Annotated in this window: 111 protein-coding genes, 2 tRNA genes and 2 pseudogenes (2 of these 115 running past the window's edge); 45 read left to right on the top strand and 70 right to left on the bottom strand. The window is 64.4% G+C overall.

Going from position 1 to position 112,505, the window contains the following annotated elements:
* Positions 1-89: the end of a molecular chaperone DnaJ gene (gene dnaJ, locus BDW16_RS17620; protein WP_066574857.1), read on the top strand. It extends 1,030 nt beyond the left edge of the window; only the last 89 of its 1,119 coding nucleotides appear in the window; its start codon lies beyond the left edge, outside the window; its stop codon occupies positions 87-89.
* 19 nt (positions 90-108) lie between these two features.
* On the opposite strand, the gene BDW16_RS17615 is transcribed toward dnaJ, so the two are convergent.
* The 3 genes from BDW16_RS17615 to BDW16_RS17605 form a co-directional block, all read right to left on the bottom strand.
* Positions 109-1,098, bottom strand: coding sequence for a hypothetical protein (locus tag BDW16_RS17615; protein WP_125958811.1), 990 nt, complete (start codon positions 1,096-1,098; stop codon positions 109-111).
* Between the two features lie 140 nt (positions 1,099-1,238).
* Positions 1,239-2,024 (bottom strand): phytanoyl-CoA dioxygenase family protein, encoded by a 786-nt coding sequence (locus BDW16_RS17610; RefSeq protein WP_066574862.1) that lies wholly within the window; start codon positions 2,022-2,024, stop codon positions 1,239-1,241.
* Positions 2,025-3,133: 1,109 nt separating this feature from the next.
* Complete coding sequence (locus BDW16_RS17605; protein WP_066574869.1) at positions 3,134-3,589, bottom strand: cupin domain-containing protein; 456 nt, start codon at positions 3,587-3,589, stop codon at positions 3,134-3,136.
* 95 nt (positions 3,590-3,684) lie between these two features.
* Between BDW16_RS17605 and BDW16_RS17600 the strand changes: the two genes are divergently transcribed.
* The 3 genes from BDW16_RS17600 to BDW16_RS17590 all read left to right on the top strand — a co-directional run bounded on the left by BDW16_RS17600 (position 3,685) and on the right by BDW16_RS17590 (position 5,727).
* A complete protein-coding gene (locus BDW16_RS17600; protein WP_174532033.1) occupies positions 3,685-4,005 on the top strand; it encodes a glycine zipper 2TM domain-containing protein in 321 nt (106 codons plus the stop codon).
* A 100-nt stretch (positions 4,006-4,105) separates the two neighbouring features.
* The gene (locus BDW16_RS17595; RefSeq protein WP_075152635.1) at positions 4,106-4,486 is read left to right on the top strand and encodes a hypothetical protein; all 381 of its coding nucleotides are present in this window, start codon (positions 4,106-4,108) and stop codon (positions 4,484-4,486) included.
* Between the two features lie 56 nt (positions 4,487-4,542).
* Entirely contained in the window at positions 4,543-5,727 is a 1,185-nt protein-coding gene (locus BDW16_RS17590) for a glycosyltransferase (protein ID WP_066574871.1), read from the top strand.
* Here the strand turns inward: BDW16_RS17590 and BDW16_RS17585 are convergent.
* Genes BDW16_RS17585 through yajC form a run of 4 tightly spaced genes read right to left on the bottom strand, consistent with a single transcriptional unit; the run spans position 5,712 to position 9,037 of the window.
* On the bottom strand, positions 5,712-6,074 hold the full coding sequence (locus BDW16_RS17585; RefSeq protein ID WP_066574875.1) for an Mth938-like domain-containing protein: 363 nt from the start codon (positions 6,072-6,074) through the stop codon (positions 5,712-5,714). The genes BDW16_RS17590 and BDW16_RS17585 overlap by 16 nt on opposite strands.
* Positions 6,074-7,051, bottom strand: coding sequence for a protein translocase subunit SecF (secF, locus tag BDW16_RS17580; RefSeq protein ID WP_066574879.1), 978 nt, complete (start codon positions 7,049-7,051; stop codon positions 6,074-6,076). Before secF ends, BDW16_RS17585 begins: the two co-directional genes overlap by 1 nt.
* 2 nt (positions 7,052-7,053) lie before the next feature.
* The gene (gene secD, locus BDW16_RS17575) at positions 7,054-8,691 is read right to left on the bottom strand and encodes a protein translocase subunit SecD (protein ID WP_066574882.1); all 1,638 of its coding nucleotides are present in this window, start codon (positions 8,689-8,691) and stop codon (positions 7,054-7,056) included.
* Positions 8,692-8,695: 4 nt separating this feature from the next.
* Entirely contained in the window at positions 8,696-9,037 is a 342-nt protein-coding gene (gene yajC, locus BDW16_RS17570; protein ID WP_066574885.1) for a preprotein translocase subunit YajC, read from the bottom strand.
* 195 nt (positions 9,038-9,232) lie between these two features.
* Here yajC and BDW16_RS17565 point away from each other — a divergent pair.
* Positions 9,233-9,309 (top strand) — tRNA-Pro (locus BDW16_RS17565).
* A gap of 191 nt (positions 9,310-9,500) precedes the next feature.
* On the opposite strand, the gene BDW16_RS17560 is transcribed toward BDW16_RS17565, so the two are convergent.
* On the bottom strand, positions 9,501-10,118 hold the full coding sequence (locus tag BDW16_RS17560; protein WP_066574887.1) for a TetR family transcriptional regulator: 618 nt from the start codon (positions 10,116-10,118) through the stop codon (positions 9,501-9,503).
* Positions 10,119-10,275: 157 nt separating this feature from the next.
* Between BDW16_RS17560 and BDW16_RS17555 the strand changes: the two genes are divergently transcribed.
* Together BDW16_RS17555 and BDW16_RS17550 are read left to right on the top strand one after the other, a co-directional pair.
* A complete protein-coding gene (locus BDW16_RS17555; RefSeq protein WP_066574890.1) occupies positions 10,276-11,127 on the top strand; it encodes a metal-dependent hydrolase in 852 nt (283 codons plus the stop codon).
* A complete protein-coding gene (locus tag BDW16_RS17550; RefSeq protein ID WP_066574891.1) occupies positions 11,124-11,540 on the top strand; it encodes a DUF2147 domain-containing protein in 417 nt (138 codons plus the stop codon). Before BDW16_RS17555 ends, BDW16_RS17550 begins: the two co-directional genes overlap by 4 nt.
* A 48-nt stretch (positions 11,541-11,588) precedes the next feature.
* Here BDW16_RS17550 and BDW16_RS17545 read toward each other — a convergent pair whose 3' ends face one another.
* From BDW16_RS17545 to BDW16_RS17530, 5 genes are all read right to left on the bottom strand, one after another.
* On the bottom strand, positions 11,589-14,012 hold the full coding sequence (locus BDW16_RS17545; RefSeq protein ID WP_066574896.1) for a porin family protein: 2,424 nt from the start codon (positions 14,010-14,012) through the stop codon (positions 11,589-11,591).
* A gap of 344 nt (positions 14,013-14,356) precedes the next feature.
* Positions 14,357-14,848 carry a hypothetical protein gene (locus BDW16_RS21175; RefSeq protein ID WP_125958674.1) on the bottom strand — a complete coding sequence of 164 codons (492 nt, stop codon included), beginning with the start codon at positions 14,846-14,848 and terminating at the stop codon, positions 14,357-14,359.
* A gap of 170 nt (positions 14,849-15,018) precedes the next feature.
* Positions 15,019-18,273, bottom strand: a complete 3,255-nt coding sequence (locus BDW16_RS17540) for a TonB-dependent receptor (protein ID WP_241230492.1) — start codon at positions 18,271-18,273, stop codon at positions 15,019-15,021.
* Positions 18,274-18,412: 139 nt separating this feature from the next.
* Positions 18,413-19,501, bottom strand: a complete 1,089-nt coding sequence (locus BDW16_RS17535) for a FecR family protein (protein ID WP_066574904.1) — start codon at positions 19,499-19,501, stop codon at positions 18,413-18,415.
* Complete coding sequence (locus BDW16_RS17530; protein ID WP_075152643.1) at positions 19,498-20,007, bottom strand: RNA polymerase sigma factor; 510 nt, start codon at positions 20,005-20,007, stop codon at positions 19,498-19,500. The genes BDW16_RS17535 and BDW16_RS17530 overlap by 4 nt, the downstream gene beginning before the upstream one ends.
* 345 nt (positions 20,008-20,352) lie before the next feature.
* On the opposite strand from BDW16_RS17530, the gene BDW16_RS17525 reads away from it, so the two are divergent.
* From BDW16_RS17525 to BDW16_RS21400, 3 genes are all read left to right on the top strand, one after another.
* A complete protein-coding gene (locus tag BDW16_RS17525) occupies positions 20,353-20,721 on the top strand; it encodes a hypothetical protein (protein WP_066575044.1) in 369 nt (122 codons plus the stop codon).
* Positions 20,718-22,001 carry a relaxase/mobilization nuclease domain-containing protein gene (locus BDW16_RS17520; RefSeq protein ID WP_066574909.1) on the top strand — a complete coding sequence of 428 codons (1,284 nt, stop codon included), beginning with the start codon at positions 20,718-20,720 and terminating at the stop codon, positions 21,999-22,001. Before BDW16_RS17525 ends, BDW16_RS17520 begins: the two co-directional genes overlap by 4 nt.
* A 257-nt stretch (positions 22,002-22,258) precedes the next feature.
* Complete coding sequence (locus BDW16_RS21400) at positions 22,259-22,429, top strand: hypothetical protein (protein WP_157081373.1); 171 nt, start codon at positions 22,259-22,261, stop codon at positions 22,427-22,429.
* Positions 22,430-22,445: 16 nt separating this feature from the next.
* Here the strand turns inward: BDW16_RS21400 and BDW16_RS17515 are convergent, their stop codons facing one another.
* Complete coding sequence (locus BDW16_RS17515) at positions 22,446-22,667, bottom strand: hypothetical protein (protein WP_241230493.1); 222 nt, start codon at positions 22,665-22,667, stop codon at positions 22,446-22,448.
* A 307-nt stretch (positions 22,668-22,974) separates the two neighbouring features.
* Between BDW16_RS17515 and BDW16_RS21395 the strand changes: the two genes are divergently transcribed.
* Positions 22,975-23,112, top strand: coding sequence for a hypothetical protein (locus BDW16_RS21395; protein ID WP_157081375.1), 138 nt, complete (start codon positions 22,975-22,977; stop codon positions 23,110-23,112).
* 61 nt (positions 23,113-23,173) lie between these two features.
* Here the strand turns inward: BDW16_RS21395 and BDW16_RS21170 are convergent, their stop codons facing one another.
* Positions 23,174-23,944 carry a DUF7662 domain-containing protein gene (locus tag BDW16_RS21170; protein WP_125958812.1) on the bottom strand — a complete coding sequence of 257 codons (771 nt, stop codon included), beginning with the start codon at positions 23,942-23,944 and terminating at the stop codon, positions 23,174-23,176.
* A gap of 75 nt (positions 23,945-24,019) precedes the next feature.
* Complete coding sequence (locus tag BDW16_RS17505; RefSeq protein WP_066574917.1) at positions 24,020-24,931, bottom strand: ArdC family protein; 912 nt, start codon at positions 24,929-24,931, stop codon at positions 24,020-24,022.
* Between the two features lie 267 nt (positions 24,932-25,198).
* Between BDW16_RS17505 and BDW16_RS17500 the strand changes: the two genes are divergently transcribed.
* The gene (locus BDW16_RS17500; RefSeq protein WP_083954193.1) at positions 25,199-25,567 is read left to right on the top strand and encodes a LexA family protein; all 369 of its coding nucleotides are present in this window, start codon (positions 25,199-25,201) and stop codon (positions 25,565-25,567) included.
* A 2-nt stretch (positions 25,568-25,569) separates the two neighbouring features.
* On the top strand, positions 25,570-26,826 hold the full coding sequence (locus BDW16_RS17495; protein ID WP_066574922.1) for a Y-family DNA polymerase: 1,257 nt from the start codon (positions 25,570-25,572) through the stop codon (positions 26,824-26,826).
* A gap of 154 nt (positions 26,827-26,980) precedes the next feature.
* Here the strand turns inward: BDW16_RS17495 and drt3b are convergent, their stop codons facing one another.
* The 6 genes from drt3b to BDW16_RS17470 form a co-directional block, all read right to left on the bottom strand.
* Positions 26,981-29,053 (bottom strand): antiviral reverse transcriptase Drt3b, encoded by a 2,073-nt coding sequence (drt3b, locus tag BDW16_RS17490; protein WP_066574923.1) that lies wholly within the window; start codon positions 29,051-29,053, stop codon positions 26,981-26,983.
* The gene (drt3a, locus tag BDW16_RS17485) at positions 29,046-30,392 is read right to left on the bottom strand and encodes an antiviral reverse transcriptase Drt3a (RefSeq protein WP_066574924.1); all 1,347 of its coding nucleotides are present in this window, start codon (positions 30,390-30,392) and stop codon (positions 29,046-29,048) included. Before drt3a ends, drt3b begins: the two co-directional genes overlap by 8 nt.
* Before the next feature lie 23 nt (positions 30,393-30,415).
* The gene (locus BDW16_RS17480) at positions 30,416-31,612 is read right to left on the bottom strand and encodes a GIY-YIG nuclease family protein (RefSeq protein ID WP_066574925.1); all 1,197 of its coding nucleotides are present in this window, start codon (positions 31,610-31,612) and stop codon (positions 30,416-30,418) included.
* The gene (locus tag BDW16_RS17475; RefSeq protein ID WP_428842857.1) at positions 31,605-33,572 is read right to left on the bottom strand and encodes a DEAD/DEAH box helicase; all 1,968 of its coding nucleotides are present in this window, start codon (positions 33,570-33,572) and stop codon (positions 31,605-31,607) included. The genes BDW16_RS17480 and BDW16_RS17475 overlap by 8 nt, the downstream gene beginning before the upstream one ends.
* Before the next feature lie 110 nt (positions 33,573-33,682).
* Positions 33,683-34,072 carry a hypothetical protein gene (locus BDW16_RS21165; protein WP_125958813.1) on the bottom strand — a complete coding sequence of 130 codons (390 nt, stop codon included), beginning with the start codon at positions 34,070-34,072 and terminating at the stop codon, positions 33,683-33,685.
* Positions 34,065-36,809: a class I SAM-dependent DNA methyltransferase gene (locus BDW16_RS17470; protein WP_066574929.1), complete on the bottom strand. Its 2,745-nt coding sequence runs from the start codon at positions 36,807-36,809 to the stop codon at positions 34,065-34,067. Before BDW16_RS17470 ends, BDW16_RS21165 begins: the two co-directional genes overlap by 8 nt.
* Before the next feature lie 578 nt (positions 36,810-37,387).
* Between BDW16_RS17470 and BDW16_RS21160 the strand changes: the two genes are divergently transcribed.
* The 8 genes and pseudogenes from BDW16_RS21160 to BDW16_RS21985 all read left to right on the top strand — a co-directional run.
* Complete coding sequence (locus BDW16_RS21160; RefSeq protein WP_125958814.1) at positions 37,388-38,053, top strand: hypothetical protein; 666 nt, start codon at positions 37,388-37,390, stop codon at positions 38,051-38,053.
* Between the two features lie 73 nt (positions 38,054-38,126).
* Positions 38,127-38,357, top strand: coding sequence for a hypothetical protein (locus BDW16_RS17460; protein ID WP_157926358.1), 231 nt, complete (start codon positions 38,127-38,129; stop codon positions 38,355-38,357).
* Between the two features lie 44 nt (positions 38,358-38,401).
* The gene (gene istA / locus BDW16_RS17455) at positions 38,402-39,901 is read left to right on the top strand and encodes an IS21 family transposase (protein ID WP_066582067.1); all 1,500 of its coding nucleotides are present in this window, start codon (positions 38,402-38,404) and stop codon (positions 39,899-39,901) included.
* Positions 39,898-40,728 carry an IS21-like element helper ATPase IstB gene (gene istB, locus BDW16_RS17450; protein WP_174532086.1) on the top strand — a complete coding sequence of 277 codons (831 nt, stop codon included), beginning with the start codon at positions 39,898-39,900 and terminating at the stop codon, positions 40,726-40,728. The genes istA and istB overlap by 4 nt, the downstream gene beginning before the upstream one ends.
* Before the next feature lie 127 nt (positions 40,729-40,855).
* Positions 40,856-42,052, top strand: coding sequence for a type IV secretory system conjugative DNA transfer family protein (locus BDW16_RS17445; RefSeq protein WP_164519397.1), 1,197 nt, complete (start codon positions 40,856-40,858; stop codon positions 42,050-42,052).
* Positions 42,049-42,441, top strand: a complete 393-nt coding sequence (locus tag BDW16_RS21155) for a hypothetical protein (protein ID WP_125958785.1) — start codon at positions 42,049-42,051, stop codon at positions 42,439-42,441. The genes BDW16_RS17445 and BDW16_RS21155 overlap by 4 nt, the downstream gene beginning before the upstream one ends.
* Positions 42,442-42,702: 261 nt before the next feature.
* Positions 42,703-43,002, top strand: a complete 300-nt coding sequence (locus BDW16_RS17440) for a hypothetical protein (RefSeq protein WP_066576435.1) — start codon at positions 42,703-42,705, stop codon at positions 43,000-43,002.
* Positions 42,999-43,433, top strand: a pseudogene (locus tag BDW16_RS21985) (recombinase family protein); the annotation flags it as partial. The gene BDW16_RS17440 and the pseudogene BDW16_RS21985, both read left to right, overlap by 4 nt.
* A gap of 108 nt (positions 43,434-43,541) precedes the next feature.
* Here the strand turns inward: BDW16_RS21985 and BDW16_RS21720 are convergent.
* Positions 43,542-43,889: a hypothetical protein gene (locus tag BDW16_RS21720; protein ID WP_066576439.1), complete on the bottom strand. Its 348-nt coding sequence runs from the start codon at positions 43,887-43,889 to the stop codon at positions 43,542-43,544.
* A gap of 3 nt (positions 43,890-43,892) precedes the next feature.
* On the opposite strand from BDW16_RS21720, the pseudogene BDW16_RS21980 reads away from it, so the two are divergent.
* Positions 43,893-43,961: pseudogene (locus tag BDW16_RS21980) on the top strand (hypothetical protein); the annotation flags it as partial.
* Positions 43,962-44,502: 541 nt separating this feature from the next.
* Here BDW16_RS21980 and BDW16_RS17425 read toward each other — a convergent pair.
* Positions 44,503-44,592, bottom strand: a tRNA-Ser gene (locus tag BDW16_RS17425).
* Between the two features lie 131 nt (positions 44,593-44,723).
* Here BDW16_RS17425 and hspQ point away from each other — a divergent pair.
* From hspQ to BDW16_RS17405, 4 genes are all read left to right on the top strand, one after another.
* Positions 44,724-45,104, top strand: coding sequence for a heat shock protein HspQ (gene hspQ / locus BDW16_RS17420; protein WP_066576441.1), 381 nt, complete (start codon positions 44,724-44,726; stop codon positions 45,102-45,104).
* Between the two features lie 236 nt (positions 45,105-45,340).
* Positions 45,341-45,712, top strand: coding sequence for a 50S ribosomal protein L21 (rplU, locus tag BDW16_RS17415; protein ID WP_066576444.1), 372 nt, complete (start codon positions 45,341-45,343; stop codon positions 45,710-45,712).
* A 13-nt stretch (positions 45,713-45,725) separates the two neighbouring features.
* A complete protein-coding gene (gene rpmA, locus BDW16_RS17410) occupies positions 45,726-45,995 on the top strand; it encodes a 50S ribosomal protein L27 (protein ID WP_066576447.1) in 270 nt (89 codons plus the stop codon).
* Positions 45,996-46,166: 171 nt separating this feature from the next.
* The gene (locus BDW16_RS17405) at positions 46,167-46,721 is read left to right on the top strand and encodes a GNAT family N-acetyltransferase (RefSeq protein WP_083954256.1); all 555 of its coding nucleotides are present in this window, start codon (positions 46,167-46,169) and stop codon (positions 46,719-46,721) included.
* A 270-nt stretch (positions 46,722-46,991) separates the two neighbouring features.
* Here the strand turns inward: BDW16_RS17405 and BDW16_RS17400 are convergent, their stop codons facing one another.
* From BDW16_RS17400 to BDW16_RS17375, 6 genes are all read right to left on the bottom strand, one after another.
* Positions 46,992-47,540, bottom strand: coding sequence for a thermonuclease family protein (locus tag BDW16_RS17400; RefSeq protein WP_083954238.1), 549 nt, complete (start codon positions 47,538-47,540; stop codon positions 46,992-46,994).
* Positions 47,537-48,841, bottom strand: a complete 1,305-nt coding sequence (locus BDW16_RS17395; protein WP_066576453.1) for an MFS transporter — start codon at positions 48,839-48,841, stop codon at positions 47,537-47,539. The genes BDW16_RS17400 and BDW16_RS17395 overlap by 4 nt, the downstream gene beginning before the upstream one ends.
* Before the next feature lie 127 nt (positions 48,842-48,968).
* A complete protein-coding gene (locus tag BDW16_RS17390) occupies positions 48,969-50,432 on the bottom strand; it encodes an efflux transporter outer membrane subunit (RefSeq protein ID WP_066576455.1) in 1,464 nt (487 codons plus the stop codon).
* A complete protein-coding gene (locus BDW16_RS17385; protein WP_066576458.1) occupies positions 50,429-53,626 on the bottom strand; it encodes an efflux RND transporter permease subunit in 3,198 nt (1,065 codons plus the stop codon). The genes BDW16_RS17390 and BDW16_RS17385 overlap by 4 nt, the downstream gene beginning before the upstream one ends.
* Positions 53,627-53,638: 12 nt before the next feature.
* Positions 53,639-54,823 (bottom strand): efflux RND transporter periplasmic adaptor subunit, encoded by a 1,185-nt coding sequence (locus BDW16_RS17380; RefSeq protein ID WP_083954239.1) that lies wholly within the window; start codon positions 54,821-54,823, stop codon positions 53,639-53,641.
* A gap of 108 nt (positions 54,824-54,931) precedes the next feature.
* Positions 54,932-55,792, bottom strand: coding sequence for a metal-dependent hydrolase (locus BDW16_RS17375; protein WP_066576460.1), 861 nt, complete (start codon positions 55,790-55,792; stop codon positions 54,932-54,934).
* A 49-nt stretch (positions 55,793-55,841) separates the two neighbouring features.
* Between BDW16_RS17375 and BDW16_RS17370 the strand changes: the two genes are divergently transcribed.
* The 13 genes from BDW16_RS17370 (at position 55,842) to BDW16_RS17310 (ending at position 68,731) form a co-directional block, all read left to right on the top strand.
* Positions 55,842-56,465 (top strand): TetR/AcrR family transcriptional regulator, encoded by a 624-nt coding sequence (locus BDW16_RS17370; RefSeq protein WP_066576462.1) that lies wholly within the window; start codon positions 55,842-55,844, stop codon positions 56,463-56,465.
* A 4-nt stretch (positions 56,466-56,469) separates the two neighbouring features.
* Entirely contained in the window at positions 56,470-57,711 is a 1,242-nt protein-coding gene (locus BDW16_RS17365; RefSeq protein WP_066576465.1) for an alpha/beta hydrolase family protein, read from the top strand.
* A gap of 102 nt (positions 57,712-57,813) precedes the next feature.
* Positions 57,814-58,863 carry a GTPase ObgE gene (gene obgE / locus BDW16_RS17360; RefSeq protein ID WP_066576467.1) on the top strand — a complete coding sequence of 350 codons (1,050 nt, stop codon included), beginning with the start codon at positions 57,814-57,816 and terminating at the stop codon, positions 58,861-58,863.
* Between the two features lie 52 nt (positions 58,864-58,915).
* Positions 58,916-59,701, top strand: a complete 786-nt coding sequence (locus BDW16_RS17355; protein WP_066576469.1) for a MipA/OmpV family protein — start codon at positions 58,916-58,918, stop codon at positions 59,699-59,701.
* A 41-nt stretch (positions 59,702-59,742) separates the two neighbouring features.
* The gene (proB, locus tag BDW16_RS17350; protein ID WP_066576471.1) at positions 59,743-60,846 is read left to right on the top strand and encodes a glutamate 5-kinase; all 1,104 of its coding nucleotides are present in this window, start codon (positions 59,743-59,745) and stop codon (positions 60,844-60,846) included.
* Positions 60,843-61,748 (top strand): NAD-dependent epimerase/dehydratase family protein, encoded by a 906-nt coding sequence (locus tag BDW16_RS17345; RefSeq protein WP_066576474.1) that lies wholly within the window; start codon positions 60,843-60,845, stop codon positions 61,746-61,748. The genes proB and BDW16_RS17345 overlap by 4 nt, the downstream gene beginning before the upstream one ends.
* Positions 61,745-62,242, top strand: coding sequence for a GNAT family N-acetyltransferase (locus BDW16_RS17340; RefSeq protein ID WP_066576477.1), 498 nt, complete (start codon positions 61,745-61,747; stop codon positions 62,240-62,242). The genes BDW16_RS17345 and BDW16_RS17340 overlap by 4 nt, the downstream gene beginning before the upstream one ends.
* Positions 62,243-62,470: 228 nt before the next feature.
* Positions 62,471-62,716: an acyl carrier protein gene (locus tag BDW16_RS17335; RefSeq protein ID WP_066576479.1), complete on the top strand. Its 246-nt coding sequence runs from the start codon at positions 62,471-62,473 to the stop codon at positions 62,714-62,716.
* A gap of 1 nt (position 62,717) precedes the next feature.
* Positions 62,718-63,971: a serine palmitoyltransferase gene (gene spt / locus BDW16_RS17330; protein ID WP_066576483.1), complete on the top strand. Its 1,254-nt coding sequence runs from the start codon at positions 62,718-62,720 to the stop codon at positions 63,969-63,971.
* 39 nt (positions 63,972-64,010) lie between these two features.
* Positions 64,011-65,975 (top strand): ATP-binding protein, encoded by a 1,965-nt coding sequence (locus BDW16_RS17325; protein ID WP_066576487.1) that lies wholly within the window; start codon positions 64,011-64,013, stop codon positions 65,973-65,975.
* A gap of 85 nt (positions 65,976-66,060) precedes the next feature.
* Positions 66,061-67,260, top strand: coding sequence for an LPS export ABC transporter permease LptF (gene lptF, locus BDW16_RS17320; protein ID WP_174532047.1), 1,200 nt, complete (start codon positions 66,061-66,063; stop codon positions 67,258-67,260).
* The gene (lptG, locus tag BDW16_RS17315; RefSeq protein WP_066576984.1) at positions 67,257-68,357 is read left to right on the top strand and encodes an LPS export ABC transporter permease LptG; all 1,101 of its coding nucleotides are present in this window, start codon (positions 67,257-67,259) and stop codon (positions 68,355-68,357) included. The genes lptF and lptG overlap by 4 nt, the downstream gene beginning before the upstream one ends.
* A gap of 50 nt (positions 68,358-68,407) precedes the next feature.
* Complete coding sequence (locus BDW16_RS17310) at positions 68,408-68,731, top strand: hypothetical protein (RefSeq protein ID WP_125958786.1); 324 nt, start codon at positions 68,408-68,410, stop codon at positions 68,729-68,731.
* 108 nt (positions 68,732-68,839) lie between these two features.
* Here BDW16_RS17310 and BDW16_RS17305 read toward each other — a convergent pair whose 3' ends face one another.
* Together BDW16_RS17305 and BDW16_RS17300 are read right to left on the bottom strand one after the other, a co-directional pair.
* Entirely contained in the window at positions 68,840-69,379 is a 540-nt protein-coding gene (locus tag BDW16_RS17305) for a hypothetical protein (RefSeq protein ID WP_125958787.1), read from the bottom strand.
* A gap of 175 nt (positions 69,380-69,554) precedes the next feature.
* Complete coding sequence (locus BDW16_RS17300) at positions 69,555-70,664, bottom strand: fatty acid desaturase family protein (RefSeq protein ID WP_066576986.1); 1,110 nt, start codon at positions 70,662-70,664, stop codon at positions 69,555-69,557.
* Between the two features lie 122 nt (positions 70,665-70,786).
* Between BDW16_RS17300 and BDW16_RS17295 the strand changes: the two genes are divergently transcribed.
* A complete protein-coding gene (locus BDW16_RS17295) occupies positions 70,787-71,944 on the top strand; it encodes a hypothetical protein (protein WP_066576493.1) in 1,158 nt (385 codons plus the stop codon).
* Positions 71,945-72,022: 78 nt separating this feature from the next.
* Here BDW16_RS17295 and BDW16_RS17290 read toward each other — a convergent pair whose 3' ends face one another.
* From BDW16_RS17290 to BDW16_RS17260, 7 genes are all read right to left on the bottom strand, one after another.
* Positions 72,023-72,268, bottom strand: a complete 246-nt coding sequence (locus tag BDW16_RS17290) for a hypothetical protein (RefSeq protein ID WP_066576495.1) — start codon at positions 72,266-72,268, stop codon at positions 72,023-72,025.
* Between the two features lie 184 nt (positions 72,269-72,452).
* Positions 72,453-73,226: an exodeoxyribonuclease III gene (gene xth / locus BDW16_RS17285; protein ID WP_066576498.1), complete on the bottom strand. Its 774-nt coding sequence runs from the start codon at positions 73,224-73,226 to the stop codon at positions 72,453-72,455.
* Between the two features lie 4 nt (positions 73,227-73,230).
* The gene (gene erpA, locus BDW16_RS17280; RefSeq protein WP_066576989.1) at positions 73,231-73,572 is read right to left on the bottom strand and encodes an iron-sulfur cluster insertion protein ErpA; all 342 of its coding nucleotides are present in this window, start codon (positions 73,570-73,572) and stop codon (positions 73,231-73,233) included.
* A gap of 98 nt (positions 73,573-73,670) precedes the next feature.
* A complete protein-coding gene (locus BDW16_RS17275; RefSeq protein ID WP_066576501.1) occupies positions 73,671-74,864 on the bottom strand; it encodes a M23 family metallopeptidase in 1,194 nt (397 codons plus the stop codon).
* A 114-nt stretch (positions 74,865-74,978) separates the two neighbouring features.
* Positions 74,979-75,773, bottom strand: a complete 795-nt coding sequence (locus BDW16_RS17270) for a ferritin-like domain-containing protein (protein ID WP_066576503.1) — start codon at positions 75,771-75,773, stop codon at positions 74,979-74,981.
* The gene (locus BDW16_RS17265) at positions 75,773-76,246 is read right to left on the bottom strand and encodes a peroxiredoxin (RefSeq protein WP_066576513.1); all 474 of its coding nucleotides are present in this window, start codon (positions 76,244-76,246) and stop codon (positions 75,773-75,775) included. Before BDW16_RS17265 ends, BDW16_RS17270 begins: the two co-directional genes overlap by 1 nt.
* Positions 76,243-78,939: a bifunctional [glutamine synthetase] adenylyltransferase/[glutamine synthetase]-adenylyl-L-tyrosine phosphorylase gene (locus tag BDW16_RS17260; protein ID WP_371836687.1), complete on the bottom strand. Its 2,697-nt coding sequence runs from the start codon at positions 78,937-78,939 to the stop codon at positions 76,243-76,245. Before BDW16_RS17260 ends, BDW16_RS17265 begins: the two co-directional genes overlap by 4 nt.
* A 17-nt stretch (positions 78,940-78,956) precedes the next feature.
* Here BDW16_RS17260 and BDW16_RS17255 point away from each other — a divergent pair, with 17 nt between their 5' ends.
* Positions 78,957-79,205, top strand: coding sequence for a hypothetical protein (locus BDW16_RS17255; protein ID WP_125958788.1), 249 nt, complete (start codon positions 78,957-78,959; stop codon positions 79,203-79,205).
* Between the two features lie 80 nt (positions 79,206-79,285).
* Here BDW16_RS17255 and BDW16_RS17250 read toward each other — a convergent pair whose 3' ends face one another.
* The 3 genes from BDW16_RS17250 to BDW16_RS17245 form a co-directional block, all read right to left on the bottom strand.
* On the bottom strand, positions 79,286-79,918 hold the full coding sequence (locus BDW16_RS17250; RefSeq protein ID WP_066576518.1) for a sigma-70 family RNA polymerase sigma factor: 633 nt from the start codon (positions 79,916-79,918) through the stop codon (positions 79,286-79,288).
* A gap of 70 nt (positions 79,919-79,988) precedes the next feature.
* A complete protein-coding gene (locus BDW16_RS21515) occupies positions 79,989-80,135 on the bottom strand; it encodes a hypothetical protein (RefSeq protein ID WP_164513746.1) in 147 nt (48 codons plus the stop codon).
* Between the two features lie 62 nt (positions 80,136-80,197).
* Complete coding sequence (locus tag BDW16_RS17245; RefSeq protein ID WP_066576993.1) at positions 80,198-80,998, bottom strand: response regulator; 801 nt, start codon at positions 80,996-80,998, stop codon at positions 80,198-80,200.
* A gap of 239 nt (positions 80,999-81,237) precedes the next feature.
* On the opposite strand from BDW16_RS17245, the gene BDW16_RS21390 reads away from it, so the two are divergent.
* From BDW16_RS21390 to BDW16_RS17235, 3 genes are all read left to right on the top strand, one after another.
* Positions 81,238-81,405 carry a NepR family anti-sigma factor gene (locus BDW16_RS21390; RefSeq protein ID WP_157081385.1) on the top strand — a complete coding sequence of 56 codons (168 nt, stop codon included), beginning with the start codon at positions 81,238-81,240 and terminating at the stop codon, positions 81,403-81,405.
* Positions 81,406-81,417: 12 nt separating this feature from the next.
* Positions 81,418-82,989: a sensor histidine kinase gene (locus BDW16_RS17240; RefSeq protein WP_066576520.1), complete on the top strand. Its 1,572-nt coding sequence runs from the start codon at positions 81,418-81,420 to the stop codon at positions 82,987-82,989.
* Positions 82,990-83,236: 247 nt separating this feature from the next.
* Positions 83,237-83,365, top strand: coding sequence for an entericidin A/B family lipoprotein (locus BDW16_RS17235; protein WP_066576522.1), 129 nt, complete (start codon positions 83,237-83,239; stop codon positions 83,363-83,365).
* Positions 83,366-83,380: 15 nt separating this feature from the next.
* Here the strand turns inward: BDW16_RS17235 and tatC are convergent, their stop codons facing one another.
* From tatC to BDW16_RS17175, 12 genes are all read right to left on the bottom strand, one after another.
* Entirely contained in the window at positions 83,381-84,175 is a 795-nt protein-coding gene (gene tatC / locus BDW16_RS17230; RefSeq protein WP_371836690.1) for a twin-arginine translocase subunit TatC, read from the bottom strand.
* Entirely contained in the window at positions 84,169-84,603 is a 435-nt protein-coding gene (gene tatB / locus BDW16_RS17225) for a Sec-independent protein translocase protein TatB (RefSeq protein WP_066576526.1), read from the bottom strand. Before tatB ends, tatC begins: the two co-directional genes overlap by 7 nt.
* A gap of 47 nt (positions 84,604-84,650) precedes the next feature.
* On the bottom strand, positions 84,651-84,899 hold the full coding sequence (locus tag BDW16_RS17220; protein WP_066576535.1) for a twin-arginine translocase TatA/TatE family subunit: 249 nt from the start codon (positions 84,897-84,899) through the stop codon (positions 84,651-84,653).
* Between the two features lie 28 nt (positions 84,900-84,927).
* The gene (gene scpB / locus BDW16_RS17215; RefSeq protein WP_066576537.1) at positions 84,928-85,521 is read right to left on the bottom strand and encodes an SMC-Scp complex subunit ScpB; all 594 of its coding nucleotides are present in this window, start codon (positions 85,519-85,521) and stop codon (positions 84,928-84,930) included.
* Complete coding sequence (locus BDW16_RS17210) at positions 85,518-86,252, bottom strand: segregation and condensation protein A (protein WP_066576539.1); 735 nt, start codon at positions 86,250-86,252, stop codon at positions 85,518-85,520. The genes scpB and BDW16_RS17210 overlap by 4 nt, the downstream gene beginning before the upstream one ends.
* A gap of 81 nt (positions 86,253-86,333) precedes the next feature.
* Positions 86,334-87,335: a beta-N-acetylhexosaminidase gene (gene nagZ / locus BDW16_RS17205; protein ID WP_066576541.1), complete on the bottom strand. Its 1,002-nt coding sequence runs from the start codon at positions 87,333-87,335 to the stop codon at positions 86,334-86,336.
* Between the two features lie 169 nt (positions 87,336-87,504).
* Complete coding sequence (locus BDW16_RS17200; RefSeq protein ID WP_083954242.1) at positions 87,505-88,272, bottom strand: SPOR domain-containing protein; 768 nt, start codon at positions 88,270-88,272, stop codon at positions 87,505-87,507.
* The gene (argS, locus tag BDW16_RS17195) at positions 88,272-89,996 is read right to left on the bottom strand and encodes an arginine--tRNA ligase (RefSeq protein ID WP_066576545.1); all 1,725 of its coding nucleotides are present in this window, start codon (positions 89,994-89,996) and stop codon (positions 88,272-88,274) included. The genes BDW16_RS17200 and argS overlap by 1 nt, the downstream gene beginning before the upstream one ends.
* Positions 89,997-90,051: 55 nt before the next feature.
* Positions 90,052-90,981 carry an EamA family transporter RarD gene (gene rarD, locus BDW16_RS17190; RefSeq protein ID WP_066576554.1) on the bottom strand — a complete coding sequence of 310 codons (930 nt, stop codon included), beginning with the start codon at positions 90,979-90,981 and terminating at the stop codon, positions 90,052-90,054.
* An 83-nt stretch (positions 90,982-91,064) separates the two neighbouring features.
* Positions 91,065-91,658 carry a hypothetical protein gene (locus BDW16_RS17185; protein WP_066576562.1) on the bottom strand — a complete coding sequence of 198 codons (594 nt, stop codon included), beginning with the start codon at positions 91,656-91,658 and terminating at the stop codon, positions 91,065-91,067.
* Between the two features lie 44 nt (positions 91,659-91,702).
* A complete protein-coding gene (locus BDW16_RS17180) occupies positions 91,703-92,854 on the bottom strand; it encodes a DUF1501 domain-containing protein (protein ID WP_066576564.1) in 1,152 nt (383 codons plus the stop codon).
* Between the two features lie 3 nt (positions 92,855-92,857).
* The gene (locus BDW16_RS17175) at positions 92,858-94,291 is read right to left on the bottom strand and encodes a DUF1800 domain-containing protein (RefSeq protein ID WP_174532048.1); all 1,434 of its coding nucleotides are present in this window, start codon (positions 94,289-94,291) and stop codon (positions 92,858-92,860) included.
* Between the two features lie 216 nt (positions 94,292-94,507).
* Here BDW16_RS17175 and BDW16_RS17170 point away from each other — a divergent pair, with 216 nt between their 5' ends.
* Positions 94,508-94,783, top strand: a complete 276-nt coding sequence (locus BDW16_RS17170; RefSeq protein WP_066576565.1) for a hypothetical protein — start codon at positions 94,508-94,510, stop codon at positions 94,781-94,783.
* Between the two features lie 85 nt (positions 94,784-94,868).
* On the opposite strand, the gene BDW16_RS17165 is transcribed toward BDW16_RS17170, so the two are convergent.
* The 16 genes from BDW16_RS17165 to BDW16_RS17090 form a co-directional block, all read right to left on the bottom strand.
* Positions 94,869-96,035, bottom strand: a complete 1,167-nt coding sequence (locus tag BDW16_RS17165) for a deoxyguanosinetriphosphate triphosphohydrolase (RefSeq protein WP_066576567.1) — start codon at positions 96,033-96,035, stop codon at positions 94,869-94,871.
* Positions 96,036-96,084: 49 nt separating this feature from the next.
* On the bottom strand, positions 96,085-98,085 hold the full coding sequence (locus BDW16_RS17160; RefSeq protein ID WP_125958789.1) for an SPOR domain-containing protein: 2,001 nt from the start codon (positions 98,083-98,085) through the stop codon (positions 96,085-96,087).
* Positions 98,086-98,186: 101 nt separating this feature from the next.
* Positions 98,187-99,656: a cell division protein FtsZ gene (gene ftsZ / locus BDW16_RS17155; RefSeq protein WP_066576573.1), complete on the bottom strand. Its 1,470-nt coding sequence runs from the start codon at positions 99,654-99,656 to the stop codon at positions 98,187-98,189.
* Between the two features lie 115 nt (positions 99,657-99,771).
* Entirely contained in the window at positions 99,772-101,034 is a 1,263-nt protein-coding gene (gene ftsA / locus BDW16_RS17150) for a cell division protein FtsA (protein WP_066576581.1), read from the bottom strand.
* 13 nt (positions 101,035-101,047) lie between these two features.
* Positions 101,048-101,944 (bottom strand): cell division protein FtsQ/DivIB, encoded by an 897-nt coding sequence (locus BDW16_RS17145; RefSeq protein WP_066576585.1) that lies wholly within the window; start codon positions 101,942-101,944, stop codon positions 101,048-101,050.
* The gene (locus BDW16_RS17140) at positions 101,941-102,897 is read right to left on the bottom strand and encodes a D-alanine--D-alanine ligase (protein ID WP_066576586.1); all 957 of its coding nucleotides are present in this window, start codon (positions 102,895-102,897) and stop codon (positions 101,941-101,943) included. Before BDW16_RS17140 ends, BDW16_RS17145 begins: the two co-directional genes overlap by 4 nt.
* The gene (locus BDW16_RS17135; protein ID WP_066576589.1) at positions 102,894-103,394 is read right to left on the bottom strand and encodes a DUF4262 domain-containing protein; all 501 of its coding nucleotides are present in this window, start codon (positions 103,392-103,394) and stop codon (positions 102,894-102,896) included. The genes BDW16_RS17140 and BDW16_RS17135 overlap by 4 nt, the downstream gene beginning before the upstream one ends.
* A complete protein-coding gene (gene murB, locus BDW16_RS17130) occupies positions 103,394-104,305 on the bottom strand; it encodes a UDP-N-acetylmuramate dehydrogenase (protein WP_241230460.1) in 912 nt (303 codons plus the stop codon). The genes BDW16_RS17135 and murB overlap by 1 nt, the downstream gene beginning before the upstream one ends.
* Complete coding sequence (locus BDW16_RS17125; RefSeq protein ID WP_066576599.1) at positions 104,302-104,496, bottom strand: hypothetical protein; 195 nt, start codon at positions 104,494-104,496, stop codon at positions 104,302-104,304. The genes murB and BDW16_RS17125 overlap by 4 nt, the downstream gene beginning before the upstream one ends.
* A complete protein-coding gene (murC, locus tag BDW16_RS17120; RefSeq protein WP_066576602.1) occupies positions 104,493-105,923 on the bottom strand; it encodes a UDP-N-acetylmuramate--L-alanine ligase in 1,431 nt (476 codons plus the stop codon). Before murC ends, BDW16_RS17125 begins: the two co-directional genes overlap by 4 nt.
* 27 nt (positions 105,924-105,950) lie before the next feature.
* Positions 105,951-107,108, bottom strand: coding sequence for an undecaprenyldiphospho-muramoylpentapeptide beta-N-acetylglucosaminyltransferase (gene murG, locus BDW16_RS17115; protein ID WP_066576605.1), 1,158 nt, complete (start codon positions 107,106-107,108; stop codon positions 105,951-105,953).
* Positions 107,108-108,340, bottom strand: coding sequence for an FtsW/RodA/SpoVE family cell cycle protein (locus tag BDW16_RS17110; RefSeq protein ID WP_066576608.1), 1,233 nt, complete (start codon positions 108,338-108,340; stop codon positions 107,108-107,110). Before BDW16_RS17110 ends, murG begins: the two co-directional genes overlap by 1 nt.
* A complete protein-coding gene (murD, locus tag BDW16_RS17105; RefSeq protein WP_066576611.1) occupies positions 108,337-109,677 on the bottom strand; it encodes a UDP-N-acetylmuramoyl-L-alanine--D-glutamate ligase in 1,341 nt (446 codons plus the stop codon). The genes BDW16_RS17110 and murD overlap by 4 nt, the downstream gene beginning before the upstream one ends.
* Positions 109,674-110,744: a phospho-N-acetylmuramoyl-pentapeptide-transferase gene (gene mraY, locus BDW16_RS17100; RefSeq protein WP_066576613.1), complete on the bottom strand. Its 1,071-nt coding sequence runs from the start codon at positions 110,742-110,744 to the stop codon at positions 109,674-109,676. Before mraY ends, murD begins: the two co-directional genes overlap by 4 nt.
* 3 nt (positions 110,745-110,747) lie before the next feature.
* Positions 110,748-112,127, bottom strand: a complete 1,380-nt coding sequence (locus tag BDW16_RS17095) for a UDP-N-acetylmuramoyl-tripeptide--D-alanyl-D-alanine ligase (protein ID WP_066576615.1) — start codon at positions 112,125-112,127, stop codon at positions 110,748-110,750.
* 37 nt (positions 112,128-112,164) lie between these two features.
* Positions 112,165-112,505, bottom strand: partial view of a UDP-N-acetylmuramoyl-L-alanyl-D-glutamate--2,6-diaminopimelate ligase gene (locus tag BDW16_RS17090; RefSeq protein WP_066576618.1) — the 3' end only. It continues 1,075 nt past the right edge of the window; the window shows 341 of its 1,416 coding nt (coding positions 1,076-1,416); its start codon lies off the right edge, out of view — the gene reads right to left on this strand; the stop codon is at positions 112,165-112,167.

The following is a 112,505-nucleotide window of genomic DNA, read 5'->3' as shown; positions in this document are numbered from 1 at the left end:
AGCAGTTCCGCACGCTGGAAACCGGCGAGGAATGCCCGGCATCGACCGGGTTCTTCGACAAGCTCAAAAAGGCGGTGGGCGGCTGCTGAGGCCGCCCACTGACCTCGCCTAGCGCGATCCCGAAACCGTCCCGAAGAACGAGTAGGACACGTCCTGTTCCGGCGTGTTCTCCTGTTCCTGACGGCTGAAGATATAGGCGAACTCGGCGCCCTTCGGCCCGAAGAAACCGCCCTCCACGCTAATCGATCTCACGATGACACCACCCATGCCCGGGACGGGGTTGGGTGTCGGCGTGCCTGCCGGCCCACCCCTCATTCCAGAAGTCGCTTCGATCAGGGTGCCGACGATATCATGAGTGCCAAGCACCGTATTGCTGCCGCCATTCGATCCGACCAGGCTGAGCCGCGAGGTGAATTGCCCGGTCGTCATATCGACGGCGAGCGTCGCGGTGCTGGGCGAAAGATCATATTCGATCATCCCGCCGGGCCGCTTGACGAAGGCGCGCCCGCGCACGGCGAAGGTCGTGAAGGTGACGGTGGGGCCGGCCGGAATATCCGTGTTCAGCGTTGGAACACCAGCCACGCAATAATTGCCGCGCCCCTGCCCCTGCACCAGCACCGATGCCGTGCGCGAATAGACGCCCGGGGTGGGTTGCACCAGGTCGAAGCGTTGCGTCGCGCCAACGATGGTCGGGTCTGGCTTGGTATAGACCGATGTGCCACCCAAGCTGCCAGAAATCCGGTTCGCGCTGCCGAAGCCGTTGCCGAGAACGGTGAACGTCTCGCCCACGGGATTGAAGGACAGATTCCCGGAATTGAGCTGATAAAAAGCCGGGTTCTGGATAGCCGGTACGGAACCAGTGCCCGGACGGCCCAACGGATAGAAGGTGACGCATCCCGAGGAATAGCTTTGCGCACCAGTGAGCGAAGCGAAGCTGGGATAGCTTGGCGAGGGAGTCGGGCTCGACGGAGATGGCGTAGGCCCGGACGGGCTTGGCGTGACGGTAACAGGCCCGCCGCTGCCGCCGGTCCCGCCGCCCGAGCCACAGGATGCGAGCAACACCACGGCAACTGAGCACGCCCAGCGATACACCTTCATCAGATCCCCCCTGCCGCGAGTAATCGGCTGACCTCTCTTAGCCCGGGGGTATGGCTGCGCAATCCCTCAATGTGCGGGAATCGGGAGGATATCCGGTAGGTTGCAGGCAAAGGGGCCGGCGATTCCGCAGCCCCCTACCCTCAACCGATCCCCCCGCGAATCGCGGCTTCGACCGGCGCCGCGTCGGCTCGCCACGGATCGAGCGGCACCGCCGGGAGCAATGGCGGTTGGGCGAGGATGCGCGGGCGCGTGCCGCGATGCGGCTGGCCGGCTTGGACGAGGAACGGGTGGCACAGATAGACGGTGCCCGCCGCGCCGGTCGCCAGTACCTCACGCCGGTGTGCCGATCCCGCAAAGCCGTCGGCGGCGAGATCGCGCAGCGTCAGCCCCGCCTCCCCCGCCGGCGCGAGCTGGCGGGCGATATCGATGTGCGATCCGGCACGAATGCGGGTGGGCGCATCGCGCTCACCCGCATCGCTGAACAGGAACAGCATCAGCAGCGCCCGGCCGCGGCTCACCACATTGGCGCGCCAGTCGAGAAAGTCGGGCGATTCAGTGCCGAAGCTCACATCGATGTGCCAGCCATCGTCACCCGGCGGCTGCGCGGGAAAACGCAACACGAAGGTGCCGAGCGCGCGCGGCGGCAGCCAGCGGTCGGGTCCGACAAGCTGGTTATAGGCGACGCGCAGCCGCGCTGTATTAGCCGCCTCACGGAACACCGGCTGGGCATAGTGGCCGAGCCGGATGACCGGCGCGCGCCAGCCGCCCGGATCATCGGGATCGACCCCTGCGTCCCGCCACAGGATGGCGGCTGCTTCTTCGGCGAGCGTGCGCGGAAAGGCGTTGTCGATACGGACGAAGCCGTCCTCGATGAAGGCGTCGATCTGCGCCGGGCTCAGGCCCGGCGTGTTGGAATCGGAAGTCATGACGAAATATCCTCAGGCTGAAGGGCCCGCCGGACCGATCGTCCGGCGGCGTCTTGCAGGCGAAAGACCGGCAATCGCCGGCCACTCAGCCGAGGAGCGGGAAGCCTTGAACGTTGCGTGCGAACATCGTCATGGCGTCGAAGATAGGCTCGCGTCCGGCGATGACAATGGCAGAGCGCTACAGGATCCCCTGGCGGGGGAGGATTGCCACCCGATTCCAACGGAAAAGGGGGCCGGCGTTTCCGCCAGCCCCCCGTGTCGCCGGACTTTCGGCCTCGCGCCCACCACAGGGGGCAGCGCGCGCCTTCATGTCGGCGGCATGCTCGGCCCGCGCCGGCAAGGGTTGCGGGCTTTGCGTCCTGGTCAACGCTCGGCGAATGCCTCCTGTTGGCCATCTCCGAACGGCAGGCCGCCCGGAGGATACCTGCCAGCGGCAAGCCGCAGACAGGCTGCCCGTCCGGCGGCAAGCCGCCCTGGGGCCGGTCACCGGGGCGGGTGTGATCCCGAAGGATCAGCTTCCCACCTCGATGTCCTTTGCTCCGCCTTTGCCTTGCGGCGCCGGCTTTGCGATTTCGGTCATCCAGCGTTGACGGCCCCGAAGGATCATCGTGTCTCGATGGCCTCGCCCGGTTCATCCTGCCCGAAGGCATTCCGTTCCGCACGTTCGGTCATCCGGCCTGACCCGTGCCGAAGCACCTGCCTGCCCTGACAACCCGCTCCGCTCTTGCCCGAAGGCATCGGCTTCGCGTTGTGGCCGCCCGGCTTGTCCATGCTCCGGGGGAGCATTTCCTGCCCTGGCAACCCGTCTTTCGCGTGCCGAAGCATGCGAGAGACGTTTTGGACGCCTGATCCGTTTCGTTTCCATCCCACCCGCTCTCGCGAGCGGGACAGGCCGTTTCCCGGGGTGGTGTCCCCGTACCGATCCGAGCCTTTCCCGAAGGAAGATGCGCGTTTCGATCCGTTGTAAACTTCTGATTTCGCTTCGATTTCTCGCCGCTTCACCGTCTGCTTACAAGGATGATGCTGTCATCGTTTCCGAGTCGCGCAAACCCGCAATCGACGCGATACGGCCTGTTGATAACGTGGATAACGGGGACCGATCCGGCGATTCAGAGGGAGGGCGGCCTCCAATCGGGCGGGGCCATCTCGAATCCGGCGAAATCGAAGCCGGGGACGACGATGCAACTGACCAGCGCCCAGCCGTCCCGCGCTTCGGCCGCCTGCCAGCGAGTCGCGGGGACCAATACCTGGGGCGTGTAGCCGCGGGTCACGTCGCCGCCAAGCGCTGTTCTGGCCGGGTTCGCATCATGTGCATCGGCAATCAGCAGATCGAGCGGCGCACCCGCATGCCAGAGCCACAATTCGTCCGCATCCACCCGATGCCAATGCGAGCGGCACCCCGCCTCAAGCAGATAGAGGATTGCGGTTCCGGGCGATCGCGCGCCCTCCCCGCTTCCGCCCGCCGGCGGCGCACGCCAGGTCTCGCGATACCAGCCTCCCTCCGGGTGCGGGGCGAGTTGAAGCGTTTCGACGACGGACCGGGCTGTGGTTTCGGCTGGCTGCATCGCGGCTGAATGACACGAAATGTTACGTTCATGAAACCGGCCCGATAACCAGCGCGTTGGGGGGACAGGGTTTCAGGTAGAGATGGAGTTTTACGATGCGTAACATGATGATGGCGCTTGGCGCCGCTTCGCTGGCCATTCCGGCCACCTTCACGCTTCCGACCACCAAGGCCGAGGCCAGTGCGCCGCAGCGTGACCGTTCGTACCGCGAGTGGCGCGGCCGTGACGGCCGCCGCTATTGCCGCAAGCCCGACGGCACCACCGGTCTGGTGGTTGGCGGCGTCGCCGGCGCACTGGTCGGCCGTACCATCGACTCGCGCGGCGATCGCACGGTCGGCACGCTGCTGGGCGCTGCCGCAGGTGCGGTAGCAGGTCGCGAGATCGAGCGAGCCGGCAGCAAGAAGCGCTGCCGCTAAGGGTGCATTCACGCGAGAAAGACGGGGCGCCGAGGGAAACTTCGGCGCCCCGTTTCGTTGGAGGAACGAGTCGGGGGGCATCCGATAGGGGAGATGCCCGATGAAGAGATGGATGATCGCAGCGAGCGCCGCGGCAATGGCCGCGACTGGCGCATGCGCCGACTATGACGACGGCTATGGCCGCCCCGGCTATGCAAGTAGCGACGATTACTGGGACGCGCCCCGCTATTATCGCGATGGACGCTATGAGGAGCGCGATCTGGGCCGCGACGAGCGCGTCTATCGCGGGCGCGACGGCCGATATTATTGCCGCCGCAGCGACGGATCGGCAGGGCTGATCGTGGGCGGGCTCGCCGGCGGCGTGCTGGGGAGCATCCTCGCACCGGGCGGATCCAAGACGCTGGGCGTGATCCTGGGCGCGGCCGGCGGCGCGGCGATCGGCAGCACCGCGGACCCCGCGGGCAAGGTGCGTTGCCGGTGAATCCTGCCGGCTGACCTAATCGCCCTTTAACCCTGGCGGGTGTAGCATGCGGGGCAATGCTTCGCGTGCTCACCCTCTCCTCGCTGTTTCCCGATTCCTCGCGCCCAAATTTCGGGGTGTTCGTCGAGCGCCAGACACTCGGCCTCGCCGCGCATCCCGATGTCGAGCTGAAGCTCGTCGCGCCACTCGGCCTGCCGCCCTGGCCGCTCAGCCGCCGCGGCCATTACGCGCCGCTCGCCGCCCTGCCCCGGCATGAGGTGTGGAAGGGCGTCGAGACCTGGCGTCCGCGCTTCCTCAACCTGCCTGGCACTGCCGGGCGTTTCCACGCCGCGATGCTGACCCGGGCGCTGACGCCGCTGCTGACAAGAATCCGTGGCGAGTTTCCGTTCGACGTGATCGACGCGAGCTTCTTCTTCCCCGATGGCCCCGCCGCCATCGCGCTGGGGCGGCGCTTCGGCGTCCCGGCATCGATCAAGGCACGCGGCGCCGATATCCACCATTGGGGCCGCGCACCGACCACCGCCGCGCAGGTGATCACAGCCGGGCAAGCGGCGGACGGCATCCTTGCCGTGTCACAGGCGATGAAGGCCGACATCGCCGCGCTGGGGATCCCGGCGGAGCGGATCCGCGTGCACCATACCGGAGTCGACCTTACCCGCTTCGCACTGCGCGATCAGGGCGCGGCGAAGGCAGCGCTGGGCATCTCCGAGCCGCTGGTGGTCAGCGTCGGCGCACTGATCCCGCGCAAGGGGCATGACATCGTCATCGACGCCGTGGCCGCGCTGCCTGGCGTCCAGCTGCGGATCGCAGGCGAAGGACCGGAGCGTCCTCGCCTCGCCGCACAGATCGCGCGGCTGGGGCTGGACGAGCGGGTCAAGCTGCTCGGCAGCGTCGCTCATGCCGAGCTGCCCCCCCTGCTCGCCGCCGCGGACGCGATGGCGCTGGCGTCCTCGTCCGAGGGGCTTGCCAATGCCTGGGTCGAGGCGCTGGCGAGCGGCACGCCGATCGTCATTCCCGATGCGGGGGGCGCGGCGGAGGTCGTCCGCTCCCCCGCGGCAGGACGGATCGTGCCACGCACCGCGCGGGCCATCGCAACGGCGCTCGGCGAACTGCTCGCCGCCCCGCCGCCGCGCGATGCGGTACGCGCCACCGCAGCGGGGTTCACCTGGGAGGCGAACACCGCGGCGCTCTACGATCATCTTTCGGGGCTGGTGGCCGCGCGGACTCAGTCGAGCGGATAGAGCGCGGCCGCGATCCAGCGCAGTTCGGCGCGCAGCACGCCCCAGGCACGCGCGGCGGCGCGGCTGTCCATCACCTCGATCCCGAAGGGCAAGGCAGCTTCGAGCGCGGGCGGAGGACGGCGCAGCCGGCTGCCGGTGCCGAGCAGCAGGAATTCCGGCTGCGGATCGAGCGCCAGCAGCGGCGCGAAGGCGTCAGCAGTCAGCGCCTCCAGCGGAGGCGGAGTCCAGCCATCGGCGCGGCTGGGCGAGAGCAGCAGCCCCAGATAGACATTGTCGTCGACCCGGAAGCCGCCGCCCGAGAAGCCAGATACCACCGGACCCTCGATCCGGGTCCGGTCGATCTTCATCAGGGCATGTCCTTGAAGCTGACCGCGCCGGGCTTCGCCTTGATCTCCTGCGCCTTTTCCTCGTCGCTCTTGAAGCTGCCGGGCCCGACCTTGAACTGGATCAGGATGCCGTTGCCGACGAAGAAGGACGACCAGGTGCCGATGGCGATGCCGAGCAGCATTGCCAGCGAGAAACCGAAGATCACATCCGGTCCCAGCGCCACCAGCGCCGCCAGCGACAGGATCAGCGTAAGCGAGGTCATCACCGTGCGCGCCAGCGTCTCGTTGATCGAGAGGTTGAGCAGCGGCACGATCTCCATCTTGCGGTACTTGCGCAGATTCTCGCGAACGCGGTCGAAGATCACAATCTTGTCGTTCAGCGAATAGCCGAGGATGGTGAGCAATGCGGCGATCGTGTTGAGGTTGAACTCAAGCTGGGTGAGCGCGAAGAACCCCAATGTCACGATGATGTCCTGCGCGAGCGCGAGCAACGCGCCCAAGCCGAACTGCCATTCGAACCGGAACCAGATATAGACGGCGATCGCGATCATCGCGAGACCGAGCGCCAGCGCGCCCTTCTGGAACAGCTCGCCCGAAACCTTGCCCGAGACCGCCTCGACCGAGCCGATCCGCGAGCCCGGATAGTTCTTCTCGACGATCTCGCGCACCTGCGCGACGGCGCGCGCGGTCGCCCCGGCATCGTCGCCGGGGACCGGCATGCGGATCGCGATCTCACGCGGGCTTCCGAACTGCTGGATCGTGGATTCGCCATAGCCGAGCTGGTCGATGCGGTTCCGAACGTCCTCGATCTGCACCGGTTGGGCAAAGGTGACGCGGATATTCTGGCCGCCGACGAAGTCGATGCCGAAGTTGAGGCCGCGGATGACGAGCAGCGCGATCGCCGCCGTCACCATCAGCACGGACACCAGGGTCGCCCAGTGGCGCCAGCGCAACCAGTCGATGTTGGTGTTCTGAGGAACGAGATGGAGGGGACGCATGCTCAGATCACCAGTTCTTTGGGCCGGGTCTTCAGCCAGTTCGAGACCATCAGGCGGGTAAAGGTAACGGCGGTGAAGACCGAGGTGATGATGCCGATGGTGAGCACCACCGCAAAGCCACGCACAGGACCCGCGCCAAAGACGAACATGATCGCCGCCGCGATGACGTTGGTGATGTTCGCGTCGAAGATCGCACGGCTCGCTTCCTTGTAGCCGAACTCGATCGCGGCATTGTTACTTCGCCCGCGTCTCACTTCCTCGCGGATGCGCTCGTTGATCAGCACGTTGGCGTCCACCGCCGCACCGATGGTGAGGACGAAGCCCGCAATGCCCGGCAAGGTCAGCGTCGCGTTGAACAACGCCATCACGCCGATGATCATCACCACGTTCACGAACAGCGCGATGTTCGCGTATACCCCGAAGCGGAAATAGGCGAGCAGCATCAGCACCACGATCGCGGCGGTGCCGACGGAACCGGCAATGATGCCTGCCTCGATCGAATCGGCGCCGAGTTCTGGGCTGATCGTCGATTCCTCGATGACGTCGAGCTTGACCGGCATCTTGCCCGATCGCAGCGCAATCGCGAGCTGGTTCGCGCTCTCGACGGTGAAACCGCCGGAGATCTGACCGCGGCCGCCCAGAATCGGCTCGTTGATGTTCGGCGCGGAAATCACCGACCCGTCGACGATGATCGCGAACGGCTTGTTGGTATTCTCACGCGTGGTCTGCGCAAAACGCCGGCCGCCGTTGCTGTCGAAGGTGAAGCCGACCACGACCTGCTGGTTCTGGTCGAACTCCTGCCGGGCGTCGATCAGCTGATCGCCACCAACGATGGTCTGCCGCTTGAGCGCGATTCGCGGCTGCTCGCCTTCCTTGGTCGGATAGGCGACATAAGGCAGTCCCGGCGGCGCGCTGGGATAGGGCATGATTTCCGAGCCGATCGGGGCGGTGCCCGTGGCGATCTGCGCCGAGCTGGCAGTGATATCGACCAGCTTGAATTCAAGCCGCGCGGTCTTGCCCAGCAACGCCTTGAGCGCTTCGGGGTCCTGCAGACCCGGCACCTGCACGACGATGCGATCCGTGCCCTGACGCACGATCGTGGGCTCGAGCGTGCCGAGCGCGTTGATGCGGCGATCGACGACCTCGCGCGCGTCGCCCATCGCCTGATCGATCGCCTGCGCGTTCCCCGCCTGGGTCTGACTCACCACGAACCGGGTCGCGTCGCGGACTTCGATCGTCCATTCGCGCTGGCCGGTCATGCCGGCGCCACTGCCGGTCAGCTGCAGCAGCCGCTCCCGCGCGGCATCAACCTGGGCGGGATCACGCACCATGAAGCTGATCGCGCCGTCACGCAGCGAGATCTCGCCGATGTCGATGCGCGGATCCTGGCGACGGAATTCGGTCTCGATCTCGTCGCGCTTCGCGGCGAGCCGCGACTTGGCAAGATCGGCGGTGTCCGCTTCAAGCAGGATGTAGCTGCCGCCCGCGAGGTCGAGCCCGAGATTGACCGTCGGCTGGGGGATCCAGGACGGCCATTGAGCCCGAACGTTCGCCGGAACGAAGCTGGGAATGGCGCAAACGAAGCTGACGATGATCGTCAGCCAGACCGCCCACACCTTCCACTTCGGGAAATCGAGCATGGGTTTAGTCGTTCGCCGGCTTGCCGCCGAGCGGCTGGACTTCGACGATGGTGGCCTTGACCACCTTGACCTTCACGGTCGGTGCGATCTCGACATTGGCATAGACGTCGTCGACCGACACCACCTTGCCGACCAGGCCGCCCGCGGTGACCACGGTATCGCCCTTCTTCATGCCGCCGATCGAGGCCTGAAGCGTCTTCATCCGCTTTTGCTGCGGGCGAATCATCAGGAAGTAGAAAGCGACGAAGATCAGGATCAGCGGCGCGATCGACAGAAACGATCCGGCGGCGCTGCCTTGTGCTGCCGCGCTTCCTGCGGCCTGTGCATATGCTGGTGAGATGATCATGGTTCCCCGGGGCCTTGCTGCTGGCCGAAATGGTGGGGGCTGGAGGCCAGCCGTTCAAGCCGGGCGCGCTACCATGCGTGTTGCGGACGTGCAACCATTGGCGGGAGTGTGGCCCGGCTGCAACGGCCGGCCGCACCGGCAGACATTGGCCCCTTGCATCGTCTGCCCGGTGCGCCTAGAGGGCCGTGCCTCGGTCGGGGCGTAGCGCAGCCTGGTAGCGCATCACACTGGGGGTGTGGGGGTCGCAGGTTCGAATCCTGTCGCCCCGACCAATCTTCTCGAAAATCCGCAATCTCCGGCATGCGCCGGCCAGGAGCCTGCACGAACGGGCGGATTGACCTCTGCCATCCCGGAAAGCACCGCGATCCATCGACGCGACTCGCACGGGTGTTTTCGCGCGGCGTGGCCCGTCGCATTGCATGGGGGTTCTGAATATCCCACGTTCCTTGGGATCTGGATATACTCAGGCCGGCGGGACGAGGAACATCGGCAGCATCCGTGCGACCAGCGCGCGCATCGAGTCGTCGGGCTCGCCCAGCATATCGCGGACATGCGGGCCGATCACCGCGTCGCCGAACGCGCAGACCGCCATCATCAGCACCGCGCCGCGCACCCGTTCCTCGGTTCCGGGATCGTCGGACTGCGCGGCGATCGCCGCGACCAGTTCACGCACCGCCTCACGCACCGGCTCGAGATGCTCCACCTCGCCCGACAGCACGATCCAGGCGGCAAGCGCCCCGGCCCCGCCCTTGTCGAACGCGTCGAACACCCGGTCGGCGATCGATCGGGGTGCTGCGGCGTCGGTCTTGAGGTGGGTGACGACGTCGTCGAGAGCGCCGGTCAGGTCGTTGATCATCGACCCCATCAGCGCGGACTGAAGCCCGGCTGCCGAGCCGAAATGGTGGAGGACATTGGCATGCGACATGCCGATCTCCGCCCCGACGCTGGCAAGCGTTACCGCCGCCGGGCCGCCCGCCAGCAGCAGTTTGCGCGCCGCCGCCAACCCTTCTTCGCGAACCTCCGACCCAAGCCGTTTGCGTCGCTTCTGCGCGGGCCGCGCCTGTTTGTAATTCCTGTTCATTCCTGGCCCTCGCGCCCGCTTCCCTTTCCCTTAGCGCAACCGGTGAATTTGTCACAACCGCCGCGCCACCCGCCGTCGTATTCACCGGGTTGAAGGTGGAACCCTTCGGATATATAAACATTGATGTAAATGTACGAATCATGATGTGGAGAGCCCTATGACCGCCCTCACCCCCGGCGACCTCGCGATCGTGAAACGCGACTGGAAGTTCGGACGCGACAATCCCAACCCCCGTTGGTGGCACAGCGGCGATCCCGGCCGCACGGCTTTTTTCAACGCGCTGTCGTCGACCTTCCCGCTCGGCGAGAAGTTCTTCATGACCGCCGTCCGTCACTATCGCGACGGGACGCCGGAGCCGCTGCGCAGCCAGATCGACGACTTCATCTACCAGGAATCGATGCACTCGCGGGAGCATGTCGTGTTCAACCGCCAGGCGCAGGACGCAGGCTTCGACATCGCGCCGCTGGAAGAACGCACGCGCCGCACGATCGCCTTCGCGAAACGGCGCTCGCCGCTCCAGCAGCTCGCCGCGACCTGCGCGCTCGAGCATTTCACCGCGACGCTGGCACATGACGCGCTCGCCAATCCCACGCACCTCTCCGGCGTCACCAGCGAGGCCCAGCGCATGTGGCGCTGGCACGCGATCGAGGAGATCGAGCACAAGGCCGTGGCCTATGACACCTGGCTCCACGCGACGCGTGACCTGATGCCGCTGCGCCGCTGGCTCAAGCGCTGTTCGGTGATGACCTTCACCACCGTCCGCTTCCACTATGTCATCTTCCGCAACACCGCCGATCTGCTCAAGCAGGACGGGCGCAACGACTGGGCGACCTGGCGGCCGTTGCTCGGCTTCCTCTATGGGCGGTCGGGATTGCTTCGCGCCCTGCTCCGCGGCATCGTCGGCTATATGAAGCCGGGCTTTCATCCGTGGCAGGAGGACGACCGGCATCTGGTCGCCACCGCGCTCGCCACCTTCGCGCGCCCGGCAACCCCGGAGATCGCCGCATGATCCGTGCCGTCACGACCCTTGCCTTCTTCACGGCGATCGCCCTGCCCGCGTCAGCGCGCGACCTGACCGGGCTCTGGGCGACGGGGACCGAGGGGGGCCGGGTCCAGATCTATCGCTGCGGCACCGCGCTATGCGGCAAGGTCGTCGATGCCGCCCGGCTGCGCACCAATCCCGGCCTCACCGACCAGCGCAATTCGGACCCGAAGCTGCGCAACCGCCGCCTGAGGGGACTCGTCGTGCTGGAGGGGTTCACCGGCGGTCCCGCAGAGTGGCAGGGCGGTCCGGTCTATGATCCGGAAACGGGCAGCGGCGCGCGCAAGGGCTATCTGAAGCTGCTTCCAGACGGCAAGCTCGAGCTCAAGGGCTGCGTCGCATTCTTCTGCCGGACCAAGATCTGGACGCGCGCGCGCTGAGCGGCGCGGCAGGCTCTGACTTGCGACGCTCGCCGGAGCGCTTCCGTGCTAGAATCTCTTGCGGAGCATCAACCGGATGACACGGCCGAGCGGGTCCACTTCGTCGCGGCTGAAGCCGGGTGGCCTGCTCCCGTCGTCCAGCGTCACGCGGCGATAGCTGTTGAACAGATTCTGCACCGCGAGCGAGATCTTGAGGTCATCCAGCAACCCGCCTTTCCTCGCCTGACCCGACAGGCGCTCGGGTTCGATGAACATCGACAGGCTGAACGTCATGGGTGGCCTTGTGTTGAGGATCCGGTCGCCATTGGTCACGCGCGACGCGCTGTTCCAATTCCCTCCCAACGTCGCACCCCATCCTCGCCTGCCGGCCGTAGCCTGCAGCGACAGGCTGTGCCGCGATTGACCGCTTTCGGCGAGCTGATCGATCACGGGAACGCCCGGATGGGTCAGCAACTCGCTCCTCAGCCGCCATCGATGCCTCAGCGACAAGGACAGCTGCATCGCATTCGCGGCTGGCGGGGACGGCTTCCCCGGATACCGCAAGGCGATGCTCGAGCTCAGTTCGGCGTCGGTCGCGCGGGCGATATTGATCGGCCGCGCATCGACCGAGACCAGCCTGCCCTCCGCATCGCGTGTCACGCGTTCGGGAAAGGCCGCTTCGATGACAGGGGTCAGCTCGGGAAACGCGGCGACACCGCCCTTGGCCTCATCCTGGCGATAAGCGAGGTTCAGTGTCACCGTCTGATCGCCCAAGGGCCGCACCATGGCTTCCAGTGCCAGGTTCTGCCGCCTGCCACGCCGCAACGCCGAATTTCCGCCGGTGATCCAGACCGGTTCGGCGATCTCTTCACGAGCATAGTCGAAAATCCGGTTGATGGTCGTGACGAGCGGGTCGTCGAGCTGGGCCAGGGATGGCGCGGTTTCGGCACGGCCGAGCGATCCCCGAAACTGGACGGTCCGGATCGGCCCCCAGGTCAAGTCGGCGCCATAGCGTTTCTGCAGCCGGCTGTTCGTCATCGTCTGCACGCTCGAGGTCAGGTCGAGATTGAGGCTCCCCAAGGAGAGAAGCTCCCCTTCGCCCGGACGGGAAATCGGCACGCTCAGCCCGAACGCCCCGTCCAGCTGTTCGAGCGCCGATTTGGCCCGCGTGGCGGGGCCGCCGAGATTGTCGCCTTGCCAGTTCGTCGATCGGTTGCGGCGCGCATTTACCGAAAGATTGGCGATCGCCGCCCCGGCAGGCAGATTGAGCACACTCTTCTTGACATTGAATCGTGTGGCGATGTTTTCCCCCTGCGAACGGTTGCGGCGCGCGAGCAGTAGCCGCTCGTCCCACGGGCCATAGGGGTTGAAGGCCGGATCCGCGCCATCAACCAGTTGCTGAACGCGTGTGGAATCGATCCCGCTTTCGAGCAGGCTGCGGGTCCAGCTTCGGGAATAGCTGGCGGAGAAGCTGGTCTGCCAATCGCCGATCGCCCCCGTCAGCGTGAGCGACGTGCCCAGCGTCTCGGAATCGGTGTCGCTGCGCAGCGCCCGCGCGCCATCAAAGGGACGCGTCAGGAGCACGTCTCCCGAAAAGGGGGACCAGGGACTATCGGCGGGCAGCAGGATCGATGCCATGGGCAGGCCGCGCATTGCGCGGCTGGCGCTACGGCTGGCATCGATGCTGAGGGACGCAGAGAAGGATCCCAACGGACGGGTCACGCCCACACCCAGCGCCATGCTGCGCCGCGACGGCAACAGCGTTTCGTACGCATTCGGATCGACCGCATCCCTGTCGCCCGCTGTGGCGACGAAGTCCGCAAGCACTGGCGCCTGCGATAGAGCGCCGGCTGGAATCGCTGCAATGGTGGCCGGCCTTCCGGCAAGGAAGCTGAGCGCCGGGTCGATCTCGCCGCCGCCAGGCGCCGAAACATAGCCGGTTCCGTCGAAGGTGCCCGGGCGCGGTGGAATGTTCCTCGAACGCTTGCGCAGGGCGCTGTCATAGCTGGCACGCGCCTGGACGTTCCAGCGGGTCGGCCCGTCAATCGCCGCCCGCCCGACAGACAGGCTCCCGCCATACTGCCCGCCCCTGGTCGCCCAGTTACCGCCGGCATCGGCATTCAGGCTCGAAAAATGCTTCTTGAGAACCAGATTGACGACCCGCCGCCCCGACGGTTGACCGTAGCGAGCGGCTGCCTCCGGCTTGAGCACCGCGAGGCGATTCAGCGCCTCGGCTGGGAAGGCCAGGATCGAGCGGTCGAAACCCGCAGGCTTGCCGTTGATGAGCAGGACCGGCTCTTCCTCGCCATCGCCGATGAACGGTTGAAGCCGCGTCAACAGATCCTGGATATTGTCGGCACCCTGGGTGGCGATTTCCTCCTCGCCGAACTCGGTCTCCGCCGCCACTGCGGCCTCGCCATAGCGCTGGCCGATTATGAGGACCTCATCCGGCGCAAGATCGCCCGGCGGGGCGGGTTCTGTCGAACCCGCCACCGCACGGACGCCCCCTTTATCATCTGTCTGCGCTCGGGCGCCGGGGCATAGTCCGAGGGGAAGCACAGCGACCCCGAGAAGACCCAGCCGAGCGACACGCATCACCGAATGGAGCCGTTTTGACTAAATGGCATCGTGCCCGGTTCGCACGGCTCCCTACAAACAATACGCATTGCAACTCTCTCACCTCTACACGCGATTTTGGCAATAGCTATACGATGCGTCTAGAAAATACGAGCTGCTACGGCAAATACGAGCGAGCGCACGATGATCGCGCGCTCGCCGCATTGCTTATTCAGGCAATGTATCCATGAAATTCATGATGTCCAATGCCTGATATGACTTCAAGGCCAGGTGATCGTGCCGTCAATTTTACAGTCACCCGTTCCGGCGGTAACCTCCGGAAGAGTCGAAGTAGTTGTGAACCCGGTGTCAACGCTCAGCTGCTCCGTGGTTCCGCTAAGCGAGAACGTGGCATCAAGATAGCCGGAGCAATCTCCGTTCGTGATCGTCGTATCGACATAGATGCCGTTCACTCTCCACACGCCAGGGCTGGGATTCGTCACAGTCCAAGGCGAGCTCTGGAATACAACCGTATTACAAAAGCCGAAAGAGCCGGTCAGGGACGCGTTATCGGCGGTGATGTTTCCAGCACCATCATTGGTAATGTCGATGCTCAGCGTGCAAGAAAGCAGAGGCCCGCTACCCTTTTGCACGGAAACACCAGATCCGCTGAAGGTATAAGTGCCCGCCGTGGTAGCAAAGGTCTGCGCGGACACCGAAGGTGCAGAGATAAGAGCGATCGAAGCAACAGCAGCGCTAAGAATCTTTTTCATTTCTCTCTCCTACATACATAATATGATTATGATGTACGACATCATTCGATTTCATCAAGAAATCGACTCGTGCCGTTTCAATATAGTACACGGTATCAACTTATATTCAACATGAATCGAACGTGAACAATCTATATTCTCGAGATTTTTTTCTGTTTCTATACTATTATTCAGAATTTCTTCGACATACTGAACCCGATGATACGTGGATCGAGCGTGAAGACATTTGCGCTCAACCCTGTGTCGTCGGCGTTGGTGAAGAAGTCGGTGATCGGCGCATCGTCGAACACGTTCTTCACATAGAGCTGGAAAGTGAGGCCAGAGGATGGGCGCGCCAGCGTCACCGCCAGGTTGAGATTGTCCCACGCCTTCAGCCGGTCATATTCAGTGTTGTAGATCCGCGCGAAGCTTTCCGACTGACGATAATAGTCGCCGCGAAAGGTCAGCTCCCAATTTCCCGCATCGACAAAGAAGGTGTATTGCGCGCCGACGTTGAAGGTCAGCCGCGGCGAGTTGGGCAGTTCATTGCCACCCAGGTCCGCGGCGAATCCACGACCGCCATTGGGAGCGCCGCTGCCGCCCTGATTGATGTTCAGCCCCACGGTGGCGGGGTTGTACGGCGCGGTGTAATCATAGGTGAACCCGTAGAGCGCGTGATAGGGAATTCCTCCCGGGAAACCTGGATTGTACGATCCGATGCGGTTCGATCCGGGGCATAGCGCCGAAAGCGCGAGGTTCCGGAGCGCCGCCGCGCCGCGCATGATGCGTTCGACGAACGCCCGCGGCGCGACGCAATTCGACGGCGCCTGAAGCCAGGGACGCAGCACCATCCAGTCCGGATCGCCCTGCGTGCGGTTCATCACGTCGATCGACTGCGAACCTTCCTTCAACCGCGTCTTCAGATAGCCGAGGTTGGCGTCCAGCCGAAAAGCGCGAGAAGGCCGCCACGCCGCTTCGAACTCCAGGCCCCAGATCGTCGCATCGAAATTCTCGTTGAACGCGATCCGGTCCACGATCTGCGAAATCTGATAATCCTTATAGTCGTAGTAGAAGGCCGTGCCGTTCAGCATGAACCGCCCGCTGCCGAAGCTGTTCTTGATCCCGACTTCGAACGCGTTGAGATATTCGGGCCGGAAGGTCTGCGCCAGCGGCTGATACTGAACGATTGCAGGATTGATATCGACGCGTGGCGGATTGGCACCGCCCCCCTTGTACCCGCGCGATGCCGAAGCATAGATCAGCGTATCGTCGGTGAACGAGAGGTTCGGCTTCCAGTCGAGCACCAGGCGCCCGGTGAATTCGCTCCACGCCTGCTCGATATCCGGAAGCGCGGGATAGCCGCTGTTCACGCGGCCGCCCGTATTCGAACCGGGAAGAGGCGTTTGCGTTCCGCCCCCAAGCAGCAGCTGGCTGGGAACCTGCGTGGAGACCTTCTCGTCCCGTGTGTAGCGCAGACCCGCGGTCACCTTCAGGTTGCTCGACAGGTTCCAGTACAGCTCGCCGAAACCGGCATATGATTTGATCCGGATGCCGTTCTGGCTCAGGAAATAATTGTGGCCCTGATTGTCGAGGCTGCCGATGGGGTTCCGATCGACATAGACGCACTCCCGGCCTTCGAAGCCGAGCGGACAAGGAAGTTGCACGGTGTTTCCGCCGACTACGGATGTTCCATAGAACCATTCCGAAATCAGCGTGAACATGTTGTTGAAGACGTAGTAATCGTCCTGTGATTTGAAATCGAGATAGTTGGCCCCGATATTGAAGTTGACCGGCCCGTCGAAGCTCGATTGCAGCCGCAGCTCCTGCGACCATTGGCGGTTTGCCGATCGGCTGAGATCCGCCGACACGAGTCGGTCGGAGCAACCCAGCTGCGGATCGCAGTACATCCCGCCGGGGGTTGGCCCGGGAAACGCCACCGGATCGATCAACTGATTGCGCGAGTTCAGCAGCGGCTGGGTGGAGCTGTTGAAAATCGGGTTGCTGACGAAGCGATTATAATCCTGTGTCGAATAGAAGCGATCGCGTGAATAGGCGGTCTGCGACACGAGTTTCAGCCCGTCCGACGGTTCGAACTCGAGGTTGAGCTGGACCACGTCGTTCTTGGCCCGGAACACCGGATCATAGCTCGTCGCGATTTCGCGCAGGTTCCGCGATTGCACGACGCCGGCGAACGGGTCGCCCAGCTTTACCACGTTCACCTGGGCCCGCGTGACCGGATCCCTGCCGATCGAGATCGTGTTCGGCACGAAGATATAGGACAGGGCGTTCCCGTTGGGCGCGCCGAAGGCCGCATCGTCATAGAGCGAACCTGGCAGGCAACCCTGGCTCATCCGGCCGCGCGTGAGCGGATCCGTCACGGCGATGCCGCCCACCGTGGCCGGTCCGGGATCAGGGGTGCACAACTGCTTGCCGGTGCGCGAGCGGTTGTCGTCCTCCTCGAAATGCTGCCAGATGAGGTTGGCGCGGAAGCGGTCGCTCGGCTCCCACGCCAGCGTCGCGCGCGTCGACCACAGCTCACGCCCGTTGACGCGCCGCTGCGTGAAGCTGTTGTAGTCGAAGCCCTCGCGGCTGGTGAACGCGCCCGCGACCCGCACGCCCAGCGTATCGCTCAGCGGCACGTTGAGCATCCCGCTCGCCCGCATCGTATCGAAGCTTCCGACCTCCAGCTTCGCTTCCAAAGCGAAATCGCGGCCTGGAAGCGCGGGAATCATGTTGACCACGCCCGCCGTCGCGTTGCGGCCATACAGCGTGCCCTGCGGGCCGCGCAGCACCTCGACCCGCTGCAGGTCGAAGAATTCCGATTCGAACAGCCGGTTCCTGACGAGCGGGGTATTGTTGAAGCTCACCGCCACGGCCGGGTCGCTCGACGCCGAGATGGCCTTGGTCCCGATCCCGCGGATCGAGAAATTGTACATGCTGAAGTTGCTTTTGGAGAAGGTGACGTTCGGCACGGCGCGCAGCAGCTCCGACCCGCCTTCGATCTTCCGGTCGTCCAGCGCGCTACCCGACAGAGCCGTCATTGCAATCGGCACGTCGATGATCCGCTCCGCGCGCTTCTGCGCGGTCACGATGACCTCGGCGTCCTCTTCGGCAACCGCATCCTGCGGCACGGCCGGTGCTGGCGCGGGGGTCGTTGGGGGCGCCGCGCTGGCCGTGGGGCGGACAGGAGTGTCCGCCGGAACGATCACATAGATGCCCCCGTCGCGACGGAAGCTCATGCCCGTTCCCCGCAGGATCGTCTGCAACGCGGCTTCAGGCGCCGCGCGCTGGCGATAGCGTGCGCTGCGCTTGCCGCGCAGCGCGCCCCCGTCGAAAATCACCTGGACGCCGGATGTCCGCGCAAAGGTGCGCAGGGCGCTGCCCAGGTCCTGCGCGGGAATATCGAAATCATAGAGTTGTTGCGCATAGGCCGGCGGCGCCGTCACGCTCGCGATCAACGCGACACTTGCCAATCCGGAAAGCAGGTACGGCCTATGCGACATATCATCTCCCCCAAGTCTCTGAGGGGTCGATTGATACGCCCCTCTATTTCTAGAGACGCGGTACGGGCGAATTCGCGCCCATCTATTTTTGTCTTGAAGCGAGCGGCTCCTTCCCGCTCACCAGCGTGACCTTCGCATTGTCATATCTGGCCGAAAGCGGAAACAGCGCGGTCATTCCGCGGACGAAGCTCTGCGTGTCGCCCGCGTCGAACACCCCGTTCACCAGCAAACGCCCGGCCGCCGCGTCGCCGACCACGATGGGGGTATCGGTATAGCGATTGATACGCTCGACAGCGCGCACCAGCGGCTCGTCCACGAAGTCGAGCCGGCCATCCTCCCACAGCAGCGAGCGGTCCAGTTGCGCCGGGGCGACCCTGATCTTCCCCGACGACAGGCTGGAAACCAGTTCCTGTCCGGGCACCAGATGTTCCATCGCGCCGGTTGGCGGCGGCGGTGCCGCTCGCTTGATCGCCTCGACCGCAGCGGTCCGGCCCGCTCCTGCCCGTTGCGCGACCACGGCAACCTCGCCTTCATACAACAGCACGCGCATCTGATCGCGCAGCAGCTCGACGCTGAACGCCGTACCCGTCGCCACCACGGTCTGATTGCCCGCCGTCACCGTGAAAGGCCGCAACGGATCTTTCGCGACATCGAACTTCGCGCGCCCGCGCTCGAGCCGGAGCGCGCGCCGGTCGTCCGAATAGGCGACGACGACCCGGCTCGACGCATCCAGCGAGATCCGCGAGCCATCCTCCAGCTGCACGACCCGACGCTCTCCGGTTCCGGTGCCATAGACGTCCGCACCATCCGCGAAATACCAGAAGCCGCCGAACAGACCGAGGACGACCGCCGCAGCCGCCGCCAGCCCGCGAAACCAGTTCCGGCGCCCGTAGGACGACACTTCGTTGAGATCGCGTGCACTCTCCATCGTCGTCAGCGCGCGGGCGCGCAGCGAGAGGAAGCCCGGCATCTCCGCGATCGTGTCGGTGCCTTTCCAGACCGCCACCATCTCGTCGAACACCTGCTGATGGCGCTGATCGGCCCGAATCCAGCGGTCGAACTCCGCCTGCTCCGCGTCGGTCAGCGCACGCTCGGCGATCCGCCAGCACCATTCGGCGGCCTGCTCCTCATAGCCCATGGCGATACCGTCGTCGTCGGTCAGCGCGGTCATGCCCGGCCTCCCATGCGACGCGCCAGAAACACCAGGGCGCGGGAGATATGCTTCTCGACGGTACGCACATTATACCCGAAATTGTCCGCGATGGTCTGTTTCTGGATGTTCTCGACCCGGTAGAGGATGAAGATCTGCTGCGTCGGCTCGGGCAACGCCTGGATGGCGGCCCACAGGATTCCGATCGTCTCGCGCGAAGCCGCAATGCGGTGCGGGTCGATGGTGTCGATCCCGATCCCGTCCTCCTGCTCGAACGATGCGCGATAGGCCGCACGCACACGCTCCCGGCGCGATCCATCGCGCAGCAGGTTGGTCGCGACGCGAAAAATGAACGCCTCGGTCGATTCAACGGCATCGATATTGGACTGTGCGAGTCGGACAAAAACCTCCTGAGTCAGATCCTCTGCCTCCGCAGGGCTGGCGACGCGGCGCGAGAAGAATGCGACCAGTGCCGGCCGGAACTGCCGGACCAATCGTTCCAGATCGGAAACCGCTTCTGCAGCCACGCTCCCCCCAATCTCCTACGGCCCTGTTCTATTGACGCACGTATAGCGGGATCGCGCCCAGGAATCTTCAAGCCTGGCGATATCGATTTGACGCTGCGGAATCCTGGCCTTGCGCCGGATATCCCGGGTCCTGTGCGACGGATGGCAAGGAAGTGGCGGACCTGATGGGATCAGGTTCGAACCAACTGTCGGACACGCTAATGGAATGGTCAGCCGTTCTCAAGCATTCCAGCCTCGGTTGCCCACAGGCCGAAAACAACAATGACCGGAAGGATGGACGCGCCCCGCGCGATAGCCGTCCGGCTGTCGGGCGGAGGCGCAAGACGGCCTAGGCGGGGGGGCAGCATGGCGGACAAACGCCCAGCCCCTTTCTCGCTCCGGCTCACTTTCGAGCAACGCGCCCAATTGGAACAGGACGCGGGCGGCATGTCCCTCGCGGCCTATATCCAGTCGCGCCTCTTTGATTCTGAAAATCCCGCCCCGCGTCGCCGGGGAAAGCGTCCGGTCAAGGACCATCAGGCCTTGGCTCAGGTGTTGGGCAAACTCGGCCAGTCCCGCCTATCGGCCAATGTGAACCAGTTGGCACGGTCGGCTAGTTCCGGGAGCCTGCCTGTTACGTCCGACACGGAAGCAGCGCTTCTCGCTGCCGTGGCCGAAATCCGGGAAATCCGGCTCCTGTTGATGGAGGCGCTGAATCTTGAGGTCGAGCCATGATCCTGAAGGCCTCCCAGCGCAGCGGCGCAAAGCAGCTCGGCCTTCATCTGATGAAGACGGAGGAAAACGAGCATGTGGAAGTGCATGAGGTCAGCGGCTTCATGTCCGACGATCTTATGGGTGCGATGAAGGAAGCCCACGCGCTGTCGCTCGGGACCAAATGCAAGCAATTCCTGTTCTCGGTGTCCCTCAATCCGCCAGTCGGCGAGTCGGTGCGGATAGAGGTTTTCGAGATGGCCTGCGACGTGATCGAAGAGCGGCTAGGCCTTAAAGGCCAGCCACGCATGATCGTCTTCCATGAAAAGGAAGGGCGTCGTCATGCCCATGCCGTATGGTCACGCATCGACGCGGACACGATGACCGCGAAGCCGCTTCCGTTCTTCAAAACGAAGCTGCGGGACATCGCCAAAGAACTTTATCTCGAAAACGGCTGGAAAATGCCGGAGGGTTTTCAAGATTCCAGCCTGCGCGATCCCCGCAATTTCACGCTCGACGAATGGCAGCAGGCGAAGCGGGCTGGCCTCGACGCCAAGCAAATCAAGGCCACCATTCAGGAATGCTGGGCCATGTCGGACAACGGCCCTGCCTTCGCGAAGGCGTTGGAGGACCGCGGGCTGTTCCTCGCGCAAGGTGATCGGCGCGGGCATGTCGCTGTCTCGATTGAGGGCGAGGCATTTGCCATCGCCCGGATGATCGACAAGAAATCGAAGGAAGTCACGGCGCGGCTCGGCGACCCGAAGACGCTCCGCTCGGTCACGGATACCGCTCGCCATATCGGTGAGACGGTCGCACCCCGCCTTTCACGCTTCATCTCGGAAGCCAAGCGCGTAGCTCAGAACGCTATCGGACCCCTCAATGAACAAAAAGCGGCGATGAAGGATGTGCATCAATCCGAACGGACAAAGTTGGACAGGATGCAGCGGGAGCGCCGGGATAGTGAGCAGCGGGAGCGGTCGGCCCGCGTCCGCACGGGTGCGAAGGGGCTATGGGACATCGTGACCGGGCGCTATTTCAAGGTGCGGAAACAGAATGAGATGGAAGCCTTTTTCGGGCTTCAACGCGACCGGGCGCAGCGGCATGATCTGGTTTCGGCCCAGCTAAAAGAGCGGGCGGCATTGCAATCTCAAATCGGCGTGGCGCGTGATCGTCATGCGCGACAGTTGCTCGGTCTTTATCGGGACGCGGCCCAATATCGTCGCATGATGCGTGATGGACAGTTTGATCGCGATGGCACGGAGCGCGCTCGGCCTGCGCCGCGCGGCCCGGAGTTGGGGCGATAGACTTGGCCTGAAACTCAACCTGTCGTCCGTCCGGCCTGATCGCTTTGGCTTTCCAGTTTTCCTCCGCAGTCTTCGCGCCCCGCCGGGTCGCGTTGTGATCGTTTTATCGTCCGGTGAATGTGGATGGGTGCAAGGCGTGTGAACAGCCTTCTCCACCTCCGTTTCGCTTGGCGGGCAATGCACCTCATTCATCCGGCCTGATTTCTCCGCCTCAACGCGGCCCAACGGGGGCGGCGCAAGACAGACAGGAGGAATCCATGTACAAAATGACCAAAGGCGACCTTACCGCGAAAACGAACGCTCAGCTTTTCGCTCTCTTTCAGGAGGCAAGTAAAGGCCTGATCGCCACCAAATCCGACCTCGCATCGGCGCAATCGCTTCTCGCGATGATCCGCGCCGAAATCGCGAAACGCGGTCCATCCCCATAGGGACGGTGAAGGGGCGCTATCCGCGCCCCTTCTTTTCGTCCTTGGCATCGTTGACCCGCATAACGATGCGCCCGTTGAGCGGCAGCGCATTGAGATTGAGCGTGAAGCCCTTTCCGTCGCGGGTTGCCCATGCAACGCCGATGTCTGTCCATCGGGCGTTGTCGCCTTCGCCGTTCACAGTGAGGAGGCGATGGCTGGGACGGTTCTGATTAGTGTCGGACATGATGTTCTCCTTCATGTTTGCCGAAGGATCATTCCCTCGGTTCATGGGGAGAGTGCGGAGCGGACGAACAAGCCGGGGATCAAAGGCTCAGGCTCAGCCTGACCATTGGCGCGGACCTGCACGAAGGAAGGGAGCGGCCTTGAACCCCGGCGCGTCCGGTCCAAAACCCATGAAGAAAACCGATGGAATGCGCCTGCGGCCTGCATCGAGAACGTACCGACATCTTCGAACCGCCTTCGTCTTATCCACCCGAATGGCGACGGCAACGCTGGCAGGGAATAGGCATCGGTCGATTGGGACCGACAGAAGAAGGGATAAGCAAATGAGTGAATACGCTGCCGAAGCCGCCCGTCGCGATGCCGACCAGCAAAAGCAAGCTCGCGATATGCAGAACGCTACATGGCAAGAGCGGGAAAAATATAATGCCGCTTTCGCCGCTGCTCAGAATCAAAAGAAGTAAGCGACTTCCATGAATATAATCAGCGCCGCCAATTGTTTGGCGGCGCTTTTTTTCTTGAAGGCTAACGGTTGAGCATTTCCACGTCGATGCCGCCATGCGCGACTATAGCGGCCTGCTCAATCATTCGACGCACCGCCTTGTCGGCAAGGTTCGCATCCATTGCCACGCCACCTATATTGAGGCCGATGTCCTGATAAGCGATATCGACGTTGATTGCTCCGCACTGGCCTAGCGCCTCAATCAACAAGGCATTTAGACGCAAGCTGGTCTGTTGCGTTGCTCCCGGACGTCGATAGTTACCAAAACGGCGCTTGAGATTGATGGCCTCGCCGATATAGACGGTAGTTCGATTGCCAACGCGGACGATCAGGCGATAGAGTCCTGCCTCCATCGGCGCGGCGGGGAAATCCAGCTTCCCTGCGGGCGATAGAGTGACAGCGCCGAGGCGCTTCCAACGCAGCTTTAGAGTCACTGCACAGTCTGCGGCGAAGTCTGTCTCGGTCAGCGCTGCTGCATTAAATATTACTCCGTTTGCGCGGCGAGGTCTCCCGGCAGTTGCAATGTGTCCTTGCGACTTGGCTCGCTCGTCCGTCCGCTGAAAGCTGATCGTTTGAGCTTTGAGATTGCGGTTGGTGGTTTCCCAACCCGTGCCTAACCATGCCTGATTATGCCGCCCGCGCGATGGCGAGTTGGACCACCATACGCCATGCTTCCGCGCGCTATCCGGCAGCGCCATTCCGATGATATTCTCGATCTGCGCGAACGACAGCGACACGAGGTCAATATTCTGATTTTCTAGATAGGCGGCGAGTGCCGCATATTTTTGGCTCATTCTCAATAGTAACATACGGCGAAGATAGCGGAAAACAGAGTTTGCGCTCCCGCTAGCTTGCCATAGAGGCGACCATCAGGCCGCCTCCTTTCGTTCGATCTTCGACAGGCCAGCCAGATATTCTGCGGCCTTGTTCGCGGCACTGGCAGCGGTGAAGATCGCCCTGTGGTCGGATTTCAAGATGCGAAGCCAGTTTTCGATATAGGCTGCGTGGTCGGGACGCGGCTCAGCGGTGATACCAAGATCGCCGCAAAGGAATGCCGCGCCAAGCTCGGCCACCATTTCCTCCATCGCGTAGGCGTCATCGCCGAAGCGTTTGCCGAATGTGCGGTCCATGCGATGGGAAGCCCCTGTCCAGTGCGTCAGTTCGTGGAGAAGGGTGGAATACCATCCCTCAGTCGCGGTGCTGGTTTCGGTCCCGATGAAGCGATGACGATCCGGCATTGCGATGATGTCAGCGGACGGGCTATAGAATGCGCGATCTCCTCCGATGGAGATTTTCGCACACGTTGCAGCGATAAAAATCTCGGCAGCTTGTGATGGGTCGATACGGTCCACTGACGCCTCTGCCTCGGACGAAACATATCCTTCGACCTGTGAGACATTGAACACACGGGACGCTCGGGTAACGAAGCGGCGCTCAGGATCGTCTTCAGATGCAGTAGCCTCGGCTGGCGCATAATCCTTGTAGAAGATTACCAGCGACGATTTCTCACCTTTGCGAACCTGTGCGCCTTTGTCCTGCCACTGGCGGTATGTCCCCCATACGCCATTAGCGAAACCCTGTGCGTCGGCAGCGGCCCACAGAGCGACGGTGTTGACGCCGCGATAGGCATTCTTGGATGCGACATTGACGGGGCGGTAGATGGCAGACCCCTTGCGATGCCAAGGTAGTTGAACCTGACCCGGACCTGCTTCGATGGCAGATACAATTTGATTGGTGATGGCTTCGTACACGTCGAAGCGGGATGAAGTTGAGTTTGTCATGTCCTGATCTCCTTTCGCTGTTTCCTGAGGACGCGAAGGAGAAGGCTCGGGGGATTAGCCGGACGGTCAGCCGCAGGCGAAACGGGCAACACGGGAGCGAAGCGAATGGAGCGGGCAACCCGTTGACCGGGCGGCGCACCGGGCCATATTCGCGGCATTGGCTCAGAAAACGGCGGAAAAGCAGGGATTTCAGGCAAGACGCCCCAATCCCGATACAGGAATAGAATCCTATACCATCCGACAGAATGTTCCTGCTATGTTCTGGTCATGGCATCTTATCAAGGCGACGACACAACGGGCTTCCAAAGCCCGGCACAGGACTATGTTGAACCAGTAGTCGATCTGGCTCATCTCCTCGATCTGCGCCGTCCCGGCCTTTATCCGGTCAGGGTGGTTGGGCATGAACTCCGCGCCCGTGGCATTCATGCGGGCGACATTCTGATCGCAAATGCAGCAGCGGAGCCGACTTCCGGCAAGGTATGCGTGGCGTTCTTGCATGGCGAAGTGATCCTCGCGACATTGAACCTGAAAGACGAAGCATGGTGGCTCACGCCATCGAGAGGCTCGCCATTGCCAGTGTCCGATGACGTGGAAATCTGGGCCATCATCAGCGCCCTCGTGCGGATGCGGGTGTGACGATGTTTGCGCTCATCGACGGCAACAGTTTCTATTGCTCATGCGAGCGGGCGTTTGATCCGACATTGCGCGGAAAGCCGCTCGTCGTTCTGTCCAACAATGACGGCTGCGTGATTGCGCGGACGCAAGAAGCCAAGGAACTCGGCCTCAAGATGGGCGATCCCTGGCATATTGCGGGCAAGAAGCCGGAACTAAAAAGCGTCGTTTGGAAAAGCTCAAACTATGTCCTGTATGGCGACATGAGCCGCCGTATGTTCGATGTGCTGTCGAGCATGGTTCCGCGCGTCGAGCCATATTCCATCGACGAGATGTTCATGGATTTCTCCGGTCTGCCGGGTGATCGCGTTGAGCGTAGCATGGCGATAAGGGCGGCTGTCCGCCAGATTGCGAAAATCCCGACCTGCGTAGGCATCGGTCCCACAAAGACGATTGCCAAGCTGGCAAACAAACTCGCGAAAGCGGATCGCAGCGGCGTCGGCGTTCTCGATCTATCGACGGAAGAGGCGCGGCGGCAGACCTATCCGCATGTATCTTTAGGCGATGTTTGGGGGCTGGGTCGCGCGTCGGTCGTCAAGCTCGAACGTCTCGGCGTTTCGGACTTGGCTGCGTTCGTCAACATGGAACCTGATCTGGTGCGGGAAACGCTGACTGTCACCGGACAGCGCACCCATGCAGAATTACGGGGAGTCCAGTGCTTCACTTTCACGGACGCCCCGGCGTCGCGCCAGTCAATCGCCTGCACCCGTAGCTTTGGACGGGCCATCACGTCCTTCGATGACATGCGGGAAGCCGTAGCGACATACGCCGCCCGCGCTGCTGAAAAAATGCGGCGCTTCGGAATGAAGGCCGGAGCGATGCAGGTCTTTATGCGAACGAACGAGTTCAACAACGATCCGAAATATTCCAACTCGGCGACGTTCGAGATTGAGCCATCGGCGGACTCTTTTGCCCTGATAGGCTCGGCTACGCGGGCGGCGTGGTCGATGTGGCGCGAAGGGTTCCGCTATTTCAAGGCCGGGGTGATCCTGATCGATCTGTACCGCTCAAAGGATTTGCCTGTCGGCGATCTCTTTTCCTCGCGCGACCCAGAGCGGTCAAAGGCTCTGATGACCGCGCTCGATGCGATCAATGGGCGTTTTGGTCGTGGAACCGCGCGTCCCGGCGGTCTAGTGGAGCGGGCAGACTGGTCAATGCGAAGGGGAAACTTATCGCCATGCTACACAACTCGGCTTGCGGATTTTTTGCAGGTCCGGTCTTAAGGTAGCAGGACCACTCAGCTTAATAATACCAGTTGAAAAGTGCGACGGCCCGCTTCTACCGTCGTATCACCATGCCCCGAATTGATATCGGAACACAGAGGGCGCTTGTGTGTGGGCTGCCAACAGCCATTACGGGTAAAGCGGAGCGCCGAGGTCAGTATACCTCACGACTGCGCTTTGCGTCCAGCTCCTTCCCGAGATCAAATTTATCGCCCCAAGCGGTAAACCAGTGATCGTTGGCGGCCTGAACAGATGCCAAGCCTGCTGCATCCAGCTTAAAAATCAGCCCTATAGCGTCCTTGGTAGCAGCGCTGATATAAGGGCAGACGACGAGGTCGAGGAGCATGATCAGTGTCTCGGCGTCATCGGGACAATGGGCCTTCATGTATTCGAGCTTGGCGATGATATGCGCCTCGATGAAGGTTTTCAGCTTCGCATACCGGACCTTGTCCTTGATGTAGGAAAGCAGGATTGTGACGGAGAAGTGATTCATGAACCCCGTGGGGCGAATGTAATTCCCCGTGTTCTCTTCCTCTTTAATCAGGAAATGCCGGAGAAGGACGGAGACTGGCAGCCAGTATTCCCGGCCAATCTGCGGCAGTGCGATGAGAAGATAGAGGCTCTCAACCTCGCGATGAACGCTCATCGTGTTCTTTTCGAGTTGCTGCATCACATTGTCGTGGACGTACTTAAAGAGCAGATGTTTCTGCTCGTAGGGCAGGCCCTGAGCGTGCAGAAAATCCACCGAAGTCGCGATCATCCGGCATAGGCGGATGGTGTGATTGACCTTTGGGCTGGCCGAGTACGCGAAAAAGGCAAACTCCATGATGGCCAGCAATGCGTTCGAGAGACGTTTACGGTCGCGGTCTGACTTGTCGCTCGCGACATAGGCCTTGAAGAGCTTCTCGATCTTGTTTTCGGTGATTGCAAACGTGTAGTTCAACAGGTCGCCATAGGTGACGCCTGCCTCCTTGATCGCGGCCTTGTACCGGATGATGAGGCGGTTTGCGTTGATTGAGCAGACCAGCTTTTGCTTGGGGGTCTTGGTCGGATCGGCCAGCGGCTCCTCCTCGCAAGCTGGATCGATCTCGGCATTCAGAAGGGCCGAGATACGTTCCTTGCCGATCGTGATTTCGGTGATGATCGGCTTTTGGTAATGCTTGATCTTGGCCGTATTGATGCTGAGTTTTTTGCCCTTCAGGATGTCCTGAAGCGTCTCGAAAATCTTAAGCTGGGTGGACTCCTCGTTGTAGAAAACGAAGAAGTCATCGACGTATCGGAAGATTTCGTAATCGATCTTGTGGGTCAGATTGGCTCCTTCGGCCAACTGCCTAATCAGCTCTGAATCGACCGATTGCAAAATGATCTCGGCAAATATCCGCGAGAACTCGGGGCCGATGACGATGCCGTTGGTTTCTTTGTGGTTCAGGTTCTGCATAAGGGCGTCGAAACGTCCGCCGAAGGTTCCCTTTGAGGCATCGAGGCTGAATTTCGTCTGGTCCTTGCCCAGCACGGCCCAAGGAAGCGAGTGGGTATAGATGCTGTCGAAGCACTTGCTCACGTCGATCTGCACCATCGCATCGTACTTTTTCTCGCTGCGGTGGTATTTGTACGATTCAAAGAAGCGGTGGATGTTCCGGTATTTCCGATACACGAAATAGGAGCCGAGCTGCTCGTACTCGCGATCCTCTTCCTCCAACCCGGCGACGGAATCCAGCCGCTCTTCATGGAGCTTGTCCTTGAAGTAGGCATAGCGCGACACCGAAACCGGGCGGCGGATTGAAAACTCGCTCACGGAAGTGTGATAGATGATCAACGCGCTGTGGGTGGCATAAAAGCTTGCCACCTCGACCTGATTGCGCGGATGCACGACGCTCAAGGTCCGGCCGTCAAGATTGTGGGCGACACGGAAATTGAAAGGCATGGTCGCCATCTTGCATTTTTTTAGAGGGACCGATCTGCGGGTTTTCTGCTTACCCCACTCGGTCACGACCTCAGGGGTGATATTGGCGGCGAGATCGATGCCGAACAGAAGCCGCATCGTCCGATCCAATGCATCCGTCTCGCAAATCCAGCGCAACTGACCCTTTTCGATTTCAATGCTGTTGTTGCGCAGGAAACGGTAGTAGCCCCGATTGGAAAAGGTTGGTGGTACCTCAAAGGGCAACATGTCCGTGAGAACTGATCGTTGTTTTCGATGGGTGAGAGAGACGCGCCGCTTAGCCATGTTTCCAGACCTTCACGATTATCTGCAACTCTCTCGTGCTGAAATTATGATATCGGCGCTGTACAAAACCAGTCGAGAATTTCAGCTTCTTCAACTGCTTTTGCAGGCTGCTGCTTTTTAGAGAATCGACAAGGAGCTTTAGCTCCTTGTCGAGTTGATCAAAGCATGACAAGTCTGTTACGATTGAATTGTTGTAATATACTCCAGTAACGGCACGCGACTTGCTATTTGAGAGGCGCGTATTGCCTGTTAAAAACTTGACGCGTGAGGCAAGTTCTCGATACGCGCGTCTTGGATTAAGTGGACGCTTATCCCAATAATCCTCAAACGCGGCATTCATTCGGCTGCGATACTTTCCGACTTTTGCAGAACTGGGACTGATCGCCAGATTCACGCCAGCTAAGTCAAAACGATAGCCCAGATACTCAAAAGATACGGGATTGGTAGCGGGCAACGTGAATTCGTGCGTCTTAGCAGGGTTATGCATAAGGCCGTTATCACTGAATATGGCGATGATCCGGTCTTTGAAAGAGCCGAGGTTATTGCCTGTGGGCGGTCGGGCAAACACTGCAACTATATCATCGACAAACCGACCGTATAGAACCATGCCAGGAATTGCTCGGATAGCTTTATCGACTGGCCGTAGATACAGTTCGGCCAAATATGCGCTGATTCCAACACCACGCGGAACGCCATTCACCGCGCCGGACTTCGCGCCGTATGAGTCTAGCACCTGCTTGATGTATTTCTTAGACGCGGGGCTTAAAAGCTGATCGCCATCGAGCTTCTCCACCAGACGCTTACGGTCAATGTTCTCATAGAACGACGAGATATCTGTGCGGACAAGCTCAAACGGAAAGCTACTGCCAAGCATATCCCGAATTTGGCATACTAGGTCGTGCCGATTTGCCTGTTTGACACCGTAAATGCGGTGAATGTTTCGCTGGAGCTGCTTGATGACAAAAAAGGTTTCAGGCTCTGCATCTATACAGTAGACTAGCTTTCCCTGTGGCCCCAACTTCTGTGACAGGTCGATTTTGAAACTGGGTTTCAGGACCTTCTGGCTGATGTCATCCATAAGGTCATCGACCGCACCCGACTTCTCGGCTTTTAGAGCTGCAAGCTCAGTTTTGAGCGTGATAAGCGTCGTCTCGAAGACATCCGACGCCATCGTCGCTTCGTGCGCTCGATGATTGCGAATAGCTTGCACCTTGTCGCGAACCGCAAGTGTCAGCGGTTCAAGCGTAGGAAAATAGCGGCTCGCTATATCGAGACCTTTGCGGTTTTCGGAGTCATAGATACGTCGAAAGTTTTCCGCAGTGAACATCTGGTCGAGCATAATAATTTACCTCCCGACCTAGATCACGCGCGTCGAACCAGCCGCGCCGCCGCTGGATCATAAATGAGATCAGTAATTGTGCCGTCCTTGATCCGCTCCACGGCATCGTCCACGACAAAGCGCGGCACAAGGAACCACTCGCGCGGCACTATCGGATTGCCGAAGCGATCCTTTATCTCGATGTTCAGTTGCGCGGGCGCGAAGATGCGGTGGATCAGGTTTTCGAGCCTCACGCGGTTGATGTTGTAAAGCGTATAGGTGGCAACGACCTCCACGTCCGCCATGAGAAAGGTCGGGTCCAGCTTCGCGTTGGCAACTCGTTTGGCAACATCGCCGCCTGTCACGCCGATCTTGTGCAGCACGTCGCGATTGGCAGCGACAAGCGGATGGTCAGCCTTGCTGCGAAGGACATAGATGGTCCCGCTGGCAATATCCTCGTCGTCGTTTTCGTCCGTGAACAGTGGGCCAGCGGTCGGCTCGGTAATTCGCCGTCCGGCCTCATCCTTATAGAGTGCCCGCTGCAGCGAGCGGAGTAGCAGATTGCTTTCCGTCCCGTTGGAGTAGATTACTCGCAAGCGAGCGTCAGTTTCACCGTTAGGCGCGCGGAAGGTTTCACCAACTTCCGCGACATAGGCGACTTGGCCGCCAAGGATGAAAAACTGACCCTCGGTGATGTCCGCTTTCAGGAATCCGGCGTCCTTTACAAATTGTCGGGTAATGCGAACGCCGGAATCAAGGTCGATCCGCACTTGCTCGAACAGCGGTTTGAAGCGATCAAAGTCCGGGCAAGTTTCCCGGTTCGCGATTTCTTCGGCGGCGCGCTTTTCGGCAGTTGATCGGACATGGAGGAGGTCAGTGATTACGGAATCGCCAGCCGCCCCGGCAAGCTCGGCCATGAGCGCGTCGGTGTCCATGTCATCGGCGGAAACAGGCGCGGCAATTTCTGCGCCGGTCAAAAGTCCCTGACGGTCGAGCGGTGCGAGAAGCGACCGGCATTCTTCCAGCGCACGAAGTCGGTCCAGCCGCACGGCATAAAGCCGTTCAAATATATCGCGATCCTCGCCGTGTTGCGGAGCGCGCCCATGTTCATCGGTGAAACGCTGAATTTCCTCGAACCCCGCGATGATGCGTTCTTCGCGTGGGCCGCGCCCAACTTTCTTTTCTGGCTGGGCGAAATCGGACAGTTCATCCCGCAGTTCATCAAGGTCAAGGTCACTCATAACGGCCCTCATCCTTGTAGCGCACAAACGCAGCGGCACCTTCGGCCATGCGCTTTTCCCATGCGTCGGTTGAACTGATGGAGGGGAGCCGTCCGCGTTCCTTCTTGAACTGGACCGCACGGACGGCAAGCTGCTTGGCTTCATCCGGGGTCAGGCTAGTGCGCCGCGCAGATATGGCAGCGGCGACTTGTTTCAGGCTGTCCTCGCTCATGGTTTTGGCGAGGATGGCATAGGCTTCCTGAAATGGATTGATGCGGTCGATCAGGTCAATGTCTAGTTCACGCACGTCCATCGCGAATTTGCGAACGCCGTCGATCAGCGCGGTGTTGACGCCCGGACCGTCACCGGAACCGTCATCGCCAAGGGCGATCTTCTTTGCCTGCTGAGTGAGATTGAGGGCAGCGATAGCGTGCTGACGCACGGCCTCCCGATCCTCCTCGTCGAGTTCAGGATATTTGTCCTTAATGATTTTGCCCAAGCGAAGCTGGGTCAGTTCCTCGGGAACAAGCTCCTCATCGAACAGGCCACGTTCGATGCTCGGTTTGTCCTGCACGAAGCTGGCAATCACCTCATTCAAATCCTCGCGGCATATGCGAGCAGCTTCTGGCGTTTTGGGTTCGGCAAGCCCCTTGATCTCTATCTGGAAAGTGCCGCGCTCCTCGTTAAAGCCGACATTGCATTTGTCGGCCTGATAACCGCCTTCGCCATAATTGAAGCCGGGCGTGGCCTCGTTTGTCGGATTCTTCGGCTTGAACTCGAAGCGGGGCGCTAGCACCTGTTCCATGAGCAGGCTGGCGGCGATAGCCTTCAAGGTATCGTTGACGGCTTCTGTCACAGCGGATTCTGCCGCGTCCGGTTCTGCGATCAAATTGGTGAAACGAGCGCGGGTCTTTCCCGGTGCGTCGCGGGTGGCGCGACCGATGATCTGCACGATCTCGGTGAGGCTGGAACGATATCCAACCGTGAGGGCGTGTTCGCACCAAATCCAGTCGAATCCTTCCTTCGCCATGCCAAGCGCGATGATAATGTCCACATGATCGCGATTGTTCTTCTGCGCGGGATCTTTGAGCGCAGCGGAAACACGATCCCGCTTGGCCGCGTCGTCGTCCACAAGATCGGCGATGCGAAGAACGCGGCCTTCCGCCGTTTTCACCAACTGGAAGCCGGTGGCCGGGTCGATGCCCTGCCATTCACCAAGCTCCTCGATGATGTGTTCAACCTCCTTGATCTTTTGCCCGGTGCTTTCTCGCGAATTGACGTTGGGGATGTGAATGATCGTTTTTTCGGCTGGGTCCAGCACGGCGAGGATGTCGTCGGAGTAAGCGCCGGAGTAGAAAAAATAGCCGATGTCGAGCGATTTCAAAAACTCGTAGCCGTTTAACTGCTCGTAATAGGTGTAGGTGACGGTATCGAAATTGGCCTCATCCTGCGGCGCAAGGACGGCTTCGGCATCGCCCCGGAAATAGCTGCCCGTCATGGCGAGGATATGCACCTTGTCGCGGGCGATGAACTCGCCAAGCTGCTTGCCCAGCACATTATCCGGGTTGGCGGAAACGTGGTGGAACTCGTCTACCGCGATCAGGCGATTGTCGAACGACTCCACGCCGAACCGCTCCACAGCGAAGCGGAAAGTGGCATGGGTGCAGACCAGCACCTTGTCATCGCTTTCGAGGAACGCGCCAACGCTATTGACCTTGCCCCCGTCTTCGCCGGGAGCGTTGCAGAGATTCCATTTCGGGGTAACGGTCCAGTCCGCCCAGAAGCCGAACTTGGTCAGTGGCTCGTCGGCAAAGCTTGAGCCGATGCTTTTTTCCGGCACGACGATGATGGCTTGGCGAACGCCTTGGTTTGCCAGCTTGTCTAGTGCGACGAACATGAGCGCGCGGCTTTTGCCCGACGCCGGGGGAGATTTGATTAGAAGATATTGCTCACCGCGCTTCTCGTAAGCGCGTTCTTGCATCGGCCTCATTCCATAGGCATTCGCAGCGGTGGAGGCCCCGCTGCGTGAGTATGAAATCGATACCGAAGGGACTAATGCATTTTCTTCCATCAAATTCCTCTAAGTGCTCGTTAACCGAAAGTCGGAAAGGCACGATCCAGATGTTTGGCCGTCAGAATTCTGTTTAAAGTTGTGTATCTCGGCCCCTGAATAGCGCAGACATCCTCGTGAGTGAAAGGAACTGCTTCTATTTTAACCACACTATTTTTCAACAGAACGTCATATCTTCCGTTCTTCTCGAGCGGAACAAATTTTGATACCTCAGCGTAATGAGTAATAGCTGAAATAGGCTTGGTTTGATATACAGCTATATATTTCACCCGACCTTTTTTTATTTTATCAATTTTGAGGTTTGGCCACTTGGCTTCGCCGATGAAAACATCGTTAAATCCCTTGTTATGAGCGGGAACGACGATTGTATCAAAAAGTTCGCCTTCCTCCTTGATTTTTCCATTATCCATTTACATGCCTCACTTTTCCTCTATTCGCATAGAGTTCCAACAGATGCTCAAGTCGCTCCGTATTGTTTCTAAATCTTCTACCCACATAAATGCGTTCCAAAATCTCATCGTTATGGTCATGAGACTCTCTGAGGTTGTCTGGCATTTTGCTGGGGTCGTACAGTTCCGATATTGTCATCGGGAAGTGGCTTTCACGAGCAGTTAGTATATTTGCTCCCGACCGTTGAAGGTCGCTAATGTTTTTCTCCGTGAGGAGGGGAACAGGAAAGGTGTTCCAGCCAAGCAAACTTGAATAGCGAATATCGTTCTTCAAGCGCCCGCACACAGTAGACACCCACACATGATGCATTTTGCTACTCAGTAGCGCGAACTCGTGAATTCCGCCGTCAATAATCTGCATGTGTGGCGCAATGACAAGCGCGCTTTCGGGAAGCAATCCCGCAGTGATGTACTCCCGCCTTTCAGAGAGAACTTGAGGCACGAATATTTTTGGCTTCTCAACATGCCTTCGTTCGGCAAAGAGCATTGGCGCATCACTCAGTTTCTTAGTAGCCGCGCGAGCGCTGTTTGAGCGATACGCCCGTACACGTTCGAAGATAGGCTCAAAAATCGCACGTTGATCTTTGGGTAGGTCGCTATCGTTTGCTATGTATAGCGATCTACGAACGATGCCCTTGATGAACTCTGCGCCTCCATAGGTAATTTTGATCAGGCTCTGGGGGTTATTTTTGCTGTCTCTGAGACTCTGATAGTCATCTTCATTGATGGTGAAATGACCGTCATCGTTGGACATACTGCCATAGTTCATGGGAGTAAGAAGTGATATTGGAGAGGAAGTCTTTGATACAACTATATCAGGCATTGGAACGAGGTACGGACCGATATTCTTAACTTCCCTTTTTGAACCGTTCTCATAGAGATAGCGCTCTCCCGCTTTTGAAGCCTTGTCGCACCCAACAATGCAGCAAATAACTCCTGCATTATTTGCCGCATTATTTGACCATGGAAAGCTTGCCTGCGCCCAACTGATAGTAATCCCATACTTTTTAAGTATGTGCAGCACTATCTCCGCCTGTTCACCTTGGAAAAGACTAGACGTACTTACAAATGCAAAGGCACCATCCTGATATTTTTGGATCGCTTTGGCCGCTATCAGGAACCAACATCCAATATAATCGACGTTCCCAAAATTGATTTTTTCGTCTTGAAATACTTTTGCGATCTCACTTTTCTGAAATGCGTCCTGATACTTGGTGCCGACATACGGTGGATTGCCGCAAATATAAGTCTCTCCACCTTCATTCTGGAAGTCTATCTCTGACTGATTGAGTGGAGTCTGAAAAAGGTCATCGCCAACAAGCTTCACACCTGTTCCCGTTGGTGGGCATACGCCCATCCAATCCAGCCCGAGGGCATTGCCACATGTGATCCAATTCTCAGCATCAAGGGGCAAAAACTCGTTCAAGGCGAGTTGCTGCCCACGATAGAGGACATCACATTGATATTCGGCGATGATAAGAGCCAATCGGGCGATCTCGGCGGGGAAGTCGCGAAGCTCGATGCCTCGGAAGTTCGTCAGCGGAATATCCGATTTTCGCTCTTTCTCGCCGCGCCGTTCGTTGATGATGGCTTCGATTGCCCGCATTTCCTTGTAGGCGATCACAAGGAAATTGCCGCTACCGCAAGCCGGATCGAAAACCCGGATGCGGGCCATGCGGCTACGGAGATTGAGGAGCTTACGGGGATTGTCGTCGGCTTCGGCTAGATGCTCGCGCAGGTCGTCCAAAAAGAGCGGGTTCAGCACTTTCAGGATGTTGGGGACGGACGTGTAGTGCATCCCCAGCGCGCCGCGCTCCTCGTCATCGGCGACTGCCTGAATCATCGATCCAAAAATGTCAGGGTTGATCTTTTTCCAGTCGAGATTTCCGATATGGAGCAGGTATGTCCGTGCGATCTTGCTGAAACGCGGCACGTCCACACTGCCAGAAAATAGCCCGCCGTTTACATAGGGAAAGCCATCGGCCCATCGGGGCAGCGCCGACGAGGTACGATCCGTGATCGCGGTATTCATCGCTCGGAAAATCTCGCCGATCACCTCATGGGTGTTGGACGAGTCCCGGTCGCTCATTTTCTCCACGGTGCCGGTGAAAGGATGGCTGCGGTGGAATATGTCGGTGTCCTCCGCGAAGAAGCAGAAAATCAGTCGAGCCAGAAAATGGTTCATGTCCGGGCGGCGCTCGGCAGTGCCCCAATCGGGGTTGTCCTTCAGCAGTTCGACGTAGAGCTTGTTGAGACGGCCTGTGGCGCGGATGTCGAACGAGCTTTCGCGCACCTGCTTGACGGTGGTGATCCCGGCAAGCGGCAGGAAGAAGCCGAAATGGTCTGGGAACTCGGCGAACGGGCAGGCAACGGTTTCGCCGGATAGCAAATCTTCCGCCTCGAACGCCTCGCCATCCGTCGCCAGAATGAACTTGGCTTTAGCCCGCGTCGTGGCAGGGCTGGCCCGTAGCGCATCCAGCTTGGTGGTCACATCGCCAGCGTCGGCGATCGCAATATGGATGTTGCTGGTCTGGAGGACGCCCCCAATATCGGACTTGTTTGACGTGCCCGAGCGGAGCTTCCTAAGCGTCGTTTCCTTGTTCCCGAACGCTTGCAGGAACGCGAACGGGAACTCGTCGCGGTCGAAGGGGGCAGCCGCCAGAGCGGTTACGGCTTCTTCAATTTCGACTGCGTTCATGCGTTCTCATGGTCCTGTTACGTCAAATGCGGAGCCTCCTTCGGATGGCAGCGATGACTCGCTGTGTTGCCCCGCATAATGACTAAGCCGACCGCCCTCGGATGTCATCTGAAAGGTAGGCCGGAGCGCCACCTATCCACAGGGGGCGGCCCGTTCAAAAATGCGTTTGATGCAACGGATACCACTTGCTGCATGGTTCGGGTGCAGGGTGGAGAAGCAAATTTTCAAGCCCCTGCCGAGCATCCAATCCGCGTAGGGTCGGTCATGGGTCAACGGGAGCAGGAACGCTCCCTTGCCGCGCTGGAAGCGGCTGGGTTCCAAAGGGGCAGGCACGCCCTTTGGTCGATGGGGTTTGGGGAGCGCCGAAAGGCTCCCCATCGGTGCGCAGCAGGCTCGATGCCTGTGGAGCGCCGCAGGCCAGAGGGATGCAACGGGAGAGCGCAGCGTCTCCCTTGCCAAGATAGGCGTGGTACTACCACGCACATCTTGCGGTCAGCGTAAGCCCGGCTTGCTTCCTGACTTTTTCCCAACGATCAGCGCCTGCCTGATAGGATCAGCTCTTAACTGAGAGCGCTACGATGTCCGAAACGAACGATGATTGGTATGTGGCCGGATTGCCCGGTCTCCTGTCGCCACCATATTACGTTTACAACGACGAGACGCTATCCGATCCGGGCGTACTCTCATTGATGGCGACTGGTCTAGGACGCGTTCCACGTTCACGGCGTGAAGTGCCGAACTGGATTGCCGACACGCTCTTCCTACATCGAGATCGAATCCTCAATCCTCTCGGAAAAAAATTCGCGCTAAGTCCTGATGGGATCGATCTGGCTTTCGGCAACGAGGACACATTCCGATGGATTACCAATTTCCTCAAGGTTGCGGAAAAACCGTGGAAGCAGAAGCCACAGGCTAAGGTGCTCGACCGATTGAGGCTGATAGCCTTTGCTCTCGCTCTTGATCCGCCCAAGGAATATGTCGGACCATCGGTCCCGCTTGATCAGCGGTCTTGGCTGCACCAAAATTATCTGCTGGTCGGCGCAGCCAATATGCTTAGCCACATTTCCGATCACCGCGAATTCCTGCGCGTTGGATCGTGGATCGGTAAACATCGGGCGCGGCTTGAAGCTGCTTCAAGCGGTTTGAGGGGATGGCTGTTCTGGCTGGCCGTTCAGCGGAGGCTGCGTCGGCTGGCGGCCGGTAAAATTCAGCCTCGCCCGCCGGAGCAATACCGACGTCCCTGAATCTCATCTTTTTCCCAAAGCCGCTCTCGCCATGGTTCAATTGCTCGTCTCCAACCACAGAATGGAGACAACCATGCCTTACGTTATCGATTACGAACCGACGGATGCGGAGAGCGAAAGCGTCTCGGACAACCGCAATCCAAGGCGGCCCGACCGAAGAGAGCAGCCGGTCGCACGCCGCCGCTTTGTCGTCCCGAGCATCGTGAAGACCACCTCGATTTTTCTTTTCGGGGCCGCCGCTGTGCAGGGCGGTGACAAACCAGGCCACTGGAGCGCCGGTGATTTGCTGAGCGCGGCGGTGTAAAAGCCGGCCATTGGATAAGGTTGCTCCTTTTGGAGCGGCCAGGGATGTTTGCCGTGGAGGTCTACGCAGCGGTTCGTCGTTTTGTGTTCGTGGAAGGGAACAGCCAACGGGAAGCGGCGAAAGTGTTCGGCCTGAGCCGTGAAACGATTTCGAAGATGTGCCGGTTTTCGCTGCCGCCGGGCTACACGCGCACGAAGCCCGTGGCGAAGCCGAAGCTGGGATCGTTGTTGCCGGTGATCGACCGGATCCTGGCGGAAGACCGGACGGCGCCGATGAAGCAGCGGCACACGGCCAAGCGGATTTTCGAGCGCCTGCGCGACGAGCATGGCTACGGTGGCGGCTACACGGTGGTGAAGGATTATGTCCGGCAATGCCGGGCGCGCGGCCGCGAGACGTTCGTACCGCTGGCGCATCCACCGGGCCACGCGCAGGTGGATTTTGGCGAGGCGGTGGGCGTGATCGGCGGCGTCCGGCAGAAGGTGCATTTCTTCTGCATGGACCTGCCACAATCGGACGCCTGCTTCGTGAAGGCCTATCCGGCGGAGACGACCGAGGCGTTTCTCGACGGGCACGTGTCGGCGTTCGCTTTCTTCGGCGCTGTGCCGCGCTCGATCCTGTACGATAATACCACGATCGCGGTCGCGAAGATTTGCGGCGACGGTAAGCGCGAGCGCACCCGTGCGTTTACCGGTCTGGTCAGCCATTACCTGTTCACGGATCGCTTCGGTCGCCCCGGCAAGGGCAACGACAAGGGGAAAGTCGAAGGGCTGGTGAAGCACGCCCGAACGCACTTCATGGTGCCGATCCCGCACGCGGCGAGCTACGATGCCTTCAATGCCGAACTGGAACGCCGCTGCCGCGCCCGGCAGGAAGAGCGGGCTGGGCGGCACAGCCAGACGATCGGCGAACGGCTCGTGGCCGATCTCGCGGCAATGTGTCCTGTGCCGGTCGGGACGTTCGAGCCGTGTGAAACCAGGGCTGCGCGCGTCTCCTCGACCGCGCTGGTGCGCTACCGGACCAACGACTACTCGGTTCCGACCCGCTACGGCTTCCAGGACGTGGTGGTGAAGGGCTTCGTCGATCAGGTCGTCATCTTGTGCGGCGGCGAGGAGATCGCCCGCCATCCGCGCTGCTATGGCGAAGCCATGTTCGTGGCGAACCCACTGCATTACCTGGCGCTGATCGAGAGCAAGCCTGGAGCCCTTGACCAGGCCGCCGCACTTCAGGGCTGGGATCTGCCCGAGGTGTTCCAGCATCTGCGCCATCTTCTGGAGGCGCGGATGGGCAACAAGGGCAAGCGCGAGTTCATCCAGGTGCTGCGCCTTCTGGAAGCGCTCCCGATGGAGGTGGTCACCTTCGCGGTGAACGAGGCGATCCATATCGGTGCGATCGGCTTCGATGCGATCAAGCAGATCGCGCTTGCGCGCATCGAGCGTCGGCCTGCCCGGCTCGATCTAACCGCCTATCCGCACCTGCCCAGGATGGAGGTGAAGACGACGCGCGCCGCCGACTACGCCGCTCTCCTGCCGGAGCTGGCGGCATGAGCCGGGCGGCGGACGACAAGATGCCGCCCGGTACGACGGCGGGCACGCCGCAGGTTCTGCTGGCGCATCACCTCAAGCAGCTCAAGCTGCCCACGGTCCTGCGCGAGTATGAGAAGCTGGCCCGGGAATGTGCGCGCGATGGCGTTGATCACACCCGCTACCTGCTGCGTCTCATCGAACTGGAGCTGATCGACCGGGAGCGCCGCACGGTCGAGCGCCGGATCCGTGCTGCCCGGTTCCCGGCGGTGAAGAGCCTCGATACCTTCGACTTCACGGCCATCCCCAGCCTCAACAAGATGCTCGTGCTGGAACTGGCACGCTGCGAGTACATCTTGCGCCGGGAAAACATCATCGCGCTTGGCAACAGTGGCACGGGCAAAACGCACGCCGCGCTCGCCCTGGGACTGGCCGCCTGCCAGAAGGGCTTCACGGTCGCGTTCACCACCGCCGCAGCGCTGGTGAACCAGTTGCTGGAAGCCCGCGACGAAAAGCGGCTGCTCAAGATGCAACGCGAGCTTGCCGCCGTGAAGCTGCTGATCGTCGATGAACTGGGCTACGTTCCGCTCTCCCCCACGGGCGCGGAACTGTTGTTCGAGACCTTCTCACAGCGTTACGAGCGCGGATCGACCATCGTCACCTCCAACCTGCCGTTCGAGGACTGGACGCAGGTCCTCGGGTCCGAGCGGCTCACCGGAGCGCTGCTCGACAGGCTCACTCACCACGTCAGCATCCTGACCATGAACGGCGACAGCTACCGCCTGAAGCAATCCGCCCACCGTCGCCGCGCTGCCAGGGCGGAGCAAAACCAGGCCACCCCCGCCGACTGACCCGCCGCAAAACGGCAAATATGCAAAGGGCCCCGATCGGGGCCCTTTGCATATAGTCCGCGTTCATCCTCAATGGCCTGCTTTTACTCCGCCATGCTGGCCTGAAATCCGACCGCCGTTGACACATGTGCGTGATCGCAGCCTGATCGTGATCGACGTGAAGGACGGTGAAAACTGCTTCGCGTCATTCGAGCATCGCTCTCATACGCTGGGTCAGCGTTGCATCTATCTCAATCCGTTCAAACTGCTTGGGCTTTTGAATACCCGGATCAATCCGCTTCAAACCCTCATCGACATCGTGCGCCGTGGCGAGCAAATCGACACGGAGGCCGACGAGATCGCGCATATTCTCGTCCCATCGGCGGCTAAGAATAAAGACGATTGGGTGGGCAAAGGCGCTCGGCGGATGCTCGCCGTGCGTATGGAATATCTGGCGCTCTTCGAGCCGGAGCTTTGCACGTTGAGCGGCCTGTGGCGCTTCGTGAACTCGTCTCAGGACGAAATGGAAATTGGCTTCGCCATGATGGCGACATGCGGCCTGCCGGGGCTGGAAGGCAAGGCAGAGGCGTTGCGAACAACCGCCAAGGATGCGCCAAAGCAGTTTGAGGCGTACAAATCCGATTGCATCGAAGCCCTCAATCCTTTCGAGCCGGGGAAGTCGCTCGATAGCGCGACCTCCGCGCACGATTTCGATTTCAAGATTCTCAAGCATGAGCCGACCACGGTGTATGTCATGGCTCCCAGCGAGAAGCTGGCCGTTGCTGCCCCGTGGATCAGCCTGATTGTCAGCAACATCATCGAGACGGTCGCGCGGGAAGTCGGCCCTGTGCAGACGACGTTCCTGCTCGACGAATTTCCTATGCTGCCGCCATCGCCATCGATCACAAAAACCCTCCGACTGTATCGGGGCAAGGGGCTCCAGCTCTGGATATTTTCACAGGGCCGCTACTCGCTCGAAGAGCGGTGGTCGCGCGAAGCTGTGAAGGAATTTGAGGATATGGCCGCCATCTTCAACACAAGCGCCGTGGAAGACCCGGACCTCATGGGCGACATTGAGAAATGGAGCGGGAACCGCACCGTTCTCATGTACGGCGTCAACCGCAGCGGCGGCACGGTTGAATCTGCCGGAGCCAATCTCGGCGAAGCCCGCAGGGCGGTTCTTCAAAGTGAGGATATTCGCGGCATCGGGGCGGGGTTGCAGATTATCCGCGTTGCGGGCCTGTCCCATCTGCTCGTCTGCGAGCGTGTTCATTTCGATGATGTCGATCCGTGGAAGGATCAGCTCCGCGATGTTCGCACTCTCCATAAAGGTATCGTCCTATGAGCGCCGAAGGCTCCGCATCTCGTACCATTTCGCCATCATTCGCATCTGCAAGTGCGGAGCGTTCTTCGGCTCGCGCCGTCTCGCCTGAGAGAGCGGCGGAGATTACCTCATGGGCAGACCGGACCACGGCTCGGGCGGAATTTGAGTTTCGCGAGAACCATGAGCAATGGACCAATCGCCAATATGGCGAACTTCTCGCCCGCGACGGCGAGCGAATGTCCTTGCGGCCTCCCGGCGCGACCGATGATCGTAAAGCGCACCTCATGCGAGCGGCAGAGCATATGGTGAGACGCAATCACGTTGCGCGGATTGCGGGTATCAATAACGCAGCGCAGAAGTTGCTTGCGGGTGAAACGCTGGAATCCAAGAAAGGCGATCTCGGTCGGTAATCAAAAACTGCGCGTTTTGTTGATATTTTGTAATAAAATATGCTACTCTGTAAGTGGGGATTGTGCGTATCTTTGCCACTGGCAAATCCGAAAACGCCATGCCCTACGCGGCGGTTCGGAAGCGTTGTCTCCAAAGCCCCGCTATCCACTAAAATTAGTAGAGAGCATGGGAGACTTTTTCCCAATGTCCACAGAGTGAATTGATAGATCAAACTCTTCCATAGCTCAATCGAACGCCGCTTTAGCGGCGGGGCGGGTTTGATGAAGATGTTGTCACCGGAAGAAATGCAGGAGCTTCGCAGTGAAATTGCGGAGTTCGCCATTTCTGAATCTCGGAAAGACGAAATCATCCGGTTCCTTGACGCGATTGCAGCCTCATTTATACATCAGGCGTTCGGCAAAAGCACTGTTCAATTATCTCTGTCTGACCGTGCAAACTTTGCTTTCAACGGCGCGGAAACTCGTGCTAATCTGCCGGAATCCGATGTTTCGGAGCTTGTTGACCTCGATAGCGAGGGCGCGATCAACACCAAAGGCCCCATGAGGCAGTTAGCGCCATGACCAGAAAAACGAACCAGCAGGCAGTCATATACTGCCGCGTGAGCACCAAAAAGCAGGCGAGAGAGGGCAACGGCCTCGGAAGCCAAGAAACCCGCTGCCGCGAATATGCGAAGCATCGTAGCCATCAGGTCGTGGGTGTCTTCACCGACGACGTGTCCGGCAAACTTGCTCAGCGACCGGGCTTCGACGCAATGCTAGCCTTTATCCGCAAAAAGGGCATGGTCGTTATCATCGACGATATCAGCCGTATCGCGCGAGAGGTTAGAGCTCACTTCGATCTCAAAGAAGATATTTTCCGCGCAGGCGGAACACTGGAATCTCCATCCATCGAGTTCGGCTCAGACTCCGACAGCGTTCTCATCGAGCATTTGCTGGCGAGCGTTGCTCAGCACCAGCGGCAAAAGAACGGTGAGCAGGCGCGTAACCGGATGAGAGCGCGGATGCTCGGCGGTTACTGGGTCTTCATGGCCCCGCTCGGCTATCGCTACGAGAAAAGTCCTGCGGGTGGCAGCATTCTGGTTCGCGATGAACCAGTCGCCTCAATTATTCAGGAAGGCCTCGAAGGCTATGCCAGCGGACGCTTCAACTCGAAGGCGGAAGTCAAACGCTTCTTCGAGTCTCATGCCGGATTCCCTGTCACGCGGCACGGGCACCTGACGAACGAGCAGGCCAGCCGCATCATGACGCACCCGATCTACGCTGGCTATGTGGAGAGTAAGGCGTGGGACGTTTCGCTGCGTCCGGGGCAACATGAGGCGACCATATCGCTTGCAACCTTCCATCAGGTTCAGGAACGGATTGCGGGCAAACCGCTCGCGCCGACGCGCTCGGACATCCATGTCGATTTCCCGCTGCGCGGCTTTGTCGCCTGCGGCGACTGCGATCATCCTATGACCGCGAACTGGACCAAGGGGCGCAATGGCCGCTACCCATACTATGTTTGCCGCCATCGCGGATGCGACCGTTTTGGAAAATCGGTGAAGCGGGACTTGGTTGAAAGCGCATTCGAGGCGATGCTGACGAAGCTCACGCCGCGCCCGGAATTGCTCAGCCTCTTCTCGAAAATTTTCCGCAAGCGTTGGAACGAGGCAGAAGCCAAAGCGCACGAGGGACGTGCCGCGATCAAGCGCGAGATGGCGACCATCGAGAAAAAGATCGGTCAGATTCTCGACAAGATTGTCCAGTCGGAAAGCCGTTCGGTAATCGCTCGTTTTGAGAGCGAGGTCGATAAGCTCGAAATGGAAAAGCTGGTTCTGGACGAGAAGGCGGCTCTGTGCGGCACTGTTGCAAGGGATTACGATGCGACTTTTCGAACCGCTTTCGATTTCATCGCAAACCCTTGCAATCTATGGACTAATGGCACGTTCGACGACAAGCGGATCGTGCTGAATCTCACCTTAGGCTCTCATTTGAAATATGATTGGAATGAGGGCGTTCGAACCGCTGAATTTTCCTTACCGTTCATGGTGTTAGGGCGGCTCGGGAACCGAGAAACAGTAATGGCGGAGAGGGTGGGATTCGAACCCACGTTACGGTTCCCCGTAAACCGCATTTCGAGTGCGGCGCGATCGACCACTCTGCCACCTCTCCGCGAGGGGATCCGGGGACGGCAATTGCCGGTCCGGCCAGTCGAGCGGGCGCCTCTAGACCAAAGAATCGAGCCGCACAAGCGCCCTTCCTGCACTTCTTGTGCGGCGCGCAAACCGCACTAGATTGAACCCATGACTCGTGCCCATGACTTTCTCGATCTTTCCACCGCCGGGGTCCCCGTACCCCCGGTCGCGCACGCACGCTTCAACGTGGGCGACGTGGTGCGGCATCGGATGTTCGATTTCCGCGGCGTGATCTTCGACATCGACCCGGTCTTCGCCAACAGCGACGAATGGTATGAGGCGATTCCCGAGGACGCGCGCCCGCGCAAGGACCAGCCCTTCTACCATTTGCTCGCCGAGAATGCCGAATCGAGCTATGTCGCTTATGTCAGCCAGCAGAATCTGGTGAGCGACGACAGCGACGAACCGGTCAACCACCCGGCGATCGGCGGTCTGTTCGACGAGCTGGGCGACGGGCGCTATCGCCTCAAGCGCGAGCACAGGCACTAGTCTTCTTCATCGCCCAAGCGATTCGGTCGCACCGGCGCGGTCCCTCACCCGGCCACCCACTTCACTATCCTGACGAGCGGCAGAGTGAGGGGGCGCGCCGCTGTGGCTTTCTGGGCAAATGCCCACAAAGGCCTCAGCAAAAGGTTGACTTGAAGTAGCGATTCGCTTAGGCGCGCCCTTCCTCTCCGGCGGGTTTGTCCTGCGCGGGCACAAGCATTTGGAATTGAGAAAGAGCCATGTTCGCAGTCGTGCGCACGGGCGGCAAGCAGTATCGCGTTGCCGCAGGAGACAAGATCGTCGTCGAGAAGCTCGAGGGCGAAGCCGGTTCGACGATCACCCTGGGTGACGTGCTGCTCGCTGGCGAAGGTTCGGAGCTGAAGGCGACCGACGGTCTGACCGTATCGGCCGAAATCGTCGCGCAGGCGAAGGGCGAGAAGGTCATCGTCTTCAAGAAGCGCCGCCGGCACAATTATCGCCGCAAGAACGGCCATCGCCAGAACCACACCATCCTGAAGATCACCGCGATCGGTGCGCAGGAGAAGAAGGCGAAGGCAAAGAAGGCCGATGCGGCGCCGGCGGAAGCCGCTGCCCCGGCTGCGGAAGCGTAAGGAGTAACGCGAGATGGCACATAAGAAAGCAGGCGGCTCTTCGCGTAACGGCCGCGATTCGGAATCGAAGCGCCTTGGCGTGAAGCTGTTCGGCGGCCAGCAGGCCATTGCCGGCAACATTATCGTCCGTCAGCGCGGCACGAAGTTCTACCCGGGCGCCAATGTCGGCATCGGCAAGGACCATACGCTGTTCGCGCTTACCGACGGCCGCGTGCGATTCCACGACGGCAAGCTCGGCCGCAAATTCTGTTCGGTAGACATGATTGCGGAAGCAGCCGAGTAACATAGGGTAACCGATCGGGTTGCCCGCCAGGGCGATCCGGGTCCCCGCTTCAGGGGACCGAAAAAGGGAGACGGGTCGCCCCGGTCTCCCTTTTTTCTTGCTCCCTCCCATCCAGATCGTCGCTGTTCCGTCATCAAACGGGGCCAGTGGCGAGCACGCGAGGAGAGTATGATGTTCGCAAGAACGCAAAGATTGATGCTGCGGCCCGGCTGGATCGAGGATGCGCCCGAGCTGGCGCGCGCGATGGGCCATCACGAAGTCGTCCGCAATCTCGGACGCGCACCCTGGCCCTACACGATCGGCGACGCGCAGGCGTTCCTGTCCGGCCCCGAGCGGCAGCGCAGGACCAGCTTCCTGATCTGCGCGCTCGAGGACGGCGGCAGCCGTATCGTCGGCGGGATCGGCTTCGGCCCCTATGACAATGAGCCGCACGAACTGGGTTACTGGATCACCCCCGACGCCTGGGGCCGCGGTTACGCGACCGAGGCGGGACAGGCGGTGATCGCGATCGCGCGCGCGCTGCGGGTCCCGCGGCTCGCGGCCGGGCACTATATCGACAACCCCGCCTCGGGCCGGGTGCTGCGCAAGCTCGGCTTCCAGGCCACCGGGCGCGTCGTGCCGCGCTATTCGCGCGGCCGCGGCGGCGAGGTGCAGTGCGTCGAGTACGAGCACCGCCTGTCGGGCGAGGATCGCAGCGACGACCCGTGCGACCGAATGGCGGCGTGAGTTAGGGTCGACACCCAACTAGAACGAGGATCGAGATTGTCCATGGAAGGCCGCCGACAAGAAGCGCGGCGCAGTCGCGTAGCTGAAGCTACGCGCAAGCAAGCGACGAAGCTCGGCGGCCTTCCATGGACAACCGCGCAGCGGCGGGCGTCTTTTGGCGCCATGCGGCGTCGCGCGTCGGTCACGATGGATCCCCATCGCTCCCTCCTTGCTCCTAGCCTGACGCCAAAATCCGCTCCGTCTCGACCTCGTTCTAGTTGGGTGTAGACCCTAAGTGGCCGGAACTGGCGATGGCGCGCTGCGCGGATGGGCAGCGCGCCATTCTGCCGGCCGGACGAAGCTGCCACGCCAGATGCCGCGCTTCGCTGCCCGTGCAGCCTGCTGCTCGGCAGCATAGCCCCCCTCCCGCTCGCCATCGCCGCTGACCGCCCAGCCCTGCGCGACGAGCGCGGCGGCGATGTCCCCGACGCCCGCCGCCGAGCAGACCGATACCGCCCGGCCGAAATTGTCGGTCGCCTGCGGTTCGCAGGCCAGCCCGCCCTTCGCAATCAGCGTGGCGAGCGCCTTGCGTGCCTCGCCCCCGCAGCGCCATTCCTTGCCGTCGGGCATCCGGCACGGCTGATGGAACTCGACCGCGTCGATGTCCTGGAGCCGTACCGTCCGCTCACCGATGCGCAGGCTGTCGCCATCGATTACCTGCACGGCCGCACCTTCGGCGGCGAGCCGCTCGGGCGGTGCACGCAATTCGGCGATCGCGAACAGGATCAGGAACAGCACGGCCAGCACCGCGATCTGCCGCAGCCAGCGCTGCGGTCTCATGCCACGACTTCCTCCCGCGCATAGGCGGCCGAAAGCTGGCGATAGGCGCGCGAGTTGAACGCCACGAAGGCGACCAGCACGCCGATCACTCCGGCGATGCTGAACACCAGCGCCATCCCGCGCTCCGGCCCGCGGCCATACCAGTCGCCGATCATGTCCGCGCCGGTGCCCGTGGTCATGAAGGGGATGAAGACGAACTGGGTCAACGGCGCGATCATGAACGCCGTGAGCGGCGACGCCGCCTGCTCGATCGACTGGGCAAAGCCGAACACCCTGCCCTGCCGCTCGAACGGCACTACTTTCTGCAGGGTCGTCTGCTCCGCTGCCTCGGCATAGGGGCCGAGGAACAGCCAGATGAAACAGCCCCCGGCGAGCAGCACGATCGACGATTGGATGGTGAACACCGCGGCGACCGCCCAGACGATCACATTGACCAGGAGCAGCGTCCGCAGCGGATTTGCGCCGAGCCCGGTACGCGAGATCAGCAACCCGGAGAGGATGAAGGCGCAGGAGACGAACGCCCAGAGCAGCCCCCAATGCTCGACCTTCATCAGCGACAGGCCATAGGCATCCATCAACGCCATGAACACGCCGCCGAGCAGGTTGTTGAACGCCGCGAAGAAGATCAGTGCGAACAGCCCCGGCACCGCGCCCACTACGCGGATCGTGCCGGCGAGGTCGACCCGCTTGGGCGCGTCATGCGTGTCCGCGGCGACCTGCTCATCGATCCTGATAAAGGCCAGGTGAAGCATCGCCAGTGCCGACAACCCGATCGCGAACGCCAACGTCGCGACCATTCCGCCCCATGCGACGAGAAAGCCGCTGATCGCCGAGGTGGTGAGGAAGCCGATACCCGTCACCATGCCGACCAGCCCATTGGCCTTGTCCCGCCGGTCCTCGGGCACCAGCAGAGTCACCAGGGTCGGCAGCGCGATGTTGCGCAGATTGCCCGCGATCACCCCCAGCATCACCGTGAACAGGAACACCCACAGCGGCACGCCAGCGATCTTCGTCATGCTGCCTTCCGGCGCGAGGAAGTAGCCCGCGAGCGCAATCGCGTAGAGCAGCAGCGACGCTGCGCTCGACACCATCATCACCCGCGTCTTGCGGTGATGATCAACCAGGCTGCCGAACCAGATCGCCAGCGCTGCGGTGAGGATAAGGTACATCCCCGCGATCATGCCGGTCGCGAACACCGACTTGGTCTCGAGGAACACCCAGAAGGTCACCGCGAACCACACGGTGAAGTTGGTGATGCTTGCGACCAGGTTGTTGATCAGCAGGTGATGAAAGGGCGTCATACGGTCCTCGGTGTCACACGATGGCCGCTCACGGGCCCCGCTGCTACCCCCAAGGACGGAGCCGGACACGCACCACCGTCACGCTACACGTGGCGGGCGCCCGGCTCCTGGGGTTCAGGGCATTGCCCTAAGGGGTCGCGGCCGAAGCCTCGCGGCGTACCGGAGCGGGAGCGCCTTCCCAGCCGCCGCCCAGCGCCTTGAACAGGGCGACCTGAGCCTCGGCCAGCGCAGCGTTGGACTGGGCAAGCGCGGCGCGCGCACCGGCGCGATCGCGTTCGGCGTCGATCCGCTGAAGCAGGCTGTCACGACCCGCCTCGAAGCGCAGGATCGCGATCCGTGCGGCGTTGGTCGCCGCGGTATCGGCGCGGCGCAGCGCGACGTTGCGCTCGATCTCGCCCGAATAGCGCGCCAGCGCCTGCTCGACCTCACGCAGCGCGGTCAGCACGGTGCCGTCGAACGCCGCGAGCGAGCCTTCCGCGCCCGCCTCGGCCTGACGGATCTGCGCCCGTGCCGCGGTGATGTTGGGGAAGTTCCAGCTGAGCAGCGGCCCGAGCGAGAAGTTGAACGACGAGCTCTTGCCCAGATTGTCGAGGCTTTGCGAACCGAGCGACACCGACCCCAGCAGCCGGATCGACGGATAGAGCGACGCCGTCGCGACACCGACCCGCGCAGTATCGGCCGCAAGCGCCCGCTCGGCCTGACGGACGTCGGGCCGCCGCGCGAGCAGCGCCTGACCATCGCCTACCGGAATCAGGTCCGACACGCCCGGGGGCGTCGCACAGGCGCTCGCATCGCTATCCAGCTCCGCCGGCGGCTTGCCGGTCAGCGTCGCCAGCGCATAGAGCGCGGCGCGGCGCTCGGCCTCGAACGCCGGGACCTGCGCTCGGGCATTCTCGGTCAGCACCCGCGCCTGATCGATGTCGCGCGCGGTGCCGCGCCCGGCTTCGACCAGCCGCTGGGTCAGCTCGAAGGTGCGGGTCTGAAGCCGCACCGTCTCGCGCGCCACCTCGGCCTGCGCCGCGAAGCCGCACGCCGCGGCATAGGTCCGCGCCGTCTCCGCCGCGACCGCCACGCGCGCGCCGTCGAGCGCGGCCTGCGCCGCTTCGGTATCGCCGCGCGAGGCCTCGATCGACCGGCTCACCCGCCCGAACAGATCGACCTCATAGGAAGCGTCGAAGCCGAGCCGGAAGAAGTCGTTCTCGACCCCGTCGACGCCCGGTGGCAGCGCACCCTGCGCACTCTCCGCACCCGTGCGCTGGCGGGTATACTGGCCTTGCAACGTGGTGCCCGGCAGCCGCTGGCCGCGCGATTCGGACAGGATCGCCCGGGCACGCTTGAGGTTCGCCGATGCCTGGCGGATGTCGGTGTTGTGCGTCAGCGCCTCCACCACCAGCCGGTCGAGCACCGGATCCTTGAACAGCCGCCACCATTCGCCCTCGACAGCGCCGGGCGTCACCTTGGTGATACCCGGGTCGACGAAGGCGCCGGCCGCCGCGGGCGGCGTCTCGGGGCGTTCATAGTTCGGCCCCACCGCACAGCCCGCCAGCAACGAGCCCGCCAGCAACGGAGCAATCAGACTGAGACGCTTCATTCTGCGGGCTCCACTACGGGGTCTTTGGGGTCGTGGGTCGGTTTGCGGCGCAGCCTGGCGGCAGTGCTGCTCGCCCAGTCGCCGAGCTTGCGGCAGATCACGTAGAAGGCCGGGGTGAAGAGCAGGCCGAAGATCGTCACGCCGATCATGCCGAAGAACACCGCGACGCCCAGCGCCTGGCGAAGCTCCGCCGCAGCGCCGCTTGCGATCACCAGCGGCAGCACGCCCAGGATGAACGCGATCGACGTCATGACGATCGGACGCATACGCTGGTGCGCCGCATGCTTCGCGGCCTCCCACATATCCATGCCTTCTTCTTCGTTCTGGCGCGCGAACTCGACGATCAGGATCGCGTTCTTCGCCGCCAGGCCGATCAGCACGATCAAGCCGATCTGGGTCAGGATGTTGTTGTCCATGCCCATCAGATTGACGCCCAGGATCGCGGCGAGCAGACACATCGGCACGATCAGGATCACCGCCAGCGGCAGCACCACGCTCTCATAGAGTGCAGCGAGCAGCAGGAAGACGAACACCACCGCGAGGCCGAAGGCGATCAGGCCGGTATTGCCCGCCTGACGTTGCTCCAGCGCCAGCTCGGTCCATTCGAAGCCCATGCCGCGCGGCAGGGTCTGCGCGGCCAGCGCCTCCATCGAATCCAGCGTCTGGCCGGTCGAATAGCCCGGCTTGGTGTCGCCGATCAGCTCGGCCGCCGGATAGAGGTTGTAGCGCACCACGCGATACGGACCGCTGTCGTTCTTGAGCGTCATCACCGAGCTCATCGGCACCATCTCGCCCGCGGCCGAACGGGTCTTCAGCATCTGGATATCGGAGGCATCGTCGCGATAGGGCGCGTCCGCCTGCGCCGTCACGCGGAAGGTCCGGCCCAGATAGTTGAAGTCGTTCACATAGGCCGAACCGAGATACGAGCCGAGCGTCGAGAAGATGTTCTGCACCGGCACGCCCATCCGTTCCGCACGCTCGCGATCGACATCGGCGGTCAGGCGCGGGGTTCCGGTGTTGAACTGGGTGAAGGTGTTGGTGACGCTCTCCTGCTGGTTCGCGCCCATCATCATGCCCATCGCGGCACCGGCCAGCGCATGATAGCCCTGTCCGCTGCGGTCCTGCACCATCATCTTGAACCCGCCGCCATTGCCGATGCCCGGCACCGGCGGCGGCGGCACGATGAACAGCGTTCCGCCCTTGATCCCCGAGAACGCTCCATAGAGTGCGCCCTGAATCTCCTCCTGGGTTTCCTTGCGGTCCGCATGCGGCTTGAAGCCGAGGAAGATCACGCCCGCGTTCGGCGCGGTCGAGAAGCTCGCGCCGTCAAGGCCGGCAAAGCCCACCGAATAGAGCATGCCCGGCACCTTGTTGGCGGCGGCGATCGCCTCGCGCACCACGGCATCGGTGCGCTGCAGCGAGGAACCTGGCGGCAGCGAGACCACGCCGATCAGATAACCCTGGTCCTGCGGCGGGATGAAGCCCGACGGGGTCGAGGTGAAGCGCCAGCCCGCGACGAGGATCAGCGCGACATAGACCACGCCGACCACCATCAGCATCCGCACCAGCTTCGAGGTGAGCTGGCCGTATTTCTCGGACAGCCAGTTGAAGCCCTGGTTGAACTTGAGCCCCGCACGCGCGGGCAGCCCGCGCCAGCCTTCCGGGATTTCCGAATGATGCCCCTTGTGCTTGAGCACCAGCGCGCAGAGCGCGGGCGAGAGCGTCAGCGACACGAAGGCCGAGATGATCGTCGCCGAGGCGATGGTGATCGCGAACTGCTGGTAGAAGGCGCCCGAAATGCCCGGGATGAACATGGTCGGGATGAACACGCCGACCAGCACCAGGCTGATCGCGATGATCGCGCCGGACACCTCGTCCATCGTCTCGTGCGCCGCCTCGCGTGGCGACAGCCCCTTCTCCTCCATCAATCGTTCGACATTCTCGACAACCACGATCGCATCGTCGACGACGATGCCGATGGCGAGCACGAGGCCGAACAAGGAGAGCGTGTTGAGCGAGTAGCCGAAGATCAGCAGCACCGCGAAGGCACCGACCAGCGACACCGGGATCGCGATGATCGGGATGATCGCCGCACGCCAGCTCTGGAGGAAGATGATGACCACCAGCACCACCAGCACCAGCGCCTCGATCAGCGTGTGCTCCACGGCGGTGATCGACTCGTCGATATACTCGGTCGGGTTGTAGTCGATCGAGTATTTCATCCCCTGCGGGAATTGCTTGGAGACCGTCTCCAGCTCGGCCTTGACCGCTTCGGCGGTCGCCAGCGCGTTCGAGCCGGGCAGCTGGAACACGCCCACGCCGACCGCGCGCTTGTCGTTCAGATAGCCGTTGAAGCTATAGTCCTGTGCGCCCAGCTCGATCCGCGCGACGTCGCGCAGATGGGTCAGCTTGCCCTCGGCATCGCGCTTGATGACGATGCTGCCGAACTCGTCGGGAGTGGTCAGTCGGCCCTTGGCCTGCACGCCCAGCTCGAAGGCGGGGCTGGCATTGCCATAGGGCGGCTGGCCGACCGAACCCGCGGCGACCTGGACGTTCTGCCCGCGGACGGCGTTGACCACCTCGTCGATGGTCATGTCGCGCGCGGCGGCGAGACCGGGGTCGATCCACAGGCGCATATTATAGTCGCGTCCGCCGAATGCGAGCGCCTGGCCGACGCCCGGGATACGCGCGATCCGGTCCTGCACCTGCAGGGTTACGTAGTTCGAGATATACTGGATATCGAGGCTGTTGTCGGGCGAGGTGAAGAACACGACCATCAGGAAGTCGGGCGAGTTCTTGTTCACCGTGATGCCCAGTCGCCGCACATCCTCGGGCAGGCGCGGTTCGGCCTGCTGGACGCGGTTCTGCACCAGCACCTGCGCCTGATCGACATTGGTGCCCTGCTTGAACGCAATGGTGATCTGCGTCTGGCCGTTACCGGTCGACGACGACGTCATGTACATCATGTTGTCGACGCCGTTGATCGCCTGTTCGATCGGCGCGGCAACGGTTTCCGCCAGCGTCTCCGCGCTCGCGCCCGGATAGGTGGCGGTCACCACCACCGTCGGCGGGGCGATGTTCGGATATTGCGCGATCGGCAGCGACGGGTACGCGATGGCCCCGACGATCACGATCAGGATCGAGAGCACCGCCGCAAAGATCGGCCGCTCGATGAAGAAATGGGGGAATTTCATCGTTTCGGTCCTTTAGCGGACGGTGGCCTGGCCGGATGCCGGCTCCTCGGTCGGGGCGGTCGGGGCAGCCTGCTTGGTCGCATCCGGCTTGATCACGCCCTTCTTCGGCGTAACCGGCGCGCCCGGCTGGAGCATGCCCATGCCGGCGATGATCACCCGATCGGTCGGGGCAAGCCCGTCGCGGACGATGCGCAGCCCTTCGACCTTTGCGCCGATCTCGACCGGTCGCGGGGTCGCCTTGTTGTCCTTGCTGACGACATAGACGAGGCGGCGGGTCTGGTCGGTGACGATCGCCTCATCCGGGATCAGCATCGCCTTGTACGTGCCCGAGCCGAGCAGACGCGCACGGCCGAACATGCCCGGCGTCAGGAAGCGCGTCGGATTGGGAACCTCGGCATAGGCGCGGATCGTCCCCGAATTCGGATCGACCGCACTGTCGAGGAACCGCATCCGGCCGTTCCAGCGATACTCGTTCTCGTCGGCAAGCTGGATCTGAACCGGGTTGGCGGTGTTGCGCGAGGAACCGCGCTCGCCGCGCTGATCCTGGCGGAGATTCTTGAGGTAGAAGCTCTCGGCGCCCTCGAACTCGAAGCGGATCGGGTCGATCGAAACGATGCGGGTCAGCACCGTCTGGCCTTCGGCGACCGAGTCGCCCAGGCTGACCTTGCGGTCCGACATGCGGCCGCTGAACGGCGCGCGCACGGTGGTGAAGCCGAGGTTGAGCTGCGCCGCGTTCGCGGAGGCACGCCCGGCTGCCAGATCGGCGGCGGCGCTGCGCTCCGCGGCGATGTTGGTCTCGAGCTCTTCCTTGCTCACCGCCTGCGCGCTGGCGAGCGCGCGGCTGCGCGCCGTCACCTGGCGGGCATTGGTCAGCGCCGCCTGCGCACGCGCGATCTGCGCCTGTGCCTGGGCGAGCTGCGCCTGATAGGGGCGCGGATCGATCGTGAAGAGCGGCTGGCCCTGCGTCACGTCCTGACCGTCGCGGAAATGGATCGCGGTGATGACACCGTTGACCCGCGCGCGGATCTCGACGTCCTGCGGGGCGACGAAGCGGCCGGTATAGTCGTCCCAGTCGACGACTTCGCGCTGCAAGGGGGTTGCGACCGTTACTTCGGGCGCGGCCGGCGACGGCGGGCCCTCCCCGCCTCCGCAAGCCGAAAGCAGAGTCAGAGCCACGATGGCGATTGCAGACCGCATTATTCTTTCCCCTTTGCTGCGCCGCGGCAATTGGGGGGACGAAGCGGAGGTTTCAACCCCGCAACGGATAATTTCTGAAATTTTCCGTTCAGTAATTCGGGTATGGTCTCACGCTGCTGCCACAACGTTGGGCATAAGTGCCTCTGCATACTCGCTTTCCGCCAGCCGGATCAGCGCGCGATCGTCATGGTTCCACGGATGGAAGCCGGGCAGGAAATAGCTCGACCAGGCCGGGATCATGCGCCGGACGATGCCGGGCGAACCCAGCAGATACTTCGCCAGCGCCGCCTTCGCGCGCCAGCCGGTAAGGCCGTCCTGCGCCATCAGGTCCAGCGTCCCTTCGATCCGGTGCTTCCAGAAGGTGCCGCTGATCAGCAGCATCGTCAGCGACTTGATCTTCCAGCGCTTCCAGCGGCTCATGTTCCGGGTCGCGTGCAGGAAGGTGTCGTATGCGACGCCCTTGTGCTCGATCTCCTCCAGCGCATGCCAACGCCACAGCTCGGCGCTCTCGCGATCGGCGCCGGCGAGGTGCCTCGGATTGCGGATCAGCTCGGCGGCGATGATCGCGGTGTAATGTTCGAGCGCCATCGTCGCGGCGAGCTGGACGATCGCGGGCCGCGCGCGCGCGATCTCGAGCACCTGGTCGATCCGCGCTTCAAGCCGGGTGATGTCATAGCCATGATCGAGCACGCGCCGGTTGAACGCGACATGCTCGCGGCTGTGCACCACTTCCTGGATGGTGAACGCCTTGATCTCACGCGCGAGCTTGTCGTTCACACCGTCGCGGAACGCCTTAACGCTCTCGATGAAAAAGGCCTCGCCCTTGGGGAAGGTTACCGACAGCGCATTGTAGAAGGCCGTTCCCACGACATCGCCGCCCAGCCAAAGCCGATCCTGCTTGCTCTCGCGCCCGAAACGGCGGTCGCGCGGATTGATCGTCAGATCGGCAGGAGTCTTTGCGTTCGCCACCTTTTTCCTCCAAGGCAATTGCGAACGTAACTAAGTGCTACTTACATCAATGTCAATAATACCCCTGCCCGAACGGAAACGCCTCACCCCGGAGGAATCGCGCGACGCCGCGCTCGAGGCCGCGCGCGCGATCCTGATCGAGGCGGGGCCGCAAGCGGTGACGCTCAAGGCGGTCGCCGCGCGCATCGGCCGCACCCATGCCAACCTGCTCCACCATTTCGGTTCGGCGGCGGGGCTTCAGCGCGCCCTCGCCCGCAGCCTGGCAGAGAGCGTCTGCACGCAGATCGCCGGGCTCATCCGCGAAGCGCATGCCAGTGAGGAAGCGCGCACCGAAGCCAAGCCGCGCGAAGTGGTGGATCTCGCTTTCGACGCTTTCGACAAGAGCGGCGCGGGCGCGCTGGCGAGCTGGATGATCCTCTCGGGTAACGAGGATGCGCTCGATCCGATCCTCGAGGTCATCCACCAGCTGGTCGATCAGATCGCCGCGGTGGAGGGCGAGGAAAGCAGCGTCTCGCTGCGCGAGGATACGCTCAGCCTCGTGCTGATGGCGATGGGCGATGCACTGCTCGGCGAGCCGCTGGCCAAGTCGCTCGATCTCCCGCGCGGCGCGGCGCGCGAGATCGCGTTACGCCAGCTCACCGCGTCGCCGCGTTTCCAGAAGATGTGGGGCTGATCTCATGTTGCTTGCCGCGTTGACTCTCGCCGCCCAGGCGGCAGCCCTTCCGTGCCAGCCCGGCGCCTATGCCGGCCCGGACGGCCGCTTCATGGTCGTCATGGAGCGGCCCGACACCGCGCAGACCGGCGCGTGGCGCTGGTGGGCCGACGACGGCCGCTTCGGCCTGACCAACGACGGCAGCGTCGTCTGCCGCGGCGACACGCTCGACGTGAAGCAAGTCGTCTACAAGAAGGTCGCCCTCCGCCTTACCCCCAGCAAGTTCAAGAGCGGCGACCTGACCCTCAACGGCCTGCTGATCGAGCCGCCCGCGGCGCCGGGCAGGAAACCGCCGCTGACGGTGCTCGTCCACGGATCCGAACGCTATTCCGCGGTCAAGGGCGCCTCCTACCCGTGGTTGCTTGCAGCGCAGGGCATCGCTGCCTTCGTCTATGACAAGCGCGGCACCGGCGAATCGCAGGGCACCTACAACCAGAATTTCCACGCGCTCGCCGGTGATGCCGCCGCGGCATCGAAGGAAGCCAAGCGCCTCGCCGCCGGCCGCTATTCGCGCTTCGGCCTGCTTGGCGGCAGCCAGGGGGGCTGGGTCGCCCCGCGCGCGGCGAACGATGCGGGCGCCGATTTCGTTGCCGTCGGCTTCGGCCTGCTGATCGACCCGCTCGAGGAAGACGCCTCGCAGGTCGCCGCCGAGCTGACCGAGGCCGGCTACGGCGCCGACATACTCAAACAGGCGCGCGAGATCACCGACGCCACCGGCAACCTGATGGCCGAGCATTTCAAGCAGGGCTATGAACAGCTCGCCGCGGTCAAGGCGCGCTACGCGGGCCAGCCCTGGTTCGCGAAGATCAAGGGCGAGTTCACCGGCGACGTGCTCGCGCTCGACGAGGCGACTTTGCGCCGTGAAGGCGCGGCGAAGTTCGACAATCTCGAACTCGACTGGCGCTATGATGCGATGGGATGGCTCCGCAAGGTCAAGGTGCCCCAGCTCTGGGTGATCGCCGCCGAGGATCGCGAAGCCCCGCCGCAGACCACCATCGACCGGCTCCAGACGCTGCGCCGCGAAGGGCATGATGTCGCCATCGTCCGTTTCCCGGACACCGACCATGGCATGGTCGAGTTTACGCAGGATGCCAAAGGCGAGCGCACTGCCACCCGCGTGACCGACGGCTATTTCCGGCTGCTCGGCGACTGGATCAAAGGCAAGACCCGCCCACCCTATGGCCGCGGCGAGTTTTTGACTAAATAAGACGGCAGCAGCCCGCTCCCCCACTCGGCCACCCCAGCGCCAATATCCCATGGGTGGCCGGATGAGCGAGCAGGCTGGCGCCGAAACCAATTTGAGTACGCCATGCATTTTCTCGACCAGGCCAAGATCTACATCAAATCCGGCTGGGGCGGCGGCGGCGCCGTCGGCTTCCGGCGTGAGAAATATATCGAATATGGCGGTCCCGACGGCGGCGACGGCGGCAAGGGCGGCGACATCATCTTCGAAGCCGTACCCGGCCTCAACACGCTGATCGACTTCCGCTACACCCAGCATTTCCGGGCGCAGCGCGGCCATGGCGGGTCGGGCAGCAACAAGACCGGCGCGGGCGGCGACGATCTGGTGATCAAGCTCCCGGTCGGCACCCAGATCCTGGCGGACGACGAGGAGCGCACGCTGCTCGCCGACCTCACCAAGGCGGGTCAGCGCATCGTCTTCCTCAAGGGCGGCGACGGCGGTCGCGGCAATGCCAGCTACAAGACCAGCACCAACCGCACCCCGCGCCAGCATGGCACCGGCTGGCCGGGCGAGGAAATGTATGTCTGGCTCCGCCTCAAGCTGCTCGCGGACGCGGGTCTCGTCGGCCTGCCCAATGCCGGCAAGTCGACCTTCATCAACGCCGTCACCAACGCGCAGGCCAAGGTCGGCGCCTATGCCTTCACCACTACCCGCCCCCAGCTCGGCGTCGTTCGCCACAAGCAGAACGAGTTCGTCATCGCCGACATCCCCGGGCTGATCGAGGGCGCGGCCGAAGGTGCCGGCATCGGCGACCGCTTCCTCGGCCATATCGAGCGGTGCAAGGTGCTGCTTCACCTGGTCGACGCCAATGACGCGGACGTCGCCACCAGCTATCGCATCGTCCGCGACGAGCTTGACGCCTATGGCGCCGGCCTGCTCGACAAGAAGATCATCATCGCGCTCAACAAGATCGACATGCTCGACGACGAGCTGATCGCCGCCCTCTCCGCCGAACTCGAGGAGGCGAGCGGCGCCGAGGTGATCCCGATCAGCGGCGCCAGCGGCGTCGGTGTCGACTGGGCGCTCGACAAGCTGCTCGAAGCCATCGGCCCCGACCACGCCCGCGTCACCGACGACGACGAGGGCGAGGAAGAGATCGAGTGGTCGCCGATCTGACGGAACTAATAGGGGCCTGAGGGTTTACCACGAAAACTCAGGGAGTTGCCCGATGTTCCTACGATACGCTGCCCCTGCTCTCGTCATCGCTTTCGCGCCTCCGGCACTGGCGCAGGACGAGGCCCCGCGCGAGCCGTTTCGAACACGCGTCACGCTCGGCCCGCAACTCGTTCCCAGCCATCCCGGTTCGGACGAAGTGTCGCTGCGTCCGTTCATCGATGTCGCGCGCGCCCGCATGGGCAAGGAATTCGAGTTCGAGGCACCGGATGAAGGTGCCGGTTTCCCTGTCCTGCGAACATCGGGCCTGGCGATCGGCCCGGCGATCGGGTTCGAAGGCAAGCGCGATGCCGAGGCGGTCGGCGCCCCGATCCACAAGGTCGGCTTCTCGTTCGAAGCCGGCGCTTTCGTCCAGGCCTGGATCGGCGACGCGCTTCGCGTCCGAGTCGAGGGGCGCAAGGGTCTTACCGGCCATCGCGGCTGGACCGGCAGCGTCAGCGCCGACTATGTCGCACGCAGGGGCGACGACTGGCTGTTCTCGATCGGCCCGCGCGTGACGCTCTCGGATCGCAAATACCATCGCGCCTATTTCGGCATCACGCCGGCCGACTCCGCTGCCTCGGGGCTGGCGGCCTATGATCCCAAGGGCGGTGTTCAGGCAGTCGGCCTGACCGCGGGCTATATGCGCCAGCTTTCGCGCCGGTGGGGCGTCGCCACCTATGCCCGCTATGACCGGCTCGCCGGCGACGCGGCGGATTCACCGGTGTCGCGTACGCTCGGCTCGCGCAACCAGTTCTCGGGCGGCATCGCGCTCAGCTACACTTTCGGACCGGCTAGATAACATCATTGGCGTGCCTATCGCCGCGCGCTAAGCGCGGTCCGATGCACCTGTTCCCGCCCGCCTCCTGCCCGCGTCTCGTCGTCAAGATCGGTTCGGCACTGCTCGTCGATCCGGAGGGGGCGATCCGGCGCGACTGGCTGGAGGGGATCGCCGCGGACATCGCCGCGCGGGTCCGGGCGGGCCAGCAGATCGCCGTCGTCTCCTCGGGCGCCATCGCACTCGGCGCGCGCCGGCTGAAACTCGCCAAGGGCGGCCGCGCCAGCCTCGAGGACGCTCAGGCCGCCGCCGCGACCGGCCAGATCGCGCTGTCGCAGGTCTGGGCCGAGGTGCTGGCGGCCAACGGGCTCACCGCCGCACAGATGCTGGTGACGCTCGACGATCTCGAGGATCGCCGCCGTTACCTCAACGCCGCCGCGACGCTCGGCCGGTTGCTTTCGCTCGGCGTGGTGCCGGTGATCAACGAGAATGACAGCGTCGCCACCGCCGAGATTCGCTTCGGCGACAATGACCGGCTCGCCGCGCGGGTGGCTCAGGCGGCGGACGCCAGCGGCGTGGTGCTGCTCAGCGACATTGACGGACTGTACGATCGCAACCCCGCCCTTCCCGGCGCGGTGCATATCCCGGTGGTCGAGCGGATCGACGGGCGGGTCGAGGGGATGGCCGATCGCGGCTCCGCCTCGGGCATGGGCTCGGGCGGCATGGTCTCCAAGATCGAGGCCGCGCGCATCGCCGCGTCGGCCGGCGTATCGCTGGCCATCGCCAATGGCCGGGTCGACCGCCCGCTCTCGGCCGACGCCCGCCACACCGTCTTCCTTCCCGAAAAACGGACGCGCGCACGCAAGGCGTGGCTCGCAGGCCGCCTCACCGCCAAGGGCAGCATCATCGTCGATGCGGGCGCGGCGCAGGCGCTGACCGAGGGGCGCAGCCTGCTCGCGATCGGCGCCACCGCGATCCGCGGCATGTTCTTCCGCGGCGATCTGGTGACGATCGAGGGCCCCAACGGCCCGATCGCGCGCGGCCTCTCCGAATATGACGCGCCCGACGCCCAGGCGATCCTCGGCACCCGCAGCGACGATCAGGGCGAGATTCTGGGCTACGCCCCGCGCTCGACGCTGGTCCACCGCAACCATATGGCGCTGCTGTGACGACGCTGGCACTCACCGGCGCCACCGGCTTTGTCGGCAAGGCGACGGTCGAGCATGCGCTGGCCCGCGGCATCCATGTCCGCGCGCTCACCCGGCGCGATCGGCCGGCGCGCGAGGGCGTGAGCTGGATCGCGGGCGATCTGGAGCATGAAGCGGCACTCGCCCGCCTCGCCAGCGGCGCCGATGCGGTGATCCACATCGCCGGGGTGGTCAATGCGGCGACGCCCGAAGGCTTCATCCATGGCAATGTCGACGGCACCCGCCGCATGACCGCCGCCGCGACGTCGATGGGCGTCCTCCGCTTCGTCCATGTCTCGTCGATGTCCGCGCGGGAGCCGCAGCTCTCGAACTATGGCCGTTCGAAGGCGCTGGCCGAACTGGAAGTCCGCGAGTCCGGCCTCGACTGGACCATGATCCGCCCGCCTGGCGTCTATGGCCCGGGGGATATGGAGATGCGCGATATCTTCCGCATGGCGAAATCCGGATTCGTGCTCCTGCCGCCCGCGGGCCGCATCTCGCTGATCCATGTCTCGGACCTTGCGCGCCTGCTCGTCACCCTTGCCCTCACCGACCCGGGCCGGGAGGTCTATGAGTGCGACGATGGCGTGGACGGCGGCTACACTCATGCCGGGTTCGCGCATCTTGTCGGCGAAGCGGTGGGCAAGCGCCCGATCCCCCTTTCGGTGCCCCGCGGCCTGCTTCACCTCGCCGCGCGCGCCGACCGTTTCTTCCGCGAGGCGAACGCCAAGCTGACCCCCGACCGTGCGGCCTATCTCAGCCATCCCGACTGGACCGCAGATCCCGGCCGCCGTCCGCCGGCCGCGCTATGGGCGCCGCAGATCGCCACTCGGGAAGGCCTGGCTCAAACCGCGGCCTGGTACCGCGCCGAAGGCCTGTTGTGACCGATCCGCGCATCCGCCCGTTCGAGGATCGCGACTGGCCCGCCGTGCGCGCGATCATCGATCATGTGGTCGAGAGCGGCACCAGCTACACCTATGATTCGGGGCTGAGCGACGCAGCCTATCGCGCACTCTGGATCGGAGCCGCGCCCGGCGGCACCGTCGTCGCGGAGGATATGGACGGCACGATCCTCGGCACCGCCAAGCTCAGCCGCAATCAGCACGGACCGGGCAGCCATATCGCCAATGCCAGCTTCATGGTCGCCCCCGAAGCGCGCGGCCGCGGCGTCGGGCGGCAGCTCGGCGAGCACATCGTCGCCTGGGCCGCGGCGGCTGGCTTCCGCGCGATGCAATTCAATGCGGTGGTCTCCGACAATCATTCCGCCGTCGCCCTGTGGACCTCGCTCGGCTTCGCGGTGATCGGCACCGTCCCAGAAGGCTTCCGGCATCGCGACGGCCGCTTCGCCGATCTGCTGATCATGCACCGCCGGCTCTGACCGGACTTGCAATGTTGGACTTCGCCTGCTCCGATCGGCCTGGCTTCGGGCCGCTCCCTGATACCGTCCATCGCCTGGCGCCCGCGCGCGGAACCCCTCAACCGCATGAACTTGCCCTGGGGAGGGTCTGAACTTCGCTCATTTTGGGTAGGCCAGCTCCGCCCCGGCTTCACCCCGTTTCCGCCGCAATCGCTTGGCACTTGGCCCAGAGCAAATTAAGGACCACGCATGAGCGACCGCACCCAGATTTTCGAAACCGTCTCCGGCCTGATCGAACCCTTCAACAAGAAGGGCATCGAGCTTGCCGATTCCACCACCTTCGCCGGCGACCTGGAGTGGGACAGCCTGACCGTCATGGATTTCGTGGCGGCGATCGAGGACGAGTTCGACATCATCATCACGATGAACATGCAGGCCGAGATCGAGACCGTCGGCCAGCTCGTCGATGCCGTCCAGAAGCTCAAGGCTGCCTGAGATGACCGATTCGATCGCGACCCCGGACGCACCGACCATCCCGGCCGGTGCGAAGCCCGATCTGATGAGCAAGTTCGATGGCCTGATCGCCGAGCGTCAGGCCCTGCTCGACAGCGGCGTCACCGATCCGTTCGCGATCGTGATGGATCAGGTGAAATCGCCGACCGAAGCGGTGATCAAGGGCAAGGACACCATACTGCTCGGCACCTATAATTACATGGGCATGACCTTCGACCCGGACGTGATTCAGGCCGGCAAGGACGCGCTCGACCAGTTCGGCTCCGGCACCAACGGCAGCCGCATGCTCAACGGCACCTTCCGCGATCATATGGAGGTCGAGCAGGCACTGCGCGACTTCTACGGCACCACCGGCGCGATCGTCTTCTCGACCGGCTACATGGCCAATCTCGGGATGATCTCGACCCTCGCCGGCAAGGGCGACTACATCATCCTCGACGCCGACAGCCACGCCAGCATCTATGACGGCTGCAAGCAGGGCTATGCCGAGATCGTCCGTTTCCGCCACAACAGCGTCGAGGATCTCGACAAGCGCCTCGGCCGCCTGCCGGCGGAAGCCGGCAAGCTGGTGGTGCTCGAGGGCGTCTATTCGATGCTCGGCGACATCGCGCCGCTCAAGGAAATGGTCGCGGTCGCCAAGAAGCACGGCGCGATGGTGCTTTCGGACGAGGCGCATTCGATGGGCTTCTTCGGCCCCAATGGCCGCGGCGTCTATGAGGCGCAGGGGTGCGAGGGCGATGTCGACTTCATCGTCGGCACCTTCTCCAAATCGGTCGGCACGGTCGGCGGCTTCTGCGTGTCGAACCACCCGAAGTTCGAGGCAATCCGCCTCGCCTGCCGCCAATATATCTTCACCGCCTCGCTACCGCCGAGCGTGGTCGCCACCGCCGCGACCTCGATCCGCAAGCTCCAGCACGCCCACAACAAGCGCCAGCATCTGTGGGAGAATGCCCGCGCGGTGCACAGCGGCCTCAAGGAAATGGGCTTCAAGCTCGGTACGGAGACCTGCGACAGCGCGATCATCGCGGTGATCCTGACCGATCAGGAACAGGCGGTGACGATGTGGCAGGCGCTGCTCGACAACGGCCTTTACGTCAACATGGCGCGCCCCCCCGCGACCCCGGCCGGCACCTTCCTGCTGCGCTGCTCGCTCTGTGCCGAACACACGCCCGAGCAGGTCCAGCGTATCCTGGCGATGTTCAGGGCCGCGGGCCAGGCCGTGGGCGTCATCGGCTAGGGCTGGCCACCGCGGCATTGCAGCCTTAGCATCGCGGCCATGAGCGAAACTAGCGGACTGGCGCAGCGTATCGCCCGGCTCGACTGGCGTGCCATGCTGATGATCCTGATCGCCATCCTTGGCATCGGGGTGCTTGCCGCGCTCATCACCAACCAGCGCAATGCGGACGCGGAACGCGACGCGGCGCTGGCCCGCCAGTCGCAAAGCTATGAGGTGATGATCCTCGCCCAGAGCCTGGCGGGCACCATCGCCAGCGCGGAGGCGACTCTCGCGCGCTACGTCGTCAGCGGCGAGGAGAGCGTCGGCCGCGACTATGTCGCCGAATGGCAGCGGGCCGAAGGACAGCTCACCCTCCTCGCCCGCCGCACCCGCGACCACGATCCCGAGAAGGATCTGATCGCCGAGCTGCGAAGTGCCGTGGCCATGCGCGGCAAGGAATTGTCGCAGATCGCGCTCAACACGCGCTTCAACCGCAACCAGGCAGCCTATGCCTTTTTCGACGAGGCACGCCGCTCGCCCGTGCTGCCCCGCATCCGCACTTTGCTTGCCCGGATCGTCGCCGCTGAGCGCCAGCTGCTCAACGAACGCTCGCGCCGTGCCCGCCTGACCTCAGCCGAAGCGCAGGAGGAAACCCGCAACCTGATCCTGTTCGGCATGCTGATCGTGATCGGCGCGATGATCCTGGGCTGGCTCAACATCCGGGCGATCCGCGAGCGGGCCGCCGTCGCCGCCGAAGCGCAAGCACAACGCGAGCGCACGATCGAACTCGAAGCCGCCGTCGCTACCGCGACGGCGGGTCTCCAGGAAGAGGCTCGCGAGCGTGCCGCGGCCGAGGCGCAGTTGCGCCAGGCGCAGAAGATGGAAGCCGTCGGCCAGCTCACCGGCGGCATCGCGCACGATTTCAACAATATGCTCGCAATCGTCCTGGGCGGGCTTGAGCTCGCCAAGCGCCATCTGCCCGAAGGCGCCAGCCAGTCCGCGCGGCACATCGACAATGCCAGCGAAGGCGCGAGCCGCGCCGCGGCGCTGACCCGCCGCCTGCTCGCCTTCGCGCGTGCCGAACCGCTCACGCCGCAAGCGATCGATCCCGTCGAACTGATCGCCGGCATGACCAACCTGCTCGAACGCACGCTGGGCGAAGGCGTCGTCGTCAAGACCTGTGCGCAGGCCACGGGCTGGCACGTCTGGGCCGACCGGCATCAGCTCGAGAACGCGTTGCTCAACCTCGCCGTCAATGCGCGCGATGCGATGGACAGCCGCGGTACCCTGACCATCTCTACGGGTCACACGACGCTGGACGGCGAAGCGGCGACAGAGTGCGGGCCGGGCAACTACGTCACCATCGCCGTCTCCGACACCGGCGCAGGCATGTCGCCCGAGGTCGTGGAACGCGTCTTCGAACCCTTCTTCACCACCAAGCCTGTCGGCAAGGGAACGGGACTCGGCCTCAGCCAGATCTTCGGCTTCGTCCGTCAGTCGGGCGGCGAGATCCGGATCGATTCGGCCCCCGGCGAAGGTACGACGGTCACGCTCTTCCTCCCCTGCCACGGTGCTGCGGAACCGGCCGCGCCCGATGCGGCTCACCGGGTCGGGCCCAGCTCCGAACCGCATCGGGCACTCGACATCCTGCTGGTCGAGGATGATCCGCGCGTGCTCGCGGCCACGCTCGCTGCGCTGGAGGAACTGGGTCACCGGCCTGTCGCATGCGACGACCCGCTCGCCGCACCGCGAATCGTCGCCGGCCTCCATGCACTCGACCTGATCGTCAGCGACGTCATCATGCCGGGGCAGACCGGACCGGAGATGATTGCCGCACTCGATCCGCAGCTTGATGGGGTCGCCGTGCTCTACGTCACCGGCTATGCGGGCGATGCCGCTGACCATGAACGTTTCGGGGGCCGCCCGGTATTGCGCAAGCCTTTCACCCTTTCGGGTCTCGAAGCCGCGATCGCCGACGCCGTTGCCAATGGCCGCGCGGCACAGACCGTAACGGCCGTGGGCTAGATTTAACCGTGCCGTACGATATAGCGTTGGACTACAGCCGGTTCGCCGGCACCAACGCGAAGATCAGGCCGCAGACCCTCCCCGCATGACCGCACTCGACCGGTATATGGCGCGCCTGATCGCGGTTCCGCTGATCTCGACGCTTCTGATCTCCGCGATGCTCCTCGTGCTCGACCGGATGCTGAAGCTGTTCGACTTCGTCGCGACCGAAGGTGGACCGGTCAGCGTCGTGTGGCGGATGCTTGCCAATCTGCTGCCCGAATATCTGGGACTGGGCATTCCGATCGGGCTGATGCTCGGCATCCTGCTCGCTTTCCGCCGCCTCGCCACCAGCTCCGAGCTCGACGTGCTGCGCGCGGTGGGGATGAGCTACGGCCGGATGCTGCGCGTGCCGTTCATGTTCGCGATCGCACTCGCGGCGCTGAACCTCGCCATCGTCGGCTTTATCCAGCCGCTCGCGCGCTACAATTACGAAGGGCTGCGGTTCGAGCTGCGCACCGGGGCGCTCGGTGCGTCGATCAAGGTCGGTGAGTTCACCAATCTGGGCGATCGCATGACCCTGCGGATCGAGGACAGCCGCAAGGAAGGCACCGACCTGTCCGGCATCTTCGTCAGCGCCCGCGCGCCGAACGGCGACGTTGTCTCCGCCACTGCGGAGAAGGGCCAGTTCCTGCGCACCGACGACCCGGACGTCATCATCTTCCGCCTGACCAAAGGCACGCTGATCCACCAGTCCCCGCGGTTCAAGGTGCCCCGCGTCCTCACCTTTGATGCGCACGATCTGCCGATCGATCTGCCCAAGTTCGAGCAGTTCCGCCAGCGCGGCGAGAACAAGCTCGAGCTGACCCTGCCCCAGCTCGCCCAGATCGGCAGCGATCCGAAATCGACGGAGACCGAACGTGCGGTGAGCCGCTCCGCCTTCCACTTCCGCGTGGTGGAAGTGGCGACGATGTTGCTGCTGCCCTTCCTCGCGCTCGCGCTCGGCGTCCCGCCCAAACGATCGACGTCGGCGCTCGGCGTGTTCCTGTCGATCGTGATGATCGTGACCTATCACAAGATCAACGAATACGCGCAGGGCATCGGCGCCCGCGGCGTGATCGATCCCATCATCGCATTGTGGGCGCCGTTCCTGGTTTTCGCCGGGCTGGTGTTCTGGATGTACTATACGATCGCCTATGTGCCCGGCGGACAACCGATCGGCGCGCTCGAGAAATTCTTCGCCAAGACGTGGAAGGCGATCGCCAAGCGGCTGCCCGGACGGCGGCGGAAAGCGGCGCAGGCATGAACCCGATCAGCGGCTTCTTCCCGTCGCGGACCGTCTCGCTCTACATGGCGCGGTCGTTCCTGATCAGCACCTTCGCCTTCCTGTTCGGACTGGTGCTGATCCTGCAGACGCTCGACCTGTTGAGCGAATCGAGCCGTATCCTCGCCCATGCCGGAAATGGCGACGCGCAGATCTGGCGCTATGTCGGCCTGCGCACGCCGCAGATCATCGCGACCTTCCTGCCCTTCTCGGTGCTGCTCGGCACGATCATCACGCTCTCGACCCTCAACCAGAACAGCGAAGTGATCGCGATGAAGGCCTCCGGGCTTTCCGCGCATCAGGTGCTCGCGCCGCTGATGATCGCGGGGCTGGGCGTCGCAGCCATCTCCTTCACCTTCAACGACCGCGTCGTCACCCGCGCCAGCGCCACGCTCGCCCAATGGAAGAAGGTCGATTACGGCGTGCTCCCGATCGACCGGGGAGACCGCAGCAACGTCTGGGTTCGCGACGGCAGCCACCTCATCCACGCCCAGCAGATCAAGGGCCGGGGCGAAACCGCGCAGCTAGCCGGGGTTACCGTCTACGAGCGCGACGGCGCAGTGCTCAAGTCGCTGGTGCGTGCCAAGACCGGCAAGCGCGAAGGCATGGGCTGGCGCGTCGACGATGCCGAGCGCTTCGACGTGGCGACCGGCCGGCTGACCCCGCTCGGCAGCACCATCGTCGGCGAAGGCGTAAGGCCCGATCAGTTCACCCTTTCCAATGTCGATGCCGATTCGATGTCGTTCGGCGCACTCAAGGAAGCGATCGACGATCTGAAGGCAGCGGGCCGCCCGACCAAGGCGCTTGAGGGATCGCTGTGGCACAAGCTGTCCGGCCCGCTCTCCGCGGTACTGATGCCGCTACTCGGCGCGGTCGCGGCGTTCGGCATCGCACGCTCGGGCAAGTTGTTCGTGCGCGCGGTGATGGGGATGGGTCTCGGCTTCCTCTACTTCGTCGCCGACAATTTCGCCCTGGCGATGGGCAATCTCGGCGCCTATCCGCCCTTCCTCGCCGCCTGGGCGCCGTTCCTGCTGTTCGCGATGATCGGCGAAGCGGTGCTGCTCAAGACCGAGGAATAGGGCAGCATCCGAAGGTGATTGCGCCGCCGCTATTTCCCCGTCAGTGTCTGATGTCGATCACACACACGACGGCCTTGGACCGAACGGAGAGAATGATGATTTCAAGTCTGATCGCGGTTGCACTGGGGCTCACGACGCCTCCTCTTCCCGTGACCGCCGAAGATCCCATGCAGGGCACCACCGAAGCAAAGGCTGAAGCGGCGGCCGAGGCCAAGAAGGTTTGCCGCCGCATCACATCCACCGGGACCCGCCTGCCAAAGCGCGTTTGCCGCACCCAGGCGGAGTGGGACTCCGACGCCGATCAAGTGAAGCGCGATATCCGCACCGGCCCGGGCAATGGCGCCCGCGGCGAGAACGCCCGCAACAGTTTCTGATCGAGGCGCCGGCCGGGGCGCCCGCCGCCGCAAGATCGATGCACAAGCTGGCGCGGTGTTGAGACACGGCCGCGTCAGCGTGCGTCGCGCAGGTGAAGTCCGGCCGCCTCAGGACGCCGCGGAAGGATCGGCAGCCCGCCGGACACCGCGATAGATTGCCGCCGCCGCCAGTGCGCGCAAGGACTGCAGGTCGACCACACCCGTTTCGCCCGGGTTGGTGCAGGGCTTGACCCCAAGCGCCAGCTGTTGCCCAGCTATCCGCTCCGCGTCGCTGCCTGGGGTGCTGGTCACCAGATCCTTGGCGGCCTGCGAACGCCGCGCCACGACGCACAGCGCGAAATCTTCGGATGCGTTGCGCGACGGAAGCCGGTTAAGCTCGACCGAGACCCGCTTGAGGCCGACTCGGGCCAGATCCTCGTTGATGAGCGCTTCGGCGAGCCCCGCGACAATGCTGGAATGACGCAGGACGATCTTAGTCGCCTTGCTTCCGGAACAGTTGTCGTGACCTGAGTTGATCGTCTCCAGCAGATCCGTCTGCCCTTTGCTGAGATAGGGCTGTGCAAGCACCTCCCGCGCCCAGCGCGGACGCGCTTGGGCGAGGCACCTGGAAAATGTGCGCGTCGCCGTGCGGTCGGCCGTCGAATCCACGCCTGGCTGCAACACCGGCGCAGGCGCAGCGCCCTGCCCTGCCCCTGAAATGCTGGTCGCAACGAATAGTGCAGCTAGAGTGAGCATCCCCAGGCCCCCATGATTGTCGTCAAACTATCATGCGCCGCAAATTTCAGCCCGACAAGATCGCGGCATGCGCAGTTGCCGCGCAGGATCAGCTCGCGCGCTGCTTCATCGTGCTCGTCGCCAGCCGGCCCATCAGCCCGCGCAACGTGGGATAGTTGGCACCTTCATAGATCGACTCCGTCCCCAGCTCGGCTGAGATGCGGCGATGCGCCTCGGCCAGCGCATGATAGGGAATGCTCGGCAGCAGATGATGCAACGCATGGAAGCGCAAGCCGACCGGCGCCCAGATATAGGGCAGGAAGCCGCCCGGAACGTTGACGCTGTCAAGGAACTGCGCGGTAACCGTCAGCGGTTCGCCGTCATTCTCCCACAGATGCGCAACCAGTGTGCGGACCTGGTTGAGGACCGCAGTCGCCGAGATCACCGCAAGGAAGATCGCGAACGCCTTCAGCGGGATCACCCCGGTGGCGACCAGCGCGATCAGCGCAATCGCCCAAAGGCTCGCACCAATCTCCTGCCAGCGCCACTGCTTGGCGAACTCGCCCTCGGGCGCACGGCGCTCATAGGCCGGATTGATCTGCAGGCCCGAATAGCGACCGACGACCAGCTTCCGCAGTCTGGGCGACAGCAGCGACAGCGGGCCCAGCACACCGAAGCGCAGCAGCAGGCCGATCGGCATCAGCACCGACACCAGCAGGAACACCGGCAGCGTCCACGGCTTCATCAGCGCGAGCGGGAGATACTCGGGATCCTCGACGGTGCCGTACTTGGTGCGGCTGTGGTGGATGGTGTGGATGCCCTCATACATGAACGAGGGCAGCATCATCGGGATGCCGAGCAGCAGGTTCCAGCCGACCCGGAAGCCCGGCAGCAGCGAATGCTTGAGATGCGTGATCTCATGGATGAACAGGCTGGCGCGGTAGAGCGCGATCACCGCCAGCACGCCGCTGGCGATCGCCCAGCCGGTCGAGGGCAGCAGGATCGCGCCGGCCAGCGCGGCATAGCCGACCGCTGCCGAGCCGAGGAAATCGCCCCAGTAGATCAGCGGGTTGGGCGTCTGCAGGTCCCGGGTCAGATCCGCAACCGCACGCAACATCGTACGGTCGTCAGCGACGCCGGACAGGCGAATCTTCGCGCCCTTGGCAGGCGCATCCGCACCGGACGCATCGAGGGTAAGCGTATTCATGGGGTCGGCCATTGGCATCAGATAGTGGCCATTGCGTGGCATTTCATCGGCCCGGGCGTGAAGGCGCGCGTGACGATTGACTTGGCGGGCGCAATGCGTGACCGCTTCGCCGACATCAACGAAAGGCGCCGCGCTTGGCCAACCCCGCCCCCTCCATCCGTCCGGTAAAGACCAAGACGGATACCCGCGACTTCATCGAACTCGCCTTTCGCCTCAACCGCGGCGATCCCAATTGGGTGCCACCGCTGCGCAGCGAGGTCGCGGGCACGATCAACCCCAAGAAGAATGGCTGGTTCAGCCATGCCCTGGCACAGTTGTTCCTCGCGGAGCGCGAAGGGCGGATCGTGGGCCGCATCTCCGCCCATATCGACAAACTCGCACTTGAAATGCCCGCCGAACAGGGCTTCGGTCCCGGCACCGGCTTCTGGGGCCTGTTCGAGGCAGAGGATGCCGCCACCGCGCAGACCCTGATCACCACGGCCGAGGATTGGCTGCGCAAGAAGGGGATGACCCGTGCGCTCGGCCCCGTTTCGCTTTCGATCTGGGAGGAGCCGGGCCTGCTGATCCAGGGGCATGATCATCCGCCGATGGTGATGATGGGGCATCACCGGCCTGCCTATCAGGGCTGGATCGAGGCCGCAGGCTATCAGCCGGTCAAGCAGCTGCTGACCTATGAGCTCGACATCACCAAGGAATTCCCCCCGCTGGTGCAACGCATCGTCGCGATGGGCGAGAAGAGCGACCGTATTCGCATCCGCATGGTCGACAAATCACGCTTCGATCAGGAAGCCGCCACGATCCTGACCATTCTCAACGATGCCTGGTCGGACAATTGGGGCTATGTGCCGCTGACCCAGCCCGAAATCGACGATGTGGGCAAGAAGCTGAAACCACTGGTGTTCGAAGACCTGATCCGCATCGCCGAGCTGGACGGCGAACCGGTCGCGTTCATGATCACCCTGCCCGACCTGAACGAAGCGGTCGCGCCACTCAACGGCAATCTGTTCCCGTTCGGCTGGGCGAAGTTGCTGTGGTGGCTGCGCAAGCCCAAGGTGCGCGGGATGCGCGTGCCGCTGATGGGCGTGGTCAAGAAATTGCAGGGATCGCGGATGGCGAGCCAGCTCGCCTTCATGATGATCGAGTATATCCGCCGCTCGGCGACCGCCAACTACGGCGCGGTTCGCGGCGAGATCGGCTGGGTGCTCGACGACAATCAGGGAATGGTCGCCATCGCCGACACGATCGAGAGCAAGGTCAATCGCGTCTATCAGATCTACGCGAAGCCACTCTGAAACAGCATTCGTGGCCAAGGGGGTTGCGGCCCGGGGCATAGGGGAACCCCGGGCCGCGCCCTCGTCACGTCGTGATAATCACTTCTTGTCGAGGGGATCAAAACCCTGGGCAAGCCACTCGGCACGCGTGTGGCACTCCTGACGGACCAGACGCGAGCCGGTCAGCGTGCCCCGCACGCAATAGCGCTTGTCTTTCACCGGCTTGGCATCAGCGGCCTCGGTTGCCGCGGGGGCCGGCGTGCCGGGCTTGGTCTCGGCATGGGCGGTGGCGGCAAGGCCGACGACGAAGACGGCAGCGGTGAAACCCTTGAACATCGTACGCATGATACAGCTCCTCTTCTGCACCTGTGCGGGTCGAAGGTTGGCTGCATCCTGCCCGCCCCTGTGTTAGTGCACTATGCGTGCCAAACACTGGAATCGAGCAAAATCAATCACTTACATACCTACAGATGTTACGATCTGGAAATGTTTCACCGAAAGCTGGTGAAAATTACTAAATAGCGGCGATTTACCCGCGCAGGCTGACCCAGGTCGGCGCATGGTCGCTAGCCTTTTCGCGGCCGCGATAATCCTTGTCGACCGCGGCGCCCGTCAGGCGGTCTGCAGCAAGTGGGCTGAGCAGAAGATGATCGATGCGGAAGCCCGCGTCGCGCTGCCAGGCCCCCGCCTGATAGTCCCAGAAGGTCCAGATGCCGCCCCCGGGAAAACAGGTGCGCAGCGCATCGGTCCAGCCCTGCGCGACCAGCGCGCGATACCCGTCGCGCGGCTCCGGCTGCATCAGCGCATCGTCGGCCATCGCGCGGACCGAGAAGACATCGTCGTCATTGGGGATGACGTTGTAGTCGCCCGCCAGCACGACCGGCTTTTCCTCGGCCAGCAGATCCAGCGCATGTCTGGAGAGGCGCTCGATCCAGCGCAGCTTATAGTCGAATTTAGGCCCGGGCACCGGATTGCCATTGGGCAGATAGATCGATGCGACAACGACGCCGTTAACCTCGGCCTCGATATAGCGGCTATGCTCGTCCTCGTCCTCGCCATCCAGCCCGCGGCGGCGCTCGACCGGATCCGCGCCTTTGGCCAGGATCGCGACGCCGTTGAAACCCTTCTGGCCATGCCAAACCGCACCGTAGCCCGCTTCGCGGATTTCATTCTCGGGAAAGCCCTCGTCCGCCGACTTCAGTTCCTGCAAGCACACCACGTCGGGCTGCTGCTCGGTGAGATACTCGATCAACCGCGGCAGGCGTGCCTTGATGCCGTTCACATTGTAGGTGACGATCTTCAAGGCATCAGACCGAGAAGCTGGTGCCGCAGCCACAACCGGACGCGGCATTGGGGTTGGTCACGCGGAACGCCGCGCCGCCCAGCGATTCGACGAAATCGACGCTCGCGCCGCGCACCAGATCGAGGCTTACCGGATCGACCACCAGTTGCACACCGTCGGTTTCAGCGACCGCATCGTCCGCGTTCGTCCCGCCTGCCAATTCGAACTTGTACTGGAAGCCCGAACAGCCGCCGCCTTCGACCGACAAGCGCAGGATGGCGGGTTTGCCCTGCTTGGCGGCGATCGCAGCGATGCGGGCCGCGGCCGACGGCGTCAGACCGATGTCTGGAGAAAGCGTGGTGACCATATGACCGAGATAGGGGAGCATGACCCGCCCCGCAACAGGAAGGGGCCGCCCGGACATGCCGGACGGCCCCTCTCCCCTCTCCTGTTATCTCGTGAAGCTCAGTTGCCGGTTGCGGCGGTCAACTGGACGCGCGCGGCGCGTTGCTGAATCTGGTCGAGGACGTTGGCGTTCTGCATGAACGGCATCGGATTCACCGCGGCGCCGTCGATCCGCACTTCATAGTGAAGGTGGCTGCCGGTCGAGCGGCCGGTCGAGCCCATCAGGCCGATCAGCTGGCCGCGACGCACGCGGGTGTTGGGGGCGACGAGAATCTTCGAGAGGTGGCCGTAGCGCGTCTCGATGCCCTTGCCGTGATTGACGGTGATCAGGTTGCCATAGCCGCCGAAGCGCCCCGCGCGGCCGATCACGCCATCGGCGGTGGCATAGATCGGGGTGCCGATCGGGCCGGGAATGTCGATGCCGGCGTGCATCGCGGCGCTGCCATGGAACGGATCGGAACGAACGCCGAAGCTGCTGGTCAGACGGACATTCTCGACCGGCTGCATCGACGGGATCGCGATCACCGTCTGCTCGAGCACGTCGAGCTTCTGCCAGGTCTGGAAGAGCGAGCGGAACTGCGCGTCGGCACTGCCCTCGGCAGTGGCGGCGCCAGCGGCGGCAGCTGCGGCCTCGGCGGAAACCGGCTCGTACGGACCGCCCATGCCGCCGGCAACATAGCGCTCGGGCTTGATGCCCAGGCTGCGCAGGTGGCGCGCGGTCAAATGGAGGCGGACCTGCGCGGTCTTGCGCGCCTGCTCGGCGAGCTTGGCCTGACGCGCCTCGACCTCGCGGAGCGGGGCCAGCACTTCGCGGGCCATCGCGTTGCTCTCGGAAACCTGCGCTGCGGGAACGGGCGCGCCGACATCCTCGGGCGACCCCTTGCCGGTCAGCACGCCGGCGATGATCTTCTGGCGCTGCTCGACACGCGCGGCGTGGAGCTGCGCTGCCTGCTTCACCGCGGCGACATCGGCCTCCATCTGCGCGACTTCGGCACGCATCTTGGCGAGCTTGGCTTCGGGGGTCGAAGCCTCGCCCGCGATGCCGCTCGCCACCACGGCGCCGAACGCCGCCTGCGAAACGCCATAGGCCGAGAAGGTGACGGTGACCGCTGCGACGCCCGCCAGAATCGCCTGGGTGCGCCCGGCAACGCTGAAACGCTTCAGGTCGCGGCCGTCATGAAAGATGAAATCACGAGTGGTGAAGAACTTGCGGAACCGCGTTACGACGTTCGCGTTGAGTGTAGTGCTGACCATGAGTCCCCGGCAACCACAGACACGCGCCAAACAGCGGCACACGCCTTCGTTAAAACCAACAACCTGTCGGGAGCAGCCCCTCCGCACCTGACGGATGCCGTTAGAACGGGCCGTTCAGTCCGGGGCAAGCGCTGCGTAGTAATCGCGCGTTAAACCGGCTGTCGCACGCGCCGAGTCGTTGAACGGCGGCTTAACCGAGCCCCCGAAATAGCGTTCGAGCAGCGATCGCCACTCCGCATGAGGTGCGATTCGACGGTCTGCGCAGCAGGATTCGAACCAGCGCGTTCCGGCCGCGACATGGCGCACCTCGTCGCTCAGAATCCGCCGCAGAATCCGCGCGGTAGCTTCGTCTCCTGCAACCTCGAAGCGCTCGATAGTCACCGGTGTCACGTCGAGCCCGCGCGCCTCGAGAACCATCGGCACCACCGCCAGCCTGCCCGCGGCATCCTGCGCGGTCGCTTCGGCCGCTTCCCACAAGCCGCCATGCGCGGGCATCGCCCCATAGCGGCTGCCCAGCTGCCGCAGCCGCCGGTCGAGCAGCGCGAAGTGCATCGCCTCGTCCGCCCCCACCTGCATCCAGTCGTCAACGAAACCGCGCGGAAACTGCGCGCCGAACCGCCCGTCCATGTCGAACGCCAGGTCGATCGCGACGAACTCGATATGCGCGAGCGCGTGGATCAGCGCGATCCGCCCACGCTCCGATCCGCCGCGGCCGCGCTTGGGCATGCGGTTGGGCGGCAGCAGTTCAGGCTCGGGCGGCCAGGCGGGGCGATCGGGCATCGCGACATCGAAATCATGTGCCAGACGCCCCAGCCGCCAGTCGCGCGCCGCCTTGCGCGCGGCCGCAACCTTCGCCTTCGGCTCAGCCGTCAGCAAGACCGTGCGGACTGCCTGCGCCACCGTCTGCATCAGCGCGCTGCCATATCCTTCGCCGCCGCGAGCACCGACTCGACATGACCGGGAACGCGCACCTTGCGCCACGCCTGAACGAGCTGGCCGCCAGCGTCGAACAAAAAGGTCGAGCGGTCGATCCCCATGTACTTGCGGCCATAGAGCGACTTTTCGACCCAGCTGCCGAACGCCTCCAGCACCGTGCCGTCGGGATCGGTCGCCAAGGGGACGGTGAGGTCGTACTTGGCGGCGAATTTGCGGTGCTTCGCCGCGGTGTCGCGCGACACGCCGAGCAACTGCACCCCCAATGCGTCGAACGCGGCCTTCTCCGCGCTGAATTCCTGCGCCTCGCGCGTGCAGCCCGCAGTGTCGTCCTTGGGGTAGAAATAGAGCAGCAGCGGCGCACCCGCATAGCGATCGAGCATGAACGGCTTGTCGTCGCTGTCGAGCAGTTCCACCGCCGGAATCCGGTCTCCGATTTCGATCGTCATTCGTGTTCCTCCGATACGGCCGCCCAGGCCCGGGCCACCTCCTGCCGGTGCCGGTCGAGCGCGGCAAGCACTGCCTCCCAATCCCGCGCGCCGACGGCATGGGCGACCACCGGACGGGTTGCCAGCGCGGGCGGCTGCGCATCGGGTGCGACCAGCCGAAGCGTCACCAGCAGGCGAGTTAGAAATGCGAGCGCCGGGATCAGTTCCGCAGGCAGCAGCTCCGCATCGGCAAGCAGCCCGATCGCCCGTCGCAGCTCGGGATCGAAGCCGGCGCGCTGCACCAGTTGCTGCGTATGGACCGCAAACTCCAGATCGACCAGCCCTCCCGGCAACAGCTTGGCGTCGAGCGGCCCCGCCGGCGGCTTGTGCGCCGCCATGTCGGCCCGCATCTTGCGCGCCTCGGCCACGACGTCGCGTTCCGGCCGGTCGCCATGCAGCACCGCGTCGATCACCGCCTGTACCTGCGCGCGCGCCGCCGCCGATCCGAACACCGGCCGCGCACGGGTCAGCGCCATATGCTCCCAGGTCCAGGCGTCCTCGCGCTGATATTTGGCGAAGCCGTCGAGCGAGACGACCAGCGGCCCCTGTCCGCCCGAAGGCCGCAGCCGCGTATCCACTTCGTAGAGCGCGCCCGCCGCCGTCGCGACCGAGAGCGCGGCGATCGCCCGCTGCGCCAGCCGATTGTAGTAGGTCACCGCGCCGAGCGGCTTCTCGCCATCGGATTCGGCCAGATGGTCGCCGGTGAACAGGAAGATGAGGTCGAGGTCCGAGGCATGGGTGAGCGCCCCGCCTCCGAACCGGCCGAGCGCCAGCACCACCAGCTCGCTCTCCGGCACGCGGCCGTGGCGCACCGCGAACTCATCGATCGCCGCCTGCGTCAGCACCTGGAGCGCGGCCTCCGCCACGCGCGCATAGCCTGCCGAAACGTCGAGCGGATCGCTTGCCCCGGCGACGATCTGCGATCCCAGCGCAAAGCGCTTCTCGCCCACCAGCCGCCGCACGCGATCGAGCAGGCGCTGATAATCGTCCCCAGCCTCGCCCGCACCCAGTTCGGCGGCAAGCGCGGCGACATCGCCCACGGGCGCGAGCGCGGTCGCGTCGATCAGCCCGTCGATCAGCTCCACCCGCCGCGCCAGCGCCTCGGCCAGCGTTGGCGCATGGCTCAGGATCGTGCTGAGCAGTTCGGTCAGCCGCGGGCTTGCCTCGAGCAGGTTGAACAGGTTGAGCGCGCTCGGCAGCCGCGACAGGATCGTATCCAGCCGCGCCAGCGCCTGATCGGGATCGGGCGCCGATCCGATCGCGGCGATCAGCCGCGGCAACACAGTCTCCAGCGCCGCGCGCGCGGGGGCACTGCGCAGCGCCGGATAGCGCGCATCGCGCCACCCCGCCACCAGCCGTGCCGCCGCTTCCGTATCCGCGAACCCCGCCGCGGCGCACGCCTGCTCGATGCCGGTGTCGTTCACCGCCACCCGCGGCTCGCCGTCCGGCGTGTCGTCGAGCGAATCGTAGACGCGTCCGACAAATTCGACATGCGGGCGGATCAGGTCGAGCAGCGCCGCGCCGTCGGCCAGCCCATGCAGCCGCGCGACGCGGTCGAGCCCTTCGCCCTCGGGCAGCTGGTGGGTCTGGCGGTCGTCGATCATCTGCACGCGATGCTCGATCGTGCGCAGCAGGACATAGGCCTCGGCGAGCTTCGCTGCATCAGCCGCGTCGATCCGCCCTGCCTCTGCAAGCGCAGCCAGCGCGTCGAGCGTCGCGGGGGCACGCAGCGCGGGATCGCGCCCGCCATGGATCAGCTGGTGGATCTGGGCGAAGAACTCGATCTCGCGAATCCCGCCGCGCCCGCGCTTTAGGTCGTAGCCGGGCCCGAAGGCCTGGCCCTGCGCGTGATGATCGCGAATACGGCGCGAGATGCCGCGGATTTCGCGAATCGTGCCGTAGTCGAGCGCACGGCGCCAGACGAAGGGCCGGATCGTCTCGAGGAACTGACGACCGAGCGCAATGTCGCCGGCCGCGGCGCGCGATCGGATGAAAGCCGCGCGCTCCCAGGGCAGTGCCTGCGATTCATAATAGCTGATCGCCGCCTCGGCGGGCAGGACGATCGGCGTCACCTCTGGCGAGGGGCGCAGCCGCAGATCGATGCGCAGCACATAGCCATCGGCGTCACGCGCCTGCAGCAATTCCACGACACGCCGTCCCACGCGCACTGCCGCCTCCCCGGCATCTTCGCGCTCGCGATGCGGGAAGGTTTCGGGATCGAAGATCAGGATCGGGTCGATGTCCGACGAATAATTGAGTTCACGGCTGCCCTGCTTGCCCAGCGCGATCGCCGCGAAGCCGTCGGGCGCGGCGCCCGGCATGCGTTCGGCCACCGCGGCAGCGATCGCCGCGTCCAGCGCATAGTCCGCAAAATCCGACAGCGCCTGCGTCGCGGAGCGGAAATCCAGCAGCCCGGCGAGATCGCCCAGCGCCACGCTCAGCGCCAGCCGCCGCCGTTCGATCCGCAACCGCTTGCCCACCGGCATCCCCGGATCGTCGATCCGCACCTGCGCAAGCGGGTCGGCCATCACCAGCGGCAACCGCGCGAGGAGATCCGTCTCGCGCTCGATCAGGTGCGCCAGAAAGGGCGACCAGAGCCGCGCCCGCTCGATCGCGCCGCGCAACGCGCCCGCATCGCCATTCATTCCGTCCATCGCAAACCGGTCAGGCGATGAATGCGTATGATGTCAAGCAACAAAACCGTCGATCGGTCGTTTCAATATTCATGGTTCGTCACGCCACCTCCGAGGGCAATCCGCAGCATCCGAATGGCTATCGCGTCGAGTTGCCTCGCCCGCACGATGCGATCGGCGTCGTGCTGCGTGACTCCTATCTGCGCGATATCGAGCTGCCCGAGGACATGGCCCTATTGCTGCGCCGGATGAATGGCGTGTACAACGCCGACAACGACAAAGGCTGATCTGCGGGCGGACCCAGGAGCAGACCTGGCGAGCCGGAGCTTGACTGGTAGCCGACGCCAGAACACCCGCGGCAGGCCGATCAGCGATCGCGGCTCAGCTGATCCACCTCATCCATGATCGTGTCGAGTGCGGTGCGCCCATCGCTCTCGCTGTCGCGGCGGGACGGCAGACTCCCATCGGTCATCAGCGTTTCGAGCGCGACACGGCCGCGGGCCACGCGGCTCTTGATCGTGCCGACCGCGACACCGCAGATTTCGGCCGCCTCTTCATAGGCAAAGCCGCCCGCCCCCACCAGGATCAGCGCCTCGCGCTGGGGCTGGGGCAGATGCAGCAAGGCGCGCTGCATATCGGCCAGATCGACATGCTTGTCCTGCGCCGCAGGCGCGGCGAGCAGCCGGTCGGCGACCAGATCGTCCCATTCCCCGCGGAAACGCGCGCGGCGCATCTGGCTCAGATACAGGTTGCGCAGGATGATGAAGGTCCAGGCGCGCATGTTGGTTCCGGCCTGGAACCGCTTGCGCGCCGCCCACGCCTTGAGCAGGGTTTCCTGGACCAGATCGTCGGCGACGTCGCGGCTGCCCGAGAGCGACCGCCCGAATGCGCGCAGATGCGGGATTACCAGAGCAAGCTGTTTCTTGAACTCCGGATCGGACAGCGAAACATGCTCGGCCGGCGGCGCATCGTCCTCGCCTTCCTGATTGGAATCGGTCATTCGGGTCCGTTCGTTCTCGCCCGCCAAATGCGGATTGGCTTCAGTTAGATACGCTGGTCGCACTCGCCCCTCAACCCGCACTGTATAGCAGGTAAACGGCGTAGATCGCGATGATCAGCACCAGCGAAACCGCCAGGATATAGCGGGTCATATGCGGCGTCGCGCCGGCACGTGCACGCTCGGTGTCGATGTGCATGGGTTCGTTGGGATCAACCATGCAGCATCAACACTTGAGGACCGTTTTGGCTCCGTAAGAAATGGAACCCGCGAACGCTTCCTTCAGGCCGCCGGTACTGTCGACTGGTCGAAGAACAGCGCCTGGCTGATCGCCGCCTTCACGGTCGAACGCTGGAAAGGCTTGGTGATCAGGAAGGTCGGCTCGGGCCGCTCGCCAGTCAGCAGGCGCTCGGGGAAGGCCGTAATGAAGATCACCGGCACATTGAACTGGGCCAGGATGTCCTTCACCGCGTCGATGCCCGAACTGTCGTCGGCAAGCTGGATGTCCGCGAGCACCAGGCCCGGCCGGTCGTCCATCGCCAGCGCGACCGCTTCGTCGCGCGTCACGGCGACGCCGGTCACCTCATGCCCCTGGTCGCGGACGATCGTTTCCAGATCCATCGCGATCAGCGGTTCGTCCTCGATGATCAGCACGCGCGCGCGGGTCTGGCTGTCGATCTCGGCCAACGCCTCCGCAACCAGGTTCTCGACCGCTTCCGTCGTTTCCTCGAGCAAATAGGCAGTGTCTTCGCTGGTGAAACCTTCCATCGCCGTCAGCAGCAGCGCCTGGCGCGAGCGCGGCGCGAGCCGGGCAAGGCGGGCGCGCGCGATCGCCTCATTGTCGTCCAGCGGATCGCTTTCCTCGACCCGGTCGTCGAGATGCGTCGATCCCCAGATCGCCTGGAAGGTGCGGTACAGACCAAGGCGCGGATCGACCTCCCGCGGGAATTCGTCCGGCGCGGCGACGATCGCCTCGAGCGTGGCGCGGACATAGCGATCGCCTTCCATCTGGCTCCCGGTGAGAGCACGACCGTAACGGCGCAGAAACGGAAGGTGGGGCGCGAGCTGCTGTCCAAGCGACATGATGTTGTTATTCTCCTTCGGATCGCCGCCCTTGTGCTGGCGGCGATTTCGCAATGCAAGTCATGCTGCGTCGCCCGAAGAATGCCCCTCCCCGGATTTCGCATCAGCCCTATGGAACCAACGAGCCCTAAAATGGTTTCACGGGGCGCATACATATGTACTTGTATGTACCCGGCGGCTTGCGGCCGGCGGGGTTTTTGTGCATCCGCCCATTTCCCAAGGGCTTTGAGGGGGACGAAGTGCGTTCGGCCGATCAGAAGAAAAACGAGCCGCTTGGGCGGACTGGCGGCGGGTTGGCCACACGCAAGGACCGAACTATCGGCGAAGCGCTTCGCCGCGTCTATCAGGACGCCGCCGACGAACGGGTCCCCGATGATCTGCTCGATCTTCTCAGCAAGCTCGACTAAACGCATGGACCCATGGACGGGGACGAGCTGACACACCGCGCGCGCGGCCGCCCCCTTGCTGCCATTGCGCGGATGCCGACCGGCGCGAAAGTATTCCTGATCCTCAGCGCAGGCCTGCTTCCGCTCGCGCTGATCGCCTTCTTTGCATCGCTGCAGACCACCCGGCTCGCCGACCAGGAAGTCCGCGGCCGCCTGCGCCTCGCCAGCGCCGAGGCGGCACGCGCCCTTCGGAGCGAAATCGCCTGGGAACTCCGCGAACTCCGCACCGCGCTCCCTGCGATCGAGGGCGCGCCGCCGAATTGCGGGCGGCTTGCCGGGGTGTTCGAACCGCAGGCGATGAACGGCGTGCGCTATGCGCTTCTCGATGCCGACAAGCGGCTGCTGTGCGGCGTGCCGATCCCCACCGCCGGCAACCAGACGCTCGCCCGTGGCGGCACCGCGGTGCACCTGCTCCCCGATTCGGGGGCGCAGGTCGAAGTGACCGGAGCGACCGGCTATATCGCCCGCGCCTTCTTCCCCACGCAGTTCCTTGCCGCATCGGCCGAGCCGAGCGGGATGACGCGCGACTATGGCATCACGCTGGCGAGCGGCGAGACCGCGCTGGCGCTGCGCCGCCTTGCAGCGAGCGGCCCGCTCGACCGGCGCGAGGTGCAGCGGGTCGATCTGGGCGTGCAGGGCCTGTCGCTCGAGATGAGCGTGGGCAGCGCACCGATCACCTCATCGATGGTGATCGCAGCACTGTCTCCCTTCCTGATGTGGCTGCTGGCCGCCGGGATCGCATGGTTTGTCGTCGATCGCCTGCTCATCCGCCCGTTGCGCCGCCTGCGCCGCACCGTCAGCGCCTATCAGCCGGGCGAACTGATCGACCCGGAAGCAGGCAGCGACATTCCCGCGCAGGAAATCCGCGAGTTGGGCGAGACCTTCCGGGGCCTCAGCCGCACCGTCCAGGCCCACGAACTCGACCTTGCCGAGGCACTGACGCGACAGACGAAGCTGACGCGCGAGGTGCATCACCGCGTCAAGAACAATCTCCAGGTCATCGCCAGCCTGATCAACTTCCACGCCCGCGGCGCGAAGTCAGGCGAGGCGCTGGGCGCCTATGCCTCGATCCAGCGCCGCGTCGACGCATTGGCGGTGGTTCATCGCCACCACTATGCCGGGTTCGAGGAAACGCTTGGCATCGAAATCCGTCCGGTGATCGGCGAACTGGCGTCCAACCTGCGCGCAACGGCGCCCGAGGACTCGCGGATCGGAATCGTGCTCGACGTCGATCCCTGGCTGGTGTCACAGGACAATGCGGTGGCCATCGCCTTCCTGATCACCGAAATCGCCGAGCTGGCGATGAATGTTAGCCCCGAAGCCCAGATCCATATCGCCATGAAGGCAGGCCCGGAGGATGCGGGTCAGGCGATCCTGCAGATCACCTCGCCCGCGCTGTCGGACACGCCCGGGTTTCACGATCTTTACGACAATCGTTACGGACGCGTGATCGCCGGGCTTGTGCGCCAGCTCCGATCCCGGCTCGATCACGATGCCGCAACGGGTGCGTTTGCGCTTTCGATCGCGGTTGCCGGACGCCACTGAAAGAATCGAAAAAAGTTTCGAGAAACACGGAACCGGCAGGTGCCGACCGCGTTCTGCACCTCGGATAGTGACCTTTTGCCCCCCCGCTCTCGCTATCCACGAAACAGGCCCGGACGCATCCACCCTCCCCCCCCCCGGTGATGCGTCCGGGCCTAATTCGTTCTGTGCACAGGCGATTTCGACGCGATAGCGGAACGAAGGCGCCTGCCGCACATTGATCCACAGCAATTCGAGATGGAGACGGAAGATGCGTAAGCTGCTTGCGATGGCGCTGGTCGGGCTGGCCCTGTCGGCGTGCAACACGATCGAAGGCGTGGGCAAGGACGTCAAATCGGCAGGCGACACCGTCGCCAAGACTGCTGACGACGCGAAGTAGTTCGGGCCGAAAGGTCTATTCCCCGGCGGCGGCTTCGGCCGCCGCTTCCTTTTCGCTCTCCTTCTCACGGCGGCGGCGCGTGAACCAGATCGCGACCAGCGACAGGAAGTAGAGTCCGCACAGCGGAATGGCGAGCAGCAGCTGCGACCCGATATCGGGCGGTGTCAACACCGCAGCGATCGCGAACGCCGCCACCACCGAATAGCGCCATGCCCCTTTGAGCTGTTCGTAGGTGACGATCCCCGCGCGCTCGAGCAGCATCAGCAGCACCGGCAGCAGGAACGAGATGCCGAACGCGAACAGGAACTGCATCACGAAGCCGAGATATTTCTCGGCATCGGGCAAGGCAACCTGCTCGACCCCCCCGCCAAGCTGCCCTTGATAGCCCAGCAGGAAGTGCAGCGCCGTCGGAATGGTCACCCAATAGGCCAGCGACGCGCCTGCGATGAACAGGGCCGGGGTCGCGAGCAGGAAGGGCAGCAGCGCCTTCTTTTCCTTGCGGTACAGGCCCGGCGCGACGAACTGCCACAGCTGCACCGCGACGATCGGAAACGCCACCATCACCGCAGCGAAGAACGCGACCTTCAGCTCGACGAAGAATCCGCCCATGATGCTGGTGAACACCAGCTTGTCTTGCCCCGCCTGGGCGAGCGGATGGACGAGAAAACCGTAGATCGGCTTCACGAAATAGAAGCAGACCGCAAAGGCCAGCACCAGTGCGAGCACGCAGTAGAGCAGGCGGCGGCGCAGCTCGATCAGATGATCGAGCAGCGGGGCTTCGGTGCCTTCGAGTTCGTTGTCGCTCACGATGCGGCCTTCTTGCGCGGCGCACGCTGCTTGCGAGCGGGCTTGGCCGGCACCTCATCGATCGCGGCGTCGGCCGCTTCCGACTTCAGCGCGGGCGGCTCGACGGTCGCTGGCGGGGCATCCTCGGGCTCGACCGCCGCGGGCACAGTGCCTTCCGGATTGGGGTCATAGACCGGTGCGGGCAGCGCCTTTTCGGGCGGATAGTCGCGCATGATCCGCGCATTCTCTTCCGCCCATTTCTTTTCCATCTCAGCCAGTTCGGCCTCACGGACCATATTGTCGAAGCCGCTGCGGAACTGGCGTGCGACCCCACGCGCCTTGCCGACCCAGTGGCCAACAAAGCGCATCGCCTTGGGAAGATCCTTCGGCCCGATCACCAGCAGGGCGACGATCGCCACCACCAGGAACTCGGGGGCGTTGAAATCGAGCATCGATCAGCAGGTCCGCAAGGCCGCGGCGCAGGGCCGCGGCGTTGAACTCAACGCTCTTCCGGCGTCGAACGCGTTTCGGCGCCGGTATTCTGGGCCTGCGGCTGCGGCTCAGCGACGCGCTTCGCCTCGATCTCGGCGGGCTTGGCCGGCGTCTCTTCCTCTTCCGCCATGCCCTTCTTGAACTGCTTGATGCCCTTGGCCACGTCACCCATCATGTTCGAGAAGCGGCTGCCCCCGAACAGAAGGATCACGAGAACACCGACGATCAGCCAGTGCATCAGACTCATACCACCCATCGGAACTCTCCGTTGATTCCCGGGCTATCTAGTCTTCTTCGTCAGCGGTTACCATGGTTTCCGCACCGGAATGCGCGGCCTCGAACGCCAGATCGACCGGATCGAGCAGCCCCGCCGCGCGCAGATCGTCGATTCCGGGCAGGTCGCGGCGGCTGGAAAGGCCGAAATGCGTGAGAAATTCGGGGGTTGTCGCGAACGTCAGCGGCCGCCCAGGCACCTCGCGGCGGCCCGCCGGGCGAATCCACCCCGCCTCCATCAGCACGTCGAGCGTGCCCTTGGAAATCTGTACGCCGCGGATTGCCTCGATCTCGGCGCGCGTCACTGGCTCGTGATAGGCGATGATCGCCAGCGTCTCGATCCCCGCGCGGCTGAGCTTGCGGCTGTCCTCCCGGTCGCGGCGCAGGAAATTGGCGAGATCGGCGGCGGTCTGGAAATGCCAACGCCCGCCGCGCTCGACCAGTTCGATCCCGCGCCCGGCATAGTGGTCGGCCAGCGCCGCCAGCGCCGCCGCCAGATCGACCTCCTCACCGACGTAGGCGCGGATATCCGCCACCGTCAGCGGTTCCTCCGCGGCGAACAGCACCGCCTCGACCGCGCGCATCGTTTCGTCGGGCCGGGTCATGCTTGCGCCGCCTTGAGATAGAGCGGCGCAAAGGCCGATTTTTGCCTGAGCTCCACCCGCCCCTGCTTCGCCAGTTCGAGCGCGGCGACGAAGGACGATGCGAGCGCCGACTTGCGGTACAGCCCCTCAGCCTCGGCAGGCAGGAAGCTTTCGATCGTGCTCCAGTCGATGCGCTCGCCGACAAGGCTCGACACCCGCGCGATCGCGTCCTCCAGCGTCATCACCTGCCGCACCGCGACGACATGGAACACGGGACGGGTGCGCGCACTGATCTGGCCATAGGCGGAAATCAGGTCGTAGATCTCCGCCTGCCAGCGCGACTTGCGCACGACCTTCAGCCCCTCGGGCGCGCCGCGCGGGAAGACGTCGCGGCCCATCCGGTCGCGCGCCACCAGCCGCGCCCCCGCCTCGCGCATCGCGTTCAGCCGTTCGAGGCGCAGCTGCAAGCGCAGTGCAAGATCCTCGGGGCTCGGCTCGATTTCCGGGTCGCGCGGCAGCAGCAGCGCGGATTTGAGATAGGCGAGCCACGCCGCCATCACGAGATAGTCGGCCGCCACCTCGAGCTTCAGCTCGCGCGCCTCGTTCACATAGGTGAGATACTGGTCGACCAGCTGGAGGATCGACAGCTGGCGCAAATCGACCTTCTGGTTGCGCGCCAGCGCCAGCAACAGGTCGAGCGGCCCTTCCCAGCCGTCGATGTCGATCGTGAGGGCCTCGCTCGCTTCAGTCATCGTCCCGCGCCAAAAGTCCCAAAAGTCACAATGACGCGCGCGTGGGGACCGCAGGGGGCGGAGGTGGTCCCTCGGGCAAGGTCAGGCGAGCGCAAGCAGTTCGTCCCGCTTGGCGATCAGCGCGTCCATCGGCGCCTCTTCCGGCCGGATGCTCGCCATCGCGCGCTCGAGCCGCGCGAGCGTCGCGGCGGAGGCATCGCCCAGCCGTCCCGATATCTCGACCATCTCATCCATCCGCGCCCAGCAATCGAGCGCGACGTCGCAACCCGCCGCGATCGCCGCCGCCGCCTTCTCGCCCGCCGTGCCCGACAGCGCCTTCATGTCGATATCGTCGGTCATCAGCAGGCCGTCGAAACCGATCCGGCCGCGGATCACGTCCGCGATCACCGTCGGCGAGAGCGTCGCAGGCCGTTCCGCGTCCCACGCCTCGAACACGACATGGCAGGTCATCCCCATCGGCGCGTTGGCGAGCGTGCGGAAGGGTTCGATGTCGCGCTCCAGTTCAGCGTCCGACGCCTTGACCACCGGCAGCTCGTAATGGCTGTCGACCACACCGCGGCCATGACCGGGCATATGCTTGACCACACCGACCACACCGCCCCGCGCCATGCCGTCAAGCATCGCGCGGCCAAGCGCTGCGACCTGCATCGGATCAGAGCCGAAGGTGCGCTCGCCCACCGCGGGCGTCGTCTCGGGCTGGCGCACGTCGAGCAACGGCGCGCAGTTCACATTGACGCCGACCTCCGCCAGCATCAGCGCCAGCGCCTGGCCGTTGGCCCGTGCCGCCTCGATCGCTGAAGAAGGGGCGAGGTCGTAGAGCCGGTCGAATACCGGACCCGCAGGAAAGGCAGGCCATTCGGGCGGCTGCATCCGCGCGACGCGCCCGCCCTCCTGATCGATCAGGATCGGCACGTCGGCGCGGCCCGACAGATCGCGCAGGCTGTCGGTCAGCGCTAGCATCTGGGCGCGCGTTTCGCAGTTGCGCTTGAACAATATGTAGCCGAGCGGATCCGCGTCGCGGAAAAAGGCGCGCTCTTCAGCGGTGATCTCGGTGCCGGAAAGGCCGAAGATGACAGGCTTCATGCCGCGTCCCCGACATGACACACGGTTGACAATGCTGACGGATATGCGCGGTTTTTCACGCGGGCACTGGAACGGCTAAGCATCCGCCGACTAGATCAGGCGAAGTCCAACTTTTCCAGCGGAAAAGGCGCTCTCACTCCTCCTCCCGGAGGGGAGGAGTGACTTCGGTTCAGTTCGGCGCCAGGAAACACGCCTCGCCCGCGGCCTTGAGCTTGCCGCACAATTGGCTCGCCTGACTGTTGCTGCCGGTATTGACGCGCAGGCGATAGACGGTCTTGCCGTTCACCTCCGCCTTCTCGACCGATCTGCCGAGCGGCGCGAGATAGTTGAACCGCTTCGACAGCCGCGCCCAGGCTGCATTCGCTCCCGCCTCGGCCGGAAAGGAGCCGAGCTGGATGATCGCGCTGCCTGCTGACGGCCCGGGCGTGCGCTGGGACGGTGCCGCCGCCTTCGCTACAGCCGGTGCCGTCGGCACGCTCGCAGTGACGCGGCTGGCCCCCGATACCGGCGCCGGCGCTGCCTTGGGCGCCGCCTTACCGGCGACCGGCGCCTCGGGCACCGCGCCGACATTGATCGATCCGTTGGTGGTCGCGCCCTCGCTCGCCGCGAAGACGGTATCGCCCGCGCCGTCGACCTTCATCCCGCCGGGATCGTCGGGCTTGACCTTGTAGTCGCCCTCGGCCGCGTTGATCAGCGCGCCGCTGCCGCCACCTCCGCCGCCGGTGCGCTGAAGCACCCACCAGCCGCCGCCGACCGCAGCGACGATCACCGCAAGGCCTGCGATCGCCGTCAGCAGCTTGCCCAGGATCGGCGGCTTTTCCTCATAATCGTCGTCAGCCGTTTCGAGCCAGGGCAGCCGGTCGCCGGTTTCGATCTCGTCCGTCACGACCTCTTCGACCGCGGTGTCCTCGACCGGCTTATCCTCTCCTGCGTTCATCAGTTCAGCTCCTGAACCGCCTCCACGCCCATGATGCTGAGGCCATTGCGGATAACCTGCCCGATCGCGTCGGCGAGGGAAAGCCGTGCGCATGTTACCGGTTGATTGTCGGGCAACAGGAAGCGGCGCGACGGATCGTCGTTGCCCATGTTCCACAGCGAGTGGAATTCGGCTGCCAGATCATAGAGATAGAAGGCGATCCGGTGCGGTTCGCGCGCCGCCGCCGCACCCTCGACCGTACGGGGGAACTGCGCCGCCAGCTTCACCAGCGCGAGCTCGCGTGTATCAAGCAGGGACAGATCGGGGGTGCTGCAGGCGATCCCCGCCTCTGCCGCGCGGCGGTGGAGCGAGGCGATTCGCGCATGCGCGTACTGGACGTAGAAGACCGGATTGTCCTTCGACGCCTCGACCACCTTGGCGAAATCGAAGTCCATCTGGGCGTCGGCCTTGCGGGTTAGCATGGTGAAGCGGACCACGTCCTTGCCGACTTCGCCAACCATGTCGGCGAGCGTGATGAAATTGCCCGAGCGCTTGGACATCTTCACCGGCTCGCCCGCGCGGAGCAGGCGGACCATCTGGACGAGCTTGACGTCGAAACGCGTCTTGCCCTCGGTCAGCGCGGCAACCGCCGCGACGATCCGCTTGACCGTACCGGCATGGTCGGCGCCCCAGATGTCGATCAGCTGGTCGGCCGCCTGCGCCTTCTGGAAATGATAGGCGAGGTCGGCGCCGAAATAGGTCCATTGCCCGTTCGACTTCCTGATCGGGCGATCCTGATCATCGCCGAATTTGGTCGAGCGGAACAGCGGCAGCTCGACCGGCTCCCAATCCTCGGGAGTCTCGCCCTTGGGGGCTTCGAGCACGCCGTCATAGACCAGGTCGTGCTCGCGCAGCCATGCCTCCGCCGCCTCGGGCTTGCCCGCGGCCTGAAGCTCGGCCTCGGACGAGAACAGGTCGTGATGGATGCCGAGCTGGGCGAGATCGTCCTTGATCATCACCAGCATCGACGCGACCGCTTCCTTGCGGAACAGCGCGAGCCATTCCGCCTCGGGCTGGCCGACGAACTTGTCGCCATAGTCGGCGGCGAGTTTCGCACCGACGGGCTTGAGGTAATCACCGGGGTAGAGGCCCTCGGGGATCTCGATCGTCTCGCCCAGCGCCTCACGGTAGCGCAGGTGCGCCGAGCGGGCGAGGACGTCGACCTGACCGCCCGCGTCGTTGACATAATATTCGCGGACGACCTTGTGCCCGATCGCCTCGAGCAGGCTGGCGAGTGCGTCGCCAACCACAGCGCCGCGGCAATGGCCCATATGCATGGGACCGGTCGGGTTGGCCGAAACATATTCGACGTTGACGGTGATGCCCGCGCCGGTGGTCGAACGGCCATAGGCGTCGCCATCGGCGTTGATCGCCTGAAGCTCGTCACGCCAGGTGGCGTCGGTGAGGCTCATATTGATGAAGCCCGGCCCGGCGACCGAAACGGCCGAGACCTCGTCGAGCTTCTCCAACTCGGCGGCGATCTTCTCGGCCAGCGCGCGCGGATTGGTGCCCGCGGGCTTGGCGAGGACCATCGCCGCGTTGGTCGCGAGATCGCCATGGCTCGCATCGCGCGGCGGCTCCACCGTCACCGCGCGTCGCTCCAGCCCCGCCGGCAGGTCGCCCGACACGACGAGCGCATCGAGGGCAGCATCCAGATGGGCGGCGAAACGGGTGTAGAGCGTCATTGGCTAGTCCGGTGATTGCAGGAGGCGCGCGCCTTAGCGCAACGCCGCGCGTTCGTCACGCGGCGCGCGTTTCCGCGAGCCGGCGGCGGCGCGCGGCGATCGTGCCGTGCGCCCCGAAGATGATCAGCCCGGTCCAGATGAAGGCGAAGCAGATCATGTGCGCGGCGGTCATCGTCTCGCCGAAGAAGGTAATGGCGAGGATGAAGCCGATCGTCGGCGCGAGATACTGGAGCAGGCCCAGCGTCGAGTAAGGCAGCCGGCGCGCGGCGGCGGCGAACAGCAGCAGCGGTACCGCGGTGACCACGCCCGACGCGATCATCAGCAGCGTCGGCGCCCAACCGGTGCCGAAGGTCAGCCCCTGCCCGCCGCCCAGCCAGAAGAGATAGCCGAGCGCCACCGGCGCGAGGATCAGCGTTTCGAGCGTCAGCCCCTCGAGCGCGCCAACCGGCGCGACCTTGCGGACGAGGCCGTAGAACCCGAAGGTAAAGGCGAGCGTCAGGCTGATCCAGATGCCGCCGCCCGCGCCGACTGCGAGGACGGACACGCCGACCGCGGCGAGCGCCACCGCGACGATCTGCGCCGCGTTGAGCTTCTCGCGCAGCAGCACCACGCCAATCAGCACGTTGACCAGCGGGTTGAGGAAATAGCCCAGGCTCGATTCTAGGACGTGATGGTTCTGGATCGCCCAGATATAGACCAGCCAGTTGGTCGAGATCAGCAGCGAGCTGGTGGCGAGGTAGAGCATCGTGCGCGGGGTGCGCAGTACCTGCAGGATCGCCGGACCGCGCCGCAGCGCGACGATGACGGCGGCGAGGAACGCCACCGACCACAGCACGCGCATCGCTACGACCTCGCCGACATCGGTGCCGGCGAGCAGCCAGTAGAAGAGCGGGAGCACACCCCAGATGCCATAGGCACCCAGCCCCTGGATCAGCCCGGTGCGGTCGAGGCGCTCGGGCGCCGGGGCGGGGTCGGCACGGGCCATGGTCGGGAAATAGGGACGATGCTGCGCCGCGAAAAGGCGTCCTATCCGACATTCGCTCAATCGAAACTGTTGCTCGCGAAAGCTCAGCTGTCCTTGCGCGCCGCCTCGACCTCTGCCGCGGTGACGCCGAGCAGTCTTGCCCAGTCGATCCGGACCAGCGCGACCAGCGCGGCGAGCATCGTCACCTGGAGGAGAATGCCCCAGGGGCTGCTGAGCGTCTCCATGAAGGCGTCGCCGATGCTCGATTGCTGGAGCTTCCGCGCGGTCCAGCCGTACAGGCTATAGGTGACAAGACGCCCGACGAAGAAGGCGGCGGTGAACCCGAGCAACGGAACGCGGGCCAGCCCGACCGCCATGAAGAGCTGCGCTGAGGGCAAGGGCGAGAGCAGGAACAGCCCGAGCGCAAGGATGATATTATGACTGCGACGGTGCAGCGCGATCCGCGCCGCTTCCAGATTGTCGCGCAGATGCTGCGGCAGCCGCGACGCGAAGAGCCGGCAGCCCCAGGCCAGCGCGAACCGCCCCAGCGCCGCCGCCGCCGCCGCGGTCACCACCAGCGTCCAGAGCGGAAGCTGTCCGTTGAGGCCATAAAGCACGACGATCGACCAGGTCGGCGGCGCGAAGGCCGGCAACAGGTTCAGGCCGAAGACGAGGAAGAACAGCCCCAAATAAGTCATGTCGCCTGCGTGGCGCCTGACCCGCGATCAGGCAAGCCAAAGCTTCAGGCGCGGATCAGGCCGCCGAACGGTTTCGCGGACTGGCCGGGGAACAGCGCGGGCATTGCGCGCTGCGGATCCAGCCCGAAATGCGTCGCCACCGCGCCGCCGATTACGCTGTCGAGCCCCGCGGTGGGCTTCAGGTCGCGACCTTCATACAGCGCGGCATCGCCAAGGTCCGGCCAGTCGGCGGCGATACGCCCGCCGTGCACCGCGCCACCCAGCAGCCAGGCGACCGAAGCGGTGCCATGATCGGTGCCCTGCGTGCCGTTGATCTTGACGGTACGGCCGAACTCGGTGGCGACCAGCACCAGCGTCTTGCTCCAGAGCGGTCCTAGCCCGATCTTGAGCGCGGCGATCATCTGGTCGAGGCCGTTGAGCTGCCCCGCGAGCCGCCCGCGCTGCTGGGCATGCGTATCCCAGCCGCCGGTCTCGATCATCGCGATGCGCGCGCCGTTATCGGGCACGAGAAGCTTGGCCGCGAGCGCACCGGTGGCGGCGGCGTTGCGGCCATTGTCGGCGGCGAGATCGCTGGTCAGCGCGCGCGTCGCCGTCGCCTGCTGCCAGATCGCGTGGAGCTGAGGATCCTCGGCATAAAGACTTGTCACCCGCGCGAGCAGGTCGTCCGACGCATCGGGAAGATTGGAGGGCGCATAGGACGAGACCTCGACCTTGCCGCGCATTGCCATCGGGATCGTCGCGGCAACCGCGATCGCCTTGCGCTCGTCGTTCGGCAGCACGCCGAGCAGCCGATTGAGCCAGCCGTCCTTGAGCTGATACGCCGCCGTCCCGCCGCTTTCGAGCACGTTCTGCGCGTCGAAATGCGAACGGTCGCGATAGGGCGACGCGACGGCGTGGACGAACAGCGCCTCCTTCGCAGCATAGAGCTGCGCGACGTTCTTGAGGCTGGGGTGCAGTGCGAACATGCCGTCGAGCTTCGGCGCCTCGGCAAAGTCCTGCGCCAGCATGCCGCGTTGCGCGGCGAAGGCGGGATCGCCGACCGGAGCGACGGTGGCGAGGCCGTCGGCCGCGCCGCGCTGGATGATGAAGACGAAGCGTCGGTCGGTCGCCGCCTGCGCAAAGGCGAGGCGAGGCGCGAAGCCGAGCGAGAGCGCTCCTGCAGTAGCGGTAGCGATGAAGTTGCGGCGTGAGAACATGACCTATCTCCGCAGGAATTCGGGCGAGACGAGCATCAGCGCGACGCTCTGCGCCGGGCTTTCGGCCCGGGCGATGGCTTGTTGGGTTGTGGCGCTCAGGGCATCGGGGAAGAGCTGCGCGGCGCGGGTGCGGCCGTCGATCGTCTCGCGGGTGCGCGCGGCGAAACGCTCGGCCGCCTCGACCCGGCGCATCACCGCGTCCGGGCCGGCCCAGCTCGCCGCGATATCGTCATAGCCCGCAGGCGATCCGGGCCGCCACACCGGCTGGCCGAGCTGGTTCATCAGGCCGAGCACCGCCTGCGCCGGTACCTCCTGCGTACCCAGCGCGCGCATCGTCGATATCGACCATTCCCATGGCGTCTTGAACTTGAGCGGTTGCGGCACCCAGGCCTCGGGCGCGTCGATCAGTGCGCGATAGACGGTGGGGAGATCGCCGCCGGATCTGAGGAAAGCGGTTTCGAGCCGGCCGATCAGCGCGGCAGGCGGTTCGTCCCCCGCGAAATGGCGGGCGAGCTTGGTCGCGATATGCTTCGCTGTCGCCGGATGAACGGCGAGATCGTCGAGTACCGCCGAAGCCTGCGCCTCGCCCTGCTGATCGTAGCGTTTGCCGATGATCGTGCGTGGCCCGGCCTCGTGGATGCGCGGGGCGAAGGCAAAGCCGCCCGCTTCCCCGCTTGCCTGCGCAAGCCGCGCGCCCTGTCCGCGACCCAGTCCCGCGACGGTCCAGCCGGTCATCGCGCGTGCGAATTCGGTAACGTCGGCCTGGCCGTAGACGCTGCGGACGCCCAGCGTGTGCAGTTCCATGATCTCGCGTGCCAGATTCTCGTTGAGACCGATGCGGCGCGGGCTCGCCTGCCCCTGTTGGCGCTGCGTGAAGCGCTGGCCGACCGGGCTGTTCGGCCCGACCGATTGCGCCTGATCGAGATAGAGCAGCATCGCCGGGTGACGCTCGACCGCGTGGAGCATATCGCGAAACTTACCCAGCACGTGCGGGCGGATCGCGTCGAATTCGAACCCGCCGGTCAGGCCAACCACGATCTGCTTGTCGGCCGAGACGGCGAAGTGATTGGCCCAGAAATGCACTAGCCGCTCGACAAAGGGCGTGTCGCTCGCGATCGCGGCCTGCGCGCGAACGCCCACCGCCTGCACATAATAGTCGCGGCCGCGCTGTCGTGCTGCCTGCCGCGCCACCTGCGTCACGGCATCGGCATTCTGCCCATCGCGTCGCGCTGCCCGCGTCTGCATCTGGACGGCGTCATAGGCGGCTGCCAGATCGGCGGCGAGCGCCGAGGTGCGCGGATAGGCCGACACAGCGGCAGGCAGCGGAGAGAACCGCTCCATCTGCTCGATCAGCATCCGGCGCGGCGCGGCGGGAGGCCCCTCACTCGCTCGCGCGCCCATTCCGAAGCGGTTCAACGCGATACTGGCTTCGGACATGGCACTCTCCGATCGTTCAAGGTGACGTTACGCCCGCTTTGTCGCAAATCTTTGCCAGCGATGAATTTTCGTCGCGCCACGAGAACGCCCGGGCGGCTGCGCCCGATGCAATCGCACATGCATCCTTCGCGATTGGCGATTGCTGCGGCGCAACATAACCTCGCCCACAGAACATAAGGGGATGTCGATCTGGCTCTGCAAACAGGGAGAAAGATCGTGATCAAGACCTTCATCAGCGCCGCCGCCCTCTCGAGCCTCCCGGTCACTGCCTATGCCGGCGAGCGGACCTTCACCCGCGACGGCGTGACCTATGTCTACACCAGCGAACAGCGTGGCGAGACCACGGTGCTGAGCGGCCGCGCTTTGCCGAACGGCGCGTCCTACACGCTCAATGTGCGGGGCCGGAAGGTGACGGGTCATGTCGGCGGCACCCCGGTGTCGTTCAGCATCGCCAAGCCGCTCGCCAAGAAGGTCGAGACGGCGCAGCGCTGAGCTCGTCCCGCCTATTCCCCGTCATTCCCGCGAAGGCGGGGATGACGACAGGGGCAGTAGGTCACGGTTTCAGCGCGAACGCCCACTAGAACCCCTCGGGCAGATCGACGGGGCCGACCGCTTCGCGATACCGCGTGATCGCATAGCGATCGGTCATCCCGGCGATGAAATCGGCGATGTGGCGGCTGCGCCACGGCTCATCCGCGGGCAGGCAATCGCCCCATCCTTCGGGCATCAGCGCCGGATCGGCGCTATAGGCCGCGAACAGCCCTGCGACGATTTCCCGCGCTGCATCGGCCGCCGCGAGCTGAAGCGGGTGATGGTAGAGATTCGCGTACATGAAACGCTTGAGCGTCCGCTCCTCCTCTCGCATCGCGTCGGAGAACACAGCAAGCGCGCGGCCCGCGGCACGCACATCCTCGACCGTCTCGACACCGGCTTCGGCAATGCGGCGCTGTGTCTCGGCGATCAGATCGTTGACCATCGTCCCGATCTGCGCGCGAACCAGCTCGCGCATCAGCCGCTTGGTGTCCGCGCCGGGAAAACGCGCGCGCACCGCGTCCCAGCCGCGCGCCACGAGCGGCACCGCCAGCAGCTGATCGAGTGTCAGCAGCCCGGCGCGCAGGCCATCGTCGATGTCATGATTGTCATAGGCGATGTCGTCGGCGATCGCGGCGACCTGCGCTTCGAGCGACGAATGGCTGGAAAGCTCCAGCGGAAACGCCGCGTCCGCCGCCGCCAGCGCCCAACCGGGATGCCGTACCGGACCATTATGCTTGGCCAGTCCCTCAAGCATTTCCCAGCTGAGGTTGAGGCCGTCCCAACCGGGATAGGGACTGTCAATCGCCGTCAGCGCGCGCAGCGTGTTGCCATTATGGTCGAACCCGCCCTGCCCCATCAGTGCGGCCTTCAGCGCATCCTCCCCGGCATGGCCGAAAGGCGGATGGCCGATGTCATGCGCGAGACACAACCCCTCGGTCAGATCCTCGTTGAGGCCCAGCGTGCGCGCTACCGCTCGCCCGATCTGCGCCACCTCAAGGCTGTGCGTCAGGCGGACGCGGAAATGATCGCCGTCCGGCGCCATGAACACCTGGGTCTTGTGGCGGAGGCGGCGGAAGCTGATGGAGTGGATAATGCGGTCGCGGTCGCGCTGGAAGGCGTCGCGCGGACCGCGGGCGGTGCTGCGGCCTTCGTCGTGCAGCCGTCCGCGGCTCAACGACGGATCGCTGGCATAGGGGGCCAATGGCCTCATGCGGTGCAGCGCGGCGATACGGCTCGAATCGGCATCGCCGCGCGATAGATCATTTCGCCGCGAGTTTCTCGATCTTCTGCCCCGCCTCGCTCGACCAGGCGAAAGCGGACAGGCCCTTCTTGCCGATCATATTGACGAAGGCCTGCGCCTCAGCCGGGGTCCTGAACGGCCCGACGAGCAGCCGGTTGGTGAAGCGCAGCGGCGTCGTCCAGGGCTGACGTCCCTTCAGCTCCGCGGGCGCCTTGGCGAGCAGCGCGCGCCACGCCTTGGGCAGATCGCTCACATTGGCGCCGCCGGCGACCTGAACCCAATGGCGCACGGGATCGGTCTTTGCCGGATCGGGCTTGGCCTTCTCCTTGGCCGCTGTCTTGCCCTTTGGCGCAGCCTTGGGGTCGCCCGGCTTTGCCGCCACGGCCTTGGGATCGGCAGGCTTGCCGCGGACCGGCTTGCCGGTTTCCGGCTTTGCGGATTCGGGCTTCGGGGTTTCCGTCCTGGGCTTGACCGGTTCGGGCTTCGGTTTGACGGGTTCGGGTTTGGGGCGTTCGACCGCTGGCCGCGGGGCCGGGGTTTCGGCCTTCGCAACCTCGACCGGCGCGGGCGGAGGAGTGGTGACGGCAGGCTCAGGCTCCGCACGTCCGGGCATCGGTTCGACGCCCAGCTCCGAAGCCGGAATCGTGATCCCCGCGATGATCCGCGCGATGACATTGTCCTCACCGCCGATCCGGGGGGAAGGCGGCGCGGCTTCCGCCATGCGGACGGGCGGCGCCTCGCTCGCTGCGGGCGTCGCCGCCGTGGCCACGGCAACCGGCTCTGCCGCGGGAGCAGCCGGTTCGGCCGTCTGGCGTTGCGCCTCCGCGAGCCGCCGTGCCTCTGCAAGCCGTTGCGCTTCGGCGAGCCGCTTCGTCTCAGCCTCGCGCGCGGCAAGCTCTGTCGCGGCGCGTTCGCGGGCCTGTACCTCGGCGATGCGGCGCGCCTCCGCCTCGCGCGCTGCCTGCTGCTCGGCCGCGACGCGCTCTACCTCGCGCTGCTTCGCCGCCAGCGCCTCACGCTCCTGCTGTGCCTTGAGATCGGCAAGACGCTTTGCCTCCCGCTCGCGCACAAGTCGCGCTTCGGTCTGATCGTTCGACCGCCATCCCAGCGGTTCGCGTACGCCGGAACTGCGAGGCCTGGCGCTGCGGCGATCCGCGAGACCAGGATCGGCCTGCGGCTCCCGGCGCGGGACCTCCGCCGCCGCGATGGCGACCCCGGGCTCCTGTCCCAGCCTAGCCAGCGGAGGTGCAAGCTGCGCGTCGGCGACCCGTGCCGCCGTGCGACGCAGCTCGCCGAAATGCACGGCAAACGCCTTGTCCGATGCCGAGAGGGTCGGCAGCCGCCGGAAGAAGGGCGCGAGCGCCGTTCCGACTCCGCCCATCATGCTGGCCGCAATCTTGTCCGCCCCGGCAGCGTCGCCGTTCATCGCCAGGATGAAGGCGCGCGCGCGCCAGCCGGCGCGGTCGCTGCGGCGGAGCAGCGGATCGAGCAGCCGCATCGCCTGATCGGTCTGCCCGCTGATCCCGAGCGAGAGCGCATAGCGTCGGATCGTCTCGTCATCGGCGGCACCGCGCATCGCGGTGCGATAGTCGCGCTGCGCATGCCCTTGCGCGCCGAGCAGGTCGTAAGCGAGCCCGCGGTCGGAGGCGTAGCCCTCCATCGAAAGGCCGTTCCGCTCGGCCTCGGCGAACAGACGCAGCGCCTCTCCTGGACGCTCCATCCGCACCATCACCATCGCCTGACCGGCCAGCACGCGGGGGTTGGAGGGATCGAGCGCCTGCGCGCGTGCGAAGAAGCCCGCCGCCGCCGCCGCATCGTTGAGGCGCGCGCTCATCTCGCCCGCGGAGAGCAGCGCCCGCACGTTGCGCGGATCGCGGGCGAGCGTGCGCATTTCCTCGGCCAGCCGGTCGGCATTGGGAGTAGGCGGCGGCGCCACTTCCTGCGCGGATGCCGGTGCGGCAACGCAGACAGCAAGCGCAATCAGGGCGGCGCCCATGCAGAGGCGGGGATCACGTTTCATGCGATGTCGCCGCTACACAGGTGCGCGCCTGAACCGATACTGTCGAACCGCGGCGTCATCGTCAGGACGAGACGCCGCAGCGACGAAACGCGCAGGGCTGGTTACTGGTTGTTCTGGCGGTTGAGGAAGCGCGGGATATCGAGCGAATCCTTGGCGTCGTCATCCTTCGAAGCGTTGCGCGCCGCGGCCATCCGCTCGAACAGCGTGCCGCCGCGCGGCTTGGGCTCTTCGGCTGCAGGCGCCGGCTCGTCGTCGCCGCCGCCGGTCAGCCAGCGGCGCCGGATCGTCGGCTCGGGCGGAAGATCGTCGGCAGCCGGCGCTTCCGGAACCACCGCATCCGAACCCAGCACCAGCTCGTCGGCGGCATCCGCGGCAGGAAGCGGCGCTTCCAGCGTCAGCTCGTCCTCGGCAGCCGCCGGAGGCGTTTCGGCAACGGCCGGATCCTCGAAGGAGGCGACCGGCTCGGCGGGCGTTTCGGCCACCGGCTCGGACTGGAACGACGGCGCAGGCTCGGGCGCTGCAGGCGCCAGCGGGCGACGCACCGATCCGAAGGAGAAGCTGCGCGCAGCATCGGCCGCCGGAGCCGCGACCGCGGGCTTCACACCGTCCGCTTCGATCCCGGTCGCGACGACCGAGACGCGGATCTTGCCTTCCAGCTCGGTGTTGAACGCCGAACCCCAGATGATGTTGGCATCGTCGTCGACCAGCTCGCGGATATGGTTCGCGGCCTCGTCCACCTCGAGCAGGCGCATGTCCTCGCCGCCGGTGATCGAGACGATCACGCCCTTGGCGCCGTTCAATGACACGCCGTCGAGCAGCGGGTTGGCGATCGCCTGTTGCGCCGCTTCGATCGCGCGGCTGTCGCCCGACGCTTCGCCGGTGCCCATCATCGCCTTGCCCATCTCGCTCATCACCGAACGGACGTCGGCGAAGTCGAGGTTGATGAGGCCGGGCATGACCATCAGGTCGGTGATGCCGCGCACGCCCTGCTGCAGCACCTCGTCCGCCATCTGGAACGCTTCCTTGAAGGTCGTATTCGCATTGGCGACCAGGAAGAGGTTCTGGTTGGGGATGACGATCAGCGTATCGACGTACTTCTGAAGCTCCTCGATGCCGGCGTCGGCCGACTGAGCGCGCTTCTTGCCCTCGAAGGCGAAAGGCTTGGTCACCACACCGACGGTGAGGATGCCCATGTCGCGCGCGGCCTTGGCGATCACCGGCGCCGCGCCCGTGCCCGTGCCGCCGCCCATGCCGGCCGCGATGAAGCACATGTGTGCGCCGTTGAGCGCTTCCTGCACCTGCTCGATCGTCTCTTCCGCCGCGGCACGGCCGATCTCGGGCCGCGAGCCGGCGCCGAGGCCCTGCGTGATCTTCGCGCCAAGCTGGATGCGGTGAGCCGCAGTCGAGGATTTGAGCGCCTGCGCGTCGGTGTTGGCGACGAGGAATTCGACGCCCTGCACTTCCGCGTTGATCATGTTGGCGATCGCGTTGCCGCCGGCACCGCCTACGCCGATCACCGTGATCCGCGGAGTCAGCTCGTCCAGGTCGGGCGGGAGGAAATCGATGCTCATCTTACCTAGTCTCCTCAGGCCCCACGCCCCACGAGCGGCGCCTGCTTAATCCCTGTTTCTGCACGATGCCGATGAGCGGTGCCAGCGTATTTCACCAGTCATCAACAACATTTATTCAGTAATTGGCCCGAAATGCGGCGATCATCCGCTGGAACATCGCCTTTGGTGTCGCTCGCGTAACGAGTTGATGGTTCTGTTGCAGCGCGCGTAGATCGACCGGATCGGCCGCGGCGAAGCTCGCCAGCCCGGCAAGCGTGGCAAAGGCCGGTCCGGCATGCGCCTCGGGCAGCGCCGAAAGTCCGCGCGGACGACCGACCCGCACCGACCGGCCAAGCGCCTGCTGCGCATAGTCGGCGATACCTTTGAGTTCGGCGCCGCCGCCGGTCAGCACGATTTGGCGGCCGACGGGATCTTCGAAATTCAACTTGGCGAGTTCGTTGCGGATCTCCGCCATCAACCGGTCGAGACGCTGGCGGATCACCGCGATCAGTTGCGCGCGGGTGATGCGCCCGCCCTCGGCGGTCTCCTCGTCGGCAGCGATCGGCGCGACATCGATCATGTCGTGATTGTCGCGCGGCGTCATGTTGGCGCTGCCGTAGAAGCACTTCATCCGCTCGGCCTGGCCGCGCCGCGTGCCGAAGGCGCTGGCGATATCGTCGGTGATGTCGGCCGATCCGCTGGGGATCGACGACAGGCCGGTCAGCACGCCGTCCTTGTACACCGAGACGTTGGTCACGCCCGCGCCGATCTCGACCAGCGCGACGCCCAGTTCGCGCTCTTCTTCGGACAGGCAGGCAAGGCCGGTCGCAACCGGCGCGGCGATGATCGACTTGACCTCGAGATGCGCGGACCGGACGCACAGGTCGAGGTTGCGCACCGGCGCGCCCTCTGTCGAGACGACATGGATGTCGACCCCCAGCCGTTCGGCGTGCAGGCCGATCGGCTGCTTGACCCCGGCAAGGCCATCCAGCGTGTAGCGCGTCGGCTGGGCATGGAGCACCATTCGCCCGCCCGGATTGATCGACTCCCGGCCTGCGCGCAGCAGATCGTCGATATCCGACTGTTCGACGCGATGGCCGCCGAGATCGACTTCAAGCCGCAGAATGTCGGACACAAGACCGCCGGCCGAGAAGCTGACCCAGACATCCTCGATATTGGTGCCGGCAATCCGTTCGGCCTGCTCGACGGCTTCGCGCACCGCGATTTCGGTGGCGTGCATATCGGCGACATAACCGCGCTGGACGCCGCGGCTCTCGCGCTGGCCGGTGCCGAGCACCACCAGTTCGCCGCCGTCCCCCTTTTGCGCGATCAGCGCCGACACCTTGGACGAGCCGATGTCCAGTGCGGTGATCAATCCCTCGGGCGCCGTCTTTGCCATTGTCCCTACCCCCCTACTCACTCACGCTCGCGGTTTCGATCTGCCTGGGTGCCGCCTGTCCCGGCATCCGCACCACCAGCCGCGAAGGATCGCGCATGTCGAACTTCAGATATCCCCGGCCGAGCAGCCGGTCCGCCCCGTCCAGCTCAGCGAACTTCTTGAGCGCCTTTGCGGCCGCCGCCTCGCCCTCGGGCAGCGCCAGCCGCTCGCCGGTGTTGAACGACAGGTCCCAGCGCCGGTTGCCGATCCAGGTCGCCGCCTTGACCAAGGGCTTGAGCGCAGGCGCCGCGTCGAGCAGCTGCTGATAGGCCGGCTGCTGCGCATAGGCGCCGTCGCCGATGACCAGCGGGAGATCGGGCATCGCCTCGGCCGAGACGGGTTCGAGCAACACGCCCTCGCTGTCGATCAGCATCAGCTGGCCCTGGTGCTGCCAGACCGCCGCCGCCTTGCGCTCGACGATCTGGACGACCAGCGTGTCGGGCATGCGGCGCGAGACGCGGGCATCGGCCACCCAGCCGATCGTCATCAGCTTGCCGCGCACTTCCTCCAGATCGACCAGCGGCATTGCCTGAGATTTCGGGCCGAACGCATAATCGAACACGGTTTCCTTGTCGGCGCGCTTGATCCCGCCGACTTCGACATTCTCGACGCGGAAGCCGGCGCGGCCGATCCCCTCTGCCACCGCGGTGCCGATGATGCCGGGCACGCCGAACAGGGTCGCGACGCCAAGCGCGGACGCGACCGCGAGGCCGGTAATGCCCCAGACCGTGATCTTGTGGAGCGTCGCCTCGCTGACCGGCAGCGCCGCGACCGCCAGGTCGAGCACGTTCGCCTGCTTCTTCTTCGGCTGCTGCGCGCGCCGCTTGGGCTTGACCGCGGGGCGCCGGGCCGGGCTGGGTTTGCGGCTCATCCGGCCGCCTCCGCCATTGCCGGCGCATCGGCCATCGCCTCGTCGACGATCGCCTGCACCAGCTGCGCATAGCTCATGCCCAGATGCTTCGCCTGTTCGGGGACGAGGCTCAGCGGGGTCATCCCCGGCTGCGTGTTCACCTCGAGCAGGAACAGCCCCTCGACGCCCAGATTGTCGTCCCAGCGGAAGTCCGAGCGCGAACAGCCCTTGCAGCCGAGCAGGCGGTGCGCCTCTAGCGCGAGGCGCTTGCACGCCTCAGTGATCTCGTCGGGGATCTCCGCCGGACAGATATGGTCGGTCATGCCGTCGGTGTATTTGGCGTCGAAATCGTAGAAGCCGCTCTTCGGCCTGAGCTCGGTCACCAGCAGCGCCTGGTCGCCGAGCACTGCGGTGGTCAGCTCGCGCCCGCGGATGAACGGCTCGGCGAGCAGTTCGTCGAACTCCTGCCATGGCCCGGTCGCCTGGGGCGAGATCGGGTTGCCGGTGTTGCCCTCGGCGGTGACGATCGCCACGCCGACCGACGACCCTTCGTTGACGGGCTTCAGCACATAAGGCCGCGGCATGGGATCGCGGCGGTAGAGTTCCTCGGTGCGGACGATGCGCCCGCCCGGCATCGGGATGCCCTGCGGCACCAGCGCCTGTTTGGTCAGCACCTTGTCGATCGCGATAACCGAGGTGACCATGCCGCTATGCGTGTAGCGCAGGCCCATCAGGTCGAGCATCCCCTGTACCGTGCCGTCCTCGCCAGGCGTGCCGTGCAGCGCGTTGAAGACGAGATCGGGATTGGCCGCGGCGAGCTTCGCCGCGACATCGCGGCCCATGTCGATCCGCGTGACGGTGTGGCCGAGCGATTCCAGCGCATCGGCGATGCCGGAGCCCGACATCAGCGACACCGGACGCTCCGCCGACCAGCCGCCCATGAGGACCACGATATGGAGGGGGGTTACGCTCACGACAGAACTTTCGGATTGTACAAGGCGGGTTGATCAACGCGGACCCAATCCGCGCAGCCATCGTCCCAGGGAAAGCGGTGACTCTTGTCCGGCCAGACAATCATGGCAACATGCCGCAATGGCTGGCCCATCTGCGTCCGGTGATACCATAGCGCCGAGGCGAAATACTCTTCGGTCAGCCAGCTTTCATGGACGAGGCGGATAGCGCAATCATATGCGCCGAAAAATTCGGGAATGACCTCCCCTTCGGCAAGGGGCATGCCCGCCGCACACATCTTCAGCAACGCATTGATCGCCGGGCCGCATGTATCCTGCGGAAGGCCGAACAGGATGACCTCGGGAACGCCGAGCGTCTTCGTGAAACCGATCGAATAGGCAAACGATGGAGCGGGCTCGTCGGGATCGAAAATCCAGTTGATGTGACAGCCATGCCGGTCGACGTTCTGGACGATCTTCTGCTCGAAGTCGTTCATCGTCCCATCGAATTGCGCCTGCATCAGCGGTCCCCTTCCGTGACCGTGATCCCCACACGCTGGATTTCCCATTCCAGCTCGACGCCTGACTGCGCCTTGACCTTCGCCCGCACCTCTTCGCCCAGCCCCTCGATATCCGCGCTGGTCGCGTCGCCGGTGTTGAGGAGGAAGTTGGTGTGCTTCTCGCTCACCTGTGCGCCGCCCTTGCGCAGGCCGCGGCAGCCCGCCGCGTCGACCAGCCGCCACGCCTTGTCGCCGGGCGGGTTCTTGAAGGTCGATCCGCCGGTCTTGCTGCGCAGCGGCTGCGATTCCTCGCGCGCGGCGGCGATGCGGTCCATCTCGGCCTGGATGGCAGCCGGATCGCCTGGCTCGCCGCGGAAGGTCGCGCTCACGACCACGGCGCCCTCGGGCAGTTCGGAATGGCGATAGGCATAGCCGAGCGCGCCGGCCGCCAGCGTCCGCCGCTCGCCCGAGCGCAGCACCACCTCGCACTCGACCATGATATCCGCGGTCTCGCGGCCATAGGCGCCGCCGTTCATCCGCACGAAGCCGCCGACCGTGCCGGGAATCGAACGCAGGAATTCGACGCCGGTGATTCCCGCATCGCGCGCCGAAGAGGAGACGAGGATGCCGCTCGCCCCGCCGCCGCATTTGAGGGTGGTGGCATCAAGCTGTTCGACCTTGGCGAAGGGCTTGCCCAGCCGCACCACCACGCCGGGCACGCCGCCGTCGCGCACGATGAGGTTGGAGCCGAGGCCGAGCGCCATCACCGGCACGTCCGCATCTAGCTCGCGCAGAAAATCGGCGAGGTCATCGATATCCGCCGGCTCGAACAGCCATTGCGCATTGCCGCCGCTCTTGAACCAGACGAGCGGGGCCAGCGGCGCATCGGCGGTGAGCTTGCCGCGAACCTTGGGGAGCAGCGATACGCTCACTTCATCCCCCACAATTTCGCCCATTGCTTCCAGTATTTGAGGTTCGCCTCGGCCGCCTTCTGCCCGGCCTGCTGGAGGTCGTTCACCTGCTGCCCCGCATCGAGCAGCCGCTGGGCTGCGTCGAGATGCGCCTTCTGCGCGCGGATGATCTCGCGCTGCATGTCGGTGGCGAGGGTGAACCAGTCGCTCATGCGATGATGCTCCGCTGTTCGTTGACGGCGTCCGCAAGGCCCGCGGCCCATTTGGTGATGTCGCCCGCGCCGAGGCAGACGATCAGGTCACCCGGCTGCGCGATCTCGGCGATCTTGCTCGCCAGCGCCGCCGCATCGGCGATGGTCGCGGCCGACCGGTGCCCACGCTCGCTGGTGCGCGCGACCAGCGCGTCGGCGTCGACGCCCTCGACCGGTGCCTCGCCCGCGGCATAGACCGGGGTGACGAACACCATGTCTGCGTCGTTGAACGCCTGGGCGAAGTCATCCATCAGGTTGCCGAGCCGCGAATAGCGGTGCGGCTGTACGACCGCGATCACCCTGCCCTCGACACTCTCGCGCGCCGCCGCCAGCACCGCGCGGATCTCGACCGGGTGGTGGCCGTAATCGTCGATCACGATCGCCGGGGTCGCACCCGCGAACGCGATTTCGCCGACCTTGGTGAAGCGGCGCTTGACCCCGCCGAACTTGGCGAAGCCGTTCTGGATGGTCGCGTCGTCGATGCCCATCTCCAGCGCCACGCCGATCGCGGCGAGCGCGTTCTGGACATTGTGCCGGCCGGGCATCGGCAGGTCGATCCCCTCGATCGAGCGCGTCGTCCCGTCGCGGCTGCGGATGATCGCCTCGAACCGGTTGCCGCCCGGATAGGGCTGGACATTGACCCCGCGCACGTCTGCAGACGCCGCGAAGCCATAGGTCACGATGCGCCGGTCGCGCACGCGCGGAATGATCGCCTGCACTTCGGGATGGTCGAGGCACAGCAGCGCCGCGCCGTAGAAGGGCACATTCTCGACGAACTCGACATAGGCGTCCTTCGCCTTCTCGAAGCTGCCATAGTGATCGAGATGCTCGGGATCGATGTTGGTGACGACCGCGATCGTGCCGTCGAGCCGCAGGAAGCTGCCGTCGCTCTCATCGGCCTCGACCACCATCCACTCGCTGTCGCCGAGGCGCGCGTTGGAGCCATACTGGTTGATGATGCCGCCGTTGATCACGGTCGGATCGATCCCGCCCGCGTCCAGCAACGCCGCGATCATGCTCGTCGTCGTGGTCTTGCCATGCGTGCCCGCCACCGCGACGGTGGACTTGAGGCGCATCAGTTCGGCCAGCATCTCCGCGCGGCGCACCACGGGGATGCGGCGGGCATAGGCGGCCTGGACCTCGGGATTGTCGCGCTTGATCGCGGTCGAGGTGACGACGACGGCCGCGTCGCCCAGATTGTCGGCGGACTGGCCGATCGCGATCGCGATGCCGCGCTTGCGCAGCCCCTCGACGACATAGCCCTCGGCGCTGTCGCTACCCTGAACCTTGTAGCCGAGATTGTGCATCACCTCGGCGATGCCGGACATGCCGATCCCGCCGATGCCGACGAAATGGATGGTGCCGATATCCTTGGCGACGCCCTTCATGCGCCCAAGCCTCGCAGGAGGCGTCCCTTACGCATACGCTGCTTTCTCGATGGTGATAGGTTTCGCGTGCCCCTGTCCCGCCGAAGCCCAGTCGGCGTCGATCGATTCAACCAGGTCCGCCAGGTCGCGTACCGCATCGGGCCGGCCGACGCTGCGCGCGCAGGCCGCGGCATTGGCGAGCGCGTCCGGCTCAAGCCCCAGTTTCTGCATCTGCTTGGCGAGTTCCGACGCGGTGAAGGCGCGCTGGGGAATCGTCCGCGCCCCGCCCGCCTCGCTGATCTCGCGCGCATTGGCGGTCTGGTGGTCGTCGGTCGCCGAGGGCAAGGGCACGAGGATCGCCGGGCGGCCCGCCGCGGTCAGCTCGGCAATGGTCGAGGCACCTGCGCGCGCGATCACCAGATGCGCCCAGGCGAGACGTTCGGGCAGGTCGGGCAGATAGGTCGCGATCTCCGCCGGAATGCCGTGATCGGCATATTTACGGCGCACTTCGTCGATATCCTCGACGCGCGCCTGATGCGTCACCTGAAGCCGCCGCCGGAAATGGACGGGGAGCAGCGCGAGGCCATCGGGCACGACCTGCGACAGGACCGACGCGCCCTGGCTGCCGCCGGTGACGAGCACGCGGAAGATGCTGTCCTCGTCCAGCGGTGGATAGGGGCGCAGGCGCAGGTCGAGCACCGCCTGCCGCACCGGATTGCCGACCAGATGGGTCTTGGCCTCGTAGGCGGGTTTCAGCCGCTCGACATCGGCATAGCTCGTCGCGATCGCCGCGACCTTGCCCGCGACCAACCGGTTGACCCGGCCGAGCACGGCGTTCTGTTCATGGATCACCGCCGGCACCTTCGCCGAGAAGGCCGCCATCAGCGCGGGAAGCGAGGCATAGCCGCCGAACGCGATCACCGCCGAGGGCCGGAACTCGCGATAGAGCGCGCGCGCCTGCGCCCGCCCCTTGCGCATCGCATTGGCGGCGCGCAGCCAGCCGATCGGGCCGCCCGAGAAGCGCGAAGCCGGAACGACGCGCGTCTCGATCCCGTCGAACAGGTCCGGAAAGCGCACCCCGCGCTCGTCCGACACCAAGGCGACCTTGTGGCCGCGCCGCATCAGCTCGGTCGCCAGCGCCGCCGCCGGGACCATGTGCCCGCCCGTGCCCCCGGCTGCCAGAACGTAACGCTTTCCCGAACTCATCAACCGCTTCCCCGAACCGTATAAGGCGAACGCTTGAGATACGGATTCCGCCGCGTGAAGGCGAGCAATAGTCCCATCCCGATCGACAGCGCGACCATCGACGAACCGCCATAGGAAATGAACGGCAAGGTCATGCCCTTGGACGGCGCAAGCCCGGTGTTCACCGCCATGTTGATCAGCGCCTGAATCCCGAATTGGGCCGCCAGCCCCGCCGCCGCGAGCATGCGGAAACTGTCCTCCTCGTCGAGCAGCCTGATCAGCACGCGCAGGATGATCGCGAGATAGAGGATCGCGATGCCGATGCACGCGATCAGCCCGAATTCCTCGCCCACGACCGAGAAGATATAGTCGGTATGCGCCTCGGGCAGCTTGAACTTGACGGTGCCGCCGCCCGGCCCGGTACCGGTCGCGCCGCCGCCGGTGAGCACCGCATGCGCCATATCGGTCTGATAATGCTCCGCCGCCGCCTTTTCGGGATCGGGGAACAGGAAGCTGTCGATGCGGGTGCGCGCAGTATCGTAGAAGAGATAGGCCGCGATCACGCCGGCGATGGCGCCACCGCCGAGCACGCCCATCGCGCGGGTGGAGATGCCCGCGAGCATCAGCAGCACGATCCACACCAGGCCGAACACCATCGTCTGCCCGAAATCGGGCTGCTTCATCAGCAGCGCCGCGACGATCGCGGTCAGCACGCCGGTCAGCGGGATCACGGGCAGGTCGGCATCCTTCGACCGCATCGAGAGCAGCCAGGCGATGGTGACGATGAAGAAGGGCTTGAGGAACTCGGACGGCTGCACGCTCGCAAAGCCGAAGCCGATCCAGCGCCGCGCACCGTTGATCTCCGCGCCGAAGAAGGCCGCGACGGCGACCAGCACGATGCACACCGCGGTGCCCAGGATCGCCATGCGCCGCGCATAGGCGACCGGCAGCATCGAGACGACGAGCAGCACCGGCACCGAAAGACCGACCCAGACCGCCTGGCGCCAGAAATAATGCATCGAGGCGAACTGGGTGGTTCCGTCCGAATAGCGCACCGCCGAAGCAGGCGATGCGGCGGCGACCGCGACCAGCCCGATACCGATCAGCAGCACCGCGAGCAGCAGCAGGATACGGTCGATTTCCCAGAACCACAGGCCGAAGCTCGAATTGCTTCCGCGGCTCAGCTTGTCCTCGACCCGCGCGCGCCAGCCCTTGCTGCGCACGACGGGAAGGTTGCGCCTCACATCGGTCATCGCAGCGCCCCTACCGCTTCACGGAATTGCGCCCCGCGATCCTCGAAATCCCGGAACTGGTCGAAGGATGCGCAGGCGGGCGACAGCAGCACCGTCTCCCCCGGCTGCGCCCGAGCGGCCGCGGCCTTCACTGCGGCAGAAAGCGTGCCGCTCTCCTCGACCGGAAATTCATCCTTGAGCAGGCCTGCGAACAACTCGGTCGCATCACCGATCGTGTAGGCGCGCACGACATGGCCGAAGCCCGGGCGGCACGCGTCGAGATCATCGGTCTTGGCGAGGCCGCCCAGGATCCAGTGGATCCGGTCGAACGCCTCAAGCGCGGGTGCGGTCGATGTCGGGTTGGTCGCCTTGCTGTCATTGACGAACAGCACGCCGTTTACGGTCGCGACACGCTCCATCCGGTGCGGCAGTCCGGGAAAGCTGCGCAGCCCCGCTTCGATCATGGTCTGCGCGACTCCCAACGCCTCGCACGCGGCGATGGCGGCGAGCGCGTTCTGGGCGTTGTGCGGCCCCTGCAAGGCGGGCCAGCGCGACTGGTCCATGCACACGCCCGGCGCGATCCTGGTCAGATCCTCGGCGCGGCCCGCGCGCGACACCTGCTTGGCGATCGCCTGCGAGGCTTCGTCGCCGATCCCGATGATCGCGGCATGGCCTTTCGACTGCATTTCGAACAACTCGGCCTTGGACGCGGCATAGCTCTCGAACCCGTCGTAGCGGTCGAGATGATCGGGGGTGATGTTGAGCAGCACCGCGACGTCGCAGTCGAGCGTCTGCGTCAGGTCAATCTGGTAGCTCGACAGCTCGAGCACATAGATGCCGCCCTCCGGCAGCGGCTCCTGCCCGAGGATCGGGAGGCCGATATTGCCGCCGAGCCGGGCGGGGATGCCCGCGGTCTCGAGGATGTGGTGGATCAGCGCAGTCGTGGTCGACTTGCCGTTGGTGCCGGTGATGCCGACCACCTTGTGCGCCGGCAGTTCGGCGCGCGCCTGCGCGAACAGCTCGATATCGCCGATCAGCGGCACGCCTGCCGCGCGCGCCCTTGCAGCGATCGGGTGATGGTTGATCGGCACGCCCGGCGAGACCGCCACGCCCGCAAAGCCGGTGAGGTCGGTTTCGAGTGGGTCTTGCAGGAGGAAGGAGTGAGCCTCGCCGATCGGGAGATCCGCGATCGTTTTTCCCGCCAACTCGAAGGCGGCGTCGCGCCTCTCCTCGCTCATATCCCATGCGCTCACGGTTCGAGACTGCGCTGCCAGCAACGCGCGCATCGTCGCCAGCCCGGACCGCGCCAGCCCCAGCACCGCATAGCGTTTGCCGCGCCAGGATGTGCTGACGATCATCGCAGCTTCAGCGTCGACAGGCCGGCCAGCGCCAGCACGAAGGCGATGATCCAGAAGCGGATCACAACGGTCGGCTCGCTCCATCCCATCTGCTCGAAATGATGGTGGATCGGCGCCATCTTGAACACGCGCTTGCCGGTGCGCTTGTAGACGAACACCTGGATGATCACGCTCATCGCCTCGACCACGAACAGGCCGCCGATGATGCCCAGCACCAGCTCGTGATGCGCGACCACCGCGATGGTGCCGAGCGCGCCGCCGAGCGCGAGGCTGCCGGTGTCGCCCATGAACACCGCCGCGGGAGGCGCGTTGAACCACAGGAACGCTAGGCCCGCGCCCACAATCGCGCCGCAGAAGATGGCAAGGTCGCCCGCCCCCGGCACGTGCGGGATGCCGAGATAGTTGGCGTAGATCGCGTTGCCGGCGAGATAGACGATCAGCAGGAAGGCCATGCTGGCGATGATCACCGGCATGGTGGCAAGTCCGTCGAGCCCGTCGGTCAGGTTCACGGCATTGCCGAACGCCACGATCGTGAACGCGGCGAAGGCGATGTAGAAATAGCCGAGATCGACGCTGAACTGGCTGAAGAAGGGCACATACAGCACGGTGCCGTTCTGCTGGGTGATCACCCAGGCCGCGGCGCCTGCAATGACGAACTCGCCGAGCAGGCGGACCCGCCCGGACACACCCGCGGTGCTCGCCTTGCGAACCTTGTCATAGTCGTCGAGGAACCCGATCATCCCGAAGCCGAGCGTCACGAACATGCACGCCCAGACATAAGGGTTGTTGAGGTCCATCCACAGGAAGACCGACAACGCCAGGCTGGTGAGAATCATCAGCCCGCCCATGGTCGGCGTGCCGCGCTTGGCGAGGTGGCTCTGCGGCCCGTCGCTGCGGATCGGCTGTCCCTTGCCCTGACGGACGCGCAGCCAGCCGATGAAGCGCGGGCCGATGATCAGGCCGATGATCAGCGCCGTCGCCACCGCCGCGCCAATCCGGAACGAGAGGTAGCGGACCAGGTTGAGGATGCTCGGGAAGCCCAGCCACTCTGCGATTTCGTACAGCACTTGCTATTGCCTTCCCGCCAGCGCCGCGACGACCCGCGACAGCCCGACCCCGTTCGAACCCTTGATGAGAACCACGTCGCCCGGGCGGAGCATCGTCTCGATGCGCTCACGGGCAGTCGCGGCGTCGGGCACATGGACCAAATCGACCTGCCCCTCAAGCGCGCGGGCGAGCGGCGCCATCCCCTCACCGACGAGGAGCAACGCTTCGACGTTCGCATCCCTGATCGGCCCGGCAAGCCCGGCATGGAAATCGGCCGACTGGTCGCCCAGCTCACGCATCTCGCCCAGCACCGCCAGCCGTCGCGCCGCGGGGGTCGCGGCGAGCACGGCCAGCGTCGCGCGCATCGATGCCGGGTTGGCGTTGTAGCTCTCGTCGATCACCAGCGCCTCGCCGCCGGAAACCGACGTCTTGAAGCGCGCGCCGCGCCCCGCGAGGCCGCCCATCTCGGCCAGCGCCAGCCCCGCCTGCTCCAGGTCGCCGCCCGCGGCATTGACCGCCGCCAGCACCGCCATCGCATTGGCGACCCAGTGGTCGCCCGGCTGCGACAGCGTGAAGCCGAGGGTGCGATCCGGCCCGATCTGCGCGGTCACATAGGTGCCGCCCGCCTGCCCCGGCACGATCTCCAGCGCACGGACATCGGCGCCCTCGCCCAGGCCGAACGTGACGATGCGCGCAGCATGCCCTTCGGCCGCAGCGATCAGCCGGTCGCGGTGTGGGCTGTCGAACGGCACGATCGCAGTGCCGCCGGGCTCGAGCCCCTGGAAGATCTCGCCCTTGGCGTCGGCGATCGCCGCCTCGCTCGCGAAGAATTCGGTGTGCGCGGGTGCGATCGTCGTCACCAGCGCGATATGCGGGCGGACCATATGGGTGAGCGCAAGCAGCTCGCCGGCATGGTTCATGCCCATCTCGAACACGCCGAACTTCGCGTCGCGTGGCATCCGGGCAAGGCTGAGCGGCACGCCGGTATGGTTGTTGTAGCTCTTGACCGAGCGATGCGCGAAGCCCGGCGCCATCCGGTCGAGGCACTCGAACAACGCTTCCTTGGTGCCGGTCTTGCCGACCGAGCCGGTGACGCCGATCACCACGCCTGCCATTCGCTTGCGGCCGGCGCGGGCAAGATTCTCCAGCGCGACCATCGTGTCGCCGACCAGGATATGGGGATGCGGCGTCGCGGAGGAGACGATCGCGCCCGCGGCCCCGCTCGCAAAAGCCTGATCGAGGAAGTTGTGCCCGTCGGTGGTCTCGCCCGACAGCGCCACGAACAGCGCGCCGGGCCCGACCTCGCGGCTGTCGAACGCCACTGCGCCCGCATCGAACTCGGCGGAGGCGGCGCCGCCGGTCGCTGCGGCGATTTCGGCCGAGGTCCACAGGGCTTCGGTCATGCGCGACCACCCGTTTCCCTGCGGATGGCAAGCCAGGTCACGCGGCCGCCTCCCGCGCCACCGAGACATCGTCGAAGGGCAGCACCAGATCGCCGACGATCTGCCCCTGTTCATGCCCCTTGCCCGCGATCAGCACGATATCCTCCGGCCCGGCCTTGCCTACCGCGAGGAAGATCGCGCCGCGCCGATCACCCACTTCGAGCGCGGCCGGACACCCCTTCAGGATTTCGGCACGGATCGCCGCGGGATCCTCGCCGCGCGGATTGTCGTCGGTCACGATCGCCAGATCGGCACCCGCAGCCGCCGCCAGCCCCATCGGCTCGCGCTTGCCCGGATCGCGGTCGCCACCTGCGCCGAAGACGAGGATCAGCCGCCCCA

Origin of the sequence: Sphingomonas koreensis, from assembly GCF_002797435.1 — a bacterium.
In the GTDB taxonomy this organism is placed as follows: Bacteria; Pseudomonadota; Alphaproteobacteria; order Sphingomonadales; family Sphingomonadaceae; genus Sphingomonas; species Sphingomonas koreensis.
The sequence above is the reverse complement of the archived record's forward strand: the minus strand, read 5'-3'. Positions and strand labels throughout refer to the sequence as shown.

What these genes read in the sequence shown, in the direction of transcription:
- BDW16_RS17615 (WP_125958811.1), bottom strand. Translation starts at nt 1,098, where the DNA reads ATGAAGGTGTATCGCTGGGCGTGCTCAGTTGCCGTGGTGTTGCTCGCA.
- BDW16_RS17610 (WP_066574862.1), bottom strand. Translation starts at nt 2,024, where the DNA reads ATGACTTCCGATTCCAACACGCCGGGCCTGAGCCCGGCGCAGATCGAC.
- BDW16_RS17605 (WP_066574869.1), bottom strand. Translation starts at nt 3,589, where the DNA reads ATGCAGCCAGCCGAAACCACAGCCCGGTCCGTCGTCGAAACGCTTCAA.
- BDW16_RS17600 (WP_174532033.1), top strand. Translation starts at nt 3,685, where the DNA reads ATGCGTAACATGATGATGGCGCTTGGCGCCGCTTCGCTGGCCATTCCG.
- BDW16_RS17595 (WP_075152635.1), top strand. Translation starts at nt 4,106, where the DNA reads ATGAAGAGATGGATGATCGCAGCGAGCGCCGCGGCAATGGCCGCGACT.
- BDW16_RS17590 (WP_066574871.1), top strand. Translation starts at nt 4,543, where the DNA reads ATGCTTCGCGTGCTCACCCTCTCCTCGCTGTTTCCCGATTCCTCGCGC.
- BDW16_RS17585 (WP_066574875.1), bottom strand. Translation starts at nt 6,074, where the DNA reads ATGAAGATCGACCGGACCCGGATCGAGGGTCCGGTGGTATCTGGCTTC.
- secF (WP_066574879.1), bottom strand. Translation starts at nt 7,051, where the DNA reads ATGCGTCCCCTCCATCTCGTTCCTCAGAACACCAACATCGACTGGTTG.
- secD (WP_066574882.1), bottom strand. Translation starts at nt 8,691, where the DNA reads ATGCTCGATTTCCCGAAGTGGAAGGTGTGGGCGGTCTGGCTGACGATC.
- yajC (WP_066574885.1), bottom strand. Translation starts at nt 9,037, where the DNA reads ATGATCATCTCACCAGCATATGCACAGGCCGCAGGAAGCGCGGCAGCA.
- BDW16_RS17560 (WP_066574887.1), bottom strand. Translation starts at nt 10,118, where the DNA reads ATGAACAGGAATTACAAACAGGCGCGGCCCGCGCAGAAGCGACGCAAA.
- BDW16_RS17555 (WP_066574890.1), top strand. Translation starts at nt 10,276, where the DNA reads ATGACCGCCCTCACCCCCGGCGACCTCGCGATCGTGAAACGCGACTGG.
- BDW16_RS17550 (WP_066574891.1), top strand. Translation starts at nt 11,124, where the DNA reads ATGATCCGTGCCGTCACGACCCTTGCCTTCTTCACGGCGATCGCCCTG.
- BDW16_RS21175 (WP_125958674.1), bottom strand. Translation starts at nt 14,848, where the DNA reads ATGAAAAAGATTCTTAGCGCTGCTGTTGCTTCGATCGCTCTTATCTCT.
- BDW16_RS17535 (WP_066574904.1), bottom strand. Translation starts at nt 19,501, where the DNA reads ATGACCGCGCTGACCGACGACGACGGTATCGCCATGGGCTATGAGGAG.
- BDW16_RS17525 (WP_066575044.1), top strand. Translation starts at nt 20,353, where the DNA reads ATGGCGGACAAACGCCCAGCCCCTTTCTCGCTCCGGCTCACTTTCGAG.
- BDW16_RS17520 (WP_066574909.1), top strand. Translation starts at nt 20,718, where the DNA reads ATGATCCTGAAGGCCTCCCAGCGCAGCGGCGCAAAGCAGCTCGGCCTT.
- BDW16_RS21400 (WP_157081373.1), top strand. Translation starts at nt 22,259, where the DNA reads ATGTACAAAATGACCAAAGGCGACCTTACCGCGAAAACGAACGCTCAG.
- BDW16_RS17515 (WP_241230493.1), bottom strand. Translation starts at nt 22,667, where the DNA reads ATGAAGGAGAACATCATGTCCGACACTAATCAGAACCGTCCCAGCCAT.
- BDW16_RS21395 (WP_157081375.1), top strand. Translation starts at nt 22,975, where the DNA reads ATGAGTGAATACGCTGCCGAAGCCGCCCGTCGCGATGCCGACCAGCAA.
- BDW16_RS21170 (WP_125958812.1), bottom strand. Translation starts at nt 23,944, where the DNA reads ATGAGCCAAAAATATGCGGCACTCGCCGCCTATCTAGAAAATCAGAAT.
- BDW16_RS17505 (WP_066574917.1), bottom strand. Translation starts at nt 24,931, where the DNA reads ATGACAAACTCAACTTCATCCCGCTTCGACGTGTACGAAGCCATCACC.
- BDW16_RS17500 (WP_083954193.1), top strand. Translation starts at nt 25,199, where the DNA reads ATGGCATCTTATCAAGGCGACGACACAACGGGCTTCCAAAGCCCGGCA.
- BDW16_RS17495 (WP_066574922.1), top strand. Translation starts at nt 25,570, where the DNA reads ATGTTTGCGCTCATCGACGGCAACAGTTTCTATTGCTCATGCGAGCGG.
- drt3b (WP_066574923.1), bottom strand. Translation starts at nt 29,053, where the DNA reads ATGGCTAAGCGGCGCGTCTCTCTCACCCATCGAAAACAACGATCAGTT.
- drt3a (WP_066574924.1), bottom strand. Translation starts at nt 30,392, where the DNA reads ATGCTCGACCAGATGTTCACTGCGGAAAACTTTCGACGTATCTATGAC.
- BDW16_RS17480 (WP_066574925.1), bottom strand. Translation starts at nt 31,612, where the DNA reads ATGAGTGACCTTGACCTTGATGAACTGCGGGATGAACTGTCCGATTTC.
- BDW16_RS17475 (WP_428842857.1), bottom strand. Translation starts at nt 33,572, where the DNA reads ATGCAAGAACGCGCTTACGAGAAGCGCGGTGAGCAATATCTTCTAATC.
- BDW16_RS21165 (WP_125958813.1), bottom strand. Translation starts at nt 34,072, where the DNA reads ATGGATAATGGAAAAATCAAGGAGGAAGGCGAACTTTTTGATACAATC.
- BDW16_RS17470 (WP_066574929.1), bottom strand. Translation starts at nt 36,809, where the DNA reads ATGAACGCAGTCGAAATTGAAGAAGCCGTAACCGCTCTGGCGGCTGCC.
- BDW16_RS21160 (WP_125958814.1), top strand. Translation starts at nt 37,388, where the DNA reads ATGTCCGAAACGAACGATGATTGGTATGTGGCCGGATTGCCCGGTCTC.
- BDW16_RS17460 (WP_157926358.1), top strand. Translation starts at nt 38,127, where the DNA reads ATGCCTTACGTTATCGATTACGAACCGACGGATGCGGAGAGCGAAAGC.
- istA (WP_066582067.1), top strand. Translation starts at nt 38,402, where the DNA reads ATGTTTGCCGTGGAGGTCTACGCAGCGGTTCGTCGTTTTGTGTTCGTG.
- istB (WP_174532086.1), top strand. Translation starts at nt 39,898, where the DNA reads ATGAGCCGGGCGGCGGACGACAAGATGCCGCCCGGTACGACGGCGGGC.
- BDW16_RS21155 (WP_125958785.1), top strand. Translation starts at nt 42,049, where the DNA reads ATGAGCGCCGAAGGCTCCGCATCTCGTACCATTTCGCCATCATTCGCA.
- BDW16_RS17440 (WP_066576435.1), top strand. Translation starts at nt 42,703, where the DNA reads ATGAAGATGTTGTCACCGGAAGAAATGCAGGAGCTTCGCAGTGAAATT.
- BDW16_RS21720 (WP_066576439.1), bottom strand. Translation starts at nt 43,889, where the DNA reads ATGATCGCAGTCGCCGCAGGCGACAAAGCCGCGCAGCGGGAAATCGAC.
- hspQ (WP_066576441.1), top strand. Translation starts at nt 44,724, where the DNA reads ATGACTCGTGCCCATGACTTTCTCGATCTTTCCACCGCCGGGGTCCCC.
- rplU (WP_066576444.1), top strand. Translation starts at nt 45,341, where the DNA reads ATGTTCGCAGTCGTGCGCACGGGCGGCAAGCAGTATCGCGTTGCCGCA.
- rpmA (WP_066576447.1), top strand. Translation starts at nt 45,726, where the DNA reads ATGGCACATAAGAAAGCAGGCGGCTCTTCGCGTAACGGCCGCGATTCG.
- BDW16_RS17405 (WP_083954256.1), top strand. Translation starts at nt 46,167, where the DNA reads ATGTTCGCAAGAACGCAAAGATTGATGCTGCGGCCCGGCTGGATCGAG.
- BDW16_RS17400 (WP_083954238.1), bottom strand. Translation starts at nt 47,540, where the DNA reads ATGAGACCGCAGCGCTGGCTGCGGCAGATCGCGGTGCTGGCCGTGCTG.
- BDW16_RS17395 (WP_066576453.1), bottom strand. Translation starts at nt 48,841, where the DNA reads ATGACGCCCTTTCATCACCTGCTGATCAACAACCTGGTCGCAAGCATC.
- BDW16_RS17390 (WP_066576455.1), bottom strand. Translation starts at nt 50,432, where the DNA reads ATGAAGCGTCTCAGTCTGATTGCTCCGTTGCTGGCGGGCTCGTTGCTG.
- BDW16_RS17385 (WP_066576458.1), bottom strand. Translation starts at nt 53,626, where the DNA reads ATGAAATTCCCCCATTTCTTCATCGAGCGGCCGATCTTTGCGGCGGTG.
- BDW16_RS17380 (WP_083954239.1), bottom strand. Translation starts at nt 54,823, where the DNA reads ATGCGGTCTGCAATCGCCATCGTGGCTCTGACTCTGCTTTCGGCTTGC.
- BDW16_RS17370 (WP_066576462.1), top strand. Translation starts at nt 55,842, where the DNA reads ATGTCAATAATACCCCTGCCCGAACGGAAACGCCTCACCCCGGAGGAA.
- BDW16_RS17365 (WP_066576465.1), top strand. Translation starts at nt 56,470, where the DNA reads ATGTTGCTTGCCGCGTTGACTCTCGCCGCCCAGGCGGCAGCCCTTCCG.
- obgE (WP_066576467.1), top strand. Translation starts at nt 57,814, where the DNA reads ATGCATTTTCTCGACCAGGCCAAGATCTACATCAAATCCGGCTGGGGC.
- BDW16_RS17355 (WP_066576469.1), top strand. Translation starts at nt 58,916, where the DNA reads ATGTTCCTACGATACGCTGCCCCTGCTCTCGTCATCGCTTTCGCGCCT.
- proB (WP_066576471.1), top strand. Translation starts at nt 59,743, where the DNA reads ATGCACCTGTTCCCGCCCGCCTCCTGCCCGCGTCTCGTCGTCAAGATC.
- BDW16_RS17335 (WP_066576479.1), top strand. Translation starts at nt 62,471, where the DNA reads ATGAGCGACCGCACCCAGATTTTCGAAACCGTCTCCGGCCTGATCGAA.
- spt (WP_066576483.1), top strand. Translation starts at nt 62,718, where the DNA reads ATGACCGATTCGATCGCGACCCCGGACGCACCGACCATCCCGGCCGGT.
- BDW16_RS17325 (WP_066576487.1), top strand. Translation starts at nt 64,011, where the DNA reads ATGAGCGAAACTAGCGGACTGGCGCAGCGTATCGCCCGGCTCGACTGG.
- lptF (WP_174532047.1), top strand. Translation starts at nt 66,061, where the DNA reads ATGACCGCACTCGACCGGTATATGGCGCGCCTGATCGCGGTTCCGCTG.
- lptG (WP_066576984.1), top strand. Translation starts at nt 67,257, where the DNA reads ATGAACCCGATCAGCGGCTTCTTCCCGTCGCGGACCGTCTCGCTCTAC.
- BDW16_RS17310 (WP_125958786.1), top strand. Translation starts at nt 68,408, where the DNA reads ATGTCGATCACACACACGACGGCCTTGGACCGAACGGAGAGAATGATG.
- BDW16_RS17300 (WP_066576986.1), bottom strand. Translation starts at nt 70,664, where the DNA reads ATGGCCGACCCCATGAATACGCTTACCCTCGATGCGTCCGGTGCGGAT.
- BDW16_RS17290 (WP_066576495.1), bottom strand. Translation starts at nt 72,268, where the DNA reads ATGCGTACGATGTTCAAGGGTTTCACCGCTGCCGTCTTCGTCGTCGGC.
- erpA (WP_066576989.1), bottom strand. Translation starts at nt 73,572, where the DNA reads ATGGTCACCACGCTTTCTCCAGACATCGGTCTGACGCCGTCGGCCGCG.
- BDW16_RS17275 (WP_066576501.1), bottom strand. Translation starts at nt 74,864, where the DNA reads ATGGTCAGCACTACACTCAACGCGAACGTCGTAACGCGGTTCCGCAAG.
- BDW16_RS17270 (WP_066576503.1), bottom strand. Translation starts at nt 75,773, where the DNA reads ATGCAGACGGTGGCGCAGGCAGTCCGCACGGTCTTGCTGACGGCTGAG.
- BDW16_RS17265 (WP_066576513.1), bottom strand. Translation starts at nt 76,246, where the DNA reads ATGACGATCGAAATCGGAGACCGGATTCCGGCGGTGGAACTGCTCGAC.
- BDW16_RS17260 (WP_371836687.1), bottom strand. Translation starts at nt 78,939, where the DNA reads ATGGACGGAATGAATGGCGATGCGGGCGCGTTGCGCGGCGCGATCGAG.
- BDW16_RS17255 (WP_125958788.1), top strand. Translation starts at nt 78,957, where the DNA reads ATGAATGCGTATGATGTCAAGCAACAAAACCGTCGATCGGTCGTTTCA.
- BDW16_RS17250 (WP_066576518.1), bottom strand. Translation starts at nt 79,918, where the DNA reads ATGACCGATTCCAATCAGGAAGGCGAGGACGATGCGCCGCCGGCCGAG.
- BDW16_RS21515 (WP_164513746.1), bottom strand. Translation starts at nt 80,135, where the DNA reads ATGGTTGATCCCAACGAACCCATGCACATCGACACCGAGCGTGCACGT.
- BDW16_RS17245 (WP_066576993.1), bottom strand. Translation starts at nt 80,998, where the DNA reads ATGTCGCTTGGACAGCAGCTCGCGCCCCACCTTCCGTTTCTGCGCCGT.
- BDW16_RS17240 (WP_066576520.1), top strand. Translation starts at nt 81,418, where the DNA reads ATGGACGGGGACGAGCTGACACACCGCGCGCGCGGCCGCCCCCTTGCT.
- BDW16_RS17235 (WP_066576522.1), top strand. Translation starts at nt 83,237, where the DNA reads ATGCGTAAGCTGCTTGCGATGGCGCTGGTCGGGCTGGCCCTGTCGGCG.
- tatB (WP_066576526.1), bottom strand. Translation starts at nt 84,603, where the DNA reads ATGCTCGATTTCAACGCCCCCGAGTTCCTGGTGGTGGCGATCGTCGCC.
- BDW16_RS17220 (WP_066576535.1), bottom strand. Translation starts at nt 84,899, where the DNA reads ATGGGTGGTATGAGTCTGATGCACTGGCTGATCGTCGGTGTTCTCGTG.
- scpB (WP_066576537.1), bottom strand. Translation starts at nt 85,521, where the DNA reads ATGACCCGGCCCGACGAAACGATGCGCGCGGTCGAGGCGGTGCTGTTC.
- BDW16_RS17210 (WP_066576539.1), bottom strand. Translation starts at nt 86,252, where the DNA reads ATGACTGAAGCGAGCGAGGCCCTCACGATCGACATCGACGGCTGGGAA.
- nagZ (WP_066576541.1), bottom strand. Translation starts at nt 87,335, where the DNA reads ATGAAGCCTGTCATCTTCGGCCTTTCCGGCACCGAGATCACCGCTGAA.
- BDW16_RS17200 (WP_083954242.1), bottom strand. Translation starts at nt 88,272, where the DNA reads ATGAACGCAGGAGAGGATAAGCCGGTCGAGGACACCGCGGTCGAAGAG.
- argS (WP_066576545.1), bottom strand. Translation starts at nt 89,996, where the DNA reads ATGACGCTCTACACCCGTTTCGCCGCCCATCTGGATGCTGCCCTCGAT.
- rarD (WP_066576554.1), bottom strand. Translation starts at nt 90,981, where the DNA reads ATGGCCCGTGCCGACCCCGCCCCGGCGCCCGAGCGCCTCGACCGCACC.
- BDW16_RS17185 (WP_066576562.1), bottom strand. Translation starts at nt 91,658, where the DNA reads ATGACTTATTTGGGGCTGTTCTTCCTCGTCTTCGGCCTGAACCTGTTG.
- BDW16_RS17180 (WP_066576564.1), bottom strand. Translation starts at nt 92,854, where the DNA reads ATGTTCTCACGCCGCAACTTCATCGCTACCGCTACTGCAGGAGCGCTC.
- BDW16_RS17175 (WP_174532048.1), bottom strand. Translation starts at nt 94,291, where the DNA reads ATGTCCGAAGCCAGTATCGCGTTGAACCGCTTCGGAATGGGCGCGCGA.
- BDW16_RS17165 (WP_066576567.1), bottom strand. Translation starts at nt 96,035, where the DNA reads ATGAGGCCATTGGCCCCCTATGCCAGCGATCCGTCGTTGAGCCGCGGA.
- BDW16_RS17160 (WP_125958789.1), bottom strand. Translation starts at nt 98,085, where the DNA reads ATGAAACGTGATCCCCGCCTCTGCATGGGCGCCGCCCTGATTGCGCTT.
- ftsZ (WP_066576573.1), bottom strand. Translation starts at nt 99,656, where the DNA reads ATGAGCATCGATTTCCTCCCGCCCGACCTGGACGAGCTGACTCCGCGG.
- ftsA (WP_066576581.1), bottom strand. Translation starts at nt 101,034, where the DNA reads ATGGCAAAGACGGCGCCCGAGGGATTGATCACCGCACTGGACATCGGC.
- BDW16_RS17145 (WP_066576585.1), bottom strand. Translation starts at nt 101,944, where the DNA reads ATGAGCCGCAAACCCAGCCCGGCCCGGCGCCCCGCGGTCAAGCCCAAG.
- BDW16_RS17135 (WP_066576589.1), bottom strand. Translation starts at nt 103,394, where the DNA reads ATGCAGGCGCAATTCGATGGGACGATGAACGACTTCGAGCAGAAGATC.
- BDW16_RS17125 (WP_066576599.1), bottom strand. Translation starts at nt 104,496, where the DNA reads ATGAGCGACTGGTTCACCCTCGCCACCGACATGCAGCGCGAGATCATC.
- murC (WP_066576602.1), bottom strand. Translation starts at nt 105,923, where the DNA reads ATGAAGGGCGTCGCCAAGGATATCGGCACCATCCATTTCGTCGGCATC.
- murG (WP_066576605.1), bottom strand. Translation starts at nt 107,108, where the DNA reads ATGAGTTCGGGAAAGCGTTACGTTCTGGCAGCCGGGGGCACGGGCGGG.
- BDW16_RS17110 (WP_066576608.1), bottom strand. Translation starts at nt 108,340, where the DNA reads ATGACCGATGTGAGGCGCAACCTTCCCGTCGTGCGCAGCAAGGGCTGG.
- murD (WP_066576611.1), bottom strand. Translation starts at nt 109,677, where the DNA reads ATGATCGTCAGCACATCCTGGCGCGGCAAACGCTATGCGGTGCTGGGG.
- BDW16_RS17095 (WP_066576615.1), bottom strand. Translation starts at nt 112,127, where the DNA reads ATGACCGAAGCCCTGTGGACCTCGGCCGAAATCGCCGCAGCGACCGGC.